Source organism: Sphingomonas sp. AC435 (genome assembly GCF_979253005.1).
Genome location: NZ_CEEDCJ010000010.1, coordinates 1 through 105,588, shown reverse-complemented (window position 1 = coordinate 105,588; position 105,588 = coordinate 1). Strand labels below are relative to the sequence as shown.

At 67.3% G+C, this 105,588-nt stretch carries 105 protein-coding genes, 4 tRNA genes and 1 pseudogene; 58 read left to right on the top strand and 52 right to left on the bottom strand.

Annotation, left to right across the window (positions count from 1 at the left end; translation table 11 throughout):
* Nucleotides 1-128: 128 nt before the first annotated feature.
* Complete coding sequence (locus AC0CH8_RS16650; protein ID WP_465240854.1) at nt 129-323, bottom strand: hypothetical protein; 195 nt, start codon at nt 321-323, stop codon at nt 129-131.
* Nucleotides 324-960: 637 nt separating this feature from the next.
* Nucleotides 961-1,794 (bottom strand): hypothetical protein, encoded by an 834-nt coding sequence (locus AC0CH8_RS16645; protein WP_465240853.1) that lies wholly within the window; start codon nt 1,792-1,794, stop codon nt 961-963.
* A 38-nt stretch (nt 1,795-1,832) separates the two neighbouring features.
* Here AC0CH8_RS16645 and AC0CH8_RS16640 point away from each other — a divergent pair, with 38 nt between their 5' ends.
* On the top strand, nt 1,833-1,991 hold the full coding sequence (locus AC0CH8_RS16640; RefSeq protein WP_465240852.1) for a hypothetical protein: 159 nt from the start codon (nt 1,833-1,835) through the stop codon (nt 1,989-1,991).
* 81 nt (nt 1,992-2,072) lie between these two features.
* Here AC0CH8_RS16640 and AC0CH8_RS16635 read toward each other — a convergent pair whose 3' ends face one another.
* Entirely contained in the window at nt 2,073-3,032 is a 960-nt protein-coding gene (locus AC0CH8_RS16635; RefSeq protein WP_204197328.1) for an outer membrane protein assembly factor BamD, read from the bottom strand.
* A 102-nt stretch (nt 3,033-3,134) separates the two neighbouring features.
* Here AC0CH8_RS16635 and AC0CH8_RS16630 point away from each other — a divergent pair, with 102 nt between their 5' ends.
* The gene (locus AC0CH8_RS16630) at nt 3,135-3,956 is read left to right on the top strand and encodes a class I mannose-6-phosphate isomerase (protein ID WP_465240851.1); all 822 of its coding nucleotides are present in this window, start codon (nt 3,135-3,137) and stop codon (nt 3,954-3,956) included.
* Here the strand turns inward: AC0CH8_RS16630 and AC0CH8_RS16625 are convergent.
* Entirely contained in the window at nt 3,953-4,651 is a 699-nt protein-coding gene (locus tag AC0CH8_RS16625) for an NAD-dependent deacylase (protein ID WP_465240850.1), read from the bottom strand. The two genes, AC0CH8_RS16630 and AC0CH8_RS16625, sit on opposite strands and share 4 nt — an antisense overlap.
* Before the next feature lie 91 nt (nt 4,652-4,742).
* On the opposite strand from AC0CH8_RS16625, the gene AC0CH8_RS16620 reads away from it, so the two are divergent.
* Entirely contained in the window at nt 4,743-5,036 is a 294-nt protein-coding gene (locus tag AC0CH8_RS16620) for a hypothetical protein (RefSeq protein ID WP_465240849.1), read from the top strand.
* Nucleotides 5,037-5,772: 736 nt separating this feature from the next.
* Here AC0CH8_RS16620 and AC0CH8_RS16615 read toward each other — a convergent pair.
* The 3 genes from AC0CH8_RS16615 to AC0CH8_RS16605 form a co-directional block, all read right to left on the bottom strand.
* Nucleotides 5,773-6,555: a helix-turn-helix domain-containing protein gene (locus AC0CH8_RS16615; protein WP_465240848.1), complete on the bottom strand. Its 783-nt coding sequence runs from the start codon at nt 6,553-6,555 to the stop codon at nt 5,773-5,775.
* A gap of 88 nt (nt 6,556-6,643) precedes the next feature.
* A complete protein-coding gene (locus tag AC0CH8_RS16610) occupies nt 6,644-7,693 on the bottom strand; it encodes a glycoside hydrolase family 43 protein (protein WP_465240847.1) in 1,050 nt (349 codons plus the stop codon).
* Nucleotides 7,694-7,697: 4 nt separating this feature from the next.
* Nucleotides 7,698-8,087: a hypothetical protein gene (locus AC0CH8_RS16605; protein ID WP_465240846.1), complete on the bottom strand. Its 390-nt coding sequence runs from the start codon at nt 8,085-8,087 to the stop codon at nt 7,698-7,700.
* Nucleotides 8,088-8,268: 181 nt separating this feature from the next.
* On the opposite strand from AC0CH8_RS16605, the gene dapB reads away from it, so the two are divergent.
* The 5 genes from dapB (at nt 8,269) to AC0CH8_RS16580 (ending at nt 12,275) form a co-directional block, all read left to right on the top strand.
* Nucleotides 8,269-8,997: a 4-hydroxy-tetrahydrodipicolinate reductase gene (gene dapB / locus AC0CH8_RS16600; RefSeq protein ID WP_465240845.1), complete on the top strand. Its 729-nt coding sequence runs from the start codon at nt 8,269-8,271 to the stop codon at nt 8,995-8,997.
* 5 nt (nt 8,998-9,002) lie between these two features.
* A complete protein-coding gene (nth, locus tag AC0CH8_RS16595) occupies nt 9,003-9,650 on the top strand; it encodes an endonuclease III (RefSeq protein WP_465240844.1) in 648 nt (215 codons plus the stop codon).
* A gap of 55 nt (nt 9,651-9,705) precedes the next feature.
* A tRNA-Arg gene (locus tag AC0CH8_RS16590) sits at nt 9,706-9,782 on the top strand.
* Between the two features lie 93 nt (nt 9,783-9,875).
* Nucleotides 9,876-10,493 carry an OB-fold-containig protein gene (locus tag AC0CH8_RS16585; RefSeq protein ID WP_465240843.1) on the top strand — a complete coding sequence of 206 codons (618 nt, stop codon included), beginning with the start codon at nt 9,876-9,878 and terminating at the stop codon, nt 10,491-10,493.
* A gap of 36 nt (nt 10,494-10,529) precedes the next feature.
* Nucleotides 10,530-12,275, top strand: coding sequence for a flotillin family protein (locus tag AC0CH8_RS16580; RefSeq protein WP_465240842.1), 1,746 nt, complete (start codon nt 10,530-10,532; stop codon nt 12,273-12,275).
* Between the two features lie 30 nt (nt 12,276-12,305).
* Here the strand turns inward: AC0CH8_RS16580 and AC0CH8_RS16575 are convergent, their stop codons facing one another.
* The 3 genes from AC0CH8_RS16575 to AC0CH8_RS16565 form a co-directional block, all read right to left on the bottom strand.
* Nucleotides 12,306-12,434, bottom strand: a complete 129-nt coding sequence (locus tag AC0CH8_RS16575; RefSeq protein WP_465240841.1) for a hypothetical protein — start codon at nt 12,432-12,434, stop codon at nt 12,306-12,308.
* 36 nt (nt 12,435-12,470) lie between these two features.
* Nucleotides 12,471-12,546, bottom strand: a tRNA-Ala gene (locus AC0CH8_RS16570).
* Between the two features lie 84 nt (nt 12,547-12,630).
* The gene (locus AC0CH8_RS16565; protein ID WP_204197420.1) at nt 12,631-12,954 is read right to left on the bottom strand and encodes a TIGR02300 family protein; all 324 of its coding nucleotides are present in this window, start codon (nt 12,952-12,954) and stop codon (nt 12,631-12,633) included.
* A gap of 100 nt (nt 12,955-13,054) precedes the next feature.
* Between AC0CH8_RS16565 and aroA the strand changes: the two genes are divergently transcribed.
* From aroA to AC0CH8_RS16535, 6 genes are all read left to right on the top strand, one after another.
* Nucleotides 13,055-14,407 (top strand): 3-phosphoshikimate 1-carboxyvinyltransferase, encoded by a 1,353-nt coding sequence (gene aroA / locus AC0CH8_RS16560; protein WP_465240840.1) that lies wholly within the window; start codon nt 13,055-13,057, stop codon nt 14,405-14,407.
* Nucleotides 14,404-15,378: a proline iminopeptidase-family hydrolase gene (locus AC0CH8_RS16555; RefSeq protein WP_465240839.1), complete on the top strand. Its 975-nt coding sequence runs from the start codon at nt 14,404-14,406 to the stop codon at nt 15,376-15,378. Before aroA ends, AC0CH8_RS16555 begins: the two co-directional genes overlap by 4 nt.
* Nucleotides 15,375-16,016: a (d)CMP kinase gene (cmk, locus tag AC0CH8_RS16550; protein ID WP_465240838.1), complete on the top strand. Its 642-nt coding sequence runs from the start codon at nt 15,375-15,377 to the stop codon at nt 16,014-16,016. The genes AC0CH8_RS16555 and cmk overlap by 4 nt, the downstream gene beginning before the upstream one ends.
* 253 nt (nt 16,017-16,269) lie before the next feature.
* Nucleotides 16,270-17,985 carry a 30S ribosomal protein S1 gene (gene rpsA, locus AC0CH8_RS16545; RefSeq protein ID WP_204197424.1) on the top strand — a complete coding sequence of 572 codons (1,716 nt, stop codon included), beginning with the start codon at nt 16,270-16,272 and terminating at the stop codon, nt 17,983-17,985.
* Between the two features lie 143 nt (nt 17,986-18,128).
* The gene (locus AC0CH8_RS16540; protein ID WP_204197425.1) at nt 18,129-18,407 is read left to right on the top strand and encodes an integration host factor subunit beta; all 279 of its coding nucleotides are present in this window, start codon (nt 18,129-18,131) and stop codon (nt 18,405-18,407) included.
* Nucleotides 18,408-18,566: 159 nt separating this feature from the next.
* A tRNA-Leu gene (locus AC0CH8_RS16535) sits at nt 18,567-18,651 on the top strand.
* A 106-nt stretch (nt 18,652-18,757) separates the two neighbouring features.
* Here the strand turns inward: AC0CH8_RS16535 and AC0CH8_RS16530 are convergent.
* Entirely contained in the window at nt 18,758-19,318 is a 561-nt protein-coding gene (locus tag AC0CH8_RS16530) for a methylated-DNA--[protein]-cysteine S-methyltransferase (protein WP_465240837.1), read from the bottom strand.
* A 181-nt stretch (nt 19,319-19,499) separates the two neighbouring features.
* On the opposite strand from AC0CH8_RS16530, the gene AC0CH8_RS16525 reads away from it, so the two are divergent.
* Both AC0CH8_RS16525 and AC0CH8_RS16520 read left to right on the top strand, forming a co-directional pair.
* Nucleotides 19,500-20,321, top strand: a complete 822-nt coding sequence (locus AC0CH8_RS16525) for an amidohydrolase family protein (RefSeq protein WP_465240836.1) — start codon at nt 19,500-19,502, stop codon at nt 20,319-20,321.
* Between the two features lie 101 nt (nt 20,322-20,422).
* On the top strand, nt 20,423-21,472 hold the full coding sequence (locus AC0CH8_RS16520) for an aldo/keto reductase (RefSeq protein ID WP_465240835.1): 1,050 nt from the start codon (nt 20,423-20,425) through the stop codon (nt 21,470-21,472).
* Between the two features lie 24 nt (nt 21,473-21,496).
* Here AC0CH8_RS16520 and AC0CH8_RS16515 read toward each other — a convergent pair whose 3' ends face one another.
* The 3 genes from AC0CH8_RS16515 to AC0CH8_RS16505 all read right to left on the bottom strand — a co-directional run bounded on the left by AC0CH8_RS16515 (nt 21,497) and on the right by AC0CH8_RS16505 (nt 23,906).
* A complete protein-coding gene (locus AC0CH8_RS16515) occupies nt 21,497-22,186 on the bottom strand; it encodes a 2OG-Fe(II) oxygenase (protein ID WP_465240834.1) in 690 nt (229 codons plus the stop codon).
* A gap of 72 nt (nt 22,187-22,258) precedes the next feature.
* Nucleotides 22,259-23,290 (bottom strand): RcnB family protein, encoded by a 1,032-nt coding sequence (locus tag AC0CH8_RS16510; RefSeq protein ID WP_465240833.1) that lies wholly within the window; start codon nt 23,288-23,290, stop codon nt 22,259-22,261.
* Between the two features lie 64 nt (nt 23,291-23,354).
* Nucleotides 23,355-23,906, bottom strand: a complete 552-nt coding sequence (locus AC0CH8_RS16505; protein WP_465240832.1) for a (2Fe-2S)-binding protein — start codon at nt 23,904-23,906, stop codon at nt 23,355-23,357.
* Nucleotides 23,907-24,108: 202 nt separating this feature from the next.
* On the opposite strand from AC0CH8_RS16505, the gene AC0CH8_RS16500 reads away from it, so the two are divergent.
* Complete coding sequence (locus AC0CH8_RS16500) at nt 24,109-24,849, top strand: Crp/Fnr family transcriptional regulator (protein WP_465240831.1); 741 nt, start codon at nt 24,109-24,111, stop codon at nt 24,847-24,849.
* 42 nt (nt 24,850-24,891) lie between these two features.
* Here AC0CH8_RS16500 and AC0CH8_RS16495 read toward each other — a convergent pair whose 3' ends face one another.
* The 6 genes from AC0CH8_RS16495 to AC0CH8_RS16470 form a co-directional block, all read right to left on the bottom strand.
* Nucleotides 24,892-25,131, bottom strand: coding sequence for a DUF6894 family protein (locus tag AC0CH8_RS16495; RefSeq protein ID WP_465240830.1), 240 nt, complete (start codon nt 25,129-25,131; stop codon nt 24,892-24,894).
* Nucleotides 25,132-25,220: 89 nt separating this feature from the next.
* The gene (locus AC0CH8_RS16490; RefSeq protein WP_465240829.1) at nt 25,221-25,982 is read right to left on the bottom strand and encodes a class II aldolase/adducin family protein; all 762 of its coding nucleotides are present in this window, start codon (nt 25,980-25,982) and stop codon (nt 25,221-25,223) included.
* A gap of 95 nt (nt 25,983-26,077) precedes the next feature.
* Nucleotides 26,078-27,262 (bottom strand): acyl-CoA dehydrogenase, encoded by a 1,185-nt coding sequence (locus tag AC0CH8_RS16485; protein ID WP_465240828.1) that lies wholly within the window; start codon nt 27,260-27,262, stop codon nt 26,078-26,080.
* Between the two features lie 174 nt (nt 27,263-27,436).
* The gene (locus AC0CH8_RS16480) at nt 27,437-29,620 is read right to left on the bottom strand and encodes a TonB-dependent receptor (protein WP_465240827.1); all 2,184 of its coding nucleotides are present in this window, start codon (nt 29,618-29,620) and stop codon (nt 27,437-27,439) included.
* 102 nt (nt 29,621-29,722) lie between these two features.
* A complete protein-coding gene (locus tag AC0CH8_RS16475; RefSeq protein WP_465240826.1) occupies nt 29,723-30,031 on the bottom strand; it encodes a hypothetical protein in 309 nt (102 codons plus the stop codon).
* Nucleotides 30,028-30,219, bottom strand: a complete 192-nt coding sequence (locus AC0CH8_RS16470; RefSeq protein ID WP_204197438.1) for a hypothetical protein — start codon at nt 30,217-30,219, stop codon at nt 30,028-30,030. The genes AC0CH8_RS16475 and AC0CH8_RS16470 overlap by 4 nt, the downstream gene beginning before the upstream one ends.
* A 91-nt stretch (nt 30,220-30,310) precedes the next feature.
* Here AC0CH8_RS16470 and AC0CH8_RS16465 point away from each other — a divergent pair, with 91 nt between their 5' ends.
* Entirely contained in the window at nt 30,311-30,922 is a 612-nt protein-coding gene (locus AC0CH8_RS16465) for a S24 family peptidase (protein ID WP_465240825.1), read from the top strand.
* Between the two features lie 4 nt (nt 30,923-30,926).
* Here the strand turns inward: AC0CH8_RS16465 and AC0CH8_RS16460 are convergent, their stop codons facing one another.
* The gene (locus tag AC0CH8_RS16460) at nt 30,927-32,309 is read right to left on the bottom strand and encodes a methyl-accepting chemotaxis protein (RefSeq protein ID WP_465240824.1); all 1,383 of its coding nucleotides are present in this window, start codon (nt 32,307-32,309) and stop codon (nt 30,927-30,929) included.
* Between the two features lie 231 nt (nt 32,310-32,540).
* Here AC0CH8_RS16460 and AC0CH8_RS16455 point away from each other — a divergent pair, with 231 nt between their 5' ends.
* The gene (locus tag AC0CH8_RS16455; RefSeq protein WP_465240823.1) at nt 32,541-33,083 is read left to right on the top strand and encodes a PEPxxWA-CTERM sorting domain-containing protein; all 543 of its coding nucleotides are present in this window, start codon (nt 32,541-32,543) and stop codon (nt 33,081-33,083) included.
* A 100-nt stretch (nt 33,084-33,183) separates the two neighbouring features.
* Here AC0CH8_RS16455 and AC0CH8_RS16450 read toward each other — a convergent pair.
* Nucleotides 33,184-33,259, bottom strand: a tRNA-Thr gene (locus tag AC0CH8_RS16450).
* A 152-nt stretch (nt 33,260-33,411) separates the two neighbouring features.
* Between AC0CH8_RS16450 and AC0CH8_RS16445 the strand changes: the two genes are divergently transcribed.
* Both AC0CH8_RS16445 and AC0CH8_RS16440 read left to right on the top strand, forming a co-directional pair.
* Nucleotides 33,412-34,779, top strand: a complete 1,368-nt coding sequence (locus AC0CH8_RS16445; RefSeq protein WP_465240822.1) for a PAS domain-containing protein — start codon at nt 33,412-33,414, stop codon at nt 34,777-34,779.
* Nucleotides 34,780-34,836: 57 nt separating this feature from the next.
* Nucleotides 34,837-39,420, top strand: coding sequence for an NAD-glutamate dehydrogenase domain-containing protein (locus AC0CH8_RS16440; RefSeq protein WP_465240857.1), 4,584 nt, complete (start codon nt 34,837-34,839; stop codon nt 39,418-39,420).
* A gap of 84 nt (nt 39,421-39,504) precedes the next feature.
* Here the strand turns inward: AC0CH8_RS16440 and AC0CH8_RS16435 are convergent, their stop codons facing one another.
* The 4 genes from AC0CH8_RS16435 to AC0CH8_RS16420 all read right to left on the bottom strand — a co-directional run bounded on the left by AC0CH8_RS16435 (nt 39,505) and on the right by AC0CH8_RS16420 (nt 43,740).
* The gene (locus AC0CH8_RS16435) at nt 39,505-40,065 is read right to left on the bottom strand and encodes a hypothetical protein (protein WP_465240821.1); all 561 of its coding nucleotides are present in this window, start codon (nt 40,063-40,065) and stop codon (nt 39,505-39,507) included.
* Nucleotides 40,066-40,102: 37 nt separating this feature from the next.
* A complete protein-coding gene (locus tag AC0CH8_RS16430) occupies nt 40,103-40,786 on the bottom strand; it encodes a Fe2+-dependent dioxygenase (protein WP_465240820.1) in 684 nt (227 codons plus the stop codon).
* A 73-nt stretch (nt 40,787-40,859) separates the two neighbouring features.
* Nucleotides 40,860-43,331, bottom strand: coding sequence for a TonB-dependent receptor (locus tag AC0CH8_RS16425; protein ID WP_465240819.1), 2,472 nt, complete (start codon nt 43,329-43,331; stop codon nt 40,860-40,862).
* 121 nt (nt 43,332-43,452) lie between these two features.
* Nucleotides 43,453-43,740, bottom strand: a complete 288-nt coding sequence (locus tag AC0CH8_RS16420; protein ID WP_465240818.1) for a ribbon-helix-helix domain-containing protein — start codon at nt 43,738-43,740, stop codon at nt 43,453-43,455.
* Between the two features lie 126 nt (nt 43,741-43,866).
* Between AC0CH8_RS16420 and AC0CH8_RS16415 the strand changes: the two genes are divergently transcribed.
* Nucleotides 43,867-44,364, top strand: a complete 498-nt coding sequence (locus AC0CH8_RS16415) for a CinA family protein (protein ID WP_465240817.1) — start codon at nt 43,867-43,869, stop codon at nt 44,362-44,364.
* A gap of 33 nt (nt 44,365-44,397) precedes the next feature.
* Here the strand turns inward: AC0CH8_RS16415 and cobT are convergent, their stop codons facing one another.
* Genes cobT through AC0CH8_RS16390 form a run of 5 tightly spaced genes read right to left on the bottom strand, consistent with a single transcriptional unit; the run spans nt 44,398 to nt 48,584 of the window.
* Nucleotides 44,398-46,224, bottom strand: a complete 1,827-nt coding sequence (gene cobT / locus AC0CH8_RS16410) for a cobaltochelatase subunit CobT (RefSeq protein WP_465240816.1) — start codon at nt 46,222-46,224, stop codon at nt 44,398-44,400.
* Entirely contained in the window at nt 46,224-46,565 is a 342-nt protein-coding gene (locus tag AC0CH8_RS16405) for a HepT-like ribonuclease domain-containing protein (RefSeq protein ID WP_204197453.1), read from the bottom strand. Before AC0CH8_RS16405 ends, cobT begins: the two co-directional genes overlap by 1 nt.
* On the bottom strand, nt 46,555-46,857 hold the full coding sequence (locus tag AC0CH8_RS16400) for a nucleotidyltransferase family protein (RefSeq protein WP_204197454.1): 303 nt from the start codon (nt 46,855-46,857) through the stop codon (nt 46,555-46,557). Before AC0CH8_RS16400 ends, AC0CH8_RS16405 begins: the two co-directional genes overlap by 11 nt.
* Before the next feature lie 7 nt (nt 46,858-46,864).
* Entirely contained in the window at nt 46,865-47,869 is a 1,005-nt protein-coding gene (cobS, locus tag AC0CH8_RS16395) for a cobaltochelatase subunit CobS (protein ID WP_204197455.1), read from the bottom strand.
* Nucleotides 47,870-47,912: 43 nt separating this feature from the next.
* On the bottom strand, nt 47,913-48,584 hold the full coding sequence (locus AC0CH8_RS16390) for a winged helix-turn-helix transcriptional regulator (protein ID WP_465240815.1): 672 nt from the start codon (nt 48,582-48,584) through the stop codon (nt 47,913-47,915).
* 65 nt (nt 48,585-48,649) lie between these two features.
* Between AC0CH8_RS16390 and AC0CH8_RS16385 the strand changes: the two genes are divergently transcribed.
* A complete protein-coding gene (locus tag AC0CH8_RS16385) occupies nt 48,650-49,087 on the top strand; it encodes a VOC family protein (RefSeq protein ID WP_465240814.1) in 438 nt (145 codons plus the stop codon).
* Nucleotides 49,088-49,203: 116 nt separating this feature from the next.
* The gene (locus AC0CH8_RS16380) at nt 49,204-49,920 is read left to right on the top strand and encodes a DUF1428 domain-containing protein (RefSeq protein WP_465240813.1); all 717 of its coding nucleotides are present in this window, start codon (nt 49,204-49,206) and stop codon (nt 49,918-49,920) included.
* Between the two features lie 35 nt (nt 49,921-49,955).
* Here AC0CH8_RS16380 and AC0CH8_RS16375 read toward each other — a convergent pair whose 3' ends face one another.
* Nucleotides 49,956-50,912, bottom strand: a complete 957-nt coding sequence (locus AC0CH8_RS16375) for a DUF808 domain-containing protein (protein ID WP_465240812.1) — start codon at nt 50,910-50,912, stop codon at nt 49,956-49,958.
* A 170-nt stretch (nt 50,913-51,082) separates the two neighbouring features.
* On the opposite strand from AC0CH8_RS16375, the gene AC0CH8_RS16370 reads away from it, so the two are divergent.
* The 9 genes from AC0CH8_RS16370 (at nt 51,083) to AC0CH8_RS16330 (ending at nt 62,497) form a co-directional block, all read left to right on the top strand.
* Nucleotides 51,083-52,966, top strand: coding sequence for a CocE/NonD family hydrolase (locus tag AC0CH8_RS16370; RefSeq protein WP_465240811.1), 1,884 nt, complete (start codon nt 51,083-51,085; stop codon nt 52,964-52,966).
* Nucleotides 52,967-53,065: 99 nt separating this feature from the next.
* The gene (locus AC0CH8_RS16365) at nt 53,066-53,983 is read left to right on the top strand and encodes an ATP-grasp domain-containing protein (protein WP_465240810.1); all 918 of its coding nucleotides are present in this window, start codon (nt 53,066-53,068) and stop codon (nt 53,981-53,983) included.
* Nucleotides 53,980-54,993 (top strand): LLM class flavin-dependent oxidoreductase, encoded by a 1,014-nt coding sequence (locus tag AC0CH8_RS16360; protein ID WP_465240809.1) that lies wholly within the window; start codon nt 53,980-53,982, stop codon nt 54,991-54,993. The genes AC0CH8_RS16365 and AC0CH8_RS16360 overlap by 4 nt, the downstream gene beginning before the upstream one ends.
* Complete coding sequence (locus tag AC0CH8_RS16355; RefSeq protein ID WP_465240808.1) at nt 54,990-55,958, top strand: methionine ABC transporter ATP-binding protein; 969 nt, start codon at nt 54,990-54,992, stop codon at nt 55,956-55,958. Before AC0CH8_RS16360 ends, AC0CH8_RS16355 begins: the two co-directional genes overlap by 4 nt.
* A complete protein-coding gene (locus tag AC0CH8_RS16350) occupies nt 55,955-56,620 on the top strand; it encodes a methionine ABC transporter permease (protein WP_465240807.1) in 666 nt (221 codons plus the stop codon). Before AC0CH8_RS16355 ends, AC0CH8_RS16350 begins: the two co-directional genes overlap by 4 nt.
* Before the next feature lie 37 nt (nt 56,621-56,657).
* On the top strand, nt 56,658-57,455 hold the full coding sequence (locus AC0CH8_RS16345; protein WP_465240806.1) for a MetQ/NlpA family ABC transporter substrate-binding protein: 798 nt from the start codon (nt 56,658-56,660) through the stop codon (nt 57,453-57,455).
* Between the two features lie 110 nt (nt 57,456-57,565).
* Nucleotides 57,566-59,980: a TonB-dependent receptor gene (locus tag AC0CH8_RS16340; RefSeq protein ID WP_465240805.1), complete on the top strand. Its 2,415-nt coding sequence runs from the start codon at nt 57,566-57,568 to the stop codon at nt 59,978-59,980.
* A 2-nt stretch (nt 59,981-59,982) separates the two neighbouring features.
* Nucleotides 59,983-61,113 carry a glycerophosphodiester phosphodiesterase gene (locus AC0CH8_RS16335; RefSeq protein ID WP_465240804.1) on the top strand — a complete coding sequence of 377 codons (1,131 nt, stop codon included), beginning with the start codon at nt 59,983-59,985 and terminating at the stop codon, nt 61,111-61,113.
* 64 nt (nt 61,114-61,177) lie between these two features.
* A complete protein-coding gene (locus tag AC0CH8_RS16330) occupies nt 61,178-62,497 on the top strand; it encodes an ABC1 kinase family protein (RefSeq protein WP_465240803.1) in 1,320 nt (439 codons plus the stop codon).
* A gap of 35 nt (nt 62,498-62,532) precedes the next feature.
* Here the strand turns inward: AC0CH8_RS16330 and AC0CH8_RS16325 are convergent, their stop codons facing one another.
* The gene (locus AC0CH8_RS16325) at nt 62,533-63,405 is read right to left on the bottom strand and encodes a class I SAM-dependent methyltransferase (protein ID WP_465240802.1); all 873 of its coding nucleotides are present in this window, start codon (nt 63,403-63,405) and stop codon (nt 62,533-62,535) included.
* 44 nt (nt 63,406-63,449) lie between these two features.
* On the opposite strand from AC0CH8_RS16325, the gene AC0CH8_RS16320 reads away from it, so the two are divergent.
* The 6 genes from AC0CH8_RS16320 to AC0CH8_RS16295 all read left to right on the top strand — a co-directional run bounded on the left by AC0CH8_RS16320 (nt 63,450) and on the right by AC0CH8_RS16295 (nt 67,260).
* Complete coding sequence (locus tag AC0CH8_RS16320) at nt 63,450-64,181, top strand: ComF family protein (RefSeq protein WP_465240801.1); 732 nt, start codon at nt 63,450-63,452, stop codon at nt 64,179-64,181.
* Nucleotides 64,182-64,213: 32 nt separating this feature from the next.
* Nucleotides 64,214-64,471, top strand: coding sequence for a glutaredoxin 3 (gene grxC / locus AC0CH8_RS16315; protein WP_204197471.1), 258 nt, complete (start codon nt 64,214-64,216; stop codon nt 64,469-64,471).
* Nucleotides 64,468-65,292: a carbon-nitrogen hydrolase family protein gene (locus tag AC0CH8_RS16310; protein WP_465240800.1), complete on the top strand. Its 825-nt coding sequence runs from the start codon at nt 64,468-64,470 to the stop codon at nt 65,290-65,292. The genes grxC and AC0CH8_RS16310 overlap by 4 nt, the downstream gene beginning before the upstream one ends.
* Nucleotides 65,293-65,416: 124 nt before the next feature.
* Nucleotides 65,417-66,808 carry a class II fumarate hydratase gene (gene fumC, locus AC0CH8_RS16305; RefSeq protein ID WP_465240799.1) on the top strand — a complete coding sequence of 464 codons (1,392 nt, stop codon included), beginning with the start codon at nt 65,417-65,419 and terminating at the stop codon, nt 66,806-66,808.
* Between the two features lie 51 nt (nt 66,809-66,859).
* A complete protein-coding gene (locus AC0CH8_RS16300) occupies nt 66,860-67,069 on the top strand; it encodes a hypothetical protein (protein ID WP_465240798.1) in 210 nt (69 codons plus the stop codon).
* A complete protein-coding gene (locus tag AC0CH8_RS16295) occupies nt 67,066-67,260 on the top strand; it encodes a hypothetical protein (RefSeq protein WP_055848433.1) in 195 nt (64 codons plus the stop codon). The genes AC0CH8_RS16300 and AC0CH8_RS16295 overlap by 4 nt, the downstream gene beginning before the upstream one ends.
* Here the strand turns inward: AC0CH8_RS16295 and AC0CH8_RS16290 are convergent.
* Nucleotides 67,257-67,862, bottom strand: a complete 606-nt coding sequence (locus tag AC0CH8_RS16290; RefSeq protein ID WP_465240797.1) for a DUF2585 family protein — start codon at nt 67,860-67,862, stop codon at nt 67,257-67,259. The genes AC0CH8_RS16295 and AC0CH8_RS16290 overlap by 4 nt on opposite strands.
* Between AC0CH8_RS16290 and gmk the strand changes: the two genes are divergently transcribed.
* On the top strand, nt 67,861-68,523 hold the full coding sequence (gene gmk / locus AC0CH8_RS16285) for a guanylate kinase (RefSeq protein ID WP_239474212.1): 663 nt from the start codon (nt 67,861-67,863) through the stop codon (nt 68,521-68,523). The genes AC0CH8_RS16290 and gmk overlap by 2 nt on opposite strands.
* Here the strand turns inward: gmk and AC0CH8_RS16280 are convergent.
* The 8 genes from AC0CH8_RS16280 to AC0CH8_RS16245 form a co-directional block, all read right to left on the bottom strand.
* Nucleotides 68,501-69,580, bottom strand: a complete 1,080-nt coding sequence (locus AC0CH8_RS16280; protein ID WP_465240796.1) for a cache domain-containing protein — start codon at nt 69,578-69,580, stop codon at nt 68,501-68,503. The two genes, gmk and AC0CH8_RS16280, sit on opposite strands and share 23 nt — an antisense overlap.
* 93 nt (nt 69,581-69,673) lie before the next feature.
* Entirely contained in the window at nt 69,674-70,357 is a 684-nt protein-coding gene (locus tag AC0CH8_RS16275) for an ATP12 family chaperone protein (protein WP_465240795.1), read from the bottom strand.
* Nucleotides 70,354-70,569, bottom strand: coding sequence for a hypothetical protein (locus AC0CH8_RS16270; RefSeq protein WP_465240794.1), 216 nt, complete (start codon nt 70,567-70,569; stop codon nt 70,354-70,356). Before AC0CH8_RS16270 ends, AC0CH8_RS16275 begins: the two co-directional genes overlap by 4 nt.
* A complete protein-coding gene (locus AC0CH8_RS16265; protein WP_465240793.1) occupies nt 70,566-71,222 on the bottom strand; it encodes an HAD-IA family hydrolase in 657 nt (218 codons plus the stop codon). The genes AC0CH8_RS16270 and AC0CH8_RS16265 overlap by 4 nt, the downstream gene beginning before the upstream one ends.
* 56 nt (nt 71,223-71,278) lie before the next feature.
* Nucleotides 71,279-71,566: a GIY-YIG nuclease family protein gene (locus AC0CH8_RS16260; protein ID WP_465240792.1), complete on the bottom strand. Its 288-nt coding sequence runs from the start codon at nt 71,564-71,566 to the stop codon at nt 71,279-71,281.
* A gap of 192 nt (nt 71,567-71,758) precedes the next feature.
* Nucleotides 71,759-72,862, bottom strand: a complete 1,104-nt coding sequence (locus tag AC0CH8_RS16255) for an RluA family pseudouridine synthase (RefSeq protein WP_465240791.1) — start codon at nt 72,860-72,862, stop codon at nt 71,759-71,761.
* Nucleotides 72,859-73,239, bottom strand: a complete 381-nt coding sequence (gene crcB / locus AC0CH8_RS16250; RefSeq protein WP_465240790.1) for a fluoride efflux transporter CrcB — start codon at nt 73,237-73,239, stop codon at nt 72,859-72,861. The genes AC0CH8_RS16255 and crcB overlap by 4 nt, the downstream gene beginning before the upstream one ends.
* Nucleotides 73,240-73,285: 46 nt before the next feature.
* Nucleotides 73,286-74,014, bottom strand: coding sequence for a hypothetical protein (locus AC0CH8_RS16245; protein ID WP_465240789.1), 729 nt, complete (start codon nt 74,012-74,014; stop codon nt 73,286-73,288).
* A gap of 126 nt (nt 74,015-74,140) precedes the next feature.
* Between AC0CH8_RS16245 and AC0CH8_RS16240 the strand changes: the two genes are divergently transcribed.
* The 12 genes from AC0CH8_RS16240 to AC0CH8_RS16185 all read left to right on the top strand — a co-directional run bounded on the left by AC0CH8_RS16240 (nt 74,141) and on the right by AC0CH8_RS16185 (nt 90,417).
* Nucleotides 74,141-74,362 carry a hypothetical protein gene (locus AC0CH8_RS16240; protein ID WP_204197484.1) on the top strand — a complete coding sequence of 74 codons (222 nt, stop codon included), beginning with the start codon at nt 74,141-74,143 and terminating at the stop codon, nt 74,360-74,362.
* Between the two features lie 159 nt (nt 74,363-74,521).
* A complete protein-coding gene (gene glgX, locus AC0CH8_RS16235) occupies nt 74,522-76,648 on the top strand; it encodes a glycogen debranching protein GlgX (RefSeq protein WP_465240788.1) in 2,127 nt (708 codons plus the stop codon).
* Nucleotides 76,645-78,336, top strand: a complete 1,692-nt coding sequence (gene treZ, locus AC0CH8_RS16230; protein ID WP_465240787.1) for a malto-oligosyltrehalose trehalohydrolase — start codon at nt 76,645-76,647, stop codon at nt 78,334-78,336. The genes glgX and treZ overlap by 4 nt, the downstream gene beginning before the upstream one ends.
* The gene (gene malQ, locus AC0CH8_RS16225; RefSeq protein WP_465240786.1) at nt 78,333-80,318 is read left to right on the top strand and encodes a 4-alpha-glucanotransferase; all 1,986 of its coding nucleotides are present in this window, start codon (nt 78,333-78,335) and stop codon (nt 80,316-80,318) included. The genes treZ and malQ overlap by 4 nt, the downstream gene beginning before the upstream one ends.
* Complete coding sequence (treY, locus tag AC0CH8_RS16220; RefSeq protein WP_465240785.1) at nt 80,315-82,681, top strand: malto-oligosyltrehalose synthase; 2,367 nt, start codon at nt 80,315-80,317, stop codon at nt 82,679-82,681. The genes malQ and treY overlap by 4 nt, the downstream gene beginning before the upstream one ends.
* A 75-nt stretch (nt 82,682-82,756) precedes the next feature.
* Entirely contained in the window at nt 82,757-84,292 is a 1,536-nt protein-coding gene (locus AC0CH8_RS16215) for a CoA-acylating methylmalonate-semialdehyde dehydrogenase (protein ID WP_465240784.1), read from the top strand.
* A 14-nt stretch (nt 84,293-84,306) separates the two neighbouring features.
* Entirely contained in the window at nt 84,307-84,840 is a 534-nt protein-coding gene (locus tag AC0CH8_RS16210; RefSeq protein ID WP_465240783.1) for a hypothetical protein, read from the top strand.
* A complete protein-coding gene (locus AC0CH8_RS16205) occupies nt 84,837-85,982 on the top strand; it encodes an acyl-CoA dehydrogenase family protein (protein ID WP_465240782.1) in 1,146 nt (381 codons plus the stop codon). The genes AC0CH8_RS16210 and AC0CH8_RS16205 overlap by 4 nt, the downstream gene beginning before the upstream one ends.
* 268 nt (nt 85,983-86,250) lie before the next feature.
* Nucleotides 86,251-87,294 (top strand): enoyl-CoA hydratase/isomerase family protein, encoded by a 1,044-nt coding sequence (locus tag AC0CH8_RS16200; RefSeq protein ID WP_465240781.1) that lies wholly within the window; start codon nt 86,251-86,253, stop codon nt 87,292-87,294.
* Nucleotides 87,295-87,419: 125 nt separating this feature from the next.
* A complete protein-coding gene (locus AC0CH8_RS16195) occupies nt 87,420-88,196 on the top strand; it encodes an enoyl-CoA hydratase (protein WP_465240780.1) in 777 nt (258 codons plus the stop codon).
* Nucleotides 88,197-88,350: 154 nt separating this feature from the next.
* The gene (mmsB, locus tag AC0CH8_RS16190) at nt 88,351-89,289 is read left to right on the top strand and encodes a 3-hydroxyisobutyrate dehydrogenase (protein ID WP_465240856.1); all 939 of its coding nucleotides are present in this window, start codon (nt 88,351-88,353) and stop codon (nt 89,287-89,289) included.
* A 99-nt stretch (nt 89,290-89,388) separates the two neighbouring features.
* A complete protein-coding gene (locus tag AC0CH8_RS16185) occupies nt 89,389-90,417 on the top strand; it encodes an alanine racemase (protein WP_465240855.1) in 1,029 nt (342 codons plus the stop codon).
* A gap of 7 nt (nt 90,418-90,424) precedes the next feature.
* Here AC0CH8_RS16185 and AC0CH8_RS16180 read toward each other — a convergent pair whose 3' ends face one another.
* The 4 genes from AC0CH8_RS16180 to AC0CH8_RS16165 all read right to left on the bottom strand — a co-directional run bounded on the left by AC0CH8_RS16180 (nt 90,425) and on the right by AC0CH8_RS16165 (nt 94,300).
* Nucleotides 90,425-90,898: a GNAT family N-acetyltransferase gene (locus AC0CH8_RS16180; protein ID WP_465240779.1), complete on the bottom strand. Its 474-nt coding sequence runs from the start codon at nt 90,896-90,898 to the stop codon at nt 90,425-90,427.
* Between the two features lie 95 nt (nt 90,899-90,993).
* Nucleotides 90,994-91,626, bottom strand: a complete 633-nt coding sequence (locus AC0CH8_RS16175) for a hypothetical protein (RefSeq protein ID WP_465240778.1) — start codon at nt 91,624-91,626, stop codon at nt 90,994-90,996.
* Nucleotides 91,627-92,201: 575 nt separating this feature from the next.
* Nucleotides 92,202-93,389 carry an acetyl-CoA C-acetyltransferase gene (locus tag AC0CH8_RS16170; RefSeq protein WP_465240777.1) on the bottom strand — a complete coding sequence of 396 codons (1,188 nt, stop codon included), beginning with the start codon at nt 93,387-93,389 and terminating at the stop codon, nt 92,202-92,204.
* Nucleotides 93,390-93,421: 32 nt separating this feature from the next.
* Nucleotides 93,422-94,300, bottom strand: a complete 879-nt coding sequence (locus AC0CH8_RS16165) for an alpha/beta fold hydrolase (protein WP_465240776.1) — start codon at nt 94,298-94,300, stop codon at nt 93,422-93,424.
* Nucleotides 94,301-94,506: 206 nt separating this feature from the next.
* Between AC0CH8_RS16165 and phaR the strand changes: the two genes are divergently transcribed.
* The 3 genes from phaR to hslU all read left to right on the top strand — a co-directional run bounded on the left by phaR (nt 94,507) and on the right by hslU (nt 97,443).
* Nucleotides 94,507-95,085: a polyhydroxyalkanoate synthesis repressor PhaR gene (gene phaR, locus AC0CH8_RS16160; protein ID WP_465240775.1), complete on the top strand. Its 579-nt coding sequence runs from the start codon at nt 94,507-94,509 to the stop codon at nt 95,083-95,085.
* 423 nt (nt 95,086-95,508) lie between these two features.
* Nucleotides 95,509-96,075 carry an ATP-dependent protease subunit HslV gene (gene hslV / locus AC0CH8_RS16155; protein WP_465240774.1) on the top strand — a complete coding sequence of 189 codons (567 nt, stop codon included), beginning with the start codon at nt 95,509-95,511 and terminating at the stop codon, nt 96,073-96,075.
* 72 nt (nt 96,076-96,147) lie between these two features.
* Nucleotides 96,148-97,443, top strand: a complete 1,296-nt coding sequence (gene hslU, locus AC0CH8_RS16150; protein ID WP_204196167.1) for an ATP-dependent protease ATPase subunit HslU — start codon at nt 96,148-96,150, stop codon at nt 97,441-97,443.
* 37 nt (nt 97,444-97,480) lie between these two features.
* Here hslU and AC0CH8_RS16145 read toward each other — a convergent pair whose 3' ends face one another.
* The 4 genes from AC0CH8_RS16145 to AC0CH8_RS16130 form a co-directional block, all read right to left on the bottom strand.
* Entirely contained in the window at nt 97,481-97,978 is a 498-nt protein-coding gene (locus tag AC0CH8_RS16145; RefSeq protein ID WP_465240773.1) for a YaiI/YqxD family protein, read from the bottom strand.
* Nucleotides 97,979-98,090: 112 nt separating this feature from the next.
* On the bottom strand, nt 98,091-98,570 hold the full coding sequence (locus AC0CH8_RS16140; protein WP_465240772.1) for a hypothetical protein: 480 nt from the start codon (nt 98,568-98,570) through the stop codon (nt 98,091-98,093).
* Nucleotides 98,571-98,758: 188 nt separating this feature from the next.
* Nucleotides 98,759-99,457, bottom strand: a complete 699-nt coding sequence (locus tag AC0CH8_RS16135) for a hypothetical protein (RefSeq protein ID WP_465240771.1) — start codon at nt 99,455-99,457, stop codon at nt 98,759-98,761.
* Nucleotides 99,458-99,503: 46 nt separating this feature from the next.
* Complete coding sequence (locus tag AC0CH8_RS16130; protein ID WP_465240770.1) at nt 99,504-99,830, bottom strand: hypothetical protein; 327 nt, start codon at nt 99,828-99,830, stop codon at nt 99,504-99,506.
* A gap of 15 nt (nt 99,831-99,845) precedes the next feature.
* Here AC0CH8_RS16130 and AC0CH8_RS16125 point away from each other — a divergent pair.
* Nucleotides 99,846-100,097 (top strand): annotated as a pseudogene (locus tag AC0CH8_RS16125) (transposase); the annotation flags it as partial.
* A gap of 313 nt (nt 100,098-100,410) precedes the next feature.
* Here the strand turns inward: AC0CH8_RS16125 and rplA are convergent.
* Nucleotides 100,411-101,103, bottom strand: coding sequence for a 50S ribosomal protein L1 (rplA, locus tag AC0CH8_RS16120; RefSeq protein ID WP_204195618.1), 693 nt, complete (start codon nt 101,101-101,103; stop codon nt 100,411-100,413).
* Between the two features lie 4 nt (nt 101,104-101,107).
* Complete coding sequence (rplK, locus tag AC0CH8_RS16115) at nt 101,108-101,539, bottom strand: 50S ribosomal protein L11 (RefSeq protein ID WP_055845581.1); 432 nt, start codon at nt 101,537-101,539, stop codon at nt 101,108-101,110.
* A gap of 183 nt (nt 101,540-101,722) precedes the next feature.
* Here rplK and AC0CH8_RS16110 point away from each other — a divergent pair, with 183 nt between their 5' ends.
* Both AC0CH8_RS16110 and AC0CH8_RS16105 read left to right on the top strand, forming a co-directional pair.
* Nucleotides 101,723-103,966: a S9 family peptidase gene (locus AC0CH8_RS16110; protein WP_465240769.1), complete on the top strand. Its 2,244-nt coding sequence runs from the start codon at nt 101,723-101,725 to the stop codon at nt 103,964-103,966.
* A 149-nt stretch (nt 103,967-104,115) separates the two neighbouring features.
* On the top strand, nt 104,116-105,087 hold the full coding sequence (locus AC0CH8_RS16105) for a hypothetical protein (protein ID WP_465240768.1): 972 nt from the start codon (nt 104,116-104,118) through the stop codon (nt 105,085-105,087).
* Nucleotides 105,088-105,588: the final 501 nt, after the last annotated feature.

The window sequence follows — 105,588 nt, the reverse complement described above, 5'->3', positions numbered from 1 at the left end:
CAACCGCCTTCTTCTCCGCCGTGGCCCTCGCTGCCACCGTCATCTTCTGGCTGTGATCAACGAGTCCTGACCCTAAGACTATCGCGGCTGCCGTTAGTTGGTGGACGGCGGACATAAGCGTCCATCGTTCACACGGAACCTAAGACGTCTTCAAAAAAACCTATTAACCCGAGGATCGCGGTGGTAGCAGCTGCGGTTAACGCCCATGCCCACGCCCAGATGTAGCCTCGCATGCCGCTCCTACGGGTCCGCCAATAAGCGAATGCAAAGACCGGCAACCAGAGAACCATCGCCGGTAGGTAGAAGAGCAGCAGCAGCATCATTCCGACATCCTGCCTTAGTGTCTGGCCGTCCGCAATTGGGCATGAGCAGTCATCCGGTCGATCGCCAGTTTGAATGCCATGTTGTGGTGGTTAGTGGAAGGTTCGGTTCTTGCGCCAAGGGCTGCATCCAAAATGCCACCCATTCAAACAACAGAGTTGAGCACGTGGCAATTTAAAAGGTATTTCAGCCACTGATCCACTTCAACCAGAAGTCGTCGGGCGTACCCTCATCCTGCGCGATCATCAAGATTTGATCGCCCATGCCTACGCTGGTAACATTATTCGATTCGCCACGGCAGCACGGATCTTCACGACCCGGCGAATGACGGTGTAGCGAGGATAGAGAGACAGCGAGACACGGGCCCGTCCCTCATTTCCTCGGCTGCGTGCCCCGCGTCGCGTTCGCGCCGGTCGTCGTCTGCGGCGGGCGGGCGGTCTCGGTCGACAGGGCCAGTGCAGGGGGGAATGCGACCTTGTTGTCGTTGGATGAAGGGGCGGTGAGAGGAGCGGGGAGCGCCGTCCTCTGGCGCTCCCCGCCGGTGTGCGCGTGAACGTGCCGCATTCACCAAGTTCCACGCCAACAATCGGGTCGACCGAACGGCGACGACGCCGGTGCTGTCGACCCGACGGCCGGCGATCAGTATCCGAGCGTCATAGTCAGAGTAGCCATGTCGTGGCCGGAGATCACGCTACCACGTTCGATATGCTCGTCGCGGAGGTTGGGGATGTACATCTGCCAAGCCTCTTCACCGCCGAGAGTATCCGGAACCTTGAACCCGGCCTGCTTTTCCTTCAGGTTCATCAGCTTCACCCTGGCTAAAGCCTTTTTGCCCGAACTGTCTTCGTTGGGGTTGCTCCAGTCCGGCTTCCAAAGCTCCTGACTGAACTTCGGCATGGGGTTGAAGGTGCCCCAGAAGATGCGGGTATCGACCTTGAGCCTTACCTGCACGTAATTATCCAGGTCGTTCCAATCGATGCAGACGCAGGACATGAGGCGCACGATCGCCGACATGTCCATGCCCCTGGTCTTGGCCTGGTTAAGACGGCCGAGCGCACCCTCCTTGTCGTCCAGAAACGGCTTCACCGCAGACCACCACGGGCTCACGCCATATTGGCCCTCCGCAGCCACGCCCGCCGTCATCTTGAAAAGCAACGTACCTTTGGGCACCATCACGACGCGGAATTTCTTGAAGCCGTTCTGGTCCGACTTACGCAGCTTGTAGAAATCCGCCTGATTCAGCGAACCATTGAGCATGGCATTCCCCCCTTTGGATTCATTATCCAATTCCATTCCTGGCGCGCCAGAATGCGGACGATAAGGGTGCGGCCGATTACTATCCGGTGCAACCGGAATGTGGCGAGTCCGCGAAAGGGGGGTCTTGTGGTCGTCCTTTGCCGCCGCTCGGCCTAAGGCTCCGGTACTTGCTGAAATCTTCAGGAATTCAAGACGTTGCAGCAGCGCGCCGATCATTGCCCATGCGGAGTTAGGGTCACGACAGGTGTGTGGATATGTCGATCGTCACCGTGATCGGCGGATATGGGCCAGTACAGCGCAACGACCCCTCAGCCGGTCGAGACCGCTATGCGCGAGCCACCGTGCAGGCTTCTATGGTCGAAGGCGCCCGCGATGAGGTCGAAGGTGACGGCTGGATTGCCCACGACCCGTGAGGATGCAGCGACGCGCACCGGTAGGCCCCGGGGCCCCAGTCGTGCAGCGTCGCGCGGAGAGCATCCCTGCTCCTGCCCGCATCAATTCGTCGGCTGCGTGCCCCGCGTCGGGTTCGCGCCCGTCGTCGTCTGCGGCGGGGCGGCGTTCGGGGCGGTGCCGGTGCCGGCGTCGCCCGGCAGCGAGCCGGGCTGTGCACCGGGCGTGCCGGCGGGAACGATCGGCTGGCCGAGCGGGATCGCCGCGACCTGCTTTACCGGGTTGTCCTTCATCAGCTTGAACGCCTGCTGATACCAGTCGCTGCCCGGATAGTTGCGGCCGAGGACGGCGGCGGCTTTCTGCGCCTCCTCCGGCACGCCGAGCGCGAGATAGGCTTCGGTGAGGCGCATCAGCGCCTCGGGCGTGTGCGTCGTCTGCTGATACTGCTCGACGACGGTGCGGAAGCGCATCGACGCGCCGAGCCACTGGCCGCGCACTTCGTAGAAGCGCCCGACCTCCATCTCCTTGCCGGCGAGGTGGTCGTTGACGAGATCGATCTTCAGCCGCGCATCCGACGCATAGCGCGTGTTCGGATAGCGGCGGACCAGCTCGCCCAGCGCATCGAGCGCCTGACGCGTGATCTTCTGGTCGCGCGTCACGTCCTGGATCTGCTCGTAATAGCCGAGCGCGATCAGGTAATAGGCATAAGGAGCGTCGCGGTTGCCGGGGTGGACCGACAGGAAACGCTGCGCCGACTGGATCGACTGCGTGTAGTTCTTGTCGAGATAATAGCTGAATGCGCTCATCAACTGCGCGCGGCGGGCCCAGATCGAATAGGGGTGCTGCCGCTCGACCTCGTCGAACAGGATCGCCGCCTCCTTGTAGCGGCTCTGGTCGAGCCGGTTCCGCGCCGTCGAGTACAACGTGCCGACGTCGCGCGCGACATAGGGCACGTCCGCCTTGGCCGTGGTGCGGGCGCAACCGCCGATCGGCAGCGCGGCGGCGCAGATCAGCGCGAGGGTAAGCGGGGCGCGAGGCCCGGATACAAAGGAGGGGGTACGCATCGAAGCGCGCTGTAGCGCAGCCGCTGGCGCTGCAACAGTGTTTTTGCTTTACGGCGCATCCGGTCCGCGCGCGACACGTTCGGACCCCCGAAAGGATAGTTCATGCCCGCCACCCTGCTGCACACCCACCGCGTCGAGAAGCCCTGGGGCCGTCACACGCTGTTCCCCGGTTTCGAGGATGCCGCGCCCGGAAGAGAGCCGATCGGCGAGGTCTGGTTCCAGCAGCCGGGCGACACCAGCCCGGACCTGCTGATCAAATACCTGTTCACCAGCCAGAAGCTGTCGGTGCAGGTCCATCCCGACGACGAGGAGGCGCACAAGCGCGGCCTGCCGCGGGGCAAGGACGAATGCTGGACGATCCTGAAGGCCGAACCCGATTCGACGATCGCATTGGGGCCGAAGCAGGCGATGACCGCCGACGAGCTGCGCGCCGATGCGCAGGACGGGTCGATCGAGGGCGATCTCGACTGGGTGCCGGTGAAGGCGGGCGATTTCTATTATGCGCCGTCCGGCACGATCCACGCGATCGGCGGCGGCCTGACGCTGATCGAGGTGCAGCAGAATTCGGAGACGACGTACCGGTTGTACGATTACGGCAGCGACCGGGAACTGCATCTGGACGACGGCGTGGCGGTCGCGCACCTGACGCCGTATCGGGCGATCACCTCGCCGGGGAAGGTGGCGGGTGATCGCACGATCCTGGTCGAGGGGCCGAAATTCGTGCTGGAACGCTGGAGCGGCGGCGAGCATGCGGTCGATCTAAGCGGCAACACCGCGTGGATCGTGCCGATCGCCGGCACCGGATCGGTCGCGGGCGTTGCGTTCAAGGCGGGCGAATGCGCGACGGTGACGGGCGCGGAGACGATCGTGCTGGCGGACGGCGCGGACGTGCTGTTCGCCTATCCGGGCACGACCCGCCTCTAACCCAGCAGGCTGTCGACCCAGGCGGGCACGAGCACGCTCGCCGGCCCGTGCCGGCTCTGCGCGAAGGATGTGGAGCCGGCGGAAGGTTCGAGATTAAGCTCCAGCGTGTCCGCCCCGTAATGGTCCGCAAGCTGGACGAACCCTGCCGCCGGGTAGACGGCGCCGGAGGTGCCGATCGACACGAACAGGTCGCATGCGGCCAGCGCGGCCTCGATCGCGGGCATGTGATACGGCATCTCGCCGAAGAACACGATGTCCGGGCGCAGAGCGGAGGCTCCGCAGGCGGTACAGATGCTGCCCGGGGGCAGGTCGCCCTGGTGCCCGGTCCGCGATCCGCACACGGCGCACAGTGCGGAGAGCAACTCGCCGTGGATATGGAGCAGCCGCCGCGCCCCGGCGCGTTCGTGCAGGTCGTCGACGTTCTGCGTGACGATCAGCAACTCGCCCGGCCACGCGGCGTCCAATCGTGCGAGCGCGTGGTGCGCGGGGTTCGGCTCCACCGTCGCCAGTGCCGCGCGGCGGGCATCGTAGAAACGGTGGACCAGCGCCGGATCGCGCGCGAGCGCCTGCGGCGTGCAGACGTCCTCGACGCGCTGCCCCTCCCACAGCCCGCCGGGGCCGCGGAACGTGGCGAGGCCGGACTCGGCGGAGATGCCGGCGCCGGTGAGGATGACGATGTTCTGGGTATCGGGCATGGCCGTTGAATACGCCGGTGGCGGAAGGTCCGGAAGTGGTGGTTAGCGGGCGCTCCGGTCTAGGTTTATACAACGCCATTGGAGGATCGCTATGCGGCAGAACGACAGCTTTATGACGGTGGCCGCATGGGAATTCACGTCGCGCATCGTTATCACAGGCTTGCTGATCCTCAGCGGACTCCAGTTTCTTGCGGCTGCCGTGGTCTATCGCACACTAGGCACGAGCGAAGCCGACAAGTTGATCTTCGCTGGTAGCCTGCTTTTCGCCGGGATCGCTTTTGCTCTCGCCCTAGCCTTCCGGAAGTCAGGGGCACCCACTTGGAAGCACAAGGCGGCGGTGGCTGTCGTTGCGCTGCCAGCGGCGTTGAGTCTGGCCATACGCTAACGTCCGGTTCTGGGCGACTGCCGCCAGGCCGCTCTTCCTTTCGGCAACGTCGCACCGTGGTGGATAGCTGACATTTGCTGAACGGTGTAAATCAGCTTGACGACGCAGCAGGCTCTATCCTTTCTCAAGGTGCCCGTTGGGCGAGCCGCGCCCGGTCGCCGGTATATATATATGGCGAGGTATCGCTGGGCGAACTCAAGGAACCGTTCTGGTCGGGGACCTGCGTCTGGATCCCCGGCAAATATAGACGTCACTGGGCGGCTGCTGCGGGACGGTGCTTAGCTACGCGGCTTCCGGTGCTATTCTACACGGACGTAGGTGTCAGAGCGTCGATGGCGTATCACGTCGTGCCGACCGCGACCGGTTTGCTCGTTTTCGAGCAGATATTCCGAGATCCGCGTCAACCTCTGACCCGCGAAGGTGCAGCCCGAGCACTACTTCGAGAACGTGATCGCGTGTCCTGCTGGACCGCTCCTGTTGCCTTTCTGTATTCGCTTACGACGAACAGGTGAATGTCGGCGATTGGGCGTTTGCGGAGGTTGCAAACCGACATTTGGAACTACCACTATTGATCGACGCGAGGCCCCTTCCACAGCCTGCCGGGACAGCGGATGATGGCGAACCGGACTCGGCGAAAAGCGCCGGCACCGGCCAGGATGACGATCGCGGGCGTGTCGCTCATCCCACTCTCCTATGGGACCGGCGCGGCGGGAGAAGGCCGCCGCGCCGTAGAGGCTTAGCCGATCGTGATGCCGACTACGCGCCAGGTGCCGCCTTCGCGATCGAGCGAGACGGTTTCGACGACATCGGCCTTGTTCGCGAAGCTGGTGCGGAACTTCACGACTTCGTAGCCTGAGGGCGGTGCGGGCAGGTTTTCCTGACTGAGGAAGGTGCGCGACACCAGTGCCCCGAGCGGCACGCGCACTTTCTGCGAAACCGTCGCCCAGACCTGAACGGTGTTCAGCTTGCGGAAGGCCGACCCGGTCGCGCGGTAGCTTTCGTCCCAGTTGCTTGCATCGACCAGCACCAGCCAGTTGCGCGCGGCCGCCACGACCTCTGCGTCGACGCCTTCACTGGCCGCGGTTTGCGATCGGGGCGGGGTGACCGCGGGGTCGGGGAGCAGTGCGATGGCCAACAGGCCCAGAACGAACGTCATGACGAGGACTCCGATGATGATCCGCGGCCGGCGCACTGCCGGCCCGACGCCGTCGATCGGCGCGGTGTCCGGATCGTCCACCGGCGGCGCGACGTCGTCCCCCATTTCCGTGTCCGCAGTGGAATAGGGGTGCAGCGTGGCGGAGACTCCGGCCTCCGCATCCATCAACAGGCGGGCCGCCTCGCGGCTGCTGGAAACCGACAGCTTGCGGCGGGCGTCGCGGAGGCGTTCGTTGATCGTGTGCACGGACAGGCCCAGGCTGCGCGCGACCGACTTGGCGTCGTGGCCGCGAACGATCAGGCGGAGCGTCTGCTTCTCCCGTTCGGTCAGCGCCGAAACGCCGTTCTTCACTGTCGCCGCCATATCCGCCTGCGGGTAGGTTCGGCGCCGCGCCGCGCCCACCCCTAATATTTTGTACCCGTCGTCGGACAGCGCCTGTTGCCGCGTCGCGTCAGCGCACCGTCGTCCGCTCGCCGTCCAGTTCGGTCGCCTCGCGCACGATCGCGATCGTCTCGCCCATGTCGCGCATGACGTAGAGCTTGCCGCGCGCGTTGTTGAACGGGCGGTGCAGGACCATCATCAGCGTGCCGTCGAAACGGCGGAAAAGCATGCCGTGGCCGCTGTCGGCGCGCACCAGCGGCGGCAGTTGCTCCCACGGACCCTCGATCCGCCCCGACGTGGAGCGGGCGATACTCTGCACATAGCCGTCGCGATCGTAGCTGGACCACAGCATCAGCAGCGTGCCGGTCCGGGTGCGGAACAGTTCGGGGCCGTCGGTGACGAAGTTTCTCGACCCGTCGGGCTGTTCGTCGCCCTTCGCCCACGGGGCTTCCGATGCGCGGAACAGGACGCGCGGCGGGCCGGCGGCGGACAGGTCGTCCTTCAGCGGCATCGCCTCGATCGTGCCGTCGCCGATCTGGACCCATTCATGTGCGTAGACGAGCCACGGTTTGCCGCCGGCATCGACGAACAGCGTCCCGTCGAGCGTCATGATGGACCGGTCGACGATCGGCTCGCTGCCGCGCACCGGCATGAACGGGCCACCGAGGCGATCCGCTACCGCCAGCGTCGTGCTCCGCCGCACCGGCCTGCGTGCGCCGTTCGGGGGCAGCGGTGCGGAATCATTGTAGAAGGTGGCGAACAGATACCAGCGGCCCTTCCAGCGGTGCACTTCCGGCGCCCAGGCGCCGTCATTCGCCCAGCCGCCCTTTGTTAGGGCGAACACCATTCGCGGCCGCGTCCAGCTCTTCAGATCGCGGCTGGTATAGGCCATGATGCCGATCCGCGCGTCGCCGGACATGCGCCGCTCGTTACGGGTGAACAGGTGATAGGTACCACTCGCCCTGTCGGCGACGATCCAGGGATCGTGCAGCGGCATGTCCGGCAGCCGCAGCGGTGCCGTCGTCGCGGTACGCGCCGACCGGGCCGGTGCAGCCGATGCGGCATGCCAACTGCCGCTGCCGAGGAGAAGTGCCGCGGCCACCATGAAACACGTCTTCACGGGTTCAGCTCCAGTGTTCGGTCATCTGCGACCGGATGACGCCGCGCAACGCCGCAGTGACACGCGCGTGACCCGTGTTCGTCAGCGCGGCGGCGCTGCCGGGGCGAAAGATCAGGTCCTCGGCTTCCAGTGCGCGCAGCCAGCGCTCGATTCCCGGCAGCGTGATCGTCGTCGCGGCAGCGAGGGTGCGGAAGCCCACCGGGCCGGTGTCGTGCGCCACAAACAGCGCGAGCAGGATGTCGAGCGTCGGTTCGTGCGTCAGATCGGCCGACAGTGCCTGTTGCAGGGCGCGGCGCGCGGCGATGATCCGGCGGGCGGCGGCGACCAGGTCGTCCCGGGCCAGCACGGAGTCCGCGTTCCATGCCGACGGTTCGGGCTTCACCGGCTTCTGCATGTCACGCCCCTTTTTCGTCAGCTCATGAACCGCTGTACATTCCCATCCTATCGGTACTCCGTCATTCCGTAGAGGCAACCTTTGATTCTCAATATGTTCGCAAGAGGTCGTGGCGGCGTGCGGCGATCCGTGGCAATCCCCGCCCCATGATGAACCCCTTTTCTTCGCAGACGGTCCGGTCGTGACGGGCATCGGCATCTATGGCAGTTCCGGCCGGATGGGCCGCGCGATCGCCGATGCGCTGACCGAAGCCGGCGCGACGCTGGCCGGTGGCGCGGATGCACAGGACGACCCGGCGCCGCTGGCGCGGATCGCCGACGTGCTGGTCGACTTCTCCGCCGCCGGCGCGCTCGACGCGCACCTCGATGCGGCGGTGGTGGCGGGCACGCCGATCGTGATCGGTACGACCGGGCTGTCGACCGCGCAGCACGACGCGATCGACGCGGCGGCGGCGTCGATCGCGGTGCTCCAGACCGGCAATACGTCGCTCGGCGTGACCTTGCTGGCGATGCTGGTTCGCGACGCGGCGGCGCGGCTCGGCCCCGACTGGGACATCGAGATCGTCGAGATGCATCACCGTCACAAGGTCGATGCCCCGTCGGGCACGGCCCTCCTGCTGGGCGAGGCGGCGGCGGCGGGGCGGGGCAGCATGTTGTCCGAACTGCGCGTCGACGACCGCGTCGGGCTGACCGGTGCGCGATCCGAAGGGACGATCGGGCTGGCGTCGCTGCGCGGCGGCTCCGTCGTGGGCGATCATAGCGTGATCCTGGCGACGGAGGGCGAGCGGGTGGAGTTGTCGCACTTCGCGCAGGATCGCTCGATCTTCGCGCGCGGCGCGGTGCGGGCGGCGATCTGGCTCGCGCGGCAACCCGCAGGCCGGTACCGGATGGGCGACGTGCTCGGGCTGTAAATGCGATGAAGCGCGCCGACATCGTCGAATTCTATCGCCGGCTGGCGGAGGCCGATCCGCATCCCGAAACGGAGCTGGAGTTCCGCAATCCCTTTACGCTGGTCGTCGCGGTCGCGCTGTCGGCGCAGGCGACCGACGCGTCGGTCAACAAGGCGACACGCGCGCTGTTCGCGGAGGTCGATACCCCCGAAAAGATGGTCGCGCTGGGCGAGGAGGGGCTGAAGCGGCACATCCGCACGATCGGGCTGTTCAACACCAAGGCGAAGAACGTGATCGCGCTGTCGCGGATGCTGATCGACGATTTCGCAGGCGAGGTGCCGGCGGACCGCGAGGCGCTGGAACGCTTGCCCGGTGTCGGCCGCAAGACCGCCAACGTGGTGATGAACGTCGCGTTCGGCGCGGAGACCTTCGCGGTCGACACGCACATCTTCCGCGTCGGCAACCGCACCGGCCTCGCTCCCGGCAAGACGCCGCTGGCGGTCGAGCTGAAGCTGGACAAGGCGACGCCGCAGCCGTTTCGCCTGCACGCGCATCACTGGCTGATCCTGCACGGCCGCTACATCTGCAAGGCGCGCAAGCCGGAGTGCTGGCGATGCCCGGTCGTCGACCTGTGCGCCTACAAACCCAAGACGCCGCCGCCGAAGACCGCGTGAATGCGCGAAGGGGCTGGCGGAGCCGAACGCGCTTTGCTAGGCGCGACGCTTCCAGGCACCCGTAGCTCAGCTGGATAGAGCGCTGCCCTCCGAAGGCAGAGGCCACTGGTTCGAATCCAGTCGGGTGCACCAGGTTCCTCTCTGACATAGCGACGCTCGGCCGGTGCGCGGTATCGCGTACGGTTCGGCCTGACAGGCCTCTTGCCGCATGTTAGCCTCCCGGCCATGCTCGAGCAGTTCCTCACACCAGCGTATCTGCCGTTCGCCGTCGCGTTCGCGGTGATGATCGGCATCGGTCTGATCGAGGCGGTCGGGCTGGGACTGGGGCACATGGATGTCGACGGCGATTTCGGGACCGATGCGCAAGGCAGCGTGCTCGACTGGCTGGGCCTCGGAGGCGAGTTGCCGATCCTGATCTGGCTGACGTCGCTGCTCGGCTGCTTCACGATGGCTGGCATCATCATCCAGCAGTCGGCCGCCGGTCTGACGGGGGCCGCGCTGCCGTGGTATTGGGCGTGCGGTGCGGCCGCACTGGCGGGCCTCGCGCTCAACACATTGGCGGCCAACGGTCTCGCACGGATAATGCCGGGGTTCGAAACCACGGTGGTGTCGACGGACGATCTGCTCCGGCTGCGTGGCACCATTCTGGAAGGGACCGCCCGTCGCGGTCAGCCCGCGCGAGCGAAAGTGGTCGATCGCCACGGTCAGGCGCATGTCGTGCTGGTCGAGCCGCACGACGATCACGCGGCGCTGTCATCGGGTGCCACGGTGCTGCTCGTCCGCCGCGAACGCGCCCTGTTCTTCGGGCTGGGTGACGAAAATACGCTTCTTCAGGCGATCTGATCCAGATCGCGCTGTTTTCATCGGGGGAGAGACCAAGTGCCTGCATCGATTTTGAACGTCCTGATCTATGCGGGCATCGTCCTGTTCGCGCTGGTCGTGATCGGCATCATCCTCACCCGCCTGTACCGGCGCGCGACCAAGGACGTGGCGCTGATCCGCACCGGGTTCGGCGGCGAGAAGGTCGTGCTGAACGGCGGCATCATGGTGATTCCGGTGCTGCACGAACTGATGCAGGTGCGCCTGACCACGGTGAAGCTGGAGGTGTCGCGCCTGAACAAGGATGCGCTGATCACGCTCGACAAACTGCGCGTCGATGTCGTCGGACTGTTCCATATCAAGGTGAAGCCAGACGCCGAATCGATTGCCGCCGCCGCGCAGACGCTGGGTGATTCGGTCAACAGCCCCGATGCGGTGAAGTCGCTGCTCGACGGCAAGCTGGTGTCGGCGCTGCGGTCGGTCGCCGCGACCATGACGATGGAGCACCTCCACGCCAACCGCGCCGACTTCATCCAGAAGGTGCAGGAGGCGCTGATGACCGATCTGGATATGAACGGATTTCAGCTGGAATCGGTCAGCATCACCCATTTCGACCAGACCGCGTTCGAACATTTCAACGAGAACAACGCCTTCGATGCCGAGGGCCTGACGGTGCTGACCCGCACGATCGAGGAGCGGAAGAAGATCCGCAACGATATCGTCGCCACCAATCGTGTCGAGATCGAACAGCGCAATCTGGAGGCGAACAACCAGTCGCTGGAGATCGCGCAGGCGGCGGAGCAGGCGCGGCTGACGCAGGAGCAGACATTGTCCGCCCGCCGCGCCGAACAGGCGACGGCGATCGCGACGGCGGAGGCCGAGCAGACCCGCCTCGCCGAGATCGCGCGGATCACCGCGATGCAGGCGCAGACGGTCGCGCAGACCGAAGCGGACAAGATCATCAAGACTGCGACGATCGCCCGCGACGGCGCGATCCAGACCGCGACGATCGAGCGGGACCGGACGATCGAGATCGCGCGCATCACCACGGCGGTGCAGACCGCGCAGAAGTCGGAGGAGGAATCGACCGCGACCGCCGCCGCCAACGAGGCGCGCGCGCTCGCCGTTCGCGCCGAGGAAAGCGTCGCGACCGCCAAGGCGACCGAGATCGCGAACCGGAACAAGAACGTCGCCGTCATCGCCGCGACTCAGCGCGCACAGGAGGAGGCGGTCGGCATCACCGTCGCGGCCTCCGCCGAAAAGGAAGCGGCAGAGGCCCGCGCGAGTGCCTTGCGCACCGAAGCGACGGCGCAGGCGGATGCCGAAAAGGCGCGGGCCGAGGGTCGTGAAGCGGCGTTCAAGGTCGATGCCGCCGGTCAGGCATCGCTGAACGAGGCGACCAACCTGCTGAGCGACACCCAGACTGCCTTGCTGGTGCGGAAGGCGATGCTGGAGGCCCTGCCGGGGATCATCGCCGCCGCCGCCAAGCCGATCGAGAACATCGACAAGATCAGCATCCTCGACGCGCGCGGGCTGCACGGCGACGGGGGCCAGGATGCGACGACGGGCGCAGGGCAGGGCAACCTCGCCGATGCCGCGGTCGCGGCGGCGATGCGCTACCGCGTCGGTGGACCGCTGATCGACGGCTTGATGGCCGAGCTCGGGATGACGGGTCATTCGCTGAACGGGATGCTCGCGGGGAGCGGGGTGCAGGCTGTCGCTTCTGAGGGGAGGACAGCCGAGCCCGGAAAGCCTGTGCCCAACGGACGTGCGGATGGCGGGTTGGGGTCGGGTCGCCCTGCCTGACGCCGCTATCGGGCGAGCCAGTGCTGCCTGTCATCCGCCGTTGCGGCGATGATCGGCAGCGCACCGACGCTCGGCCGCGGGCTTACACACCAGACGCGACGACGCGGCTTGCGGGCTGATTCCTGCAAGATTGCGGTCGTTATGGTCGTTCTGGATCATCGCTCCGATCGGTCGGGAGCGTCATCGCATCGGGAATGGTGGAGCCGAGGGGGATCGAACCCCTGACCTCTGCAATGCCATTGCAGCGCTCTCCCAGCTGAGCTACGGCCCCATTTCCGTGCGGGAGGCAGCCCACTAGCGGGCCGCCGAAGGCTTGGCAAGCGGCGTTTCCACCGCTCGCCAAATCACCCCGAAATCAATGCTCGTCGTCGTTCGTCGGCGCTTCGACACCCAGGTCGTCGTCGCCGCCCAGATCGACTTCGTCATCGGCGGAGGGCTCTTCGTCCTCACCGGTGATCGCCTCGATATCCTCCTCGTCCCCTTCCAGGTCCGCATCGGGCTTCGCCGTATCGGGCTTGGCCACCTCGAACGCGAGCGGCTGCTTGGACTTCAGAATAGGTTCGGGTTCCCAGCCATACCCGCAATTGATGCAGGTGACGGGGTCGTCCTTGGTGAGGTCGTAGAAACGCGTCGCGCATTTCGGGCACGTGCGCTTCGTGCCCCATTCCGGCTTGATCATGCCGTACCGTGCCTTTCGGATTGGGAGTTCGACAGGGTTCCCCCCGCGAAGTGGGGCGCGCCTTGCCATAGCATTGCCCGACTGTCAAAGCGCCGCGCCTATGTCGCATGCATCATCCCAGCCGCTCACGCTCGTCGCCGCCGGTCCGTTGACGGGGCGGGTGACCGTGCCGGGGGACAAGTCGATCAGTCACCGGTCGCTGATGCTGTCGGCGCTCGCGGTCGGGGAAAGCCGCGTCGAGGGCCTGCTGGAGGGGGAGGACGTGCTCGCCACCGCCGCCGCGATGCGGGCGATGGGGGCGGACATCGCGCGGGGCGAGGACGGTGCGTGGACGATCCACGGCGTCGGCGTCGGCGGGCTGCTGCAACCGGCGAATGCGCTCGACATGGGCAATTCGGGGACGTCGACGCGACTGTTGATGGGGCTGGTCGCCAGTCATCCGATCACCGCGACGTTCGTCGGCGACGCATCGCTGTCGAAGCGACCGATGGGGCGGGTGATCGAGCCGTTGATGAGCATGGGCGCGGACGTGACCGCCAGTCCGGGCGGTCGCCTGCCGCTGATGCTGCGCGGCCTCTGCCCGGCGGTGCCGATCACCTACACGCTGCCGGTCGCGTCGGCGCAGGTGAAGTCTGCGATCCTGCTGGCCGGGCTCAACACGCCCGGCATCACGCGCGTGATCGAGCCGATCGCGACTCGCGACCATTCCGAGCGAATGCTGGCTGGGTTTGGCGCGACGCTGACGGTGGAGCCGTCGCCCAAGGGTCGCGTGATCTCGCTGCACGGCGAGGCGGAGTTGCGCCCGCAGCAGATCGTCGTGCCGGGCGACCCGTCGTCGGCGGCGTTCTGGCTGGTCGCGGCGAGCATCGTGCCGGGATCGGACGTCACCGTCGTCAATGTCGGGATGAACCCGACGCGCACCGGCCTGATCGCTGCGTTGCGGCTGATGGGCGCGGATATCGAGGAACTGGACGCGCGGACCGTCGGCGGCGAGCCGGTCGCGGACCTGCGCGTGCGCCACGCGGCCTTGTCGGCGATCGAGGTGCCGCCCGACCTCGCGCCGAGCATGATCGACGAGTATCCGGCGCTGTTCGTGGCGGCGGCGTTCGCGCAGGGTCGGACGGTGGCGCGGGGCGCGCATGAGCTGCGCGTCAAGGAGTCGGACCGGATCGCGGCGATGAAGGCGGCGCTGGAGGCATGCGGGGTCGTTTGCGAAGAGTTTGAGGACGGGCTGGCGGTACAGGGTTCGGGCGGCGAGTCGATCGCGGGCGGTGCGACGATCGAGACGCATCTGGATCACCGGATCGCGATGAGCATGGCGGTGGCCGGATTGCATGCGCGCAAGGCCGTGACGATCGGCGACGCCAGTCCGATTGCGACCAGCTATCCGGGTTTCGTGGGCGTCGCCATTTCGCTCGGGGCCGAGGTGGTCGGTCGAGGGGTGATCGATTGAGGATCGATCGGCGCCAGTTCGTCGCCGGCCTCGCCGCGCTGGCCGCGGCGCCGGGCTGGGCGCGGGGACCTGCGCGCTATCCCAAGCCCGATCGCGAGGCGATGGTGCCGGTCGAGGGTGGTCGCATCTACGTCCGGGTCAACGGCGACCTGAACGGGCCGAAGCCGCCGGTGGTGTTTTTGCACGGCGGGCCGGGTGGCACTCACGGCGCGTATCTGGATGCGCTGGCGCTGGCGGACGAGCGCGCGGTGATCCTCTACGACCAGCTCGATTCGGGGCGGTCGGATCGGCCGGACGACCCGAACAACTGGCGCGTGGCGCGGTTCGTGGATGAACTGAACGCGATCGCGCGGGCGCTGGGCGTCCGGCGCTGGCATGTCGTCGGGCATAGCTGGGGCGGCACGATCGCGCTGGAATATGGCGCTCGCCGACCGCAGGCGCTGGCGAGCCTGATCCTTGCCAGTCCCTTGATCTCGACGCGAAGCTGGATCGCCGATGCCGATGCGCTGCGGCGCGAATTGCCAGCCGATGTGCAGAAGGAACTGGTCCGCTGCGACTCGCTGCCGGCCCCGCAGCCCGCGACGTGCGACGCCGCGACCGGTGCGTTCTACGCCGCCTACAACGGCCGCGAGCCGGCGAGCGAGGGGCACAAGGCCTATCGTTCGCAGTCGGGCCGCGGGTTCAATCCCCGCCTGTACGAAGCGATGTGGGGCCGCAGCGAGTTCGTCGCGACCGGTAGTTTGAAGGGTTACGACGGAGAGCCGTTGCTGGCACGGTTGGACGGACGGCGGACGCTGTTCGTCGGCGGCCAGTATGACGAGGCGCGGCCGGCGACGCTGGCGGCGTTCGCCGCGCGCGTGCCGGGCGCAGAATGGGCGGTGGTGCCGGGCGCCGCGCATGGCATCTTCACCGACCGCCCGGACGAATCGGTCGCGCTGTTGCGTGGCTGGCTACAAAGGCACGACCTATGATCATCGCCGTCGACGGCCCTGCCGCATCGGGCAAGGGTACTATCGCCAGGGCCCTGGCCCGCCATTACGGCCTGCCGCACCTCGACACCGGGCTGCTGTATCGCGCGGTGGCGTTCACCGTGCGGCGGCTGGAGCTGGACCCGACGCGGGAGGCGGACGCGGTCGCGGCGTGCGACTTCGACGACCTGACGCTGGCCGATCCCGCGTTGCGCGACGACGATGTCGGGCAACTCGCGTCGATCGTCTCGGCGCATCCGCTGGTCCGCGCGTCGCTGCTCCAGAGGCAACGACGCTTCGCCAACCAGCAGGGCGGGGCGGTGCTCGACGGGCGCGATATCGGGACGGTCATCGCACCGGACGCGGATGCGAAATTGTTCGTCAAGGCGACGCCGCAGATCCGCGCGCGCCGCCGGCATACGGAGCTTCAGTCGCGCGGCGACACGACGAGCTTCGACCGGGTGCTCGCCGATATCCGCGTTCGCGACGCGCGCGACAGCGGCCGCGATGCGGCACCGCTGATCATGGCGAGCGACGCCGCGCTGCTCGACACCACCTTCCTGTCGATCGAGGAGTCGATCCGGCGTGCGACCGTGCTGGTCGATGCTGCGCTCGCGGTGAAGGCGAAGACCGCCGAATAGGAGGGGCGGGCGGTCCATGCGACCTTGCCCGCAAGCCGGTTTTGCGCTATCCGGCCGTGTCCGGCGGGCTGTGGCTCGCGGAGGTCGGCGCGGAGGCATGTCCTCTTGCGCCCTTTTCGCATAGCCGCGAATCTCCTCCGCCTGCATCGGTTCGAACGGATGCCGTGGCGGCATGGGGTCGTCGCGGCGTTCAGGCCAAGACCAGCGGAACCAACCGCTTGGCCGGAAACAGACCGAGGAATACGCTTTTTTTATGGCAACCCAGGTTCAGCCCACGCGCGACGATTTCGCGGCGATGCTCGATGACATGTTCGGCGGCGCCGACAGCTTCGAGGGTCGCGTCGTTCACGGCACCGTCACCGCGATCGAAAACGACATGGCCGTCATCGACGTCGGCCTGAAGTCGGAAGGCCGCGTGCCCCTGCGCGAATTCGCACCCGCCCCCGGCCAGAAGGCCGAGCTGAAGGTCGGTGACGAAGTCGAGGTTTACGTCGACCGCGTCGAGAATATGCACGGCGAAGCGATGCTGTCGCGCGACCGCGCCCGCCGCGAAGCCGCCTGGGACAAGCTGGAGGTCGAGTTCGCCAAGTCGGCGCGCGTCGAGGGCACGATCTTCGGTCGCGTCAAGGGCGGCTTCACCGTCGACCTGTCGGGCGCCGTTGCGTTCCTGCCGGGTTCGCAGGTCGATATCCGTCCGGTGCGCGACGTCACCCCGCTGATGGACATCCCGCAGCCGTTCCAGATCCTGAAGATGGACCGCAAGCGCGGCAACATCGTCGTCTCGCGCCGCGCGGTCCTGGAAGAGACCCGCGCCGAGCAGCGTTCGGGCCTGATCCAGAGCCTGCACGAGGGTCAGATCATCGACGGCGTCGTCAAGAACATCACCGATTACGGTGCGTTCGTCGATCTCGGCGGCATCGACGGCCTGCTGCACGTCACCGACCTGAGCTACAAGCGCGTCAATCACCCGTCCGAGATGATCAACATCGGCGACACGGTGAAGGTGCAGATCATCCGCATCAACAAGGACACGCAGCGCATCTCGCTCGGCATGAAGCAGCTCGAGTCGGATCCGTGGGACGGCGCATCGGCGAAGTATCCGATCGGCGCCAAGCTGTCGGGCCGCGTCACGAACATCACCGAATATGGTGCGTTCGTCGAGCTGGAGCCGGGCATCGAGGGTCTGGTCCACGTGTCGGAAATGTCGTGGACGAAGAAGAACGTCCATCCGGGCAAGATCGTGTCGACCTCGCAGGAAGTCGAAGTCGTCGTGCTCGAGGTCGATCAGGACAAGCGCCGCATCTCGCTGGGCCTGAAGCAGGCGCAGAACAATCCGTGGGAGGCGTTCGCATCGGCCCATCCGATCGGCTCGACCGTCGAGGGCGAAGTCAAGAACGCCACCGAGTTCGGCCTGTTCATCGGCCTGGACAACGACGTCGACGGCATGGTCCACATGTCCGACATCGCCTGGGGCGTGTCGGGTGAGGATGCGCTGGCGCTGCATCGCAAGGGCGAGACCGTCCAGGCGATCGTGCTCGACATCGATCCCGAGAAGGAGCGCATCTCGCTCGGCATGAAGCAGCTGGAGCGTGGTGGCCCGGCCGCCGGCGGCACCACCGCAGCGGGCGATCGCCTGAACAAGAACGCGGTCGTTACCGTCACCGTCCTCGAGGTTCGCGACGCGGGTCTCGAAGTGCAGCAGGGCGACGACGGCGCGACCGGCTTCATCAAGCGTACCGATCTGGGACGCGACCGCGACGAGCAGCGCCCGGAGCGCTTCCAGGTCGGTCAGAAGTTCGACGCGATGGTCACCGGCTTCGATCGTTCGAAGAAGCCCACCTTCTCCGTCAAGGCGATGCAAATTGCCGAGGAAAAGCATGCTGTTGCGCAGTATGGCTCGTCGGATTCGGGTGCTTCGCTCGGCGACATCCTGGGCGCCGCGCTGAAGGCTCAGAACGAAAAGAAGTAATCGCTGATACCAGTTCAGCTCTAAACGAAGGCCGGGAGCGATCCCGGCCTTTTTTTGTATAATTTCCTCCGAAACGGTCTTTCCTCCGCGCAAGTTGACTTGTATCAACCTCTTCAACTCAGCCGCCGGGGGGTGGAAATATCGTGATTCGTTCCGAACTAGTTCAACGACTTACCGACGCTCACAGGGATCTGACGCCCCGCGAAGTCGAGATGATCGTGTCTACATTCTTCAATGAGATTACGGACCGTCTCGCCGCGGGCGGACGGGTCGAAATTCGTGGCTTCGGCGCGTTCTCGACCCGTGCGCGCGATGCCCGGACGGGGCGTAATCCACGCACCGGCGAAGCGGTCGACGTGGATGCCAAGCGGGTTCCGTATTTCAAGCCCGGCAAGGAAATGCGATCTCGCCTGAACGTATGACCTGCCGCGCGGTCGTGTTTTCAACAGGACTGCAAACGGTTGCTCCGCACGCGGTGACGTGATGGATTGCAGACCGGGGGCGGGTCGACCGTGAACAGGATGGCAAAGGTGCGGGCAGTGCTTGACTGGCAGGTGCGGCTGCGCTTCGTGGCGGTCGATGCGGGCGTGGCGGAATCGGTAGACGCTGCCGACTTAAAATCGGTTTCCTGATGGAGTGCGGGTTCGAGTCCCGCCGTCCGCACCAATACGGCCGGTGGCGATTGCACCCAACCGTGCGATGCGGCCGGGCCCGAGCGTCGGCGTGTTCGCGTGGCAATCCCGCGAGCGTCGGTTCGCATGGTTCGCTGGGATCACGAAGGACCGCGTCGGTCCACGCTGCCTCCCTCCGACGAGGCCAGGTGATCCGCCCGGGCGAAGAGCGGCGGCGCTTCGAGTGCAAGCAAACGGCGTTTGACGGCCAGTCCTCCCGCGAACCCGGTCAGCGTGCCGTTGGATCCGACGACACGGTGACATGGCGCAACGATCGACAGCGGATTGCGTCCGTTGGCGGCTCCGACGGCGCGCACCGCGCCGGGCCGACCTATCCGGTGGGCGATCTCCGCATAGCTACGCGTCTCTCCGTACGGGATGACGAGCAGCTCCTGCCACACGCTGCGCTGGAACGGGGTGCCGATGAAATGGAGGGGAAGGTCGAAGGCTTGGCGTGTTCCGGCGAAATACTCGCCGAGTTGCCCCATCGTCATATGCAGCACGGGGTGGGCATCGTCGCGCACGAGCGGCGGCAACGGCACCCGCGCAGGTCGATCATCCGGCCACAGGACGGCGATGAGTCGGTCCGCATCCGCCACCAGCGTCAGCTCGCCGACGATCGTCTGGCAAATGGTGAAGGCGGGGGTGCGGATCTCGTTCATACCGTAACCCCGATCTTCGACGACGCTCGATCGGGTCATTCTCGGGCACAGCCACGCCACTCGGCAAGCGACGAAATCGCCGGAGCGATCCATGCCGCCGCTGTCGTGGGAGCGGCGACAGGGATGAGTGTCATACCGGCGTCGCCGTCTCCTGCCCGTCACCCGGCACCATGACGTGGACGTGATCGATGCGCATCAGCATTGCTGGTCGTTGACGCTGCCGGGCCATCATTGGCCCGGTCCCGAACTGCCGACGATATTCCGCGATTACACCCCCGCCGATTTCCATGCCGCCGCCGATCCGCGCGTCACCGGGACCGTGCTGGTGCAATCGCAGGCGACGGACGCGGATACCGACTGGCTGCTGGAGATCGCGTCGTGCGAGCCGATGATGTTGGGCGTGGTCGGCTGGGTCGATCTCGCCGCCGCCTCGGCACCGGCCCGGATCGCGACATTGGCGGCGCACCCGAAGATGCGTGGATTGCGGCCGATGCTGCAATGTATCGAGGATACCGATTGGCTGCTCGACGAAGCGCTCGTGCCCGCGCTGGAGGCCGTCCGGGATCACGGTCTGCGGCTGGATGCGCTGGCCGAACCGCGACATCTGCCGATGCTCGCCCGCTTCGTGGACCGGTGGGGGGATGTGCCGCTCGTGATCGATCACGGGGCCAAGCCGTTCACGACGCCGGATCGGCTGGATGCGTGGGCGGTCGGCATCGCGGATCTGGCCGAGCGGGGCGTGTATTGCAAGTTGTCGGCTCTGCGGGCCGCGGGACAGGACGACGCTGCGTTGCAGCCGGTCGTTCGGTATCTGGTGGAGCGGTTCGGATCGCGGCTGATGTGGGGTAGCGACTGGCCCGTACTGACGCTGGTCGGGGACGATCACGGCGGCTGGCTCGACGCGGCGACGAGGCTGTCGGGGCTGGGCGGGGCGGCGCTCGCCGATCTGATGGCCGGATGCGCTCGCCGCTTCTATTCGCTCGGGGAGCCGGCGCGCGGATGAACCAGTCGTAATCGTCCGTCCAGACCGAAACGTCGGGGGATGCGATAACATTGGATCGGTCAATCCATCAGGAGCAGAAACCAACCTATGTTGCGTGTCAGATGACAAAGTCCGGATCGATGATACCCCGGCGCGTGCTGGGCGATACCGGCCTGTCGGTGAGCAGCATCGGCCTGGGTGGGGCCGTGCTCGGCAACCTGTATCGCGCGATCCCGGACGATGTCGCCGCGCAGACGCTGACGGCCGCGCTGGACGCGGGCATCCGCTACATCGACACCGCGCCGCATTATGGACGCGGGTTGAGCGAACGGCGCATCGGCGACGCCCTCCGCGACCGCGAGGGGATCGTGCTGTCGACCAAGGTCGGCCGGCTGATGCTGCCCGACATGTCGATCGTGCAAGAGCATGGCGGCGCGCTCGATGGCTTCCACTCGCCAATGCCGTTTCGCGGTGTCTACGATTATAGCCGGGACGGCGTGCTACGGTCGTGGGAACAGAGCCTGCAACGTCTCGGAATCGCGCGGATCGACCTGCTGTACATCCACGATATTGGCCGGCGGCAGCATGGCGAGGATCATGACAGGACCTGGCGACAACTGACGCGGGGCGGGGGTTTGGCGGCGCTGGAGGAATTGCGCGCGGCGGGCGAGATCACCGGGTTTGGCGCAGGATTGAACGAGATCGCCGTCTGCCTCGACCTGCTGGCGGAAACCCGGCTCGACGTCGTGCTGCTGGCGGGGCGCTACACGCTGCTGGAGCAGGAGGCGTTGACGGCGCTGTTTCCGGCCTGCGCGCGAACGGGCACGCCGGTGGTCATCGGCGGCCCGTACAATTCCGGTATCCTGGCGCAGGGGACGCAGACGGACGCGACGATGCGGTACGATTATGCGCCCGCGTTGCAGCCCGTCGTCGCCCGCGTCGCCCGCATCGAGGCGATCGCTGCCGACCACGGCGTGCCGCTCGCCGCCGCGGCGCTGCGCCTGCCGCTGGCACACCCACAAGTGGCGAGCGTCATTCCGGGACTGGGCAGTCCGCAGGAGGTCGCGGCGACGCGAGCGCTGCTCGCGGTGCCCATTCCGGACGGTTTCTGGCAGGAACTGATCGCGGCCGATCTGCTGCATCCGGATTGCCCGTTGCCGAAGGCGGCGTAAGCCGACGCCGCCCATCGGAAAGCGTCATCGCACCCAGCGATTTTCCCTGAACCATTTCGTGATGATGTACTTCACGCCGGCGACGACGGGCATGCCTTCGTGGATGGTCGCCTCGTTGGGCAGCCCGTCCGCGTTCATGTTGTTCCACGTCAGCAGCAGGCCGCGTTTGGGCGCGACCTTGATCCCCGCCTGTGGAAACCATGTCGCGCCGCCATCCTCGACATCGTTGAGGTAGATCATCGCGGTCCAGGTGCGCTGCCCGCCCTCCCGCTGCATCCGTTCCCAATAGCTTTCGCTCTCGTGGAAGTAATCGTGATGCGCGCGGAATTGCTGGCCGGGGGCGTAGCGCTGGCCCTGCATCGTCTCGCCATGCTCGGGTTCGATGCCCAGCAGGGCGGCAATCGCCTCGTCGATCGGCTGCACGTCCGGCGACCAGCGATCCATGTCGCAACTGTCGGAGGTGCGGAAACCCTGATCGTTGCGGTCGGACAGCAAGGTCGAGGGCCGGCGGTTCGTATCGATCATCGCCACCATGCGCGTGCAGGTGGCCGCATCGAGGAAGTCGTGATGGAAATAAACCTGCGCCCCATCGACGGGCGCGCGGATTACGGCAGGATTGGCGTCGAGGCGCAGGCCGACATCGATGCCGACCTGTCGGCGTCCCTGCGCGGCGGGGGAGGGCTTTGGCGCGGACTTGCGGGCGAAGAAACTCATGCGCGCTTTTCCGCCGATCTGGGCGGTATTGGCAAGACCCGGCGGACATGCCGCCGGATCTTGTCGTAGCGATTACCAGAAGATGCCGTAGACCGCGTCGACCACCTGACCGGAGTCGAGATCGACCAGCAGCGCGTCGTCATAATAGCGCACCCAGCGATACTGGCCGTAGGCATCGGGCAGGCGATAGCTCCACGGATCGGCGATCCAGTAATTCTGTCCCCAAAGCTGCGGCGCGAGGCTCAAGCCGATCGACAGGCGGCGATAGCTGTTCCAGCCGTACGGCGCATAATAGCGCGGCAGGTGGTAGGCGTTGCGGTTCGTGCTGCGGTAGCGCGTCCAGTCGTAGCGATTCTCCGTCCGCCAGCCGCGGTTCCACGCCCGGCGATCCTCGAACCGGCTGCGATCATAAGCCTGGTCCCGCCAGCCATTGTTGCCGCCATAACCGTAGCCGTAAGCGCGGCGTTGCTGGTCCGGGCGCCGATCGTTGTTCCAGTCGCGGCGGTCGTCGTTGCGCCAGCCGGTGCGGCGATCGTCACCTTGGCGGATCGTATCGCGCCGGTCCCGATCGCTGCCGGCAAAGTCGGGACGACCGTCACGATCGGGACGGCGAGTGCCACGGTCACCGTCGACCTGCCCACGATCCTGTCCGCGGTCTCGCCAGCCGCGGCGATCGCCATCAGGGCGAGGCTGCTCGCCAATCGCATTCTGCCCGCGTGGATAGCGTTGATCCATGCCGTAGCGCCCCTCGTCGCCACGACCGGCCCGTTGGTCGTTGCCCCAGTTGGGGCGGTCGCGTCGAGGCTGGTCGGGGCGTTGTTGGTCAAGACGGGGCTGGTTGCGGGGCTGGTCGTATCGCGCCTGAGCCGCAGGCTGCGGCTGCTGTTGCGGCTGGGGGCGGGCTTGGTCCCGCGGAGCGGCTTCGCGCCGACCACGATCCATCTGGCCGGCATCGCCGCGCATCCGGCTCCATTCGCCGCGGCGACCGTCCCGGCCGCCACCGGCGTCCTGTGCGGACGCGGCGACCGGCGCCAGCGTGGTGGCCATCAGCAGCGATGCTATCCACGTCCTCATCATGATGCTCGTCCCGAACTGCCGGCGCACGAGCCGGCTCCTATGATGGACAAGCTGTGCCAAACAGGCGGCGAATGGAAGCTGAACCCGTTCGTCAGCGATCCGACAGCTTCGGCGGCACCAGCGCCGGTACGACACGCGCGGCATCCGCGGGATCGATCCCGGGCCGCGCGCCGGCGGCGATCACCTCCTCGCCACGTGCTGCGCGGGCGGCGCGCTCGATGGCCTCGACCAGCCGTGGATAGATGCCGCAGCGGCACAGGTTGGTGATCGCGCCGCGAATGGTGGCCTCGTCCGGATCGGGGTTGCGACGGAGGAGGACGGACGCGGCCATGATGATGCCGGGGACGCAGAAGCCGCACTGCACGACATTGTCGGCCAGAAACGCGAGTTGCAGCGAATGACTGCGTTCGCGCGACAGCCCCTCGATCGTGGTGACGTACGCTCCCTCTGCCTCCGCAATCGTCATGCGGCAGGATCGTATCGCGCGGCCGTCGACATCGACCGTACACGCACCGCAGTGTCCCGTTCCGCAACCATATTTCGTCCCCGTCAGGTTGGACGCGTCGCGCAGCGCCCACAGAAGCGGGGTGGCGGGATCGAGCCGGTACTCGACGGCCTGATTGTTGACGGTGAAGCGGGTCATCTGCGCCCAACCATAGGCGAGCGGCACGATCCGGCAAACGCCGCGTCGCACATTTAGACGTCGTCGAAGACTCGCCAGCCAAGTGCTCGAAAAGAAAACCTATGTGTGTCGTCGATGCCCAATCCTGCGTGAATGCCTTGGATCGATCGGCGGGTTAGCCTGTCGGTCACGGCGTGGTGGGGCGCTGCCATAAGGATGATCGATGGCTGGCGCGAGTTGCCCGCAGGATGTGCTCATTGCCAAGCTGGAAACGCGATTTCCCCTGTCGGAGAATAGTCAGAACGGATTGCGTGGTCTGCCCTGTATTCCACGCACGATCCCGGCACAGAGCTATATGCTGCGCGAAGGGACGCGACCGACGAAATGCTGCCTGTTGCTCGATGGCTTCGCCTTTCGGCACAAGCTGGCGGCGGACGGAGGGCGACAGATCGTCGGCCTGATGATTCCCGGCGATTTCACGGACCTGCAACATCTGTTCCTGCGCGAGGCGGACCACAACATCCAGGCACTGACCCGGATCGATGTCGCCGAGTTCGCGGTCGACGACCTGCGCGCGCTGGCGCTCAAAAACCCCGACGTCGCGCAGGCGCTGTGGATGGATACCCTGATCGAGGCGTCGATCGTGCGGGAGGCGATCCTGAACATCGGTCGGCGCAACGGGCCGATGCGGCTGGCGCACATGCTGTGTGAATTCGAGGTGCGGCTGCGGCAGTCGGGGCTGGCCGATGCCGGGTACGACCTGCCCATGACGCAGGAGCAGATCGGCGATGCGACCGGCATGACCGCGGTCCATGTCAACCGCACGCTGAAGCAACTGGAGCGCGAGGGGCTGATCGTCCGGGTCAAGCGGCACCTGAAGATCGCCGACTGGGTCGGGCTTCAGCAGCGGGCGGATTTCAACCCATTATACCTGCACCTCGATCAGGCGCGGCCGGCCGATTAGCCGGCGAATGGCTCCTTCCCCGCGCCGGAGGAGCCGATATCGTCAGCACCGGTCGATGTTCGTGGAGGATTGCAACGTCGCGATGCGCGTGCCGTCGGCGTCTTCGATCATGACGCGGATGCCGACGGGGGTCCGGCCGCTGGCAATGTCCTCGGCCATTACCGATCCGGCGGTGCGGCCGGCCTCCGCGACCGCGGCGTCGATCGTATCGTAATTGTGGCCCTCAAGGTCGCGTTGCAGGCCGTTATGGTTTTCGAGATGCAGGTACAGATGCTGCGGCATGAGGGTCCTCCTGCAACCCCGTCTGCCACATCCCGGAAGGCCGGTCGTGGATCGAGGTTAAGCGACCTGGACCTTCATTATGGCGAACCCTACTGCCGCCAGCTCGTGTCGCGGCGATCGACCAGCCGCACCATCGCGGCGAAGTCCGCCGCGCCGGGGCCACCCGGAGCCTGCGCCTGATGAAGGTCGCGCTGATGCACGGCGACGGTGTCGGCCGACACCTCCAGCGGTGTGCCCATCGACAGCGTCGCCAATTGGATCTCGCACGCGCGCTGGAGCGACCAGTGCTTGATGAACGCCTCCGGCAGGGTGCGGCCCATCACCAATATGCCGTGATTGCGCAGCAGCATGATGCGCTTGTCGCCCAGATGCTCCAGCAGCCGCTGCCCCTCCTCGTCGCGGACGGTGACACCCTCGAAATCATGGTACGCAATCTGGCCGGCGAAGTTGCAGGCGTAGAAGTTGATCGGCCGGAGCCCGCCCTCCAGCGAACTCACCGCCATGCCGGCGGTGGTGTGCGTGTGCATGATGCAATGCGCATCGGGCAGGTGGCGGTGGAACAGCGCGTGCTGGACGAAACCGGCGCGGTTCACCGGATAGGGGCTATCCGCCAGCTTGTTGCCGTCGATGTCGATCTTGACGAGGCTGGACGCGGTGACCTCGGAGAAATGCAGCCCGAAAGGGTTGATGAGGAACGCGCCATATTCGCCGGGAATCTTCAGCGTGATATGGTTGTAGATCATCTCCGACCAGCCGAGCATGTCGAACACGCGATAGCAGGCGGCGAGCTGTTGCCGCGCCTCATGTTCGGCGTCGGACATCTGCGGACGGATGGGCGCGACGGTGGCCATGACTGCACTCTCCTTTGAAGATGGAGTATGCCACGCGGCGGGGCGGGGTGCCAGAGATTGCAGCAAAGTCGATCCTCCCCGCGCCGGGGAGGATTTTAGAAGGCGGGGATGCCGGTGATGGCGCGACCCAGGATCAGCGCATGGACGTCCGCTGCGCCTTCGTAGGTGTTGACCGTTTCAAGGTTCATGACGTGGCGCATGACCTGATATTCGCCGGAAATGCCATTGCCGCCGTGCATGTCGCGGGCGTGGCGGGCGATCTCCAGCGCCTTGCCGACGTTGTTGCGCTTGACGATCGAAACCATCTCCGGCGCGAACCGGCCCTCGTCCATCAGGCGGCCGACGCGGAGCGACGCCTGCAAGCCCAGCGCGATGTCGGTCAGCATGTCCGCCAGCTTCTTCTGATACAGCTGCCGCCCCGCCAGCGGCGTGCCGAACTGCTTACGGTCGAGACCGTACTGGCGTGCGGAATGCAGGCAGAACTCCGCTGCGCCCAAGGCACCCCAGCTGATGCCGTAACGGGCGCGGTTGAGGCAGCCGAACGGTCCCTTCAATCCTTCGACATCAGGCAGCAGCGCATCCTCGCCGACCTCGACCTCATCCATCAGGATCATGCCGGTGATCGACGCGCGCAGCGACAGCTTGCCCTCGATCTTCGGCGTTTCCAGCCCCTGCAGCCCCTTGGTCAGGATGAAGCCGCGGATCTTGCCGTCATGCGCGTCGGACTTGGCCCAGACGACGAATACGTCGGCGATCGGGGAGTTGCTGATCCACGTCTTTGCGCCGGAAATGACGTAGCCGCCATCGACCTTCTTCGCGCGCGTCGTCATTCCACCAGGGTCGGAGCCGGCATCGGGCTCGGTCAGGCCGAAGCAACCGATCATCGTGCCCGCCGCAAGGCCGGGCAGGAAGCGCCGCTTCTGCTCCTCCGACCCGTAAGCGTGGATCGGGTACATCACGAGGCTGGACTGAACGCTCATCATCGAGCGGTAGCCGGAGTCGATCCGCTCCACCTCGCGCGCGACCAGTCCGTAGGCGACGTAGCTGGCACCGACGCCGCCATATTCCTCCGGCACGGTCGGGCCGAGCAGGCCGAGTTCGCCCATCTCCGCGAAAATCGCCGGGTCGGTGTGCTCGTGCTGGAATGCCTCGACGATGCGCGGCGCGAGCTTGTCCTGCGCATAGGCGCGCGCGGTGTCGCGCACCATCCGCTCGTCCTCGGTCAACTGGTCGTCGAGGAGGAAGGGGTCTTCCCAGTCGAACCTGCCCATGCCTGCCATCGTACGTCTCCTTAGAAGACGCGGTACGGTGACGGGAGCAGAGTGTCCAGCGTTGCGGCCGATCCTCCTCGGGGTGGGGGCATGCGCCGAAGCCGTGGAGGGGCAGTCATAGGCGGTGTTGCCCGTGGCTGCCCCTCCATCGCTTCGCGGTCCCATCCCCGCGCCGATGAGGATTTAGAGGCGGAAGCTCAGTGTCGCGCGCAGGTCCCGGCCGGCGAGCGGGGCGAAGTCCTTGAGGAAGCTGGCGTGCCGGCGTGCGACCACGTCGAAGATGTTGTTCGCCGACAGCGTCAGCGTGGTCGCGTTCTCCGCACCGAACGGCTTGAGCGCGACGCTGGCGTTGACCAATGTGAAGCCGCCCGTGGGCGTCTCGAAGGCCGTCACCCGGTCCTGCTTGAAGCTGTGCTCCACCTCCGCGCGCGCGGTGAGGTGATCGCCCTGCGCCTCGATCCCGCCGAGCAGCCGCAGCGGGGGGATGCGCGGCACGGGGCCGCGGTCGACGACCTCCGCATGCACCCAATCGCCGACCGCGTCGGCGTTGATCGCATAGCCGCCGACGCGGGCCAGCGTGACCGACCCTTGCGCTTCGAAGCCGTAATAGCGCGCGTCCGCCTGCGAATACTGGAAGCAGGGCAGGTCGACATCGCCCCGCGCCGCCGCGACGCAGACTGGTGCTGCGACCTGCGTCTCGTAGATGTAGTTGGAAAACCAGTTGTAATAGGCCGATGCGTCGAAGCTGAAGCCGCTGCCGTGCGCGTGCAGTGTCGCTTCCAGGCCCCAGCTTTCTTCCTTCTTGAAATCGGGGTTGCCGAGTTCGTAGGACTGGGTGCCGGCGTGAGGACCGTTCGCGAACAGTTCCTCCGCCGACGGTGCGCGTTCGGTGCGCGATCCGTTCAGGCCGATGCGGACGCCCTGCGCGATGGCATAGGACGCGCCTGCGGACGCCGAGTAGGTCTCGAAATCGCGCGTGCCCGAGAAGAAGCGTGCGGGGTCGACGGCGGTGCGCGCCGACAGCGTGCTCGTCTCGTAACGGCCGCCGACCTCGGCGCGGAAATCGCCCAGGTTGAACTGTTGCAAGGTGAACAGGCCGACCTGCGTCGTCTCGTTGCGCGGCAGGAACGCCTCGTCGCCCTCCACGTCGAAGCGGCGGTTGAACACCTGCACGCCCGACGCGCCCAGCCAGCCGCCGCGGTTCGCCTGAACCAGTTCGAACCGGCCCTCCAGCCCCTTGTTGAAGAACTGCGTGCCGACGCTGCCGTCCTCTTCCAGTTCGGCATGCGTGTAATCGGCCATCGCCGCGCGCAGCCGCACCTTGTCGAAGAAGCCGCCGCCGGTGTCCACTTCCGCGCGAAGGTCGACGCGGTCCTGCTTCAGGTCGATGCGCGGCGCTTCCTGCTCCTGCCCCGGCGCGGTCGCATAGCGGACGGGCACGCCGTACAGGCTGTCGTAACGGCTGTACGACACGCCCAGACTGCCGCCGTCGCGGATCAGCGCCGCGCCGACGCCGATGTTCCACGTCTCCGACGCGGTGTTCGGCAGGCGGCCGCGGATCGCGGCGTTGCCGGCGAAGTCGATCGACTCCGGGTCGGCGGGGTCGACCGGCTGGACGGCGGCGGACGCCAGTGCGGCGGCGCGCTGCTGACGGGTCAAGGCGTAGCCGCCGATCTCCAGATCGTCGGTCTTGAGATACGAACCGTCGGCATGCACGACGAACCCTTCCCCGACCGCGACATCGGCGGCGGCGGAGCCCGAACGCTCATTCGCCGCGGAACCGTAGGTGGCGTTGCCGCCGACGCGGTAGCCGTTCTCCGGCACCGTGCGCGGGATCCGCGTGTCGATGACGTTGACGACGCCGCCCACCGCCGACGATCCGAAGAGCAGGGCGGAGGGGCCGCGCAGCACCTCCACGCGCTCGGCGATCAGGGGGTTGATCGCGACGGCGTGGTCGACGCTGGTGTTGCTGACGTCGATCGACCCGATGCCGTCGGTCAGCACACGGATACGCTCGCCCTGAAAACCGCGCAGCACCGGGCGCGATGCGTTAGGACCGAACGAGGTCGCCGACACGCCCGGTTGATGCGCCAGCGTCTCGCCGATCGTCGGTCGCAGCGCCCGCTGAAGCTCCTCGCCCGACACGATCGAGGTGCCCGACAGCACGTCCGTCTCGCTCTGTGCGAAGGGTGCGGTCACGACGATGTCGCGGGGCGTGTTCGCGCTGGTCGTTTGCGGAGCGGGAGCGGGATCGGCCGGCTGGGAGGTCGCGGCGCTGGATGCTTCGGTGGATGGTCCCTGAGCGGCGGCGGGCAGGGCGGGCAGGGCGAGCGCGGCGGTGCCGAGCAGCAGGCGGTGGAGAATCATGAACAAGTGGCTCCGCGGGGACGTGATGTGCGGAGCCTCTAGGTGGCGTGTTACGTTATATCAATTGCCTATTGACCGTATGACGCATTGTTTATCGGCGTGTCATGCGGCCAGCGTCAGCGCCGACAGGTCGATCTCGACCGGCGCGGCCGATGTCGGCCAGGAGCGGACGACGGACAGCTCGGCAAGGACGTGGCCCGGCATGACGATATCGGCGGCCGGCAATAGCGCCAGCCACGCGTCCAGCGCGGGCGATGCCGATGCCGCCAGCCGCATCTGGTGACGCGCCCCGACGAAGGTGGCGCTCGCCCAGTCGGAGGCGCTGGCGGCGACGACCTCGACGCGCACGCCCGCGGCGTCCGCCGCGCGGCAGAGGGCGCGTGACAGGATGGCGCTGGGGCCGCGGCTCATGGCTGCATCTCCCGCGGCATCGAGTCGCGGAGGAACGCGTCCACCCGCTCGATCACGGCGGGGCCGGGGCGGCGTCCGCGACGCAGATCGGTGACGAGCCGGGGATCGTTGCAGGCGAGGCGGCCGAACTTGGAAACGGGCATTTTGGTGCAGCGAAGATAGCGGTCGATCTTGATGAGCAGCGACACGGTGGAAGCTCCTGGAGTCGGTGATGATGTGTTCTTGTTCTGTTCCATTCTCCAACTTGTCTAGGAAAATTTCCTAGATTAGGGATGCGGCATGACGGATGCGCGCAGCAGGCTGATGACCTTGACGGAACGGCGGGGCACGAACCTGTCGGCGCTGTCGCGGATGCTGGGGACGAATGTCGCCTATCTTCAGCAATATGTTCGCAGGGGAACGCCGCGCGTGCTGCCCGACCGGCATCGCGCGACACTGGCGGCGTTCTTTGGAATCGGCGAAGAGGAACTGGGCGGCGCGGCGGCACCATCGGCGATGCTGCTGCCGCGGCTCGACGTTTTCGCGTCGGCGGGGCCGGGGGCGCTGGTCGATACGGAAACGCTGATCGGGACGGAGGCGATCGATCCGGCGCTCGCGCGGACGCTCGACCTGAAGCCGGGCATGGCAGCGATCGTGCGGGTCAGGGGCGATTCGATGGAACCGGGCCTGCTCGACGGCGACCACATCGTCGTCGATCGCGCGGACACGCTGCCCGGTCCGCGGGGCGCGGTCTATGTCATCCGGCAGGCGGACGCCTTGATGGTCAAGCGGGTGGCGCGGACATCGTCCGGCCTGATCGCTACAAGCGACAATCCCGCCGCGGCTCCTGTTTCCGACGAGCCGGTCGTCGTGATCGGCCGCGTCGTGTGGCAGATGCGGCGGTGGAGATAGCGGGTCAGTCCTGGTTTTCGTAGGCGAGCTGGAGCACGCCCCAATGTTGCCCAGCGACATGGATGGAAGCGATCACCTGCTTCAGCAGCATGACGCCGCCGCCCGCCACGGGCCGACGGTACGCCTTCAGACAAAAAGGCGTCTCCGTCAGGACCTGCGCCGCGGTATCGGGGAAATCGTAGACCAGACCGGCCCGCGAGTGCTCGCTGTTCCACACCGGATCGTTCGGACGCTGCGGCTGGGATCGCTCCGGCATCGCGACAGCGCCGAAGCATCGACGATCCGTGAAACTCATGCCGAAAAATCCGGGCAGGCTTCGTGCCGCCTCCTGATGCGGACGCGCCAGCCGCGTCAGCAACGCCATCGCCGGATGTGTGAACAGCGGCGGGTTCGTGCCCGCCACCGGCGTGTAGGTCTGGCTCATGATGGCCTGAAGCGTGATGTCGCCCGCCTGTATCGCCGCGGCCAAGCCCTCCGACACCTGACGTGCGGCATCGAGGCCGAAGCGAATATAGGGCCGGTCGGGAATGTCGGCGTCGCTTTCGGCCAGCATCTGCAACAGGCCGTTGGTGTCGCCGCTGACGACGGAGACCCGCTCCGACAGATGTTCGAGGCCGAGTGCGTTGTCCGACGAGGTGCTGGACAGGGCCGAGAGGCCCGCCTCGACCTCCTCGACCGCGACGACCATCGACCCGACGCCGTCTGCGACCGTGTCGCTGTTGCGGGCGAGGTCGTCCATCAGTCGCGCCAGCCGGGCGACAAGCGATTCAATGTCTTTCGTGCCCTGGTGCGCCGATTGCGCCTTGGCGACACCGACATCGACGCGGTGGAGCATCGTGTCGGCTTCGGTCGCCAGCGTCCCGATCGACCCATTGATGAGCTTGGTGGCGACCGCGGTCTGGGCGGCGAGTTTCTTGACTTCCGCCGCGACGACGGCGAATCCCCGACCTGCATCGCCCGCCCGCGCCGCTTCGATCGTGGCGTTGAGCGCCAGCATGTTGGTCTGCTTGGCGATCGCGTTGATCGTCTCCGTCACCTGACCGACCTCGGCGAGGGCGGAGGTGAACGCGTCCAGCCCCTCGTGGATGCGGCTGACCTGCGCGATCAACTCCACGACGTCGCTGGTCGCGGCGTTGATCTGGACGTTCGAATCCTCGATGACGGCATAGGCGCCGGCGGTATTAGACCGCGCGTCCTGCGCCGCGCCCGCGACCGTGCTCACTTCCTTCGACAGCCGGTGCGTCTGCGCCTCCACCGACTCGATCGTCGTGGCCTGAGCGGTGACGCGGTTCGACAACGCGGAAATGTCGGCCTGCAGGTCCAGGGTCCGGATTCCCAGATCACCCGAAATGCGTGCGGCCCGTGTAATGGTCTGGCTAAGCGACAATGGATATTCCCGTCTGGTGCGGACGGGCTACCGGAGATTAGTTAAAAGGTGATTATTCAGTCGTTTGATGGATGACGACGGAGAGGTTCTGGAGTGACAGGACACTTCACAGGTCTTTCAACGGAATCGCGACCTCGCATTAACTATGAGGCAACTATTCCCGATGCCGGCACGTAGCTTCATCGGCCACGAAAACCGCGCAAGGTGGGCAGGACAGGCCGGGGAGAGATGATGAAAAAGCTGGCACTCGGGATCGCGGCTATCGCCGCCTTCATGTCGTCGCAGGTTTCGGCCGCGGAGTTCGACTTTCGCTTCGATACCACCAGAACGTTTTTCGACGGGCCGTTTCAGACCATCCGGGGCGTGTTCACGACATCCGACACGGCCGTCGATCGGTTCGGTCAAACGGCCTACGCGATTACCGGCATCTCCGGAACGATCAACGACGTCGCGATCAGCGGCCTGTTCGCCGCGCCGGGCGATCCGACCTATTACTACTTCACCACGGGCCCCACGTTCCTCGATGGTAGCGGCGTCCGCTTCAACGCCGGCGCGGCGCAGAACATCGCGTTCTTCCACCAGGACGGTGTTCCCGCGACGGAGTATCGCGTCAACGGCAATGGGACGATTTCCGCGTTCGGTACCGCATCCTCCAGTCCGGCGGCCGCAGCAGTGCCCGAGCCCGCCGCCTGGCTGATGATGATCGCCGGGTTCGGTATCGTCGGAGGCGCAGTTCGCCGTCGTACCATCGGCGCGACCGTCGCCACAGGCTAATCCGTCACGGATGGCTGCGTGAAGAACCGCTCGTCGAAAGCGAGCGGTTTTTCGGCCCCAGAAGTTACTGATAAATTGGGAGTGCCAGCGATGCTGTCGGTGGTGCCGCTTACAGGACTCGAACCTGTGACCCCCGCATTACGAATGCGATGCTCTACCAGCTGAGCTAAAGCGGCCCGGACCGGTGTTCCCGGTCGAGGGGGCGGCGCTTACCAGCAGGTTCGGGGGCTGGCAAGGGGCTGCGAGCGGGATCGATCATCGAGGGCGGTTTACGTCGCGTTTACCAAATCGGGTGCAGAAGCGGGTCCGGGTCAAGGAAAGCGCGACGATGAACATGGGATTCGGTCAGGACGGCTTCGGTCGGGATGATTTCAGGGAGCGCGATGCGTTCACCGGCGGCGCCGATCTCGGCGCGCACGATTTCGCGCATGACGACTTTCCGCAGGACGATTTCGGGCTGGAGGATCAGGTGTCCGTCGACGCGGGCGATCCGAACGCCGAGGGGAATGTCGACGATCGCATGTTCGACCTGGGTGGCGACGAGCGGCGCATGCACGTGCGCGCCTATAATCACTGGGTGTCGTTGCTGAAGGGCCGCGCCTATCCGTCGATCGAGGATCTGGAGCCCGAGAACATCGTCGACTTCGGCCCGCACAGCGTGCTGCTCGACTTCGGCGGCGACGTGGCCGATCCGGCGATCGCCTATCTCGGCGGCGCACTGCGCGAGGAATGCGGGCTGGATACGCCGCCGTCGCATATCGCCAACGTGCCGAGCCGCTCACTGCTGTCGCGCCTGACCGACCATTATCTACAGATCATCGCCAACCGCGCGCCGATCGGGTTCGAGGCGGAATTCGTCAGCACCCGCGGCCGCACGACCGCCTATCGCGGCATCCTGATGCCGTTCTCGTCGGGTGCGGGGCAGGACATCGACTTCATCTACGGGGTCATCAACTGGAAGGAAGCCGCCGATCCGCTGACCCAGGCATCGCTGGATTCGGAACTCGAGGCCGCCGTTCGGGCTGCTCCGCGGGCGGGGGAAGCGGCGGTGTGGGCCGATGGCCCCGGTGCGGAGACGGACCACGATATCGATGGCCGCGAGGCCGACCCGGCGGCGACGCTGGGCGATGCGCTGGTGCTGGCGCGGGAGACGGCGGCGCAGGTCAATGCCGCCGACACGCGCAGCCGGGCTGCGTTGTACCGGGCGCTGGGTCGCGCGCATGATTTCGCGCTGGTCGCGGCCGAGGACGCGGAGGGCTATCAGGAACTGCTCGCCGACGCTGGCCTGACGGTGCAGGCGCGCGCGCCGATGACGCCGATCGTGAAGCTTGTCTTCGGCGCGGATTACGACAAAACGCGCATCACCGAGTTCGCGTCCGTGCTGGGCCATGCGCAGCGTTCGGGCATCGCGCGCGGTGGGCTGGCCGGCTTTCTCGAAAGTTTCGAGGGCGGGATCAAGGCGATCGTCGCCGCCGAGCGCAACGCGCGCCGTCCCGCTCCGAAGCCGGCTCCCGTCGCGGCAGAGCGGCCGGTGCTGGCGCGGCTGGAACTGGATACCGGAGCCAGCGCCGGCGACACGGTCGTGCTGGTCGCGCGCGTCGGCAAGGACGGGATGCTCGACGTGATCGCCCACCACCACGACGCGAAGCTGACCGCTCGGGCGCTCGCCACGAAGGCACCGAGCCGCAAGAAGTGACGTGGCTCCGCGGGGTTGAGTAGCCCCGCCGCCGGGCGCATAGGGCACGGCATGGAGATGGAACACATCACAGCCGCGCTCGCCGCCCGGCTGACCGTCGGCGCGCTTCCGGGCGAGTTGCGCGATTTCGGCCCCGCAGAGGTGGAAACCGCTGCGCAGTTCGTCGCCGCGACCGCCGCGACGCGGCTGGCCGGACAGCCGGCGATCGCGTTGGAGCCGATCGCCGCCGACGACGTCCGCCGCCGGATGCGGGTCGCGATCGTCAACGACGACATGCCCTTCCTGGTCGACTCGGTCGCCGCCGCGATCACCGCGCAGGACATTGCGATCGACCGCATCATCCACCCCGTCGTTCCCGTCACCCGCGACGCGGACGGCCGGCTGACGACGCTGGGCGAGGGCCCCCGCGCCGAATCGATGATCTATCTGGAGATGGAGCGCGCCGACGCCCGCGACCGCCGCGAGCTGGTCGAGGATCTCGCCGCGGCGCTGGCCGATGTGCGTGCCGCCGTCGCCCACTGGGACGCTCTGAAGAAGGTGCTGGCGCGCGACGCCGACGCGCTGTGGTCGGGCGAGGGGGCGGCGTTGTTGCGGTGGTTCCTCGACGGCAAGTTAACGCTACTGGGGCACGAGACGTGGCGGACGGACGGCAGCGTCACGCAGGCGCTGGGCATCTTCGCCAATCCGCAGCCGCGACCGATTTTGGCGGAAGGATCGCGCAAGCTGGCGGTGGAGTGGTTCGAGGCGGGCAACCAGCCGCCGTTGCTGCTGAAGTCGAACGTCGTGTCCAGCGTCCACCGCGCCGTCCCGGTCGACCTCGTGGTGATGCCGGTCATGGAGGGCGGACGCGTCGCCGGCCTGTCGATCCACGCCGGCCTGTGGACCAGCGCCGCGCTGGCGACGCCGCCGCGCGACGTGCCGATGCTGCGCGCGCGCCTGTCTGCGCTGGAGGAGAAGTTCGGCTTCGATCCGCGCGGCCATACCGGCAAGGCGCTGACGCACGCGCTGGCGGCATTGCCGCACGATCTGGTGGTCGGGTTCGACGCGGCCTCGCTGGAGGAACTGGCGCTGACCGCGATGTCGCTGGCGGACCGGCCGCGACCGGCGCTGGTGCTGGTGAAGTCGCCGCTGGGCCGGCACATGTTCGGCTTCGTCTGGCTGCCGCGCGACGACGTGACCACCAGTCGCCGCGTCGCGATCGGGCACATGCTGGAGGAGGCGGGTAATGCGCGCCTGCTGAACTGGTCGATCGCCCTGGAGGACGGGCAGGTCGCGCTGATCCGCTACATGCTCGATCTGCGCGGCACCGGCGGCGCACTGCCGGAGGTCGCCCCGCTGGCGCAGCGGTTGGAGCGGATGGTGCGCGGGTGGGTGCCCGACGTGGAGGCCGCGCTGGCCGATCAGGTGCCCGCCGCCCGAGCGGCGCGGCTCGCACTGCGCTGGGCCGCGGCGTTCCCGCAGAATTACCGCAACGTGTCGGCGGCGGCGGAAGCGGCGGCGGACATCGTTCGCCTGTCCGCGCTGGAGGACGAGCATGGCCGCGCCGTCCGCATCCTGCCGTCGCAGCCGGGCGAGGACCGACAGCTCAAGATCTACAAGCTGGGCGGTGCGCTGGCGCTGTCGGACGCGGTGCCGGTGCTGGAGAATTTCGGCTTCCGCGTCATCGGCGAGTTGCCGACGCGGCTGCGCGAAGCTGGTGACGCATTCGTCCACGACTTCGTGGTCGCTGGCGGGACCGAGGGCGACAATCCGGTGCTGGAAGCGGCGATTGCCGCGGTGCTGGAGGGCAAGGCCGAGAACGACGCGTTCAACCGCCTGATCGTGGACGCAAGCCTCGCGCCCTCATCGGTCGTGCTGCTGCGCGCGTGGTTCCGCTATCTGCGGCAGGCGGGGCTGACGTACGGGCTGACCACCGTCGTCGATGCGCTACGCCGTGCGCCGGACGTGGCTCGGGCGCTGGTGGCGCGGTTCGCCGCCGCGCATGACCCGGCGGCGACCGGCAGCGTCGACGAGGCGGAGGCGGCGATCACCGCCGGCCTGGACGCGGTATCCGCGATCGACGACGACCGCATCCTGCGCGCGTACCGTGCGCTGATCGCCGCGTGCCTGCGCACCAACGCCTATGCGCCGGCATCTGAGGAGGCCCTGGCGTTCAAGCTGGACAGCGCACTGATCCCCGGTCTGCCAGCGCCCGTGCCGTGGCGCGAAGTGTGGGTGTATTCGCCGCGGGTCGAGGGTATCCATCTGCGCGCCGGTCCGGTCGCGCGCGGCGGCCTGCGCTGGTCCGATCGTCGCGACGATTTCCGCGTCGAGATTCTCGGCCTGATGAAGGCGCAGCGGGTGAAGAACGCCGTCATCGTGCCGACCGGCGCGAAGGGCGGCTTCTATCCCAAGCAATTGCCGTCGCCCGCGGTCGATCGCGACGCGTGGCTGGCGGAGGGGACGGAGAGCTACCGCATCTTCATCCGTTCGCTGCTGTCGATCACCGACAACATCGTCGACGGCAAGCTCGTTCATCCGCAGGGCGTCAGGGTGCTGGACGGCGAGGATCCGTATTTCGTCGTTGCCGCCGACAAGGGTACGGCGACGTTCAGCGACGTGGCCAACGCGCTGGCGCTGGAACGCGGCTTCTGGCTGGGCGATGCGTTCGCCAGCGGCGGCTCGCAGGGGTACGACCACAAGGCGATGGGCATCACCGCCAAGGGCGCGTGGGTCTCGGTCCAGCGGCACTTCGCGGAGCGTGGTACCGACGTTCAGGTCGATCCGATCACCGTCGTCGGCTGCGGCGACATGTCGGGCGACGTGTTCGGCAACGGCATGCTGCTGTCGAAGTCGATCCGGCTGCTCGCTGCGTTCGATCACCGCCACATCTTCCTCGATCCGAACCCGGACGCGGCGGTGTCATGGGAGGAGCGGGCGCGCCTGTTCGCGCTGCCGCGGTCGTCCTGGGCGGATTACGCCGCGCCGATCTCCACCGGCGGCGGTATCCATCCGCGCACCGCGAAGTCGATCGCCATCACCCCGGAGGTGAAGGCGGCGCTGGGCATCACCGCCGATGCGCTGGAGCCGACCGCATTGATCTCCGCGATCCTGAAGGCGCCCGCCGACCTGCTCTGGTTCGGCGGTATCGGCACATACGTGAAGGCGGCGACGGAGAATAATGCGACCGTGGGCGATCCGGCGAACGACCGGCTGCGCGTCGATGCGGAGGAGCTGCGCGTCACCGCGATCGGCGAGGGCGCGAATCTCGGCGTCACGCAGGCCGCGCGGATCGCGTTCTCGAACCGTGGCGGGCGGATCAACACCGACTTCATCGACAATTCGGCGGGCGTCGACTGCTCGGACAATGAGGTCAACATCAAGATCGCGCTGAACCGCGAGATGAACGAGGGCCGGCTGGCGGAGGCGGATCGCAATACGCTGCTTGCCAGCATGACCGACGATGTTGCGCATCTGGTGCTGGAGGATAACCGGCTCCAGACGCTGGCGCTGTCGATCGCCGAGGGTGACGGGGCGGCGGCGATCCCCAGCTATGTCCGCGTGATCGAGATATTCGAAGCCAGCGGCCATCTCGATCGCAAGGTCGAGGGGCTGGCAGGCAACGAGGACCTGCTGCGGCGCGGGCAGGAGGGCAGGGGGCTGACCCGGCCGGAACTGTCGGTGCTGCTCGCGACCGCGAAACTCGCATTGCAGGACGCGATCGAGCAGACCGATCTGGGCATGGAGCCGGCGCTGCTGCCCGACCTGCACGCGGCCTTCCCGCCGGCGATGCAGGAGCGGTTCGCCGAGGCGATCGATCAGCATCGCCTGCGTGGCGAGATCGTCGCGACCAAGCTGGCGAACCGGATCGTCAACCGTCTGGGCATCCTCTACCCGTTCGAACTGGCCGAGGAGGAAGGTGCGGCGCTCGGCGACATCGCGACGCTGTTCGTGGTGGCGGAGCGGCTGTTCGGCCTGAACGACCTGTGGGCGGCGATCGAGACGGGGACGATGCCGGAGGCGGCGCGGATCGCGCTGTTCGACGAGGTGGCGCTGGCGACGCGGTCGCACATCGCCGACTTGCTGCGCGTTGCCGCACCGGGTGCAACGGTGGGCGAACTGCTCGACCGGTTGTCGCCGGGGATCACGCAGCTCGACGCTGGCATCGAAACGCTTCTGGAGGAGGAGGCGCGCGATCAGGCGTCGCGCATCGCCGCCGGTCTGGAAGCGGCCGGCGCCCCCGCCGACCTGTCGGCGCGGACGGTGCGCCTGTTCGCGCTGGACGGCGCGGTCGGGCTGGCCGATCTCGGCGCGCGGCTGGGGCAGGAGGAGGCGGTGCTGACACGCGCCTTCACGCACCTTGGGCAGGCGCTGGGTCTCGACTGGGCGCAGGCGAATGCGGCGCGGATCACTCCGTCCGATCCGTGGGAACGGCTGCTGATCGCGGGGCTGGCCCGCGATTTCCAGCAGTTGCGGCTCGACTGGCTGGCCCGCTGCGGCGGCTCCGATCCGCAGGGTTCGGTCGATGCGTGGCTAACGCGCAATGCCGCGCGGGTCGGCCAGTTCCGCGCCGTCATCGATCGCGCACGGCACGCGGCGCAGCCCAACGCGGCGATGCTGGCGCAGATCGCCGGGCAGGCGCGGGTGCTGCTGGGGCGGTAGGGGCTCGCGTTCTCGTGCGAGGGCGAGAGGCCAGTGTCTGGAGCCAAGTCACTGGGTCCCCGCCTCCGCGGGGACACGGGGACACTACCTCGCGGGGGCCGCGATCGCCGCGCCGGTGTCGTCGGCGACCTTGATCGCAACCGAGCGCCCGCCGCCGGCAAAGGTCACCGTCCAGTCCGGGTTGCGGGCGGTGGGCCAGTCGATCGTCGCCAGCCGCCCGCCCGTCACCTGCGCGCGGGCATGCGCCGCGACGATGTCGACCGGCTGCGCTGGGTCTGACATCGGCGGCAACCCGCCCGGCGCGCGGTGCAGCCAACCGTCGATACCGTCCGCGTCGGTCACGCCCAGCACGTGCGCGGTCGGCGGATCAAGGAACGCGGTGCGCGTCCCGGCGACGATGATCGGTCCGCTGTCGATCGGCAGGATCAGCCGCGCGACGCGACCGCCCAGCACCGCCGCGCCGGCCTCGGCATAGCGCCCGACCGGCAGGCGGGCCTCGCCCGACACGGCATAGCGCCCCGGATGCAGGATGCGATCGAGCAGGCCCGGCCGGATCGCGACCGCCATGATGACAGCGGCCAACACCGCGCCGACCAGCACGATCCAAAGCCTGCGATTGCCGCGTTTCCGTCGCTTCCGCGCCATGCGCCGCGCCGTGGCAGCACTCGGCAGTGCGGTCAAATCAGGCGTCGGCCCAGCGCCGCAGCAGATTGTGGTACACGCCCGTCAACTGCACCACGGCGGCGTCGCCCTGACCGCGGTCGCCCGCTACCGCTTGCACGGCGCGGTCCAGTTCGAACAGCGTGCGGCGTTCGCCGTCATCGCGGACCATCGACTGCAACCAGAAGAAGCTGGCTGTCCGTACTCCGCGCGTGACCGGCGTCACGCGGTGCAGGCTGGATGCGGGGTAGAGGATCATATGGCCGGCGGGCAGCTTCACCGTCTGAGGCCCGAACTGGTCCTCGATCACCAATTCGCCGCCATCGTAATTGGCCGGATCTTCCAGGAATACGGTTGCCGACAGGTCGGAGCGGATGCGGAAATCGGTGCCGCGCTTCATGCGGATGGCATTGTCGACGTGCAGCCCGAAATCCTGCCCGCCGGCGTAGCGGTTGAACAGGGGCGGGAAGACCTTCAGCGGCAGCGCCGCCGCCACGAACAGCGGCGACCGGCCGAGCGCGTCGAGGATCATGCCGCCCGCCTCGCGCGCCGCCGGCGTATCCTCCAGCAATTGCTGGTTGCGCTTGGCCAGCGCCGCTTGCGGCCCTGAGGTGACGTTGCCGTCGACCCACTCGCCCGCGTCGATCGTCGCCCGCACGCGCGCCACGCCGTCCGCATCGAGCACGTCGGGAATGGCGATCAGCATGCGGGTCCTTCCATCTCGCCTCCGGGGCGCGGGTCTCCTCCCCGGCCAGGGGGCCGGGGAGGAGCTAGCAAGCTCAGAAGCTGTAGAACAGGCTCAACACCGCCGAGCGTCGGTCGCCCGGTGTCGCCCAGCCGTTGTTGCGGATGCCGGTGAAGTACTTCTCGTCGGTGAAGTTCTGCACGTTCAGCTGCGCGGTCAGCCCGTTTGCGAAGCTGTACGCCATGTAGGCGCGGTGGGTCAGATAATCGTCCGACCGGAACTGCGTCGGCGCGGCGAGCGAGACGGCGTTCAGTGCGAAGCTGCCCTGGTAGGTCAGGCCGTACCCGACCTCCAGTCCGAACGGCAGCTTGTACGTCGTGAACAGGCTGCCCGAATGCTTGGGCGTCTGCACGAACGCAGTGCCGCGCTGCGGGTCGGGGAGCGCGCCCGAGTTCGCGCACGGGTTGTTGGTGGCGGTGCCGTTGCCGGGGTTGGCGATGCAGGCGTCCGACACCGATTGCAGGACCTCGCCGTCGAGATAGGTGTAGTTGGCGAAGATCGTCCAGTTCTTCGTGATCGTGCCCGACGCTCCGACCGCCATGCCGTCGACCCTTGCGCGGCCGTCCAGTACCTGCGTCGCCGCCGGCAGTGCCGGATCGTTGGAGGCGACGCGGAAATTGGTGCGCTCGTTGCGGAACACCGCTGCGGTCAGTTCCAGACGGCGGTCGAACAGCCCCGCCTTGATGCCCGCCTCGTAATTCTTGGCGGTTTCGGGGGCCACTTCGCAGGGCAGGGCGGTGCCGGTCGCGGAGGCGGTCGGCGTCCCGCAGCCGAGGCGAACGGTCGCCGACGACGGGGTCTTCGAATTGCCGTAACCGCCATAGATGCTGACGTTCTGCACCGGGTGGAACACCGCGCCGATGCGATAGGAGAACAGCCGTTCGTGGCTGGTCTGCGGCAACTGCGCCGCCGCGCTCAGCTGCGTCGATCCCGGCGGCACCACGGTCAGCGGCAGGCCGCGGAAGGTGGCGTCCTGCACTTCCCACCGAACGCCGCCGTTCAGTTCGAAGTACCGGCCGAGTTCCAGCGTATCGAACGCGTACACCGCCAGATTGCGCGTCTCCGACTTGGACTGGCCGGTGACGGTGAGGTTCACGGGACCAGTATAGTCGGTGTTGGGATTGCTGATGCTGATCTGCGGCTGCACGACGGCCTGACCCAGCGCGCTGCGCGGCAGCGAGGCGTTGGTGATCGTGTAATCCTCGATCGTGCCGGAGATGCCGATATTGGCGACGTTGCGGATGCCCCCCTTCGTGCCCGTCTCCAGCCGGATATCGGTCTGGTTGTAGAGCAGCTGGTTCTCCTGATCGCGGACCAGTCCACGCGGGCCGTTCGGCTGGAAGAAGCCGGGCTGCACCCTGACCGACAGCGGGTTGGCCGCGGTGCGGAACACGCCGGCGGCATCGACCACGTTGGTCAGCGACGCGGTGCAGGCACCGCCGGTCGGCGTGCGCGATGTCGCGGCGAGGCAGAAGGTCCCTTGCGGCGCGCTCGTGACGCTATACTGCGCCACCCGTTGCCAGCGGGTCAGGTTGCGGACCGACAACTGGTCGTTGATCTTGTGGCGGAAGGTTGCGGTGAAGCGATCGACGTTCGTATCCTGCCGGTCGAGGTTGCGGATGCCGAAATAATCGCTGCGGTCGACGCCGGGCAGTTCGCCGTCATACAACGCGTTCTTGTAATAGGGGACGCCGTAAACCGGGGTGTTGCGGTCCTCCTGATGGACATAGGCGAGCGTCAGGCTGGTCGGCGTGTCGATGCCGATCGTGACCGACGGCGCGATGCCCCAGCGCCTGTACCGCTCGACATCGCGACCGGGCACGTCGTTGCGGTGGTAGGCGCCGTTCAGCCGCACCGCGATAGTGTCCGTCACGCGCTTGTTCGCATCGACCGCGCCGCGCCAGTAATCGTCGGTGCCGACGCCGCCCTGGATGATCGTCAAATCCTCCGCCCGCGGCTCCTTAGTGACGAGGTTGATCGTCCCGCCGACGCTACCCGCGCCGTTGAAGACGGAGTTCGCGCCGTTGTAGACCTCGATCTGTTGCAGGTTGAACGGGTCCGTGCGGCTGTACTGCGCGCTGTCGCGGACGCCATCGACGGTGATGTCGTTGTTCGCCGAATAGCCGCGCAGGTTGATGCTGTCGCCATACCCGCCGCCGCCTTCGCCCGCCCCGAAGGTGATTCCGGGGATGGTCTGGAGCGCGTCGCGCAGCGTCTGGAGGTTCTGCTTGCGCAGCGTCTGGTCGGAGATGACCGTGATCGTCTGCGGTGTGTCGATGATCGCCGAGGTCGCCTTCGGGCTTTCGACCTCTGCGGGTGCGGCCTCGACCTTGCCGTTGACGATGATGTCGTCGCGCTCGGCGCGCGCCTTGCCGTCCTGGTCGTTCGTGCCGGTGGCCGGAGTGGCGGTCGTCGCCTTCGCGACATCGTCGGCCGCAAGCGCCGGTGCGGAAGCGATGAAGCCGACGCACGACAGAGCAAGGAACGACACGGACGTTTTGGACACTGGAGACCCCCTTATTTCGTTAAGGCTCCGCTATTGAGAGTCGTTCGCATTGTCAACGCTATTGCGACTGATTTTCAGTTTTCGAAACATGGGGCATCGCCAATCGAGGCGGGAGGTGCGCTCATAGTCGCGCATTGGCAGATCGGTCCTGGGTCGTGCCTGTAACCTCCACCAGCAACCATGACCGGATTGCACTCGCCAGATTCGGTGGATCATCTTCGCCGATGCGGACCGCGTCGATCGCCGCGACCAGCGCCGACAGCGGCAAGGCGCGCCGCGCAGAGGCGGCCTCCAGTGCGGTCCAGAAGCCCGGCTCCAGACTGATCGAGGTCTGATGGCCGGCGATCGTCACCGAACGTTTGACAGGGCCGGCAAAGCCCCCCTCCGGCGGTAGGATCGCGATCGACATCGAGTCATCGTCTAGCCGCGACGGTACGCGATGTCGAAAGCAGAGAGTTGCTTCAGGTCAACGACTTGGCTGGAAACCGTCGCCGGGGTGGTGGGTTGATCCGGTCGAGAGAGGATCGCAAGGGTTATGCAATCAGAAGCGGCGGAGTCAGAAGCGGCGGTCAGGGCGCGTCGAGTGCTGGAGCGTGCGACCGAACGCGAGTTGTCGATCGTGACGGCGGAAAGCTGCACTGGCGGACAACTGGCATCGCTGCTGACCGACATCGAGGGCGCATCGGGTGCGTTCGAGCGTGGCTTCGTCGTCTATAGCGAAGTGGCGAAATGCGAATTGCTGGGGCTGGAACAGCGTCGCATCACCCAGTGCGGCGTCGTCAGCCGCGATACCGCGATCGCGATGGCGGAGGGCGCGCTGACGCACTCGCACGGCGATGTCGCAGTCGGTATCACCGGCTTCGCGGGGCCGGCGGGGCCGGACGACGAGCCCGGCCTCGTCCACATCGCCTGCGCAACGAGAGTCGGCGAGACGACGCACCGCGAATGTCATTTCGGTGATATCGGTCGCGATCCGGTGCGCGACCGCAGCGTCATGGTCGCGCTGGAGATGCTGGACGCCGCGATCGGGTAGGGCGTGCCCGGTGGCGCACTGGTCTTGCAGCATTCAATCCGTATCGAACAGCGCCGCGAGCTGTTCGATGATCGTCCCGCCGAGCTGTTCGGCGTCCATGATCGTCACCGCGCGGCTGTAATAGCGCGTCACGTCATGGCCGATGCCGATCGCGATCAGCTCGACGGGCGACTTGCCCTCGATCCAGCCGATCACCTGCCGCAGATGCCGCTCCAGATAGGAACCGGAGTTCACAGAGAGAGTCGAATCATCGACCGGGGCGCCGTCGCTGATGACCATCAGGATACGGCGTTCCTCCGGGCGCGCGATCAGGCGGCCATGCGCCCACAACAGCGCCTCGCCGTCGATATTCTCCTTCAACAGCCCTTCGCGCATCATCAGGCCCAGACTGGTGCGTGCGCGCCGCCATGGTTCGTCAGCCTTTTTGTAGACGATGTGCCGGATGTCGTTCAGCCGCCCCGGTTGCGGCGGACGTCCCGCGGCCAGCCATGTCTCGCGGCTCTGCCCGCCCTTCCACGCGCGCGTCGTGAAGCCGAGGATCTCGGTCTTGACCCCGCACCGTTCCAGCGTGCGCGCGAGGATGTCCGCCGAGATGGCAGCGATCGAGATCGGTCGGCCGCGCATCGACCCGCTATTGTCGATCAGCAGCGTCACCACCGTGTCGCGGAAGTCGGTGTCGCGCTCCACCTTGTAGCTGAGCGACTGACCTGGGCTGGTCACGACGCGTGCCAGCCGGGCGGCGTCAAGCAGCCCTTCCTCCTGATCGAAGTCCCACGACCGGTTCTGCTGCGCCATCAACCGGCGTTGGAGCCGGTTGGCGAGCTTGGATACCGCCGATTGCAGATGCGCCAGTTGCTGGTCGAGATAGCCGCGCAGCCGCGTCAGCTCGTCCGCGTCGCACAGGTCGGCGGCGGTGACGACCTCGTCGAACTGCGTCGTCCACGGCTTGTAGTCGAACTGGCCGCTCGGGTCCGCCATCGGCCGGTTGGGGCGGACCGGCTGCATCCCGTCCTCGCCCTCGTCGCCGGGTTCGCCGTCCAGATCGTCGGGCGCGTCCTCACCCAGTTCTTCACTGTCGCCCTCGTCGCCGTCCGCCTCCTGCTGCTCGCCGCGGGCTTCGACCTCGCCCTCGCTCTGGCCGCCTTCTTCGGCGTCGTCGCTGTCGTCGTCACCGGAGGCTTCGTCCTGACCCTCGTCTTCCTCGCCGCCCTCATCTGCATCCTCGGGCTTCTGCTCGGCCTCGATCAATTCCAGATCGACGAGCAGGCGTGTCGCGAGCGACTGGAACGCACGCTGATCGTCAAGCGCCAGCGCCAAGGCCGACAGATCCGCCTTCGCATCGACCCAGTCGCGGACCAGCGCCAGCCCCGGCAGCGCTGCCGCCGGTGTCTCGCGCCCGGTCAGCGCCTCGCGCACCATCAGACCGAGCGCAGTGGACAGCGGCACCTCCGCCCGGGTCCGCGCGCGGCCGATGGGGTCGGAGCGCATCCGCATCTCCAGCGCCTGCGCCAGATTGTTGCCGATGCCCTGATAGCCACGGCTGCCCAGCGCCTCGACCCGTGCTGTCTCGACCGCATCGAACACCGCGCGCGCCACGGGTTCTGCGGGCGCGCCGCGTGCATGCAGGGCGGCATCGTGCAACCGCAGCCGCAGCGCAAAGCCGTCCGCGAAGCCGCGGGCTTCCGCCACCTGCTCCGGCGGCAATGCGCGGGGCGGCATCGGGACCTTGATGTGCTTGCCCGACTGCACCGGCACGTCGGCGGTGAAGGCCAGCTCCACCTCCGCCTCGTCCGCCAACGCGCGCGCGGTGCCGCCGAGGACAGCCTTGAACCGGTCGAGAGGGGTTTCGTTATTGGCCATTACTGCTCCAGCGCCGCCAGGCAGGCGGCGCGTAGTGGAGGGAGGTCGTCGACGACCGTGTCGTAGATCGTCCGAACGTCGATCGCATCATAGGCGTGACGGAGCTGATTTCCCAATCCGCGGAGCGCATGCAGCGGGATGTCGGGGGCGATCACCGTCATCCTGACGTCCCCGATCCGGATCGCGGCTTCGGTGATACACTGTAGACAGCGTTCGATCGCGGCGACTGTCTTGCGATCGCTGCACATCTGTTCGAACGACATCCCTTCCAGAAACCCACGTACGTCATCGCTGTAGTCGATGATGTCCCGCAACCACAGCCGCTCGCGATCAGAAGACAACGACCCGGTCCCGGTCGATCTCGGCCTGAAGCCACTGCTTGCGTGCGGGTTCGCTTACGAGGTCGACCTTGGCCCCGACCATCTCGCCGATCGATCCCTCGATACCGAAATAGCCGAACGGACCAAGCCGCCGGACGGCGTCATGATCGATCGCCGCAGCGAGGTCGATGTCCGATCCGTCATGGGCTTCGTCGCGCGCGGTAGAGCCGAAAAGCGCCAGCCGCGTGATCCCGAGCGCCCGAAGATCGTCCTCGCGGGCGCGCAGTCGACGAAGGGCCTCGGCCTTGTCCATCGCGATCCTATGCCTTCCCGACCACGCTCTCGGGCAGGTCCTTGCCGAAGACGCGCTGGTAGTATTCCGCCACCAGCGAGCGTTCGGCTTCGTCGCACTTGTTGAGGAAGGACAAGCGGAAGGCGAAGCCGACGTCGCCGAAGATCAGCGCATTCTGGGCCCAGGTGATGACCGTGCGGGGGCTCATGACCGTCGAGATGTCGCCGTTCACGAAGCCCTTGCGCGTCAGGTCGGCGACGCGGACCATGTTCTCCACGACCTTCTTGCCGTCCGGCTTGTCGTACTCGCCAGACTTAGCGAGGACGATCTGCGCCTCGGTTGCGGCGGGCAGGTAGTTGAGCGTGACGACGATGTTCCAGCGGTCCATCTGACCCTGGTTGATCTGCTGCGTGCCGTGATAGAGCCCGCTCGTGTCGCCGAGCCCCACTGTGTTGGCGGTGGCGAACAGGCGGAACCACGGGCTGGGGCGAATGACGCGGTTCTGGTCGAGCAACGTCAGCTTTCCCTCCGTCTCCAGCACGCGCTGGATCACGAACATCACGTCCGGGCGGCCGGCGTCATATTCGTCGAACACGAGCGCGGTCGGTGTCTGGAGCGCCCAGGGCAACAGGCCCTCGCGGAACTCGGTGACCTGCTGACCATCGCGCAGCACGATCGCGTCGCGGCCGACGAGATCGATGCGGCTGATGTGCGCGTCGAGGTTGATGCGGATGCACGGCCAGTTGAGACGCGCCGCGACCTGTTCGATGTGCGTCGACTTGCCGGTGCCGTGATAGCCCTGCACCATCACGCGCCGGTTGTGTGCGAAGCCCGCCAGCACCGCCAGCGTCGTGTCGTGATCGAAGACATAGGCCGGATCAAGGTCCGGCACGCGCTCGTCCGCCTCGGAGAAGGCGGGCACCTCCATGTCGAGATCGATCCCGAACAGGTCGCGCACTCCGACCATCCGGTCGGGCGCGTCGAGGATCGTGGTTTCCCGGCTGTCGGGCTGCGTATTGGAAATTTCGGTCATTCGGGCCTCTTCTGTCCGAACGCCTTAGGGCAGGCGACGCTCCCTACTCAACCGGCACCTTCGGCGGCAGCGCGAAAAGCGTCACGAAACGATCCCATGTCACCCGATCGCCGGTCACGCGGACGGCGCCGGCGGCTTCCGCCTCCGCCAGCGGCCACTTGCCGTAGACAAGCGCGGCCATCGTGACCGGATCGGTATCGAGCGTCACGTCGGCGGGCTCGTCGCTGCGCGCAATGGGCAGTTCGCCGTTCGCCAGTCGCGCGACAAACGAGTCGGAGCCGAAGCGGAAGCCGATCGTCGCGGTCATGCTGCGGGCCTTGCCGACATCCAGCATCGTCCGCAGGGACATCATCGCCGATGCCGCGGAAAAAGGCAGGGTGGGGTCGTGATCCGGCGACCGCGCCGCCCAGCGGCCCAGCGTCTGCATGATCGGTTCGCTCTCATACCCCCACGGCGTGAGTTCGTAGACCTGCACGCCGGCGGGCGGAGGGAGGAGGCGGCGACGCAGCACGCCCGCTGCCTCCAGCCCCGCCAGTCGCTGGGTCAGGATGTTCGCGCTGATCCCCGGCAGGCCGCCGCGCAATTCCCCGAAGCGGCGCGGGCCGAACATCAGTTCCCGCACGACGAGCATCGCCCAGCGCTCCCCCAGCAATTCCAGCGCATGCGCCGTGCCGCAGGCGTCGTCATACCACCTAGTTAGCTTTTCTGACTTCATAGTTGTATTTGATAACTAAATGCATCATCCAAGGCAAACAGCGATTCGCAAAGGGGAGAGACGGCATGGCCAAAATGATCTTCGTGAACCTGCCGGTGAAGGATGTGGAGGCGTCCATCGCCTTCTATCAGGCGATCGGCGCGACGAAGGACGAGCGGTTCAGCCAGCCCGGCAAGGCGGCGTCGATGCAGGTCTCGGACACGATCGTGTTCATGCTGCTGAGCCACGATTTCTTCGCGGGATTTTCGCCGAAGCCGATCGCCGACGCGCACCAGAGTACGGAGGTGCTGCTGTGCCTGTCGCAGGACAGCCGGGAGGCGGTGGATGCGATCACCGAAGCGGCGGCGACGGCTGGCGGCAAGGCGGACATCCGGCCGCCACAGGATCACGGCTTCATGTACGGGCGCAGCTTCGAGGATCCGGACGGCCATATCTTCGAGCCGATGTACATGGACCTCGACGCCGCACTCGCCGCGATGGGCAGCCAGACGCAGGCCGCATGACGTGCGCCGGCGCGTCGGACCCGATCTGAAGACCGGCGCGCTGGCATTCGTGGCGACGGTCTTGGCTATCCTTGGTCACGCAGTCATGATCGGCGGATAACAGGGAGGAGAGAATCATGTCGTACGTTCAGGGGTTCGTCATTCCCGTCGCGACCGGGAAGCGCGACGCGTATCTGGCGATGGCCCAGATGGCCGCGCCGCTGTTCCTCGAATATGGCGCGTCGCGGGTCGTGGAATGCTGGGGCGACGACGTACCGCACGGTACACTCACGGACTTCTACCGCGCCGTTGCCGCCGAGGATGGCGAGACGATCGTGTTCTCGTGGATCGTGTGGCCCGACCATGACACGGCCAAGGCCGCCGAGGCGACGATGATGGAAGACGAGCGGATGAAGCCGCCTGAAGACATGCCGTTCGACGGCAAACGCCTGATCTATGCCGGGTTCCACGAGATCTACGACGGCGGGCAGGGCGGCCCGTTCGGCTATATCGACGGCTTCCTCGCACCGGTGCCGATCGCGTCGAAGGAGGCGTATCTGGACCATGCGCGCACGATGACGGCGATCGTCGCGGAGAATGGCTGCACGCGCGGGACGGAGAATTGGGCGGAGTATATCGCGGAGGGCAAGGTGACCGATTTCCGCCGCGCCGTGCAACTGGAGCCGGGCGAGGCGGTCGTGTTCAGTTGGCTGGAATGGCCCGACAAGGCGACGCGCAACGCGGGCATGAGCAAGATGATGGAGGACCCGCGGGTCCACGCACTGGACATGCCCTTCGACGGCAAGCGCATGATCTATGGCGGGTTCGTGCCGATCCTCGACACGGCGAACTGAGCGAGTCGCGTCCGCCCCCGATCGCCCGCCCGCCATCAGTGGGCGGGCGCGGACTTGCCGAACAGCGCCACGAGTCGTGGCACGATCAGCGCGACGATCGTGCCGACGATCAGGCCGACCAGCGCGGAGGCGAGCGCGAAGCCGAACCACGACCCGATGCCGGGTGCGAACGGCGTCAGGCGGGCGACGGCATCGGACACGACGTGCGCGGCATGGGGGAGCGCCTCCATGTGGAATTCCTCCAGCCCGTGGATCAGGATGCCGCCGCCGACCCACAGCATCGCGATCGTCCCGACCTTCGCCAGGACCGCCAGCACGACTGGCATCGCCGTCACCAGCCCGCGCCCGAATGCCTGCACCGCGCCGTTCCGCCGTGCCGCCAGGTTCAGGCCGATATCGTCCATCTTCACGATCAGCGCGACCACGCCGTAGACGCCGCCGGTGATCAGCAACGACACCGCGACCAGCGCCGCCGCCTGTGTCGCGAAGCTCTGGTCCGACACCTCCGACAGGGCGATCGCCATGATCTCCGCCGACAGGATCAGGTCGGTTCGGACAGCCCCGCCGACCTTCTGGTTCTCGATCTCTTCCGGAGTCTGGTCGGCGAGCGCCGCGTCCTCGGTGCCGTGGCCGTGGCCGGTCACCATCTCGATGATCTTCTCCGCGCCTTCATACGACAGATACAGGCCGCCGAGCATCAGGATCGGGGTGATGATCCACGGCACCAGCGCGCTCAGCAGCAGGGCACCGGGCAGCAGGAACAGCAGCTTGTTGCGCAGCGATCCCTTGGCGATCCGCCAGATGATCGGCAGCTCACGCGCGGGCGTCAGGCCGGAGACGTATTTCGGCGTCACGGCGGCGTCGTCGACGACCACGCCCATCGCCTTGGACGAGGCCTTCATCGACGCGGCGGCGATATCATCCGCGGACGCCGCGGCCAGACGCGCGATCGCGGCGACATCGTCGAGAAGGGCTACGAGACCAGAGGCCATGAACGGATATCCGTGTCGTGATAGGTTGCGCGGAAGCTGAACAGCAATGGCGGCGAAGTGGCTAGAGGAAATGTACGGACGTGAGGCGAACTGACGAGCGCCGGTGGATTTCCGCTTTGCAGCCTGTAGGTTGCCCGCCAACGAGCGATAAAGGGGCGATATTGATGCGGATGGGCAGGATGTTGGCGGCGACGGCCGCGCTGGCAATGGCAACAGGGGCACCGGCGCAGGATTATGCCCGCTACAGCGACGACGCGATCGCGCGCGAGATGGCGGCGAAGGTCGAAGCGGAGATGATCGCGCTGGTGCCGATGCGCGACGGCGTCGGGCTGGCGACGAACATCTACCGTCCCAAAGACGCGAAGGGGCCGCTGCCGACGCTGTTGTGGAAGACGCCCTATAACGAGCTGTCGTACAAGACCGCGACCAGCCGTCGCGCGCTGGAGGCGGTGAAGCGCGGCTACGCCTTCGTCGTGCAGAACGAGCGCGGGCGCTATTACTCGGAAGGGAAGTACGAGATTCTCGGTCTGCCGCAGACCGATGGCTACGACACGCTGACGTGGATCGCGAAACAGCCCTGGTCGAATGGCAAGGTCGGCACGGTCGGCTGTTCCTCGTCAGCGGAATGGCAGTTGGCGCTCGCGGCGCAGAATCACCCGGCGCACGCGGCGATGGTGCCGATGGCGTCGGGCGCCGGGATCGGCAAGGTCGGGCCGTTCGAGGAACAGGGCAATTGGTACACCGGCGGCGTGCCGCGCACGCTGTTCCATATCTGGCTGTACGGAGTCGACAATCCGCTACGCGCGGAGCTGCCAAAGGGGCTCGACCAGCCGACGCGGGCGCGGATCGCGCGGTACAACGATCTCGACGCGAAGAAGCCGGAGGTGAACTGGTTCACGCAGATCCGGCACCTGCCCTATGCCGATCTGCTGAAGGATCTGGGCGAGCCGCCCGCCACGTTCGAACAGTTTACCGCACGCTCCGGACCGGCCGATCCGGCGTGGCGCACGGGTGGGCTGTATCACGACGACATGGGCTGGGGTGTTCCCGCCCTTTGGTTCAACTCGTGGTACGACGTGTCGATCGGGCCCAATCTGGCGCTGTTCAATCATGCGCGCGCGGTGAAATCCGATAAGGAGGCGAGCGCCAACCAGTTCGCCGTCGTCGCGCCGAACACGCACTGCGCCTTCGCGCGGCTGGGGCCGAACTTCCAGTCGGGCGATCGCGATCTGGGCGATGCCAGCTTCGACACAGACGGCCAGATCTATGCGTTCTTCGATCGCTGGCTGAAGGGCGATATGAAGGCGTTTGCGGCGCGCGCAGCCCCGATCCGCTATTACACGATGGGCACGAACCGCTGGCAGCAGGCGACGCAGTGGCCGCCGGCAGAGGCGAAGACGGTGCGGATGTACCTGCGCTCCGGCGGGCGCGCTAACGGGGTGAGCGGTGATGGGCGGCTGGATGCGGGCGCCCCGCCGGCGGGCGAGATGGCGGATCGATACACCTATGATCCGATGAACCCGGTGCAGACGATCGGCGGCGCGGATTGCTGCAACGGCGGCCTCATCACCGCGGGCGCGTTCGACCAGCGGGTGATCGAGGCGCGCGGCGACGTGCTGGTCTACAGCAGCGAGCCGCTGACCAAGCCGATCGAGGTGACGGGCTTCGTCAATGCGGTGCTGAAGATATCGTCGGATGCGAAGGACACCGATTTCGCGGTCAAGCTGGTCGATGTCGCGCCGGACGGGACCGCGTATATCCTGGGCGATACGATCCTGCGCGCGAGATACCGTGACGGCTTTGCGACGCCGGCGATGATGGCGCCGAACACGGTCTATACGTTGAAGCCGACGCCGATCTCGACCAGCAACACGTTCCTGCCCGGGCATCGGATCCGGGTGGAGGTGACATCGTCCAACTTTCCGAAGTTCGTCCGCAACCTGAACACCGGCGGTGACAACGAGCGCGAGTCGAAGGGCGTGATCGCGCGCAACGCGGTGCATCATGCGGGTGGCGACGCATCCTATATCGAATTGCCCGTGATCGGCCGGTAAGCAGGGCGGCTATCGCGGCGTAAAGCTAAACTCCTGAAAACGGCCGGCGTCCATTGGGCTAGGGACGCCGGCTCTCTTAGCGCGCGATTGAAGGACGACATGGCCGATCTGGCGATCCTGTACGAACATCCTGCATGGTTCACGCCGCTATTCGCGGCGCTGGACCGGCGCGGGATCGACTATGTGGCGACGACCGCGGACGGTCACGGCTTCGACCCCGCCGACCCGACGCCGCCCGCGCCGGTGGTGTTCAACCGCATCGCCATGTCGAGCTTCCTGCGCCAGCCAGAGCATCCGATCTTCTACGCGCAGGCGCTGATGGCGCATTGGGCGGCGCAGGGCGCGCGGGTCGTCAACGGCCCCGCCGCGCTGGCGGTGGATGCGTCCAAGGCGCGGCAATTGTCGCTGATCGCGGGCCTCGGCCTCGGTATCCCGGCGACGCGGATCGTCCACCGCGCAGCCGATCTGGTCGCGGCGAGTGAGGGGCTGCGTTTCCCGATCGTCGTCAAGGCGAACATCGGCGGCTCCGGCGCGGGGATCGTCCGCTATGACGATGTGGCGGCGCTGGCGGCGTCGGTCGCGGACGGGACGACGCCCGACAGCATCGACCGTGTGCTGATGGTGCAGGAATATACGCCGGTGCGGGGCGGGGCGATCACCCGGATCGAGACGCTGGGCGGCAAATACCTGTACGCGCTGGGCGTGGACGGCGGCGGCAGTTTCGACCTGTGCCCGGCCGATGTCTGTCTCGTCGCGCCGGGCAAGGCGTCGATCGCGATCGAACGGGTCGAGCCGGATGCGGCGTTGATCGACGTGGCTGAGCGGATCGTACAGGCCGCGGGGATCGATGTCGGCGGTGTCGAGGTGATGATCGACGATCGCGACGGCACCGCGCGCTTCTATGACATCAACGCGTTGTCCAATTTCGTCGCCGATCCGTTGAGCGTGCTGGGCTGGGACCCCCATGAACGGCTGGTGGACTGGCTGGAAACGACGATAGCGGAGGCGAAGGCGTGAGGTACGGTTATTGGATGCCGGTGTTCGGCGGCTGGCTGCGCAATGTCGCCGACGAGGGGATGCGGGCGGAGTGGGACTATGTCCGCGATCTGGCGATCCGGGCGGAGCAGATCGGGTTCGACCTGACGCTGATCGCCGAGTTGAACCTGAACGATATCAAGGGCACGGACCAGCCCGCCCTCGACGCGTGGTCGACCGCCGCGGCGATCGCCGCCGTCACGAAGACGCAGGAGCTGATGGTGGCGGTGCGGCCGAACTTCCACCAGCCGGCGCTGTTCGCCAAGGCGGCGGCGAACATCGATCGCATCTCCGGCGGCCGGCTGTCGCTGAACGTCGTGTCGTCGTGGTGGGCGGACGAGGCGAAGCAGTACGGCCTCCAGTTCGACCAGCATGACGACCGCTACGCCCGCACGTCCGAATGGCTGGATGTGGTGAAGGGCCTGTGGTGCGAGGAGCGGTTCAGTTTCGAGGGGCAATTTTATCGCACCGAGGACGCGATCTGCGCGCCCAAGCCGCTGCACGCGCCGATCCTGTACGCAGGCGGCGAGAGCGAGACCGCCAAGACGCTGATCGCGGGCAAGTGCGATGCGTATGTCATGCACGGCGACCCCGCGTCGGCGATCGCGCCGAAGATCGCCGACATGCAGGCCCGCCGCACCGCTGCGGGCGGCGCGCCGATGACGTTCGGGATGGCTGCCTATGCGATCGTGCGGGACAGCGAGGCGGAGGCGAAGCGGGAATTGGCGCGGATCACCGAGGTCCGCGACTTGCCCGCCGGCTACGCCAATTTCGATCAGTGGCTGTCGGGGACTCAGTTGGAACGGGAGCTGAAGATCCAGGAATACAGCGTCTCCAACCGCGGCCTCCGCCCCAATCTGGTCGGGACGCCCGAGCAGGTGAAGGAGCGGATCGCCGAGTACGAGGATGCCGGGCTCGATCTGTTGCTGCTGCAATTCAGCCCTCAGGCGGAGGAGATGGAGCGGTTTGCGGCGCAGGTGATCGCCGCGTGATCCGACTGGAGGGCGTCCACAAGATTTTCGGCGACGGCCACGCCGCGCTGGCGGGCGTCGACCTGTCGGTGGCGCGAGGCGAGGTGTTCGGGATCATCGGTCGATCCGGCGCGGGCAAGTCGACGCTGGTGCGGCTGCTGAACGGGCTGGAACGGCCGACATCGGGCCGGGTCGAGGTCGACGGGATCGATGTCGCGGCGCTCGGCGGCGCAGACTTGCGGACGTTGCGGCGGCGGATCGGGATGATCTTCCAGAATTTCGGGCTGTTGTCGTCGCGAACGGTGGCGGAAAACGTCGCGCTGCCTCTGAAGATCGGTGGCGAGGCGGCGTCGGCGACTGCGGCGCGCGTCACAGACCTGCTGGCGCGGGTCGGGTTACAGGATCAGGGCGCGAAATATCCGGCGCAGTTGTCGGGAGGTCAGAAGCAGCGCGTCGGCATCGCACGCGCGCTGGCGACCGGGCCTGATATCCTGCTGTGCGACGAGGCGACGAGTGCGCTCGACCCGGAGACGACGCACAGCATCCTGGCGCTGATCGCCGAGCTGAACCGCGAACTCGGGCTGACGATCGTCCTCATCACGCACGAGATGGAGGTGGTGCGGCAGGTCTGCGACCGCGTCGCGGTGCTGCATGCGGGCCGCGTGGTCGAGAGCGGAACGGTCGCCGACGTGTTCCTGCGCCCACAGGCGGCGGAGACGCGGGCGATGATCGCAGTGGCGGGCGAGGATGCGTCGGCGATCGATTTCGACGGGCGGGTCGTGAGGCTGATGCTGCGCGGCGATGCGGTGTGGCAGCCGGTGCTGACGCGGATCGCGCGCGAGACTGGTACGGACTTCGCGATCCTCGATGGTCGGATCGGCCGGCTGAAGGATGATAGTTTCGGGCAACTGACGCTAGGTTTGAGCGGCGGCGATGTCGCGGCGGCGGTCGCGGCACTGGGCCGGGCCGGCGAGGTAAGCGCATGAGCGGCTGGTTCGCCAATATCGACTGGGCGGAGATCGGCCGCGCCACGCTGGAGACGCTGGCGATGCTCGGCGGATCGCTGGTGCTGACGATCCTGATCGGGTTGCCGCTGGGCGTGGTGCTGTTCCTGACCGGGCCGGGGCAGGTCTGGGCGAGCCGGATCGGCAACGGCGTCGTCGCGCTGGTGGTCAACCTGCTGCGGTCGGTGCCGTTCATCATCCTGCTGATCGTGATGATCCCGATCACCGTGTTGCTGGTCGGAACCTCGCTGGGCGTTATCGGCGCGATCCCGCCGTTGGTGGTGGGCGCGGCACCGTTCTTCGCGCGGCTGGTCGAGACGGCGCTGCGCGAGGTCGATCGCAATACGGTGGAGGCGGTGCAGGCGATGGGCGCGACGACCCGCGATCTGGTGCTGCGCGCGCTGTTGCCGGAGGCGGTGCCGGGCATCGTCGCGGGCGCGACGGTGACGGCGGTGGCCCTGGTGTCGTTCACGGCGATGGCCGGTGTCGTCGGGGCCGGGGGGCTGGGCGATCTGGCGATCCGGTTCGGCTATCAGCGGTTCCAGACCGATGTCATGCTGGTGACGGTCGCGCTGCTGCTGGTGCTGGTGCAGGGTATCCAGATGCTGGGCGATGCGCTGGTGCGGCGGTTCACGCGGCGGTGATGCGCTGGTCTTTCAGCTACAGTCAGGAACTCAGGTCATGAATCGTCGCAGCCTCCTTGCCGCTATCGCCCTGCTTCCGCTCGCCGCGTGCGGGGGGAGCAAGTCCGCCAGCGATCCGAACACGCTCACCGTCGCGGCGACGGCGGTGCCGCATGCGGAGATCCTGGCGCAGGTCGCGCCGGTGCTGGCGAAGCAGGGCGTGACGCTGGATGTGAAGGTGTTCAACGACTACGTCCAACCCAACACGCAGGTCGCGGAGGGGCGGATCACCGTCAATTACTTCCAGACCGAGCCGTACCTCGCCTCGTTCAACGCCGCGCGCGGAACGAAGCTGGTGACGATCGCGGGCATCCATGTCGAGCCGTTCGGCGCCTATTCGCGCAAGTGGAAGCGGATCGGCGATCTGCCCGCGGGCGCGACCGTCGCAATCCCGAACGAGCCGAGCAACAGCGGCCGGGCGCTGCGCCTGCTGGCGACGGCGGGGATCATCACGCTGAAGAACCCGGACGATCCGTCCGCGACGCCGCGCGATATCGTCGCGAACCCGAAGAAGCTCCAGTTCCGCGAATTGGAGGCGGCGACGCTGCCGCGGGTGTTGAGCGAGGTCGATCTGGCGCTGATCAACACCAATTACGCGCTCGACGCGAAGTTGAACCCGACGCGCGACGCGCTGCTGATCGAGGGGAAAGACAGCCCCTATGTCAACTATGTCGTCGGGCTGGCGGCGGCGAAGACCGACCCGCGCGTCCAGAAGCTGGTGGCGGCGCTGCGCAGCCCCGAAACCAAGGCGTTCATCGCCCGCAAATATGGCGGTGCGGTCCTGCCGGCGTTCTGACGCCAAACCGTCGCATAACTGTCAACACACTGTCTTACGCCGCGACTAGCGCCGGCTCCGACGATCCGACCCCCCGATGACGGGGGCGGACGATTGGGGAAGACGAAGCGATGACGACGATCCGCCGTGCGGCACTGATGACCGGTGCCGCCCTTGCCGTGACCATGCCCGCATTCGCCGGGGCGCAGACGACCGCCGCACTGGCGACGACCGCCGTCGACGGGCAGGGTCCGACCGCGCCAACCGCAGAGGAGCCGCAGGCCCAGGCCGAGGGTCAGACCGACGGGCAGGACATCGTCGTCACCGGCGCGAACACGCGGGCCGTGACGCAGATCACCGGTGTGGAGATGCAGCGCGTGCTGCCCGGCGTCAGTCCGCTTCAGGCGCTCCAGACACTGCCCGGCGTGACGTACCTGACTGCCGATCCGTGGGGCAATAACGAGCAGAACATCTCGCTCTTCATCCACGGCTTCAATGCGCAGCAGCTCGGCTATACGCTGGACGGCGTACCGCTGGGCGACCAGACCTATGGCAATTTCAACGGCCTGTCGCCGCAGCGCGCGATCATCTCCGAAAATGTCGCGCGGGTGACGCTGGCATCGGGCGCAGGCGATCTGGGCACCGCATCGACCAGCAATCTGGGCGGCACGATCGACACCTTCTCCAGCGATCCCAAGGCCGCGTTCGGCGTGCAGCTGAACCAGACGCTGGGCAGCTACGACGCCAGCCGCCTGTACGTGCGCGTCGACACCGGCAGCTTCGGCAACGGCAACTCCGCCTATATCGCCGGCGTGCGCCAGAAGGCGCGGGCGTGGGATTTCGACGGCATTCAGGGCGGATATCAGGCCAACGCCAAGTTCGTCCACGACGATCAGAACGGGAAGCTGACGCTGTACGGTGCGTTTTCCGACAAGATCGAGCCGAACGAGGACGCGACCGTCATCACCCCGGCGAACCGCGCCACCGCTCCCTATGCGCGGCCGTTCCTCTACCCTAATTTCGGCGAGGCGCTGCGGTATCTGTCGTCGGGTGCGTACCGGGCCGCAGGATCGAACTATCGCAATTACTACAGCGATGCGCAGCGCACCGATTACCTCGGCTATGCCCGTTACGACTGGAAGGTCGACGACCGCGTGACGTGGTCGAACACCGGATATTACCACCACAACGACGGCGTCGGCGTGGTGGCGGGGCCGATCGACGTCGCCGGGTTGCCGCGGCTGTTCTCCTTCTATTATCCGGGCCAGAACCTGACGACGGTGTTCGGCGGATCGGGCTTCGCGACGCGGACGACCGAATACCGGATCGACCGTGGTGGCCTGATCTCGACGATCCAGCTCGCGCTCGGCGATCATCGGATCGAATTCGGCGCATGGTACGAGCATCAGAGCAGCAGCGCGTTCCGCCGCTGGTATCCGCTGCTCGTCGGCGATCCGTCGACCCCGTACGAGCGGCCGCGCGACGACCTGACCCCGCTCATCACCCAGTATCACAGCGAAATCCGGGTCGACGAGTACCAGACGCATATCCAGGACAGCTGGCGCGTGCTGCCGGCGCTGACCGTGCAGGCGGGCTTCAAGAGCACGTTCCAGAACGCGACGCAGCGGGTGCCGGTGCAGCCGATTCCCGGCTCGTTCACCGGATCGGTCGCGCTCCCGGTCGGCAAGCTGAACACGCATCGCGGCTTCCTGCCGCAGGTGGGTGCGTTGTGGGAGGTGACCGGCGACGAGCAGGTCTTCGTCAACGCGCAGAAGAACATCCGCCAGTTCCAGACGAGTGCCGCCGCCGGCCTGTCGCCCTTCGCGCTGGGCAGCCAGGGCGCGTTCGAGATCTTCCGTGACGATGTGAAGCCGGAGACGAGCTGGACCTACGAAGCCGGGCTGCGCACGCGACGGTCGGTGTCGCTGGGGCCGATCACCGGTTTCGACGGACAGATCAGCTATTATCACGTCGATTTCTCCGACCGGCTGCTCGGGATCAGCCCGAACCCGGTCATCACCTCGATCGTGTCGGGGGCGGCGATCCTGCAGAATGTCGGCGACGTGAAGACCGATGGCGTCGACGTGGCGGGTACGTTGCGGTTCGGGTCGCACTTCTCGTTCTACGACGCGCTGTCGTACAATGTGTCGAAGTTCCAGGACGACTATACGAACGGCACCGCGCTGGTCGCGACATCGGGCAAGACGGTGCCGGGGACGCCGAAATGGCTCAACAAGTTCGTCGCGGCGGCGAATTACGACGTGTTCGACGCGCAGCTGATCGGCGACTATATCGGCAAGCGGTATGCAACCTTCACCAACGACCTGTCGGTGCCGGGATATTTCACGCTGGCGGGGCGGATCGCGGTGCGTGTTCCGCTCGACGCGGGCAGCGGAATCCGGACCGCGACGGTGAGCCTGAACGTCACGAACATCACCGACAAGAAGGCGGCGTCGACACTTTCGATCGGCGCGGCATCCGGGACGTTCAACCAATTCCCGCTGGCCCCGCGCCAGTTCTTCGGCACGATCGCGGTGGCGTTCTGAGGATGCGCGCGGGTCTGGCGGCGCTGGCGGCGGTCCTGATGGCGGGAGCGGGGGCACAGACGGGAGTGGCGCAGACGGGGGCGGCGCAGAGGGGAGCGGCGCAGGTCGCGCCGCGCCCGCTGGTGTTCGCGCATCGCGGTGCGTCGGCGCTGCGGCCCGAGCATACGCTGGCCGCCTATGCCAAGGCGATCGAGGATGGGGCGGATTTCGTTGAGCCCGATCTGGTCGCGACCAAGGACGGCGTGCTGGTCGCCCGGCATGAGAACAACATCGTCGGCACCACCGACGTGGCGTCGCACCCGGAGTTCGCCGCACGCAAGACGGTGAAGACGATCGATGGCGAGCGGCAGGAGGGCTGGTTCACCGAGGATTTCACGCTCGCCGAGTTGAAGACGCTGCGCGCGGTCGAGCGGCTGGGGACGATCCGCACCGAAAGCCGAAGCTATGACGGGCAGTTTCAGGTCGTCACGCTGGACGAGGTGATCGACTTCGTCGCGGCGGAGGCGGCAGCGCGCGGAAGGGTGATCGGGCTGGTACCCGAGCTGAAGCATTCGACCTATTTCATGGGCATCGGGTTGCCGCTGGAGGACCGCTTCCTCGCCGTGTTGGGCGCGCATGCATACACGCGCACCGCGCCGATCGAGATCCAGTCGTTCGAGGTCGCGAACCTGAAGTATCTGCGCGGCAAGATCGGCATGTCGCCGCGCGTGAAGCTGATGCAGCTGGTCGGGGAGCCGGGCATGATCCCCGCCGACATCGCCGCCGCGAAGGGCAAAACCACGTTCGGCGAGCTGACGACGCGCGCCGGGCTGAAGGAGATGGCGCGCTATGCCGATGTCGTCGCGCCGGCGACACGGGGCGTGATCCCGCTGGGGCCGGACGGGCGACTGGGCGCAGTATCGCCGATCGTCGCGGACGCACATGCGGCGGGGCTGCTGGTGCAGGTGTGGACGTTCCGGCCTGAGAACCGCTTCCTCGCCGCCGACTTCCGCAACGATGCGGGTGACGATGCGCGCAACCCGCAAGGGTCGGTCGCGGAGATCCGGCGGTATCTGGCGGCGGGGATCGACGGGTTCTTCACCGACGATCCGGCGTTGGGCCGGCAGGCGGTGGACGCCGGCAACCCACGATAACCGCGGTCACGATAATCGTCGGCCGGCGGATGCACCCGCCGGCGGCGTCCCCCATATCGCGGGCATGACAGACGATCGCAGCAAGGGCCGTGCCGTGCCCAGTGGACGCCTCTCCCGCCTGGGCGTGTTCGGGCGGCTGGCGGGGGGCGTCGCGGGTGGCGTCGCTGCGGAGGGTGCGCGACGGCTGGCACGGGGCGAGCGGCCCAGCATGGGCGACCTGCTGCTGACGCCGGCCAATGCGACGCGCGTCGCCGAGCAATTGTCGCATCTACGCGGCGCGGCGATGAAGCTGGGGCAGATGGTGTCGATGGACGCGGGCGACATGCTGCCTGCCGAATTGGCGACGATCCTCGCGCGGCTTCGCGACAACGCGCATCACATGCCGCCCGCGCAGCTGGACAAGGTGCTGGCGGCGGAATGGGGACGCGACTGGCGGCGAAAGTTCGCGCATTTCCAGGCGCATCCGGTCGCCGCCGCCTCGATCGGTCAGGTCCACCGCGCGCGCTTGCCGAACGGGCGCGAACTGGCGATCAAGGTTCAGTATCCGGGCGTCGCGGGCAGCATCGACGCCGATGTCGACAATGTCGCGACGCTGCTGCGCGTGTCCGGGCTGCTGCCGAAGGAACTCGATATCGCGCCGCTGCTGGGTGAGGCGAAGCGGCAGTTGAACGAGGAGGCCGATTACGAGCGCGAGGCTAAGATGCTGGCGCGGTATCGCGAGCTGATCGGCGACTCGTCGGATTTCGTGGTGCCCGCGCCGGAGCCGTCGCTGACCACGTCGCGCGTGCTGGCGATGGATTTCGTCGAGGGTGTTCCGGTCGAGACGCTGGAGACCGCGCCGCAGGACGTGCGCGACCGGGTGATGCACAACCTGATCTCGCTGGTGCTGCGCGAATTGCTCGATTGGGGGTTGATGCAGACCGATCCGAATTTCGCGAACTATCGCTGGCAGCCGGGTACCGGCCGGCTGGTGCTGCTCGACTTCGGAGCGGCGCGGCCGGTCGCGGCGAAGACGGCGGCGGGGTACCGCGCGCTGCTGATGGCGGGGCTGGCGGGTGACCGCGATGCGGTGCGGGAGGCGGCGCTGACGGTCGGGTTCCTCGGCGCGGCGGCGGTCGAGCGGCACGGGCCGCTAATCGACCGGATGATCGACGTGATCCTGGGCGAACTGAACCAGCCGGGCCCGTTCGACTTCGGCGATCGTGCCTTCGTCGGCGTACTGCGCGAGCAGGGGATGGAGGTCGCGCGCGATCGGGCGACCTGGCATTTGCCGCCCGCCGATACGCTGTTCACGCAGCGCAAGATCAGCGGCACGGCTCTGCTGGCGGCTCGGTTGAAGGCGCGGGTGGATGTGCGGGCGATGGTGGCGGGGTATCAGGGCTGAGCTGATCCTTTCCCTTTAAGGGGAGGGGGCGTGGCTCAGGTCCCAGGTTTGTCCTTCAGAGCCGCCGCCAGCGATGCGGTGGCGCTGCCACGGCGGGCGGGTTTGGGTTGGCTGGCATCGGGGGACCAGCCGGTGAGGAAGACGATGTCGATCCGCTCGCGGGTGCGACCGTCGGAGCCGGCGGCGGCGGCGAAGGCCTCTGCGGCGCGCGTGAGTGCGGTGCGTGACAGGGCATGCCGCTCGGCCAGCGCGTTGCTGGCCGCCATGCCGCGCAGGTCGTCGAGCAGGCGGAACAGGTTCGGATAGCCGACGTCCAGCGTCTCGACGTCGGCGACCGGCAAGGCGAAGCCGGCGCGGACCAGCAGGTCGCCGGCGGAACGCACGTCGATCTGCGGGTGGACGCGAGCTACCGGGCGATCCGGCTCCGCGGCGCGGAAGGCGGCCTTCAGCGCCGGGAACGAGCCGGCGCCGACGAACGCCGCGAGGAACAGGCCGTCCGGGCGCAGCACGCGGCGCGCCAGCGTCAGCGCGCCCGGCAGGTCGTCGACCTGATCCAGTACCCCTGCGCTGACCACGCAGTCGAAGCTGGCATCGGCGAAGGGCAATCGGTCCTCGTCCGCCTGCACGCCGCCGCTCGCGCGCGCGAAGGCGAAACCGGGATCGGTGCGGGCCACGCGCGCGCCGGGCGGCGCAAGGAAGCCGCCGGTCCAGCTGCCGAGATCGAGGATGTCGGTGAAGTCGCGCTTCACCGCGTCGAGACGCTCCGCCAGCCCGTCGAGCATCGCGGCGTGGACGAAGTCGTGCTCCACGAAGCGCGACTCGGCCCGGTCGCGGTGACGGCGGCGGGCGTTGCGGTCGAAGATCGCGGGCCGGCCTTGCCATGCCGGATCGGGAGCGGGTCCGTTCATGGCCGCGGCTTGTGCGCCGGGCGGGGACGGGGGACAAGAGCGGGATGCGGGCGATCGACCTCCTGATACGACCGGTCCAAGCCGTCGGCGCGCTGGCGCTGCCGCCGCGCTGTCCCGGATGCAGCGTGCCGGTGGCGGAGGATCATCGTTTCTGCGCGGCATGCTGGGGGACGTTGCACTTCGTCGCGCCGCCGTGGTGTGCGGGGTGTCAGCGGCCATTCGCCTATGATCGTGGGCCGCACGCGCTGTGCGGCGCGTGTCTGGCGGAGAGGCCGCGCCATGCTGGCGTGCGTGCAGCGGTGGCCTATGGCCCGGTCGCGGGGCGGATCGCGGTGCGGCTGAAACATGGCGGGCGGATCGCGCTGGCGGAGACGATGGCGCGGCGCATGATGCAGGTGATGCCGCCGCATGCGGAGGTGATGATCCCCGTGCCGCTGCATCGCTGGCGGTTGTGGCGGCGCGGTTTCAATCAGGCGGCGCTGATCGCCGACGCGCTGACGCGCCGCACCGGTGTGGCGCACGATCATCACGCGCTGCAACGCCGCCGTGCGACGACGTTGTTGAGAGGGCTGGGCCGGCGCGAGCGCGCGAAGCAGGTGCGAGGAGCCTTCGTCGTGACGCGGCCCGGGGCGGTGAAGGGTCGCGCGGTGGTGCTGGTCGACGACGTCTACACCACAGGCGCGACCGCGGCTGCCTGCACGGCGGTGCTGTTGAAGGCGGGTGCGCGATCGGTGACGATCCTGTGCTGGGCACGCGTGCTGGAGGGTGACGATTGACAGCGTCGCACATGCACCACACCTATTGATGTATGGCAAAGGTCGAAATCTACACCAAGGCGTACTGCCCCTATTGCACGCGTGCGATGAGCCTGCTGGCGAAGAAGGGCGTGGAGCCGGAGGAGCATGACATCACGATGGGCGGCCCGCGCCGCCCGGAGATGATCCAGCGCGCCAACGGCCGCACGACGGTGCCGCAGATCTTCATCGACGGGAAGCATATCGGCGGCTCCGACGATCTCGCCGCGCTTGACCGGGCAGGGGGGCTCGACCCGCTGCTGGCGGCGTGAAGATCGCGGTGCTGCAGATGACGGCGGGGATCGACCCTGCCGTCAATGCGCAGACCTTGACGACGGCCGTCGCCGATGCGGCCGCGGCGGGCGCGACGATGCTGTTCACGCCGGAGATGTCGGGCCTGATCGATCGCGACCGCGCGCGTGCGGCGGCGTCGATCGTGGCGGAGGCGGACGATGCGGTGCTGGCCGCCGTGCGAGAGGCGGCGAAGGCCCACGGACTGTGGGTGCATCTCGGTTCGCTGGCGGTGCGGCGGGATGACGGGCGCTTCGCCAATCGTGGGTTCGTCATCGATGCGGAGGGCGTAATCCGCGCCCGGTACGACAAGCTGCACCTGTTCGACGTCGACCTGCCGACCGGCGAAGCGTGGCGCGAGTCGGCGGCCTATGCGCCCGGCGATACGGCCAGCGTGGTGGAGACGCCGGCGGGAATGATCGGCCTGTCGATCTGTTACGACCTGCGTTTTCCCGACTTGTACCGGGCGCTGAGCGATGCCGGCGCGACCGTGCTGGCGGTGCCGGCGGCGTTCACGCAACCGACCGGGGCGGCGCATTGGCACACCCTGTTGGGCGCGCGCGCGATCGAGGCGGGGGCGTGGGTGATCGCCGCCGCGCAGACCGGCGAGCATGCGGACGGCCGCACCACCTATGGCCATTCGCTGGTGATCGATCCGTGGGGCGAGGTGGTGCTGGACATGGGCGAGGCGACGGGGCTGGGCTTCGCGACCCCCGACCCGGAGGCTCTGACGGCGGCGCGGTCGCGTGTGCCGGTGTTGACGCACCGTCGCCCGATCCCGCCGGTCGCAGTCGTGCGATGATCGTTGCAGGCTTCGCCGTCGTGTCCGTCGTGTCCGTCGCGTAAGCCGCAGACGGGACGCTCTTCGGCTGGCAGTCGCTCCCGCCGTCATGGACCCCATCGTGCGCCCGTGGGTTCCCCTCCGCATGACCGACACGCGCACCGAAACCGACTCGATCGGCCCCATCGAGGTTCCCGCCGACGCCTATTGGGGGGCACAGACGGAGCGATCCCTGGAAAACTTCCCGTTTGGGGCGACCGAGCGGATGCCGATCGGGATCGTCCACGCGCTCGCGCTGGTGAAGCAGGCGGCCGCGCGCGTGAACCGGCGACACGGATTGGCGGCGGAGAAGGCCGATGCGATCGAGGCGGCGGCGGCGGAGATCGTCGCGGGCAGGCTGGACGACCAGTTCCCGCTCGTCATCTGGCAGACGGGCAGCGGCACGCAGTCGAACATGAACGTGAACGAGGTGATCGCCGGTCGCGCCAACGAAGTGCTGACGGGCACACGCGGCGGCAAGTCGCCGGTGCACCCCAACGACGACGTGAACCGCGCGCAGTCCTCCAACGACAGCTTTCCGACCGCGCTGCACGTCGCGGTGGCATTGGCGGCGACGCAGCGGCTGATGCCGGCGCTGGAACGCCTGGAAGCAGCGTTGTCGGCCAAGGCGGAGGCGTGGGACGACATCGTCAAGATCGGGCGGACCCACCTTCAGGACGCGACGCCGTTGACGCTTGGTCAGGAATTTTCCGGCTACGCGCACCAGCTCTATCGATCGAAGGCGCGGATAGAGCCGGGTATCCTGCACGGCATGACGGCGCTGGCGCAGGGTGGCACGGCGGTGGGCACGGGGCTGAACGCGCCGGAAGGCTTTGCAGAGGATTTCGCCCGCGAGATGGCGGACCTGACCGGGCTGCCGTTCCGCACCGCCGAGAACAAGTTCGAGGCGCTGGCATCGAACGATCCGCTGGTCCACGTCTCGGGCACGCTCAACACGCTGGCGGTCGCGCTGATGAAGATCGCCAACGACATCCGCCTGCTGGGATCGGGGCCACGCTCTGGCCTCGGCGAACTCGATCTGCCCGCGAACGAGCCGGGCAGTTCGATCATGCCGGGCAAGGTCAACCCGACCCAGTGCGAGATGCTGACGATGGTCGCGGCGCAGGTGATGGGAAACCACGTCGCGGTGACGGTCGGCGGGATGCAGGGGCATCTGGAACTCAACGTCTTCAAGCCGCTGATCGGCGCGGCGGTGCTGCGGTCGATCCATCTGCTGAGCGTGGGCATGGACAGCTTCGCCGAACGCTGCGTCGATGGGCTGGAGCCGAATCGCGAACGCATCGCCGAACTCGTCGGTCGATCGCTGATGCTCGTCACCGCGCTCGCGCCCGAAATCGGGTACGACCATGCGGCGAAGATCGCCAAGCACGCGCATGAACATGGCCAGACGTTGCGGGAAGCGGGATTGGAACTCGGGCTCGTCGATGCCGACACGTTCGACCGGGTCGTGCGCGCGGAGGATATGCTCGGCCGCTGACGGAACCTTCCGCCGCTCCTCGCGCTTCATCGACGAGAAGGAGATGCTTACGTGAGTGCAACGACAATCGGTGCCCTGGTCGGCGGTGCGATCGACGCGATGAGCGGCGACGACGGTGCCGCCGATGGCGCCATCAAGGGCGCGATCGCGGCCAATGTGCTCAAGGTCGTGGTACCCCTCGCGATCACCTATGCCGTCGGTTGGGCGGTGTTGCGCGGCATCGGCGAACTCAAGGACCTCGCATTCGGAGAGATGGAATGATCGGACGGATTATCGGTGCGCTCGTGGGCCGCGAACTGGGTCAGCGTCAGGGTAGCGGCGGCGTGAAAGGTGCGGCGCTTGGGGCACTGGCGGTCGGCGGCCTGCGCCGCATGGGTCCGCTCGGCATGCTGCTGGGTGGCGGTTATGTCGCGAAGAAGGCGTATGACCGCCGGCGCGCCGGCCGCGTCTAGGCGCCGGCCTGCCACGCGCTGATCGCCTCGACCGGGGCGATCAGCGCAATCAGGTTCAATGTCAAATTGTCGCGGATGACGAGAGCCAGACCGACCTCCAGCGTCAACACGATCGCGACGGACAGCACCACCGGCAGGCGCGACGCCAGCCCGAAACCGCACATCATGCAGCCGATATCGGCGAGCGAGTTCAATATGCTGTCCCCGGTATAGCCAAGCGCCAACGTCGTCGCCCGATAGCGGTCGATCACCATCGGCGTGTTTTCGGCGATCTCCCAAGCAGCTTCCAGACCGACCGCCATCACGAGTTTCGCGCTGAGCGGCCACCGCCGCAGAGCCGTCGACGCCGCGGCATAGAAGATCAGGCCGTGCACGACATGCGTGAAGCTGTACCAGTCGGTCAGTTGTTGACTGTTCTGATCCGACTGCACCTCACCGTGCCATAGAGCGACATGGCCGCACCGGCAGATCAGCGTCCGCCCCATCGCCAGCAGCGACGCCGCCGCGATCGTCAGGACTGCTGCGATCGCGATGCCGGATTTCGCCGCGATGCAGCGACCAATGCTTGACGCCTGCGCCACCGGCACGGCACTAGCGGGCATGGATCACGCCGCCAACCTCGGGCTGATGCCCGATCCGCATCACCTGAAGCGTCGCGGCGTCTTGTTCGTGCTGTCGTCGCCGTCGGGCGCGGGCAAATCCACGATCGCGCGCAAGCTGCTGGCCGCGGAGCCGGAGCTGGAAATGTCGGTGTCCGTCACGACCCGTAAACCGCGCGTCGGCGAGGTCGACGGCAAGGATTACCATTTCGTCGATCTGGAAGAGTTTCGCCGGATGGCGGCGGACGACGAGTTCCTCGAATGGGCGCACGTTTTCGACAACCGCTACGGTACGCCGCGCGCGCAGGTCGACGCGATGCTGACCGCGGGCAAGGACGTGCTGTTCGACATCGACTGGCAGGGCGCGCAACAGCTGTTCCAGATCGCCGGCGGCGATGTCGTCCGCGTCTTCATCTTCCCACCGTCGATGGCCGAGCTGCGTCAACGGCTGGAGCGCCGTGCGACCGATGCGGTGGAGGTGATCGACGCGCGCATGGCACGGGCGGCGAACGAGGTCAGCCACTGGGACGGGTATGACTATGTCCTCGTCAACGACGATGTCGAGGCGTGCTTCGCGGGCGTGAAGACCATCTTGGCGGCCGAGCGGCTGAAGCGGTCGCGCCAGACCGGCCTGATCGGGTTCATCCGTAAGCTGACCCGCTGAGCCGTCGTCGCGCGGCGTCGGCAATGGCGGGGCGCCGGCCGCTGCTCTGCAAGCCTTCGACGATCGCCTGCTGATCCGGTATCTTCTGTTCGATGACGCATTGCAGGCCGAGCCCGTCGAATCCCTTGACGCTCGCCGCGGAGGCCACGACGACGAGGCGTTCCGCCATGCCGTCGGCCGATCGTCGGTCCACGATCAGGCGCTGTCCGAAGCGATAGTCACCGGTCGAGTTCATGACGTGCATCGTCGCATCGACGATCGACACCGTGATGCCGGTGCTCGTATGGCCGGCCGCGGCCATCACCTCACCGCTCTGCGCCTCGAAGTCATATTCCAGATACACGGCACCCTTGATGTGCCCGGCGCGGCGGATCGGCGCGACGAAGACCAGCACCTTGCGGTTGTCGGAATACGGGTTCTCCCACACCGCGTCGGTGAACCAGTCCTCGTCCGGGGCCGCCGCCATCGCGTGCTCATATTGCGGCATGCCGCGCAGGTTGACCGCCCGCACTCCCGTATTGGCATGGGCGCAGACGACGACATTGCCCTTGTCGTCGACGACGAAGGCGTTGATGAAATAGGGCGAAAATCGCAGCAGGGCGCGGAGTCTCTCCAGCGCCTGCGCTTCGGCCGCCGGGTTGAGGCGGGCGCTGGTGACCCCGTCGGTGATCGCCGGATCGGTCGCGAGCATGCGCACGTCGATCGATCGATCGTGGATCGACCGCGTGACGCCCTGCATAATCGACTGGGCAAGCTCGGCCAGCCGGGCGCCCTCGACCTCCGAAACCAGTTCGTCCGCGATGACCTCGCCCTGCGCCAGCCGCACCAGAAAGTCTTCGCGAAAGGCAGCGGCGGCGGTGCCGGCCTGCATCGCCAGCGACTTCACTTCCTGCGCGACCACGGAGAAGCCGCGCCCACTCGGCCCCGCACGCGCCGCCTCGATCGTCGCGTTCAGCGCGAGCAGGTTGGTCCGCTCGGCGATCGCTTCATTGCCGTTGGCATAACGCGTGACCTCCTCGCGGAGCATCGTCAGCAGCGTCTGGATGCGGCGCGGCATGGGCTAGCAAACGGCGGAGAGAGCGAAAAGCATCATTCACAGGTAAATAGGAATAACCTAAACAAAGGTAAAGACCGTCGTGACCAACACGGTTTACTCCGTCGCACCGACCATAAACGCATTAGCGGCATCGTAGTCGATGCGGCGGGCCGCGGTCGCGGCGGCCGCGAGCGAGTCTTCGCCCCAGCATCCGCTCTGCCATGTCTCATCGATCATGGCGGCATCCCAGACGGCGTCGGGCGTCATCTCACGCTCCGCCAGCGCCAGCGCCAGGACCAGCGATCCGGTGATCGTCACGACGGGCGACAATGCCGCCAGAAGCCACGCATCGCGCGTTGCGATCGCCTCGGCCAATCGCGTCACGGTCGGCTCGGGTTGAGCGATCGGCACGATGCCGGCGGTGACCTCGAAATGCACGTCGTAGCGTCGCGCCGCCCATGCCAGCGGCGGGTCCCAAGCCGCCGCCTGCCTTGCGATGAGGGGGGGCGGTGCCTCCGCCCGATAGTACAGCAGATCGCTCTCCCCGTATCGCGCAAGCCCGGCGGCGAAGGTGAGCGGGTCCGGCGCGATCCGGTCGATCGCGGCATTCGCAAGCCCGGTCAGCGGCATGCGGCGCGGGTCGAGCGTGCCCTCCACCGCGCGCCACTCGTCCGCGACCGCCTCCGCCAGGGCATCGGTGGGAAGCAGCAACGGAACGCGGCCCGGGGTGCGTACCGGCTTTCCGTCCAGCGCGATGCCGCGATCGGCGACGGTGACCTCCGTCCAGAAGCGCTTCAACGGTCGCTCCGCCACTTCTGTGCCAGGCCGCGTGGTACGGTCGCGATCATCGCCATCGCCGACAGCACGATCGCAAAGCCCAGAATGCGCGGCGGGAGCAGGTTGGACCGGCCCATCAGAACGAGCCCGAAGATTGCGCCCGCCACGCCGCTGATCTCGACCGCGCGGATGATGTAGTAACGGCGGCGGGCCAGGACGTCCGGATCGGTCATGCCAGCATTGCCGGCAGGTCGGAGGCATGCCGCGCAATGACATCGGCACCGGCGGCGGCAAGATTTTCGACGCTATGATAGCCCCACGCGACGCCCACCGCGCGGCATCCCGCCGCCCGCGCCATCGCCATGTCGAAGCTCGTGTCGCCGATCATCGCGCTATCCTGCGCCAACGCGCCCGCCTCGTCCATCGCAGCGATCAGCATCGACGGGTCCGGCTTCGACGGATGCCGGTCTGCGGTCTGGAGGGTGACGAAGCGATCGGCGATACCGTGCGCGGCGAGCACGTGCGCCAGACCGCGGTCCGATTTGCCCGTCGCGACGCCCAGCAGCCAGCCTTGCTCGACCAGCGTTGTGAGGATGTCGGCGATGCCCTCGAACAGCGGCTCCGGATCGAGGCCGCCGGTCTGACGCAGATCGTGGAACGCAGCCTTGTAGTCATGCGCGAGACGCCGGTATGCGGCGTCGTCGGCTTCCGGCATCAGCGCCTGCATCGCCTCGACCAGGCTCAGTCCGACGATCCGCCGCGTGTCCGCGAGCGCGGGTGGGGTAAGGCCGGACGCGCGGAACGCCGCGTCCATAGCGCGGCCGATATTGGCTTGGCTATCGACGAGCGTTCCGTCGCAGTCGAAGATGGCGAGGCGGGTGGTCATCGGGGTTGGTTAGCGGGACGAACGCGGAAGGTCACGGCCGGTTTGACTGACGGTCATCAGGCGAGAGTGGCGTAGAGATCGCTCCAGTCGGGATTGCCGGTTTCGACCAACTCGATCTTCCAGATGCGCTTCCACGTTTTCAACTGCTTCTCGCGTGAAATCGCGAAAGCGATGTCGTCGTGCCACTCGGCGAGCACGAGTGTCTTGATGCCGTAGCGGCGACAATAGCCCGACCCGACATCGCGGCGGTGTTGGTCGACACGCGCTGCGAGGTAGGCGGTGACGCCGATATAGAGCATGCCGCGAGGCCTGCTCGCCATGATGTAGGTCCAGCCTCCACGCATATCGGGAGGGTAGCGGCGCGGGTGATGAAAGATAGTGTGATTGGTAAATACCGTCACCCCAGCGAAAGCTGGGGTCTCATGCCGTAAGCGTGGCGCTTGGGTCGGGTACGCCGTCGCTTGAGACCCCAGCTTTCGCTGGGGTGACGGGTGAGAGGCTGTGTGCGAGGGATCGACGGGTCCCCCGACGAACGCCTACTCCCGCGTTCCCCGGCCGCGTCGTTCGCCTCGGCGTTCCTTGCGCACGGACTTGGCGTGCGCCTTCGCCCGCTGCTTCAGCACGGCTTTCGGCGGTGGGCCCTTGTCCTCGTCCAGCTTCAGCGCGTCGCCCAGCGCCTCGTCGAAGCCGAGGCTCGCCAGCGAGTCGCGGAAATGGGTCGGCAGATCCGCGACCTCGTCGATGCGACCGCCATCGGGATGGTCGACGCGGATGCGGCGCGCGTGGAGGTGCATCTTGCGGCTGATCCCACCGGTCAGGAACGCCGCAGGGCCACCATATTTGCCGTCGCCGACGATCGGATGGCCGATCGCGGCCATGTGCACGCGCAACTGGTGCGTGCGGCCGGTGAAGGGTTGCAGCTCGACCCAGGCGCAGCGATTGCCGGCGCGCTCGATGACCCGGTAGCGGGTGCGCGCCGGGCTGCCATTCTCCTCGTCGATCGCCATCTTCTCGCCGCCGGTGCCCGGCTGCTTGCCGATCGGCAGGTCGATCGTGCCGTCGTCGATCGAGGGAACATCAACGACAAGCGCCCAGTAAACCTTGCGCGCGGTGCGGCTGCTGAACGCCTTGGCGAAGAAGGCGGCAGCGCGGCTGGTGCGGGCGATCAGCAGCGCGCCCGACGTATCCTTGTCGAGTCGGTGGACCAGCTTCGGCCGACCCTCGGCATCGCCCTGCAACGCGTCGAGCAGCCCGTCGACATGCACCTCGGTCTTGGTGCCGCCCTGCGTCGCGAGGCCGGGCGGCTTGTTGAGGACGATCCCCTGAAAGTCACGGTGGATGACCATCTCCTCCGCAAAGGCGATCTGGTCCGGCGACAGCGGCGCACGCTCCTTCTTCGGGCGGGCGGCGGGCGCGTCGGGCGCGCGCTCCGGCTCCGGCGGCGGGACGCGCAGGATCTGGCCGGCGGCTATGCGATCACCCGGCGTCGCGCGCGATCCGTCGACGCGCAACTGTCCCGTCCGCGCCCATTTGGCGACGGTGGTGAAGCTCGTCTCCGGCAGGTGGCGCTTGAACCAGCGATCGAGGCGGATGCCGTCGTCGTCATAGCCGACGGTGAACTGGCGGACGGTGTCGGTCATGCGGCGGCTCCGATCCGGGCGACTGCGAGGCCGGCGACGAGGGCGGCGATCGACCCGACGACGGACAGCAGCAGATAGCCGAGCGCGACGCCCGGCTGCCCACGCTCGACCAGCGTCACGACATCGAGCGAAAAGGACGAGAAGGTCGTGAAGCCGCCGAGCACGCCAACGCCGAGCAGCAGCCGCCACGGCTCGTTGCCGCCGCTGCGCGACAGCACGCCTGCGAGCAGGCCCATCAGGAGGCCGCCGACGATGTTGACGCTCAGCGTACCGGCGGGAAAGTCGGACCCGAACGCGGCCAGCATGGCGCGCCCGGTCAGGTGCCGCGCGCCCGATCCGAGCGCACCGCCAAGCATGACGAGAAGGAGGGAGTTCATGTCGCCCGCCCTAGTCGTTCCGCGCGTCGGCGGCAAACCGGCGTCGTCAGGTGCCCGCGTTGGCGACCAGATCGACCTCGGTGCCACCGCCCGCGCGGGGGCTGGCGTAGACGACATAGGCCGCGTCGCCACGTGTGCCGGCGAGGACATGCTGTTTGCCATCGACCTTGTGCTCGGCCGAATAGCCGCCGCCGGTCGCGCGGGTGTAGTACCAGTCGAGCACGCGATCGAGCGGCGCAGTGCTGGCGAAGGTTACGACGCGCAGCGCACAGCCGTCGCGACTGGCCCCGGCCGCTTCGAGGACGCGCGCGTCGGGATAGAGGGGTATCGCTGCGGGCAGGCGGTTCGCCCATCCCGCCGAATAGTCGACCTTGGCGGCGCAGGAGCCTTGCGAGCCTTGCTTGCCCGCCAGGGCACCCAGCGTCATCGCGCCCTCCTTGGCGCGGCATTCGGTGCAATCGGCGGAAGGGGCGGGAGCCTTGCGCAGCGTCTTCGGGTCGACCCTGTCGTCCGTCCTGGCGATGTCGGCCGGCGGCACCGCGCGCGGATCGGGGCGGTTGGGGGGGCGAACGGCGTTGGCGTTCGATCCTTGCGTCAGCGCCGGGTCGACCATGATCTGATCCGCCAGCGACGCGGTCAGCGCAGGATTGCGACCCGCGGCGTTACCCTGCGTCAGTTCCTTGTCGAGACTGTCGAGGTCCTGCTGCGAGGCAGGCTGCTTGCTACAGCCGGCCAGCGCGGCGAGCAGGGCGATGGAGGCGAAAATCCGGGTCACGCCCACCGGCATGGGCGCCGATCGTTAACGAAGCGTCAACGAAGATGGTTGATGCGGGGGCGGCCGTCTGGTCGTCCCGGAACGGGACGCTTGTGCGGGCGTCGAGATCGCCCCATGTTCGCACCCATGCTGAACATCGTATCCGTGCTGATCGGTCTCGTCACCCTCGTCCTGGGCCTGATCGCGTTCGTGCCGCTTCTCGGCTGGATGAACTGGCTGGTGATCCCGATCGGGATCGTCGGCGCGGCGGTGGGGGCGATGTCGTCGTCGAATGGTGGCCGCAACCTGAACATCGTGCTCATCATCATCTTCGCGATCCGGCTGTCGCTGGGCGGCGGCATCTTCTGATACGCAAAAGGGGCCGGCGAACCGGCGCTACGCTCGCAATGACGGTTCTGAAGTCCAAGCCCGATTGATCTCGCACATGCACAATTAGGTCGCGGCGTTCGGAACACGCGCCCGGACGAGCGGGTTGGACGGCGGTATCCAGAACAGGGGAATACCGCCTTGACGTCACTGCCCGACCGGCTCGAAGCCGGCTCGCCCTATCCGCTCGGCGCGACGTGCATAGACGGGGGGATCAACTTCGCCGTCTTCTCCGCCAACGCCGAAAAGATCGAGCTGTGCATCTTCAGCCCGGACGGCAAGCGCGAACTGCGCCGCTACGAATTGCCGGAATGGACGGACGAGGTCTGGCACGGGTATCTGCCGGATGTCGGCCCCGGTGTCCTGTACGGGTATCGCGCTCACGGCCCGTACGAGCCGGAACAGGGACACCGCTTTAACCCGAACAAGCTGCTGCTCGACCCCTATGCGCGCAAGCTGCACGGCCAGATCAAGTGGACCGATGCGCTGCACGGCTACAAGGTCCGCTCGCGCAAGGAGGACCTGTCCTTCGATACGCGTGACAGTGCGCCGGCCATGCCCAAGGGCGTTGTCGTCGACGATCATTTCGACTGGTCGCAGGATCGCCGCCCGAACACGCCGTGGTCGGAAACGGTGGTGTACGAGGCGCACGTCAAGGGCCTGACCAAGCTGTTCGAACTGGTGCCCCCACGCGAACGCGGCACCTATGCCGCGCTCGGCCACCCGAAGGTCATCGAGCATCTGAAGAAGCTGGGCGTCACCGCGCTCGAGTTGATGCCGATCCACGCCTTCACGCAGGACCGGTTCCTGCAGGAGAAGGGCCTGCGCAATTACTGGGGCTACAACACGCTCTCGTTCTTCGCGCCGGAACAGTCGTACTTCGCCACCGACAGCCAGGACGAACTGCGTCGCGCCGTTCGCCGCCTGCACTCGGCTGGGATCGAGGTGATCCTCGACGTGGTCTACAACCATACGTGCGAGGGGTCGGAAAAAGGCCCGACGCTGTCGTGGCGCGGGCTCGACAACGCCAGCTATTACCGGCTGGTCAAGGATCAGCCGCGTTATGCGATCAACGACACCGGCACCGGCAACACGCTGAACACCGACAAGGCGCGCGTCATCCAGATGATCGCGGACTCGCTGCGCTATTGGGCGACCAGCTTCGGCATCGACGGTTTCCGCTTCGACCTTGGCCTGACGCTGGGCCGGACGGAAACGGGTTTCGACCCCGGTCATGCCTTCTTCGACGTGCTGCGGCAGGACCCGGTGCTCGGCAAGCTGAAGTTGTCGACGGAGCCATGGGACATCGGCCCCGGCGGCTATCAGCTGGGCAATTTCCCGCCCGGTTTCGCCGAGTGGAACGACAAGTACCGCGACACCGTCCGCAAGTTCTGGCGCGGCGACCCCTCGCAGCGCGGCGATCTCGCGGCGCGCCTGTCCGGTTCCGGCGACCTGTTCGACCGCCGCGCGCGGCGTCCCTGGGCCAGCGTCAACCTGCTCGCGGCGCATGACGGCTTCACGTTGTACGACACCGTTGCCTACGAACAGCGCCACAACGAGGCCAACAAGGAAGACAATCGCGACGGTCACTCGGAGAACTATTCGCGCAACTGGGGCGCGGAGGGCGAGACCGACGACGAGGGGATCAAGGCGACGCGCGCCACCGTCCAGCGGTCGATGCTGACGACGCTGTTCGCCTCGCTCGGCACGCCGATGCTGGTCGCGGGCGACGAGTTCGGGCGGACGCAGGGCGGCAACAACAACGCCTATTGCCAGGACGACGAGATCAGCTGGCTCGACTGGTCGCGCGCCGCCTCGCCGGAGGGCAAGTCGCTGCTCGACTTCACCTCGCGCCTCGCCGATCTGCGCAGTCGCTATCCGGTCCTGCGCTCCAAGTCGTTCCTCTATGGGCAGAACTCGCCCGGCCACGGCGTCAACGACATCGAATGGTGGGACGAGCGCGGCGAGCAACTGTCGTCCGACGACTGGAACAACCCGGACGGCCGCGCCCTGCTGATGCGCCGTGCGGTGAAGCTCGACAGCGGCGAGATCGAGGCGGTCTCGCTGCTGCTGAACGCATCGGACGACACGATCACCTTCACCTTGCCGCCCCCGCACAGCGACCGCGTGGTGCTGATCGATAGCACCAAACCCGATCTGCGCGAGGAGGCGATCGGCGACGATTACGAACTCGGCGCGCACGGGGCCGCGCTGATCGCGTGGAAGGTGGCGCCGGAAGCGACGAGCGAGGACGACGGAGAGGCATGATGCGCTGGGGACCGGAACTGCTGGCGGATGACCGGACGGCGTTCCGGCTCTGGGCGCCCGATGCGGACGCGGTGACACTTGAGCTGGAAGGCCTTCCTCCCGTCGACATGACGGCGGGAGAGGGCGGCTGGTTCACGGCCGAGGCGGCGGTCGGCGCGGATGCCCGCTACCGGTTCCGCATCGGCGACATGGCGGTGCCAGATCCCGCGTCGCGCGCGCAGGACGGCGGCGTCAACGGGTGGAGCATCGTCGTCGACCCCGCCGCGTACGAGTGGCGCAACGACTGGGCCGGACGCGCTTGGGAAGAGACCGTCGTGATGGAGGTGCATGCCGGCACCTGCGGCGGCTTCCGCGGATTGGCGGACAAGCTGCCGGAGATTGCCGCACTGGGCGTTACGGCGGTCGAACTGATGCCGGTCAACGCGTTCGGCGGCACGCGCAACTGGGGCTATGACGGCGTGCTGCCCTATGCGCCTGCAGACAGTTACGGGACGCCCGAGGACCTCAAGGCACTGGTCGACCGCGCGCACGAGCTGGGCATGTCGATGTATCTCGACGTGGTCTACAACCACTTCGGACCCGATGGAAACTACCTCAACAGCTATGCCAGCGGCTTCTTCCACCCGGAGGTGAAGACACCCTGGGGCGGCGCGGTGGCGGTGGACGAGGAGCCGGCGCGGCGCTTCTTCATCGACAATGCGCTGATGTGGCTTCAGGGATATCGCTTCGACGGGCTGCGCTTCGACGCGGTGCATGCGATCGCCAACGACGCGTTCCTTGATGCGATGGCCGCCGAAATCCGTGCGACCGTGAAGCGCCCGGTGCATCTGGTGCTGGAGAACGAGCATAACGACTCAGACCGGCTCGCACCCGGCAAGTACGACGCGCAGTGGAACGACGATTTCCATAACGTCCTGCACGTCCTGCTGACCGGCGAAACCGACGCCTATTACGCGGACTTCGCCGACCGCCCCGCCGAACGGCTGGCTCGCTGTTTGGCGGAGGGCTTTATCTATCAGGGGGAGGCGTCGACCAATCAGGATGGCAAGACCCGTGGTAAGCCATCGGCGCATCTGTCGCCGACATCGTTCGTGGCGTTCCTTCAGAACCACGACCAGATCGGCAACCGCGCAATGGGCGAGCGGCTGACGCTGCTGACCAGCACCGCCAAGTTAGGCGCCGCGACGGTGTTGCTGCTGCTCGGGCCGCAAATCCCGCTGATCTTCATGGGCGACGAGACCGGATCGGAGACACCGTTCCTGTTCTTCACCGATTTCCACGACGAACTCGCCGATGCCGTCCGCGAGGGGCGGCGGGACGAGTTCAAGAAGTTCGCCGCGTTCGACGAACCGTCCGAACGCGCGACCATCCCCGACCCCAACTGCGTCGACACGTTCGACCGGTCGCGGGTGCAGCCCGGCCCGGCCGCGGATGCATGGCGCGCCTTCTACACCGAATTGCTGACGCTGCGGCGGGAGCGGATCGTGCCGGCGCTGAAGCGGGCGTCCTCGCTCGGCGCGGAAGCGCTCGGCGACGCCGCGGTGTCCGCGCGCTGGCAACTGGGCGATGACGTGCTGACGATCGTCCTGAACCTCGGATCGGAGCCGGTGCCGATCCCGGAGGGACGGCCTTTATACGCCTCTGGCGAACCGGGCGCGGCGGATAGCTGCGCGGTGTGGCTGGCATGAGCGCGCTTCACGAACTGGCGGCGGAGGTCGGGCTTCAGGTCGACTGGCGCGACGCGTCGGGTCAGGCGCAACGGGTCCGCGACGAGGTGCTGGTCGACGTGCTGGAGGCGCTCGGCTTCGAGGCGCGCGACGAACGCATGATCGCGGCCACCCGTCGTCAGCACGCAGAGGGTCAGAGCAATGACGGCGGCACCTTCCTGACCGGCGATGTCGGCACGCCGATCGGGGTCCCATTCACGGGTCGCGGCGAACTGCTGATGGCCGACGGATCGCAGTGCGACGTGGCGATCCAGAACGGCACGCTGCCCGCCATCGACCTGCCCGGCTATCACCGGCTGATGCTCGACGATCGCGAGGTCGAGGTCGCGGTCGCACCGAAGCGGTGCTTCACCGTCGCCGATGCCGCCGGCGACCGGCGCATCTGGGGCGCGGCGATCCAGATCGCGAGCCTGCGCGACGAACGCGGCGGCGCGTATGGCGACTTCGGCAGCCTGCGCGAGGCCGTCGCCGCATTGGCCGGCGCGGGAGCGGATGCCGCGGCGATCAGCCCGGTGCACGCGCTATTCCCCGCGGATGCCAGCCGCTACAGCCCCTATGCACCGTCGAGCCGGCTGTTCCTCAACATCCTGTATGCCGATCCCGCGATCGTCGGCCTGCCCCTGCACGAAGGAGCCGCGCCCGACCTGATCGACTGGCAGTCCGCGATCCCCGCGCGTCTCGCGCTCTTGCGGCAGGCGTTCGACGCGCGGACCGACGCGATCCGCGATGCCGTGGCGGCGTTCGCGGACGCGGGTGGCGAGGAACTGCAACGCCACGCACGATTCGACGCCCTGCACGCGCATTTCTTCGCGGACGGCGCGAGCGGGTGGCAGGGGTGGCCGACCGCCTTCCACGATCCGGCCGGCGATGCGGTGGCGGGCTGGGCGCACGAGCATGCCGAGCAAGTAGACTTCTACCTCTTCTGCCAATGGCTTGCCGACCGCAGCCTGTCGGAGGCGCAGGCCGCCGCCAGGTCCGCCGGGATGGCCGTCGGCCTGATCGCCGACCTCGCGGTGGGGATGGATGCCGGCGGCAGCCACGCATGGAGCCGCCCCGACGATCTCATCACCGGGCTGTCGATCGGCGCGCCGCCCGACCTGCTCGGCCCGGACGGGCAGAATTGGGGCATCACCGGCTTCGCGCCCACCGCGCTGAGACGGCGCAATTTCGAGCCGTTTCGCGCGACGCTCCGGTCCGCCTTGCAGCACGCCGGCGGCATTCGCATCGATCACGCGATGGGGCTGGAACGGCTGTGGGTCGTGCCCGATGGAAAGTCGGCGGCGGACGGCGTATACCTGTCCTACCCGCTCGACGACATGCTGCGCGTGCTGGCGATAGAATCGGACGCGGCGCAGGCGATCGTCATCGGCGAAGACCTCGGCACCGTGCCCCAAGGCTTCCGGCCCAAGCTCGATTCGCGCGCCGTCATGGGCATGCGGGTGATGCCGTTCGAGGCGGACGGCGCGGGCAATATTACCCCGCCCGACCAGTGGACGCCCGAAGCCGCCGCGATGACCGGCACGCACGATCTGCCGACGATCGCCGGCTGGTGGCGCGGGCGCGACATCGAACTCACCTACGAACTCCATCGCAGCACGCGCGCCGACAGCCGCGACGCGGCGGAGGCGACGCGCGATCACGAACGGGAGGGGTGGTGGAACAGCTTCACCGCCGCCGACACCGCATCGGGCGAACGCCCCGCGCCCGACGATTCCGCACCCGTGATCGACGCCGCGCTCGGCTTCGTCGGCCGGACGCCGTGCGCGATCGCGGTCGTGCCGCTGGAGGACGTGGCGGGGCTGGTCGAACAGCCCAACCTGCCCGGCACGATCGACGAACATCCCAATTGGCGACGCCGCATGCCCGACGTGACGGGGGCGCTGCTCGACCAGCCCGCCGTCACGGGGCGCCTCGCCACGCTCAACAAGGCCAGAACCCGATGAACCCGCGCGCCACCTACCGCCTGCAACTGCACAAGGATTTCACCTTCGCCGATGCGGAGGCGATCGTGCCCTATCTGGCCGATCTTGGCGTCAGCCACGCCTATCTGTCGCCGATCACCACCGCGACCAAGGGTTCGATGCACGGCTACGACGTCGTCGATCCGACCCGCATCAATCCCGAACTCGGCGGCGAGGACGCGTTCCGCTCGCTGGTTGCTTCCTTGCGCGCGCACGACATGGGTGTCGTCATCGACATCGTGCCCAATCACATGGGCGTCGCCGGGGCTGAGAATACCTGGTGGAACGACGTGCTCGCCAAGGGGCGCGACAGCGAGTTCGCCGACGTGTTCGACATTGATTGGAAACAGCCGATCGTCCTGCCCGTGCTCGGCGATCCGCTGCCCAAGGCGCTCGCCGACGGCGCGGTCGTGGTCGAGGACGATGCGATCGTCGCGTATGGCGAGCATCGCTTCCCGTTGCGCGCGGAGGATCGCGGCACCACCGACGCGGTCGAGGATGTGCTCGATCGCCAGCATTACCGGCTGGCATGGTGGCGCACCGCCGACGACGAGCTCAATTGGCGGCGCTTCTTCACCGTCAACGAACTCGCCGGCGTCCGCGTCGGTGACCCCAAGGTGTTCGAGCGCACCCACGCGCTGATCTTCCGCCTCTGGGAAGAAGGGCTGATCGACGGCGTCCGCGTCGATCACGTCGACGGCCTGACCGACCCCGCCGATTACTGCCGCACGCTGCGCCAGCGGTTCGAGGACGGCCCGCGCAAGGATCACGCGGTGATCTGGATCGAGAAGATCCTCGGCGCCGGCGAACCGCTGGCAAAGGATTGGGGCGTCGACGGTACCAGCGGCTACGACTTCATGGAGGAGGTCGCGGCGCTGCTCCACGACCCCGCCGGCGAAGCGCCGCTGGCCGAAGCATGGGCGTCGCTCAGCGGCCGCCCCGCCGAATTCGCACCCGAAGAGCTTCAGGCGCGTCAGGACGAACTCGCGTGGCAGTTCGAAGGGCAGCTGAAATCCTGTGTCCGGGCCTTCGCCAAGCTGGCGCAGTCAAGCGACGAGACGCTGGCGCTGACCCCGGAAATGCTGCGCCGCGCGATCCAGCGGCTGTTGTGGGTATTCCCCGTCTACCGCACCTATGGCACCGGCAGCGATGCCCCTGCCACCGACGCCGCGATCCGCGCCGACGTGCGCGCCCGCGTCGAGAAGTTCATCCCGCCGGGCGAGGGCTTCGTTGTCGATGCCGTGCTCGCATGGCTGGCGGGCGAGGGGCCGGGCGATCCCGATCTCGCGCATCAGGCGGTCCGCCGTTTCCAGCAACTCTCCGCTCCCGTCGCCGCGAAGGGCGTCGAGGACACCGCCTTCTACCGCTACGGCCGCCTTCTCTCGCGCAACGACGTCGGCTTCGACGCGGAACAGTTCGCCGGCACGATCGACGGCTTCCACGATCGCATGACGGCGCGGGCGACCGACTGGCCCCGCGCCATGCTGACCACGGCGACGCACGACCACAAGCGCGGCGAGGATGTCCGCGCCCGCCTCGCGGTGCTGAGCGAGGTGCCCGATCTGTGGCTGAAGCACGTCACTACATGGAACGAGGTGGCGATGGAGGCGCTGGAGGGCGTAGATCCCGCCGACGCCTATATGCTCTACCAGACGCTGTTCGGCGCATGGCCGGACGGGCTCGCTACGGACGACGCTGCCGGCCTGTCCGACTTCGCCGAGCGCGTGAACGCGTGGCAGCAAAAGGCACTGCGCGAAGCCAAGCTGCGCTCGTCGTGGGAAGCACCCGACGAGGACTATGAGGCGCGCTGCAAGGCGCTGGTCGAGCGCCTGCTCGATCCGGCGCGATCGCCAGAGTTCCTGGCGGACCTTGCGGCGCTGGTTACCGAGACGGCGGATGCCGCCCAAGCCAATTCGCTGGCGCAGGTGGCGCTGCGCTGCAACGTGCCGGGCGTGCCCGACTGCTATCAGGGCACCGAACTCGCCGACCTCAGTCTCGTCGATCCCGACAATCGCCGGCCCGTCGACTACCCCCGCCGCCGTGAGGTTCTGGAAAACCGCAACGACCCGAAGATGGCGCTGCTCGCGGATCTGCTCGCGCTGCGACAGGAGAACCCGGACCTGTTCGCAAAGGGCGACTACCGCCCCCTCACGATCGAAGGCGCGCAGGCCGACCACATCCTCGCCTTCGAGCGCCACCACGGCGGCAAGACGTTGCGCATCGCGGTGGCGTTGCGCACCTCGGGCGTAAGCGATTGGGGCGACACCCGCATCGCGTTCACCGGCGCGCCCCGATCGGCCAGCGAAACCTTTGCCGATCGGACGGTATACGCTGCCCTCGACTGATCGGACTTGTCTCCGCGCGCGGATCGCGACAAAGGTCCGCGCAAGGAAATTACAAGACGACATAGGAGAGCGACGATGCGGACGATCGATCATGTGATCGCCGGGGAGTCTGTCGGCAGCGCGGGCAGTGCGCGCAGCGGCGACGTCTACGACCCCAATACCGGGCAGGTGCAGGCGCGCGTCATGCTGGGCACGCAGGCCGATCTCGACCGCGCCGTCGCCGCCGCGCAGGCCGCGCAGCCCGGCTGGGCCGCCACCAATCCGCAACGCCGGGCCCGCGTCATGTTCCGCTTCAAGGAACTGGTCGAGCAGAACATGGATGCGCTGGCGCACATGCTCTCGTCCGAACACGGCAAGGTCATCGCCGACTCGAAGGGCGACATCCAGCGCGGCCTCGAAGTCATCGAATTCTGCTGCGGCATTCCGCACGTTCTGAAGGGTGAGTACACGCACGGCGCCGGCCCCGGCATCGACGTCTATTCGATGCGCCAGCCGCTCGGCATCGGCGCGGGCATTACGCCGTTCAACTTCCCCGGCATGATCCCGATGTGGATGTTCGGTACCGCGATCGCGACCGGCAACGCCTTCATCCTGAAGCCGTCGGAGCGTGATCCCTCCGTCCCCGTCCGCCTCGCCGAATTGATGCTGGAGGCGGGCGCACCGGCGGGCATCCTTCAGGTCGTCCACGGCGACAAGGAGATGGTCGACGCCATCCTCGATCACCCCGCGATCAGCGCGATCAGCTTCGTCGGGTCGTCGGACATCGCCCACTACGTCTACCGCCGCGGCGTCGAGGCGGGCAAGCGCGTGCAGGCGATGGGCGGTGCCAAGAACCACGGCATCGTCATGCCCGACGCCGACCTCGATCAGGTCGTCGCCGACCTGTCCGGCGCGGCATTCGGTTCGGCGGGCGAGCGCTGCATGGCGCTGCCGGTCGTGGTGCCGGTGGGCGAGAAGACCGCCGACGCCTTGCGCGAAAAGCTGATCCCCGCCATCGCCGCGCTGCGCGTCGGCGTGTCGACCGACGCGGAGGCGCATTACGGCCCGGTCGTGAACGCCGCGCACCGCACCCGCGTCGAGAACTGGATCCAGACCGGCGTCGACGAGGGCGCGGAACTGGTCGTCGACGGCCGCAACTTCACGCTGCAGGGGCATGAGCAGGGCTTCTTCATCGGCCCCAGCCTGTTCGATCGCGTCACCACCGATATGAGCGCGTACAAGGAGGAGATTTTCGGGCCGGTCCTCCAGATCGTCCGTGCGCCCGATTTCGAGACGGCGGTGCGCCTGCCGAGCGAGCATCAGTACGGCAACGGCGTCGCGATCTTCACGCGCAACGGCCACGCCGCGCGCGAGTTCGCGGCGCGCGTCAACGTCGGCATGGTCGGCATCAACGTGCCGATCCCGGTGCCCGTCGCCTATCACAGCTTCGGCGGGTGGAAGCGCAGCGCGTTCGGCGACACCAACCAGCACGGCATGGAGGGCGTCCGCTTCTGGACCAAGGTCAAGACCGTGACACAGCGCTGGCCCGACGGCTCGGTCCTGCCGACCGGTTCCGAAGACGGCGGACCCAGCCGCGTGCAGGACGCGTTCGTCATCCCGACGATGGGTTGAGCGGAGTGAAGACCATGAAGCACCTGAGCATCGCCGCCTTCCTCGTTCTTGCCGCCTGCGGCTCGTCGGAGGACGCCGGCAGCAACAACAGCAGCAGCCCCGAAACGGCCGGCGCGGCGATCGAGCAGACGCCCGCGAACCTGATGGACGATCCGAACAACAGCGTCGTGCCGATCCGTCCCGACGACGTGACGCGTGTCGAGCAGACCGTCTCCGCGATCCCCGCGGAATTTACCGGACGCTGGGGCATGGTCGCCAATGACTGCGATCCGCAGCGTGCCGACAACAAGGGCCTGCTGACGGTCGCCGCCGACAAGCTCAGCTTCTACGAATCGCGTGCGGTACCCGGCAACATCCGCCTCGCATCGCCGAACAAGCTGACGACCGATCTCGCCTTCTCCGGCGAAGGCCAGACGTGGCAGCAGACCGCGACGCTGACGCTGATGGACGACGGCAAGACGCTGATCCGCGAGGCGATCGGTGGAGAGAAGGGCGATGAACAGGGCGCGCAACGCTATTCGCGCTGCCCGGCGGGGGCAGCCAAGTGACGAACCAGTTCGACCTGACGGATGACCAGCGCGAGATCCAGGAACTCGCACGCCGCTTCACCGCCGACTGCATCACGCCGTTCGCGGGAGAGTGGGACGAGAAGCACATCTTCCCGCGCGACACGATCAAGGCTGCGGCCGAACTCGGCTTCGCCTCGATCTACGTGTCCGAGGAATCCGGCGGCATCGCGCTCGGCCGGCTGGAGGCCGCGCTCATCATGGAGGCGATGGCGTACGGTTGCCCCTCCACGTCGGCGTTCATCTCGATCCACAACATGGCGTCGTGGATGATCGACCGGTTCGGGTCGCAGACGGTGAAGGACAAATACCTGCCGTCGCTCGTCACGATGGACCGCATCGCCAGCTATTGCCTGACCGAACCATCGTCCGGCTCCGACGCCTCGGCGCTGAAGACGAAGGCCGTGAAGGACGGCGACGACTGGATCGTCACCGGATCGAAGCAGTTCATCTCCGGCGCGGGCGAAAACGAGGTCTACGTCACGATGGTCCGCACGGGCGAGGAGGGGCCGAAGGGCATCTCCGCGCTGGTAGTCGAAAAGGACATGCCCGGCGTGTCGTTCGGTGCGAACGAGCGCAAGCTCGGCTGGCACTCGCAACCCACGCGTCAGGTGACGTTCGACGGCGTTCGCGTGCCCGGCGAAAACCTCGTCGGCGGGCTGGGCGAGGGATTCCGCATCGCGATGATGGGCCTCGACGGCGGCCGCCTCAATATCGGCGCCTGCTCGCTCGGCGGCGCGCAACGGTGCATCGACGAAGCGATCGGCTACACCCGCGATCGCCAGCAGTTCGGCAAGCCCATCGCCGAGTTCCAGAACACGCAGTTCACGCTGGCCGACATGGCGACCGAGCTGGAGGCCGCCCGCGCGCTGCTCTACATCGCCGCCGCCAAGGTCACCGCCAACGCCCCCGACAAGACCAAGTTCGCCGCGATGGCGAAGCGGCTGGCGACTGACACCGGCAGCAGCGTGGTCGACCGCGCGCTCCAGTTGCATGGCGGCTACGGCTATCTGATGGACTACCCCATCGAACGCTTCTGGCGCGACCTGCGCGTGCATTCGATCCTGGAAGGTACCAATCAGGTCATGCGCATGATCGTCGGCCGCGAACTGACGCGCCAGTGAGCGTCGTTCTTGAATCCTCCCCGGCACGGGGAGGGGGACCAGCGAAGCTGGTGGAGGGGCAGCCACAAGCGCGACGGCCTGCCGCTGCCCCTCCGTCACGTTTCTGGTGCGCCGCCTTCCTGTACCGCGGAGGATCAACGACGTCTTTAAATCCTCCCCTGCAAGGGGAGGTGGCACGCCGCAGGCGTGACGGAGGGGTGACGCGCTATCGAGAGGGGGGCACCCCTCCGGCGCTGCGCGCCACCTCCCCTGCAAGGGGAGGAGTGAAGTGACCGACGACATCCTCATTACCGTCAAAGGCCCCGTCGCCTACCTCCGCCTCAGCCGCCCGAAGGCGCTCCACGCCCTCAACCTCCCCATGTGCGAAGCGATCACCGCCGCGCTGGAGGACTGGCGCGCCGATACCGCGATCGAGGCGATCATCCTCGATCACGCGGAGGGCAGGGGGTTTTGCGCCGGCGGCGACATCCGCATGCTTGCCGACAGCGGCGCCGGCGACGGGAACGACGCCCGCGCCTTCTTCGCCACCGAATACCGGATGAACCACCGGCTGTTCACCTACGCCAAGCCGATCGTCGCATTCATGGACGGCATCACGATGGGCGGCGGCGTCGGCATCGCGCTGCCCTGCCGCTACCGCGTCGCGACGGAGAACACGAAGCTCGCGATGCCCGAAACCGGGATCGGCCTGTTCCCCGACGTCGGCGGCGGCTGGTACCTGTCGCGCCTGCCCGGCCGCATCGGTCAGTATCTCGCGCTCACCGGCCACCGGCTGAACGGTGCGGAGTGCCTCGCCCTCGGTCTCGCCACGCACTACCTCACCGCCGACCGGCTCGACGAGGCCAAGACCCGCATCGCCGCCGACCCGCAGGCGGTCGAGGCAACGCTGGACGAACTCTCGGCCCCCGCGCCGGATGCGCCGCTGCTCGCCCATCGCAACGCGATCGACCGCCTGTTCGCCGCCGACGATCTGGAAGCGATCCTCGCCGCACTCGACGCGGATGGTGGCGACTGGGCGCAGGTCCAGCGCGCCACGCTCGCGACCAAGTCGCCGCAGGCGATGAAGGTGTCGCTCAAGCTGGTGCTCGACGGCGCGCAGATGCCGACCTTCGAGGACGAGATGCGGCAGGAATATGCCGTCGCCGTTCATGTCGTGCAGCGCCCCGACTTCGCCGAGGGCGTGCGCGCGCTGATCGTCGACAAGGACAATGCGCCCCGCTGGAACCCCGGCACCCCGGCGGAGGTCAGCGACCATATGATCGACCGCATCTTCGCACCCTTGCCCGCCGGCGAGGAATGGACGCCAAACTAGTTTCTCCCCTCCCCTTCAGGGGAGGGGCTGGGGGTGGGGCCTCGCCGCAAGCACGTCGCCAGTGGAAAGTCCCCACCCCCGACCCTCCCCTGAAGGGGAGTGGCTTTATAGCTAAGGATGCATCGATGGCCGAATATGAGACGATCCTGGTCGAGCAGCGCGGCGCGGCGACGCTCGTCACGCTCAACCGCCCGCAGGCGCTGAACGCGCTCAACAGTCAGGTGCTGGACGAGCTGCTCCACGCGATGGCCGCCTTCGACAAGGATGCGTCGCAGGGCTGCGCCGTCCTCACCGGCAGCGCGAAGGCGTTCGCAGCGGGCGCCGACATCAAGGAGATGCAGGCGCAGGGCTTCGCCGATATGTACGGCCACGACTTCTTCGCCGGCTGGGACCGCTTCACCCGCACGCGCAAGCCGATCATCGCCGCGGTGGCCGGCTACGCGCTCGGCGGCGGTTGCGAGGTCGCGATGATGTGCGACTTCATCCTCGCCGCCGACACCGCCAGGTTCGGCCAGCCCGAGGTCAAGCTCGCCGTCTCGCCCGGCATGGGCGGATCGCAGCGGCTGGCGCACGCGGTCGGCAAGGCCAAGGCGATGGAGATGTGCCTGACCGGCCGTATGATGGACGCCGCAGAGGCCGAGCGGGCCGGCCTCGTCAGCCGCATCGTCCCCGCCGACGACCTGATCGACGAGGCGGTGAAGACCGCGCAGACGATCGCGGGCATGGCCCCGCTCGCCGTGCTGGCGAACAAGGAAATGGTCAACGCCGCGTTCGAAATGAGCCTGTCGCACGGCGTCCAGTTCGAACGCCGCCTGTTCCACGGCCTGTTCGGCACCGAGGATCAGTCGGAGGGCATGGCCGCCTTCGTCGAGAAGCGGGCAGGGGTGTGGTCGGGACGCTGACCCGCGCCACCGAGAACGCGCGCTCTCGCGGTAGTGGGACGGCACAAACCCAATCCGTTCGGGCTGAGCCTGTCGAAGCCCAGCCATCCGCAAGCGATCGGCACGTGAAGACAGGCCCTTCGACAGGCTCAGGGCGAACGGGTTGGGGCAGAAGGTGTGGTCGAGGCAGGGTTCTCGAACTCCAGTCGCCCACCTCAACGATCACGGAGCAGGAGAGGCACACATGGCACGCGTAACGATCATCGGACTGGGTAATATGGGTGGCGGCATGGCCGCGAACCTCGCGAAAGCCGGCCACACGGTCCGCGCCTTCGATCTGAGCGAGGACGCGCTGGCCCGCGCCGAAGCTGCCGGCTGCACCCGCGCGACCTCCGCCACCGACGCGGCGCAGGATGCGGAGGCGGTCGTGACGATGCTCCCCGCCGGTACCCACGTCGCCTCCGTCTACGACGAGCTGTACGCGGTGCTCGCCCCCGACACGCTTCTGATCGATTGCTCGACGATCGATGTCGCCACCGCCCGCCGCGTCGCCGAGGCTGCCGCCGCGGAAGGCTTCGTCGCCGTCGACGCGCCCGTCTCCGGCGGCATCGCCGCGGCGGCGGCGGGGACGCTGACCTTCATGGTCGGCGGCACCGACGCCGGCTTCGACCGTGCGAAACCGCTGCTCGACGACATGGGCAAGGCGGTGATCCGCGCGGGCGGCAACGGCGCGGGGCAGGCCGCGAAGATGTGCAACAACATGCTGCTCGGCGCGACGATGATCGCCACGTGCGAGGCGTTCGTGATGGCGCAGAAGCTCGGCCTCGACCCGCAGGCGTTCTACGACATCGCCAGCGTATCGTCCGGCCAGAGCTGGTCGACCACCAGCTATTGCCCCGTCCCCGGCGTCGGCCCGACGACGCCCGCCGACAACGACTACAAGGGCGGCTTCGCGACCGCGCTGATGTTGAAGGACCTGCGCCTCGCGATGGCCGCCGCCGCTGACGCAAACGCGGCGACGCCGATGGGCTCGCGCGCCGCCGAACTCTACGAAGCCTTCGCCGCAGAGGGGAACGGCGCGGTCGATTTCTCCGGCATCATCCGCACCTTGTGAGTATCGCCCGTCGACGATCGACGCCGTCGTTGACGCGTTCCGGCGCAACCGGGCTGGCCTGACCGGGGCCGCAGCGGCTATCGGGGCGGCGTGATCGACATCCCGCCTCCGCTTCGCCTGCTCATCGACGGTCCTGCGCTCGCCGCCAACTGGCGCGCGCTCGACCGGATGAGCGGTACGGCCGCGGCCGGCGCGGCGGTCAAGGCGGACGGCTACGGCCTCGGCGCGGTGCAGGTCGCCGAGCGCCTGGCGCAAGCGGGCTGTCGCGACTTCTTCACGGCGACCTGGGCGGAGGCGCAGGCGCTCGCGCCGCTGGGCCTGACCGTCTCCGTCCTGCACGGCCTTCGCGCTGAGGACGTGCCCGCCGCGCTGGCCGGCTTCGCACGGCCGGTGCTGAGCACCCCGACGCAGGTCGCGCGCTGGCGGGACGCGGGCGGGGGGCCATGCGACATCATGGTCGATACCGGCATGAACCGGCTCGGGCTGGCCGCGGCGGATGTCGCGGGCGGGATACTCGACGGCCTGACGATCGAAACGCTGATGAGCCACCTCGCGTGCGCCGACGAGGACTCCTCGATGAACCCGGCCCAGCGCACCGCGCTGCACGAATTGCGCGGCCGCACCGACGCACGTCGCCTCAGCCTCGCCAATTCGGCCGGCATCGCGCTGGGGAGCGATTACGCCTTCGACCTCACGCGCCCCGGCCTCGCGCTCTATGGCGGCATCGCCCGCGCCGAACTGGCGAGCGTGATCGCGCCGGTCGTCACCCCGCAGGCGCAGGTCCTGCAACGCCGCCGCGTGCCCGCCGGCGCGACGGTCGGCTATAACGCCACCTGGACCGCGCCCGCGGACACGGAGGTGGCGATCGTCAACCTCGGCTATGCGGACGGCTATCTGCGTGGATTCTCTGACCGCGGTGTGGCCACGGCCGGCGACGCGATGCTCCCGGTGATCGGCCGCGTATCGATGGACCTCGTCGCGCTGAACGTCGCTGCCGCCCCCGACCTCGCCGAGGGCGAGTGGGTGTCGATCGCCTTCGACCTCCCCACCGCCGCCGCCGCCTCCGGCCTGTCGCAATATGAACTGCTGACCGGATTGGGCGCGCGCTACGGCCGCGTCTGGACCTGAGCGCCGATCACGCCAGCATCAGCAACGCCCGACCGATGCGGTCCCCGGCCTCGCCCGTATCGCGGAAGCCGAGCTTGTGCAGCAGGCGCCACGACGCAAGGTTCGCCGGCCTGCACTCCGCGACGATCCGGCGATTCGGATTCGCCCCCTTTAAGGCGTGCAGAACGGCAGCAACCCCCTCGCTCGCATAGCCGCGCCCATGCCGCGCGACATCGATCCAGTACCCGATCTCGATCCGCTCGCCCGCCCGCAGATGCACGCCGACGCAGCCGACCAGATCGTCACCGTCCCACAGCCCCAGAAAGCACTCCTCCTCCCCGTTCCGCGCGATCAGCGCCACGGCAGCGTCGTCATCGAAGGGCGAGGACAGGAAATCGATCGGCCCGGTAATCGCGGGATGATCCGTCAACCGCCGCAGATCGCCGGCATCCCCGCGCGTCAGCGGGCGAATACGAAGGCGATCGACTGCCAGCCTGAACATCGGACCGATCAATTGCCGCCTCCGAGGTTGGCGCACCGAACGATGCGATGTCCCGTGACGTGGAAGATAGCATTTGGCCCGAGCATGATCAGACGTCACTTCGGCGCCGGATCGGCCTGTTTGCGGGTCGCGTAGATCGTGAAGACGCTGTCCGCTCCCTCTCCACCGAACGCTTGCGTTTTCGTCTGCAACCCGGCTCGGGCGAGCGTATCGCTTAAATTTTCTCCTTGCAGTGCGCCCATGGCGACGTTCGCATTGTCGATGCTCAGGTTTCTCGTCATCGCGCCGTGGATTTCGCAGAGCGTGGCCGCGCAACTGACGCGAAGCCTTTCGCGGTCGACATAGGGGATGGGTGCGATGGCGGCGTTGATGCTGCGCTCCGAGCGCGCGGCCCAATCGGCGTCGCGACGCTCCGTCCGGATGCGCTTATATAACGTCCGCGGGTCCCATGCCGGATCGAGTAAAGTAGCCTGCAATGCCGGATCATCAGGAATAGCAATGCCCTTCGCTTCGACCGGTGACGTTTCCCGGCTGCCGGCCGCTGCGCCCTTCGATCCGCCAATCGGCTGTCGATCAGCCGCACCATCGTGGAGGCTTGTTCCAGCGACGACCCTGACGCCCGATTCGATCGGCGTGATCGTCGGTCCGGGCGAATGGAACCAGAAATAAGCGCCTGCCGATAGCAGGATAACGGCAGCGGCAGTGGAGGCGACAACTATCCGGTTCATCAATGCCGCTCCACGCCCGCCTGTTCGTCGTGGATGATGCAGGTGAGGGCGCGGCCCGGCAAGTCATCGTTCACCGATGTCTTGCAACGACGGGTCAGTCGTCTCGCGCCACGCTTTCGGAGTCGACACTCCGCGAACCCCCGCAAAGACGTAAGCCGCTACTCATCTGGAACGAATTCCGCGTCCTGACGTGTCGCCCGTCCGAAACATCCACGTGGCAGGGCGCGATGAACGCGTTTGAGCGGCTTGCACTAAACCTGTCGAAGGATAGGGCCCGGCCGCTCTCCCCGAGTCCGGATGGTAGATCATAGGCGTGCTGGAAACGACGACCACGACCGGCTCGTATGAGGCGAAATGGTCGCGCGTGGGCGCCACGACGCCTCCGCACCGCACCATGCCGGGGATCCACCGCATCAGCACCTGCTTGGGCTGATGGTGGCAATGGCGGAATGTCACCGCTGGCGAAGGCGCCAACGAGAAGTAGGCGCAACGTCATATCGACACCGCCTACCGATCCGCTGCTCCGTCACGCGGCCGAGACAGGGATTTGAAGCGGGATATTCCGGCCCCCAGCCTCAGTCCCGCTCGAGGCACATGGCGATGCCCATGCCGCCGCCGATGCACAGCGTCGCCAGACCCTTCTTGGCGTCGCACTTGCCCATTTCGTAGATCAGCGTCGTCAGCACGCGCGCGCCCGACGCGCCGATCGGGTGACCGATCGCGATCGCGCCGCCGTTGACGTTGACCTTCTCCGCGTCCCAGCCCAGCTCCTTGCCGACCGACAGCGCCTGCGCCGCGAACGCTTCGTTCGCCTCGATCAGGTCGAGTTCGCCGATCGTCCAGCCGGCCTTTTCCAGCGCCTTCTTCGACGCGGGCACCGGACCGATGCCCATGACCGACGGATCGACGCCCGCCGACGCCCAGCTGCGGATCGTCGCCAGCACCGGCGCGCCGCGCTTCTCGGCCTCGGCGCGGCTCATCACCACGATCGCCGCCGCGCCGTCGTTCAGGCCGGACGCGTTCGCCGCCGTGACCGTGCCATCCTTCTTGAACGCAGGCCGCACGCCAGACACGCTGTCGATCGTCGCGCCGGCGCGGATATACTCGTCGTCCGCCACGACCGTGTCGCCCTTGCGACCCTTGATCGTCACCGGCGCGATCTCGTCACGGAACCGGCCCGAGCTTCGTGCAGCCTCCGCCTTGTTCTGCGAGCGCACGGAGAACTCGTCCTGCTCGCCCCGCGTCACCTGATATTGTTCCGCCAGATTTTCGGCGGTGATGCCCATGTGATACCCGTTGAACACGTCGGTCAGACCGTCCTTGACCATCGTGTCGACCAGGCTCAGGTCACCCATCTTCTGGCCGCCGCGCACCGACTGCGCATGGGCGGAGAGCGACATCGATTCCTGCCCGCCCGCGACGACGATCGTCGCATCGCCGGTCGCGACCGCCTGCGCCGCCAGCGCCACCGCGCGCAGGCCGCTGCCGCACACCTGATTGACGCCCCAGGCCGGGACTTCCTTCGGCACGCCCGCCGCCATCGACGCCTGCCGCGCCGGGTTCTGGCCCTGCGCCGCGGTCAGCACCTGACCCATGATGACCTCCGATACGTCCTCGCCGGCGACGCCCGCCTGCTCCAGCGCCGCAGTGATCGCGATCCGCCCCAGCTCATGCGCCGGCGTCGTCGCGAACGCGCCCAGGAAGCTGCCGACCGGCGTGCGCTTGGCGGCGGTGATGACGATATCGTTGGGGGCGCTGGCCATGACGTGTCGAATCCTCTCGAAAAGCTGGTTTGCTATGTAGGCGAGGGGAGGGCCGCGATCCAGTCGGCAAGCGGTTGCCACAATGTCACCCGCGCCCGGCCGCCGACGATCATCCCGACATGACCGGCCGCAACGGCCCTGCGATCGGGCAGGCCGGCGGCGGTCGCGGCAGGCACGATCCGGTCGGTCGTCGACACGAACTCCACCGCCGGCACCGTCAGCGCGGCAAGGTCGACCGGCACCCCAGCGACGTGCCAGACGCCGCGCCCCGGCGCATCGTCGGCAATCATCGCGAACAGCTCCGCCCCCGCCGCATAGGTCAGCGGCGCGCCCGCATTGCTCCAGTCCTCCAGCCTGATGAATGCCTTGGCCGGCGCGCTGTCCGGGTCCATCCGTCCGAACGCCTCGAACTTGGCGATCGTGCGCGCCGGGTCGAGCCGCCAGAACCCCGCCTGCAACACCTCCATCGGCACCAGCCCCAGCGCCTCGCACGTCGGCTGCGCGCCGTGCCATAGTCGGGCGATGTCGGCCCGCGCTTCGCCATAGCCGTCGAACCGCCAAGGGGCTGCGATCGTCGCCACGCCCGCGACCCGCGACCGTGCCGCCGCCGCCAGCGCCATCGTGCCGCCGAGACAATATCCGACCAGCACCGGCGGCCGGTCGAACGTCGCCAGCAGCGGCAGCAGCAGCGACTCGACATGCCCCGCCACCGACAGCGCGCGCTCCGTGGCGCTCGGCTCGCCCCAATCGAGCAGCCACGCCGCGAATCCCTGCGCCGCCAGCCAGCGCAGCAGCGACTGTTCCTCCGACAGATCGAGCACTGCCGGTGGATTGATGAGCGACGGCACCAGCACCACCGGCATTCCCTCTCCGCCGGTCCCGCGCAACGTCACCCGGCCGTAGCGTCGCACGTCTTTTGGGGGCGGCAGGACCTGCTCGCGTCGCGCCCTTTGATACCGCGCCAATCCCGTCAATGCCGCAGCGCGGCGCGCGGGATCTTTTGCGGTTTCGCTGCGCAGCATATCGAGGAACAACGGCAGCGGACGCGGCGCGTGTTGCGGTGCGTCATCGTTAGGCCTAGGCTGTTCGAAAGAAGACGACACTCGGGGGGATTTCCATGAAGAAGCAGAACGTCGGCGGCGTCGTTATCATCAAGAAATACGCGAACCGTCGCCTCTACAATACCGAGACGTCGTCCTACATCACGCTCGATCACCTCGCCAAGATGACGCGAGAGGGCCGGGACTTCAAAGTCGTCGACGCCAAGACCGACGAGGACATCACCCACAATGTCCTGACCCAGATCATCATGGAAGAGGAAAGCCGTGGCGAGACGATGCTGCCGGTCAATTTCCTGCGGCAATTGATCTCCATGTATGGCGACTCGATGCAGTCGATGGTCCCCAGCTACCTGGAGGCGTCGATGGACAGCTTCCGCCGCAACCAGGAACAGTTCCGCTCGGCGGTCGAGGGCGCCTTCGCGACCGGCCCCTTCGCGGAGATCGCCAAGCGCAACATGGCCATGTTCGAAGCCGCCGCCACCGCCTTCAAGCCCCCCGTCGGCGGAGTGCCCACGCCGGCTCCGACACCGCCGTCTTCGACACCGGCGACCGACGACGCGAAGGACGACACACTCGCCGCGCTGAAGGCGGAAATGGCGGCATTGCAGGCGAAGGTGGAAAAACTCGGCGGCTGATGTTCCCCGTCATGCCGGGCTCGTCCCGGCATCCAATCCTCCACACGTCGTGAAGAAGGTTGCTTCGCGCGGAGGCGCGGAGAAGAAGTTTTAAGGCGCTGCGCGCGTCCCATCGAGGTCCGCCGCCTAACCAAGCCCGTCATTGCGAGCGCAGCGAAGCAATCCAGTCCCACGCCCGCAACGCAGGATCACCGCCCGGCGCGTGCTGCCCGCGACGACATCCCGCTCCCCAGCGCCGCAGGCATTCATCCCAATCGGCCGACCCCACGGCCACCCACGCCATACCGGAAACCTTCTTCTCCGCGCCTCCGCGCGAACCCCTTTCTTATCTCCGGTCTTGGCGGCTTCCCAATCCATCCCCTTCTCCAGGCGCAAGGCCCACGCCTCTTTGCACCCGCCGACCCGCCCCCCATATGGCGCAGCATGAGCGGGAACGAATCCTCCATGCCGGTATGGCATGGCACCACCATCCTGTCCGTCCGTCGCAACGGCAAGGTCGTCGTCATCGGCGACGGGCAGGTTTCCATGGGCCAGACGGTCATGAAACCCAACGCGCGCAAGGTGCGGCGGCTGGGTGCTGACGGCGCGGTCGTCGGCGGCTTCGCAGGGGCCACGGCGGATGCCTTCACCCTGTTCGAGCGGCTGGAGCGCAAGCTGGAACAGCATCAGGGTCAGTTGCTGCGCTCCGCCGTCGAACTCGCGAAGGACTGGCGCACCGACAAATATCTCCGCAATCTGGAGGCGATGATGATCGTCGCCGACAAGGACGTGACGCTGATCCTGACCGGCAACGGCGACGTGCTGGAACCTGAGAACGGCGTCGCGGCGATCGGCTCGGGCGGCAATTACGCGCTCGCCGCCGCCCGCGCGCTGGTCGACTACGAGGCCGATGCCGAGACGATCTGCCGCAAGGCGATGGCGATCGCCGCCGAGGTCTGCGTCTACACCAACGACCGCCTCACGATCGAGACGCTGGACAGCAGCGTGTGAGAGACGAGCGCGCCAGCGCCTCCACTTCCTCCACTTCGCGTCTCCACTTCCTGTGAAATGAACAACTTGTCCATGAACGACCAACTCACCCCGAAAGCCATCGTCGCCGCGCTCGACGCGCACATCATCGGTCAGTCCGATGCCAAGCGCGCGGTCGCCGTCGCATTGCGCAACCGCTGGCGGCGGCAACGCCTCGGCGCGGATCTTCGCGACGAGGTCACGCCCAAGAACATCCTGATGATCGGGCCCACCGGCTGCGGCAAGACCGAGATCAGCCGCCGCCTCGCCAAGCTGGCCGACGCGCCGTTCGTTAAGGTCGAGGCGACCAAGTTCACCGAGGTCGGCTATGTCGGCCGCGACGTCGAGCAGATCGCCCGCGACCTCGTCGAGGAAGCGATCCGCCTCGAAAAGGAACGCCGCCGCTCCGCCGTCAAGGACAAGGCCGAGGAGGCCGCGCTCGACCGCCTGCTCGACGCGCTGACCGGCAAGGGGTCGAGCCAGGCCACGCGCGAGAGCTTCAAGCAGCGCTTCCGCGACGGCCACCTCGACAATGCGGAGGTCGAGATCGAGGTCGAGCAGGCCCCGTCCATGCCCTTCGACATCCCCGGCGGCGCGCCGCAGATGATCAACCTCGGCGAGATGATGAAGTCGTTCGGCGGCGGTCAGCAGCTCAAGCGCCGCAAGCTCACCGTCCGCGCCGCGTGGGACAAATTGGTCGAGGAGGAGGCCGACAAGCGCCTCGATCAGGACGAGGTCAGCCGCACCGCGCTGGCCGATGCGGAGGCGAACGGCATCGTCTTTCTCGACGAGATCGACAAGATCGCGGTCAGCGACGTGCGCGGCGGCTCCGTCAGCCGCGAGGGTGTGCAGCGCGACTTGCTGCCGTTGATCGAGGGCACGACCGTCGCCACCAAATACGGCCCGATGAAGACCGACCACATCCTCTTCATCGCGTCGGGCGCGTTCCACGTCGCCAAGCCCAGCGACCTGCTGCCCGAGCTTCAGGGTCGCCTGCCGATCCGCGTCGAACTCAAGGGCCTGACCGAGGCCGATTTCGTCGCGATCCTGTCCGACACCAAGGCGTCGCTGCCGATCCAGTACAAGGCGCTGCTTGCGACCGAGGAGGTCACGGTCGAGTTCACCGAGGACGGCATCGCCGCCGTCGCCCGCATCGCCGCGGAGGTGAACGGCGAGGTCGAGAATATCGGCGCCCGCCGCTTGCAGACCGTCATGGAAAAGCTGCTCGAAGAGGTCAGCTTCGACGCCGAGGACCGCGCCGGCCAGACGCTGATCGTCGACGGCGCGTATGTCGACCGGCAACTCGCCAGCATCGCCCGCAACACCGACCTCAGCCGCTTCGTGCTGTAAGCGCCGTCCCCCCTCTCTTCACGAGAGGGGGGAGCGATCACACCGATCGCCCCAACTTCACCAGAGCCGCATCCAGCGCCGACAGGAACCGCGACCGGTCCGCTTTCTGGAACGGTGCCGGCCCACCCAGTTGATCCCCGCCTGCCCGCAAGTCCGCCATGATCGCCCGCGTCGCGATCGCCCCGCCGATCGACGCCGCCGTAAACGGCTTCCCCGTCGGCGAGAGCACGGTGGCGCCCGCCTTCAGGCACCGGTCCGCCAACAGGATATCCGCCGTCACCACCACGCACCGCGCGTCGGACTGCTCCGCGATCCAGTCGTCCGCCGCATCGAACCCGTCGCTCACGACCACGCGGCTGACCAGGGGATGCGCCGGAATGCGTAGATGCTGGTTGCTGACGATCACCACCGCCACCCCCACGCGCCACGCCACGCGGTAGATCTCGTCCTTCACCGGACAGGCATCGGCATCGACCAGGATACGGCGGGGATCGGAAATGGCGGCGCTCCGGATGATCGGGGGAGGGGGGGGCACGCGCTCCTACTCTACTCCCCGCGTTTTTTTGGGGAGTTGCCGTGGAGGTCATCTGCTTCGGAGTTCGGTCGGGGAAGCGTCGCCTTCGCGGTTCCGCGCGCGCGAACGGGTATCAGCCTTCCTCCGTCAGCAGCGATCGTGCCCGATCGGTCAACGCGACAGTATCGGGCAGCAACGCCAATGTCCGTGCCGCCAATACGCTACTGCCGACGTTCGCATCGAAGGTGAACAGGCTGTCGCGAAAGGCGAAGCCCAGGTTCACCGTCGCTCCAAAGCTACGAACATCCACCCGAACGATATTGGACCAGTCACGAGACCGCAGCCGCATGACCCGATACGTGATGCCAGCCGACGTGATGACCAGACGGGGGCTGAGATTGTTGCTTGCCACGCCCACCCACGGCAGACCGCGCAATCCGGTAAAGGTGGCGATCAGCGGCACGACTTTCCCGCCATTGCCGTCGTCGACGATCGGCAAGGGCGCGATCGATGGTCGACCGGACCGCATCCACCGCCACACGAGCCACGGCAGACCAAGCGTGACGAGCAGGCCAAAGAGAAACAGCAGCGTCTCGACGATGAACTTCTGCATCAGCGCACTCCCCCCATCCGCCGTACGTCGCTTCACCCGGATGTCCAGACTGGCCGCAAGGCGGTGCTGGACGGCAGGCTGTGGAGGAGCCGGACACGCCGTCGCCCTAACCGTCGAAGCACGCCCGGCGACGTCGGTCGACGTTCAAAGCAGCATCGCCGCACGTGATGGAGCACCGGTCATGCTCATCACGAGTGCGGGTCGAACGCCCGCGTGACCGCCGCCTCCAGCAACTCGCCGAAGCGGTGGCCGGACAGGTTGCCGCGCGGGGCCATCTTCGGATGGCAAATGCCGAGCATGTGCATCTCCGTATCCAGCACGGTCGGTGCCCATTGCACGTCACCTGCCTTGATCAGGCAGATGCGGCCATAACTGCCCATATCCTCGAAACCCGGCAACCGGTTGACTGCCCAGTCGAACCGAGGATCGCGCCGCCGGATCGCCTCACCCTCCAGCCGGCCGAGATCGGCGAGGACGCTGTAATAGATGTCCGGCCCGGTCCGGTCGCTCGCCATCAGGCCGTGCTCGTCCGGATTCGGCGTCTCGTCGCCCGAGATCGGCGAGAAGGGGCGCTTCGGCAGCGCCTCGTCCAGCCACGCATCCACCGCCCGCGCCGCCGGCAGTCCGTCCGCTGCCGGGTCGAGCATCGGGTCCACGCTCACGCCTCGTGCACGCAGATAGTCGCCGACGACCGCGAGCCGCTGCGACTGACCCGCCAGGAAGCGTGCGAGGTTCTCGTCCTGCTGGGCGGCGGTCAGCTTCGCCGCCGGGCCGGCATAGGCCGGCGGGTCCGGCGGATAGTCGCCGAACAGCCGCCGCAACGCCGCGCCCGTGTCGTCCACGACGGGCACATCCTTGCCCCGCAACTTGTCCCAGAAACCAGCCATCGAAACAGCCTAGCGCTGGATCGGGGTCGCGTCAGCCGTCATCGGGTCAGAACCAGCCCTTGACGGTGTCGAACACGCCCTTGCCGGCCGCGTCCCCGGCCAGGGCCCCGCCGATGCCGCCGATGACGCCACCGACAACCGTCCCCACCCCGGGGAAGATGGCGGTGCCGACCGCCGCGCCGACGGCCGCGCCGCCCCAGCCGCCGGCGGCCCCGCCGGCGAGGCCGCTGGCGGCGCGCCCGGTATTCTCACCGATGCGGTTGCCGTCCGCGCGGAAGGCGGAGCCGACCTCCACCGCATCCATCACCAGCCCCACCGGCCGGGCGACCTTGCCGACCTTCGACAGCAACTCGCCGCCGCCGGTTTGGGTCACCCCGCTTGCTTCCATGACCGAGGATATGACGCCGCCTGATTCAGGGACGCCCTCGAAGCCAAGGGTATCCAGCCCGGCATCCCGGACTGCGGATCGCGCAACGAACCGGTCAGATACGACAAGCGCCGATACAGACGCCGCAGCCGCATCGAGATCATGTTCGGGCGCCTGAAGGACTGGCGTAGCGTCGCTGCTCGCTACGACCGGTGCCCCATAGTCTTCTTCTCCGCGATCCCCTTCACGGTCTCCGCCATCTTATGGCTATGACCAATGAGTCCCGACCTTAGGGAATGGGCATGAGCAGATCGCCAGTGGGTACCATGTCGACGGCTCGTAGCCCTTCGAGCATGTTGATCGGCAACGCCGGTTACCCGATACGCTGGCTGCGGCATGATATTCGTTCCGCTGGCTTACTCATGTTGGTCGGACCATTCCATAGCCCCAGCGGACACAGGAACTGAGGGAGTCAGGTTCGGGCAGGTACGTCAAATACGACATCACCAAAAGAAGAAGGGCCGCAGGATCACTCCTGCGGCCCCCAATCTCACTCCTTCCGATCCCGGAAGGAAGCCGACGGCGATTACGCCCCCGCGACCTCGGTCGTGTCGACCTTGATCCCCGGGCCCATCGACGACGACAGCGCGATCTTGCGGACATACTTGCCCTTCGCGCCCGACGGCTTGGCCCGCACGACCGCGTCGACCAGCGCGTCGAAGTTCGCGCGCAGGTCCTCGGCCGGGAACGACGCCTTGCCGATGCCCGAATGGATGATGCCGGCCTTCTCGACGCGGTACTCGACCTGGCCGGATTTGGCATCCTTGACCGCCTGCGCGACGTTCATCGTCACGGTGCCCAGCTTCGGGTTCGGCATCAGGCCCTTGGGACCCAGCACCTTGCCGAGGCGACCGACGACGCCCATCAGGTCCGGGGTCGCGATGCAGCGATCGAAATCGATCGTGCCGCCCTGGATGATCTCCATCAGGTCCTCGGCACCGACCACGTCGGCACCCGCCTCACGCGCTTCGTCGGCCTTGGCGCCGCGCGCGAACACGCCGACGCGCACCGTCTTGCCGGTGCCCTTGGGCAGGTTCACGACACCGCGGACCATCTGGTCGGCGTGGCGCGGATCGACGCCCAGGTTCAGCGCGACCTCGATGGTCTCGTCGAACTTGGCAGTCGCGTTGGTGCGGGCGAGGGCGATCGCTTCGTCGATGCCGTGCAGCTGCTCGGGATTGATCGACAGCGTCTTCTGCTTCTTGGTCAGCTTGGCCATCGGATCAGCCCTCCGTCACTTCGAGGCCCATCGCGCGGGCCGAACCTTCGATGATCTTCGTCGCGGCGTCGATGTCGTTCGCGTTCAGATCCTTCATCTTGACCTGCGCGATCTCCGACAGCTGCGAACGCTTGATCTTGCCCGCGACCGTCTTGCCCGGCTCCTTGGAGCCCGACTTGATGTTGATCGCCTGCTTGATCAGGAAGGTCGCCGGCGGCGTCTTCGTCTCGAAGCTGAACGAACGGTCGGCATAGACCGTGATCTTGGTGGGGATCGGCGTCCCCTTGGCCATGTCGGTCGTCGCGGCGTTGAACGCCTTGCAGAACTCCATGATGTTCACGCCGCGCTGACCCAGCGCGGGTCCGATCGGCGGTGCGGGCTTCGCGTCGCCGGCAGGAACCTGCAGGTTGATGTAACCTGTAATCTTCTTTGCCATGTCACTCTCGTTTCAAGTTTAGCGGTTCGTGCGAACGCGTGGCGTTCTCCCGCGGAGGCTTCCGTCGCATGTGCTTGGAAGCGGCGGGCCTTACCGGTCATCTTCGCAAAAAGCAATCCGCTTGCGGGGCGGGAATCCGCCGCTACTGTCCGCGCAACAATCGTATATTCGGGGGTACAATCCATGCGTTCGTCCGCGCTCGTCACGCTCGCCCTGCTGCTCGCGCCGCTCCCCGCTTTCGCGCAGGTCGCGGCCCCGCTCACGATCGAGACCATCTTCGGCAAAAGCGCGGTCCGCGGTGAGAGCAGCGCCACCGGCGAGTGGACGAAGGACGGGCAGGGCTATCTCGCGATCGAGCCGGCGAAGGACGTGAAGGACGGAAGCGACCTCGTCCGTTACGACGTCACCGGCCAGAACCGCCGCGTCGTCGTGTCGGCGAAGGACCTCGTCGACAAGGCGACGGGCAAGCCCGTGTCGATCGAGGAATACAGCTTCTCCCCCGACGAACGCCGCATGCTCGTCGCCACCAACACCAAGCGCTTCCGCCGCACCAATGCCTATGCCGATTACTGGCTGCTCGACCTCGACGCCAAGAGCTTTCGGAAGATCGGGGGCGACGCCGCGCCGCAGACGCTGATGTATGCCGAGTTCTCCCCCGACGGCAGCCGCATCGCCTATGTCCGCGACAACGACCTGTACGTGGAACCAGCTGGCGGCGGCACGCCGCAGCGCCTGACGCGCGACGGTTCGGACCTCATCGTCAACGGCGTCGGCGACTGGGTGTACGAAGAGGAATTCGGCCTGCGCAAGGCATTCGCGTGGAGCCCCGACTCGCGCAAACTCGCCTATTGGCGCTTCGACACGTCGGGCGTCGACACGTTCGACATGATCCAGAACACCGGCGGCCAGTATTCCAAGGTCATCCCGCTCCAGTACCCCAAGGCCGGCACCGCCAATTCCGCCGTCCGCGTCGGCGCGGTCGATGTCGCGGGCGGCGAGACGACGTGGTTCAAGCTCCAGGGCGACCCGCGCCAGAACTACGTCCCGCAGATGAGCTGGGCGGGCAAGTCCGGCCGCGTCTTCATCCAATATGCGAACCGCCTCCAGAACACCTATCAGGTGATGCTCGGCGACCCCGCCACCGGATCGACCACGCCGCTGTTCGTGGAGAAGGACGCCGCCTGGGTCGAGGCGAACGCGGCTCCCGAATGGCTCCGCAACGACGCCGGCTTCACCTGGATGAGCGAGCGCGACGGCTGGCGGCACCTCTACGTCGCCTCGCGCGACGGCAAGCGGCTGGAATTGCGCACCCCCGGCAAGTTCGACGTGGTCGACCTGCTGACCATCGACGAGGCGAGCGGCTGGGCCTATTTCACCGCCTCGCCCGACAACCCGACGCAGCTCTACCTCTACCGCGCCGCCCTGTCCGGCAAACCCCGCGTCGAGCGTGTCACCCCGTCCGCGCAGGCCGGCTGGAACAGCTACGACATCGCTCCCGGCGCGCACTGGGCCAAGCACACCGTCTCGCGCTTCGACACCGTGCCGATGACCGAGATCGTCGACCTCCAGACGCAGCGCAGCGCCCGCGTGCTCGCCCGCAACGCCGCAATCCAGGACACCGTCGCCAAGTCCGGCCTGCCGAAGACGGAGATGACGCGCCTCGACGTCGGCAAGGGCCTGATGCTCGACGCGTGGATCATGCGCCCCGCGAACTTCGACCCCGCGAAGAAATACCCCCTGCTCGTGCAGGTCTATGGCGAGCCCGCCGGCCAGACCGTCGCCGATCGCTGGGGCGGGCGGGGCGCGATGTGGCACCGGATGCTGGCGCAAAAGGGCTATATCGTCGCCAGCATCGACCCCCGCGGCACCCCCGCCCCGCGCGGCCGCGAGTGGCGCAAGGTCATCTACCGCCAGATCGGCGTCCTCGGCCCGATCGACGTCGCCGCCGGCGTCCGCAAGTTGCTCGCCGACCGCCCCTATATCGACCCGTCCCGCGTCGGCATCTGGGGCTGGAGCGGCGGCGGGTCGAGCACGCTCCACGCGATGTTCCGCTTCCCCGACCTGTTCAGGACCGGGATCGCCGTCGCGCCCGTCGCCGACCAGACGCTGTACGACACCGTCTATCAGGAGCGGTACATGGGTCTGCCAAAGGACAACCCCACCGGCTTCCGCGACGGCTCCCCGATCACCTACGCCGCCAACCTGAAGGGCAACCTCCTCGTCATCCACGGCACCGGTGACGACAACGTCCACTATCAGAACACCGAACAGCTCGCTGACAAGTTAATCGGCGCGAACAAGCAATTCTCGATGATGGCTTATCCCGACCGCACCCATTCGATCAGCGAGAAGGAGAATACCACGCTCCACCTCTACACGCTGATGACCAACTACCTCGAAACTAACCTGCCCCCCGGCGGCCGCTGAACTCCCTCAGGCCCCTCCCCTGAAAGGGGGAGGGGTAGAACAACCCGCGGTACCGCCCCAACCCCGGAGGGGAGGGGAGACACGCACCCCCACCCCGACGCGACCCACACCCCCTTGCGATGTTGGAAAACCCGGCCGACGCTCGCCCCATGCCCAGAGCCCTCACCCGCGAACAGTCGCTAGAGAACGCCGCCTTACTCCGCCTCCTGCGCCGCACCGGCAACGTGCGTCAGGCCGCGCGCGACCTCGGCGCCCACCGCGCCCGCTTCACGAAGCGCCGCAACGCGCACCCCGCCTTCGCCGCCGAATGGGACGCAGCGCTCGCCTTCGCCGCCGCCCGCCTGAACGCGCGCGACATCACGCCCTCCGCCACCGACGCCAACGCACCCCGCCTCATCCGCACCCGCGCCGGCCACCTCCAGCTCCGCGCCCCGGCTCGTCGCCAACTCACCACCGAACACGAACAGGCGTTCCTCGCCGCCCTGTCCGCCACCGCCAACATCCGCCTCGCCGCCAAGGCCGCCGGCTTCTCCCACTCCGCCTTCTACGCCCGCCGCGACGCCAGCCCCGCCTTCGCGCGCGAGATGCGGATGGCGCTGAAGACCGCGCGCGAACGTATCGAGATGGCGCTGATCGAAAGCTTCGATCCCGCCTCCGCCCGCGACGACGCGTGGCGGCGCAACGACCCGCCACCGATCCCGTCGATGACGCCCGAACAGGCGATCATGCTCCTGCAACTTCACGACCGCTCCGCCCGCCACGCCGCCGAGCGCCCCGCATCACGCAAGCTCCCGGCCGAAACCCGCGAGGCGTGGCAAGCCCGCGTCGCCGCCACCCGCGCCGCGCAACGCGTCATGCAGGAAGAGGAGGAGAACGCCATCGCGATCGCCCGCCTCGACGCCTTCGTCCGCCGCACCAGACACGAGCCCCCCGCGCCGAAACTGCCCGCGCTGGATCAGGTGGTGCCGACGCCAAAACCACCCCGGACGCCCCCGCGCCCCAGAAGCGCTGTCGTCCAAACGCCGCAGCCGACCGCTCCGCCGGTCGAACCGCTCCCCGACGAGATCGCCATCGCCCTCCAACGCCTCGACGCGTTCATTCTAGGCCTGCCGAAGCGCTGATCCATCTCTACCGTTCGCCCTGAGCCTGTCGAAGGGCCGCTTTCCATAGGCGTTGGACTGCCGGAGAGAGGCCCTTCGACAAGCTCAGGGCGAATGGAGGGGGGGCTCGATCCGTTCGGGCCGGGCGTATCGAAGCCCTTCTCTCCACAGGCGCTCGCGCCGTCTACCTCATCCGCAGTGCGGCTATGACCTGATGCATCGCTGAAGTGCTGATCTGAAGCGGTCGTTCCGCCACCCATCGTGCCCGCGAACGTCCGCTTTCGCCCGGTCGAGTCCCAAAGCTTCCTGGCAGCTCCCGGCCCACATTACGGTCGTAGCATCATATCTGAAGCAACGTCCGCCTTAGGCGGTGCCGACGGCAGCGCGAATGGCCGGTATTGGGCGAAAGCAGACGCCGGTTCAGGTGGGCTGATTGATGCTTCTAGCCTAGGGTCAGGACCCATTGATGTGAGAGGCGCGATCTGATTCAGGCTCTGAGAGGAGACTGGAATGAGCGACCTG

Coding starts and splice junctions, on each gene's coding strand:
- AC0CH8_RS16650 (WP_465240854.1), bottom strand. CDS start 323: ATGATGCTGCTGCTGCTCTTCTACCTACCGGCGATGGTTCTCTGGTTG.
- AC0CH8_RS16645 (WP_465240853.1), bottom strand. CDS start 1,794: ATGATCGGCGCGCTGCTGCAACGTCTTGAATTCCTGAAGATTTCAGCA.
- AC0CH8_RS16640 (WP_465240852.1), top strand. CDS start 1,833: ATGTCGATCGTCACCGTGATCGGCGGATATGGGCCAGTACAGCGCAAC.
- AC0CH8_RS16635 (WP_204197328.1), bottom strand. CDS start 3,032: ATGCGTACCCCCTCCTTTGTATCCGGGCCTCGCGCCCCGCTTACCCTC.
- AC0CH8_RS16630 (WP_465240851.1), top strand. CDS start 3,135: ATGCCCGCCACCCTGCTGCACACCCACCGCGTCGAGAAGCCCTGGGGC.
- AC0CH8_RS16625 (WP_465240850.1), bottom strand. CDS start 4,651: ATGCCCGATACCCAGAACATCGTCATCCTCACCGGCGCCGGCATCTCC.
- AC0CH8_RS16620 (WP_465240849.1), top strand. CDS start 4,743: ATGCGGCAGAACGACAGCTTTATGACGGTGGCCGCATGGGAATTCACG.
- AC0CH8_RS16615 (WP_465240848.1), bottom strand. CDS start 6,555: ATGGCGGCGACAGTGAAGAACGGCGTTTCGGCGCTGACCGAACGGGAG.
- AC0CH8_RS16605 (WP_465240846.1), bottom strand. CDS start 8,087: ATGCAGAAGCCGGTGAAGCCCGAACCGTCGGCATGGAACGCGGACTCC.
- nth (WP_465240844.1), top strand. CDS start 9,003: ATGAAGCGCGCCGACATCGTCGAATTCTATCGCCGGCTGGCGGAGGCC.
- AC0CH8_RS16585 (WP_465240843.1), top strand. CDS start 9,876: ATGCTCGAGCAGTTCCTCACACCAGCGTATCTGCCGTTCGCCGTCGCG.
- AC0CH8_RS16575 (WP_465240841.1), bottom strand. CDS start 12,434: ATGATCCAGAACGACCATAACGACCGCAATCTTGCAGGAATCAGCCCG.
- AC0CH8_RS16565 (WP_204197420.1), bottom strand. CDS start 12,954: ATGATCAAGCCGGAATGGGGCACGAAGCGCACGTGCCCGAAATGCGCG.
- aroA (WP_465240840.1), top strand. CDS start 13,055: ATGTCGCATGCATCATCCCAGCCGCTCACGCTCGTCGCCGCCGGTCCG.
- cmk (WP_465240838.1), top strand. CDS start 15,375: ATGATCATCGCCGTCGACGGCCCTGCCGCATCGGGCAAGGGTACTATC.
- rpsA (WP_204197424.1), top strand. CDS start 16,270: ATGGCAACCCAGGTTCAGCCCACGCGCGACGATTTCGCGGCGATGCTC.
- AC0CH8_RS16530 (WP_465240837.1), bottom strand. CDS start 19,318: ATGAACGAGATCCGCACCCCCGCCTTCACCATTTGCCAGACGATCGTC.
- AC0CH8_RS16520 (WP_465240835.1), top strand. CDS start 20,423: ATGACAAAGTCCGGATCGATGATACCCCGGCGCGTGCTGGGCGATACC.
- AC0CH8_RS16515 (WP_465240834.1), bottom strand. CDS start 22,186: ATGAGTTTCTTCGCCCGCAAGTCCGCGCCAAAGCCCTCCCCCGCCGCG.
- AC0CH8_RS16505 (WP_465240832.1), bottom strand. CDS start 23,906: ATGACCCGCTTCACCGTCAACAATCAGGCCGTCGAGTACCGGCTCGAT.
- AC0CH8_RS16500 (WP_465240831.1), top strand. CDS start 24,109: ATGGCTGGCGCGAGTTGCCCGCAGGATGTGCTCATTGCCAAGCTGGAA.
- AC0CH8_RS16495 (WP_465240830.1), bottom strand. CDS start 25,131: ATGCCGCAGCATCTGTACCTGCATCTCGAAAACCATAACGGCCTGCAA.
- AC0CH8_RS16490 (WP_465240829.1), bottom strand. CDS start 25,982: ATGGCCACCGTCGCGCCCATCCGTCCGCAGATGTCCGACGCCGAACAT.
- AC0CH8_RS16485 (WP_465240828.1), bottom strand. CDS start 27,262: ATGGCAGGCATGGGCAGGTTCGACTGGGAAGACCCCTTCCTCCTCGAC.
- AC0CH8_RS16480 (WP_465240827.1), bottom strand. CDS start 29,620: ATGATTCTCCACCGCCTGCTGCTCGGCACCGCCGCGCTCGCCCTGCCC.
- AC0CH8_RS16475 (WP_465240826.1), bottom strand. CDS start 30,031: ATGAGCCGCGGCCCCAGCGCCATCCTGTCACGCGCCCTCTGCCGCGCG.
- AC0CH8_RS16465 (WP_465240825.1), top strand. CDS start 30,311: ATGACGGATGCGCGCAGCAGGCTGATGACCTTGACGGAACGGCGGGGC.
- AC0CH8_RS16455 (WP_465240823.1), top strand. CDS start 32,541: ATGAAAAAGCTGGCACTCGGGATCGCGGCTATCGCCGCCTTCATGTCG.
- AC0CH8_RS16445 (WP_465240822.1), top strand. CDS start 33,412: ATGAACATGGGATTCGGTCAGGACGGCTTCGGTCGGGATGATTTCAGG.
- AC0CH8_RS16440 (WP_465240857.1), top strand. CDS start 34,837: ATGGAACACATCACAGCCGCGCTCGCCGCCCGGCTGACCGTCGGCGCG.
- AC0CH8_RS16435 (WP_465240821.1), bottom strand. CDS start 40,065: ATGGCGCGGAAGCGACGGAAACGCGGCAATCGCAGGCTTTGGATCGTG.
- AC0CH8_RS16430 (WP_465240820.1), bottom strand. CDS start 40,786: ATGCTGATCGCCATTCCCGACGTGCTCGATGCGGACGGCGTGGCGCGC.
- AC0CH8_RS16420 (WP_465240818.1), bottom strand. CDS start 43,740: ATGTCGATCGCGATCCTACCGCCGGAGGGGGGCTTTGCCGGCCCTGTC.
- AC0CH8_RS16415 (WP_465240817.1), top strand. CDS start 43,867: ATGCAATCAGAAGCGGCGGAGTCAGAAGCGGCGGTCAGGGCGCGTCGA.
- cobT (WP_465240816.1), bottom strand. CDS start 46,224: ATGGCCAATAACGAAACCCCTCTCGACCGGTTCAAGGCTGTCCTCGGC.
- AC0CH8_RS16400 (WP_204197454.1), bottom strand. CDS start 46,857: ATGGACAAGGCCGAGGCCCTTCGTCGACTGCGCGCCCGCGAGGACGAT.
- cobS (WP_204197455.1), bottom strand. CDS start 47,869: ATGACCGAAATTTCCAATACGCAGCCCGACAGCCGGGAAACCACGATC.
- AC0CH8_RS16390 (WP_465240815.1), bottom strand. CDS start 48,584: ATGAAGTCAGAAAAGCTAACTAGGTGGTATGACGACGCCTGCGGCACG.
- AC0CH8_RS16385 (WP_465240814.1), top strand. CDS start 48,650: ATGGCCAAAATGATCTTCGTGAACCTGCCGGTGAAGGATGTGGAGGCG.
- AC0CH8_RS16380 (WP_465240813.1), top strand. CDS start 49,204: ATGTCGTACGTTCAGGGGTTCGTCATTCCCGTCGCGACCGGGAAGCGC.
- AC0CH8_RS16375 (WP_465240812.1), bottom strand. CDS start 50,912: ATGGCCTCTGGTCTCGTAGCCCTTCTCGACGATGTCGCCGCGATCGCG.
- AC0CH8_RS16370 (WP_465240811.1), top strand. CDS start 51,083: ATGGGCAGGATGTTGGCGGCGACGGCCGCGCTGGCAATGGCAACAGGG.
- AC0CH8_RS16365 (WP_465240810.1), top strand. CDS start 53,066: ATGGCCGATCTGGCGATCCTGTACGAACATCCTGCATGGTTCACGCCG.
- AC0CH8_RS16350 (WP_465240807.1), top strand. CDS start 55,955: ATGAGCGGCTGGTTCGCCAATATCGACTGGGCGGAGATCGGCCGCGCC.
- AC0CH8_RS16345 (WP_465240806.1), top strand. CDS start 56,658: ATGAATCGTCGCAGCCTCCTTGCCGCTATCGCCCTGCTTCCGCTCGCC.
- AC0CH8_RS16340 (WP_465240805.1), top strand. CDS start 57,566: ATGACGACGATCCGCCGTGCGGCACTGATGACCGGTGCCGCCCTTGCC.
- AC0CH8_RS16335 (WP_465240804.1), top strand. CDS start 59,983: ATGCGCGCGGGTCTGGCGGCGCTGGCGGCGGTCCTGATGGCGGGAGCG.
- AC0CH8_RS16330 (WP_465240803.1), top strand. CDS start 61,178: ATGACAGACGATCGCAGCAAGGGCCGTGCCGTGCCCAGTGGACGCCTC.
- AC0CH8_RS16325 (WP_465240802.1), bottom strand. CDS start 63,405: ATGAACGGACCCGCTCCCGATCCGGCATGGCAAGGCCGGCCCGCGATC.
- AC0CH8_RS16320 (WP_465240801.1), top strand. CDS start 63,450: ATGCGGGCGATCGACCTCCTGATACGACCGGTCCAAGCCGTCGGCGCG.
- grxC (WP_204197471.1), top strand. CDS start 64,214: ATGGCAAAGGTCGAAATCTACACCAAGGCGTACTGCCCCTATTGCACG.
- fumC (WP_465240799.1), top strand. CDS start 65,417: ATGACCGACACGCGCACCGAAACCGACTCGATCGGCCCCATCGAGGTT.
- AC0CH8_RS16295 (WP_055848433.1), top strand. CDS start 67,066: ATGATCGGACGGATTATCGGTGCGCTCGTGGGCCGCGAACTGGGTCAG.
- gmk (WP_239474212.1), top strand. CDS start 67,861: ATGGATCACGCCGCCAACCTCGGGCTGATGCCCGATCCGCATCACCTG.
- AC0CH8_RS16290 (WP_465240797.1), bottom strand. CDS start 67,862: ATGCCCGCTAGTGCCGTGCCGGTGGCGCAGGCGTCAAGCATTGGTCGC.
- AC0CH8_RS16280 (WP_465240796.1), bottom strand. CDS start 69,580: ATGCCGCGCCGCATCCAGACGCTGCTGACGATGCTCCGCGAGGAGGTC.
- AC0CH8_RS16270 (WP_465240794.1), bottom strand. CDS start 70,569: ATGACCGATCCGGACGTCCTGGCCCGCCGCCGTTACTACATCATCCGC.
- AC0CH8_RS16265 (WP_465240793.1), bottom strand. CDS start 71,222: ATGACCACCCGCCTCGCCATCTTCGACTGCGACGGAACGCTCGTCGAT.
- AC0CH8_RS16260 (WP_465240792.1), bottom strand. CDS start 71,566: ATGCGTGGAGGCTGGACCTACATCATGGCGAGCAGGCCTCGCGGCATG.
- AC0CH8_RS16255 (WP_465240791.1), bottom strand. CDS start 72,862: ATGACCGACACCGTCCGCCAGTTCACCGTCGGCTATGACGACGACGGC.
- crcB (WP_465240790.1), bottom strand. CDS start 73,239: ATGAACTCCCTCCTTCTCGTCATGCTTGGCGGTGCGCTCGGATCGGGC.
- AC0CH8_RS16240 (WP_204197484.1), top strand. CDS start 74,141: ATGCTGAACATCGTATCCGTGCTGATCGGTCTCGTCACCCTCGTCCTG.
- treZ (WP_465240787.1), top strand. CDS start 76,645: ATGATGCGCTGGGGACCGGAACTGCTGGCGGATGACCGGACGGCGTTC.
- malQ (WP_465240786.1), top strand. CDS start 78,333: ATGAGCGCGCTTCACGAACTGGCGGCGGAGGTCGGGCTTCAGGTCGAC.
- treY (WP_465240785.1), top strand. CDS start 80,315: ATGAACCCGCGCGCCACCTACCGCCTGCAACTGCACAAGGATTTCACC.
- AC0CH8_RS16215 (WP_465240784.1), top strand. CDS start 82,757: ATGCGGACGATCGATCATGTGATCGCCGGGGAGTCTGTCGGCAGCGCG.
- AC0CH8_RS16210 (WP_465240783.1), top strand. CDS start 84,307: ATGAAGCACCTGAGCATCGCCGCCTTCCTCGTTCTTGCCGCCTGCGGC.
- AC0CH8_RS16195 (WP_465240780.1), top strand. CDS start 87,420: ATGGCCGAATATGAGACGATCCTGGTCGAGCAGCGCGGCGCGGCGACG.
- AC0CH8_RS16180 (WP_465240779.1), bottom strand. CDS start 90,898: ATGTTCAGGCTGGCAGTCGATCGCCTTCGTATTCGCCCGCTGACGCGC.
- AC0CH8_RS16175 (WP_465240778.1), bottom strand. CDS start 91,626: ATGAACCGGATAGTTGTCGCCTCCACTGCCGCTGCCGTTATCCTGCTA.
- AC0CH8_RS16170 (WP_465240777.1), bottom strand. CDS start 93,389: ATGGCCAGCGCCCCCAACGATATCGTCATCACCGCCGCCAAGCGCACG.
- phaR (WP_465240775.1), top strand. CDS start 94,507: ATGAAGAAGCAGAACGTCGGCGGCGTCGTTATCATCAAGAAATACGCG.
- hslV (WP_465240774.1), top strand. CDS start 95,509: ATGAGCGGGAACGAATCCTCCATGCCGGTATGGCATGGCACCACCATC.
- hslU (WP_204196167.1), top strand. CDS start 96,148: ATGAACGACCAACTCACCCCGAAAGCCATCGTCGCCGCGCTCGACGCG.
- AC0CH8_RS16140 (WP_465240772.1), bottom strand. CDS start 98,570: ATGCAGAAGTTCATCGTCGAGACGCTGCTGTTTCTCTTTGGCCTGCTC.
- AC0CH8_RS16135 (WP_465240771.1), bottom strand. CDS start 99,457: ATGGCTGGTTTCTGGGACAAGTTGCGGGGCAAGGATGTGCCCGTCGTG.
- rplA (WP_204195618.1), bottom strand. CDS start 101,103: ATGGCCAAGCTGACCAAGAAGCAGAAGACGCTGTCGATCAATCCCGAG.
- rplK (WP_055845581.1), bottom strand. CDS start 101,539: ATGGCAAAGAAGATTACAGGTTACATCAACCTGCAGGTTCCTGCCGGC.
- AC0CH8_RS16110 (WP_465240769.1), top strand. CDS start 101,723: ATGCGTTCGTCCGCGCTCGTCACGCTCGCCCTGCTGCTCGCGCCGCTC.
- AC0CH8_RS16105 (WP_465240768.1), top strand. CDS start 104,116: ATGCCCAGAGCCCTCACCCGCGAACAGTCGCTAGAGAACGCCGCCTTA.